The organism is Enterobacter cloacae complex sp. IR5384 (genome assembly GCF_049237265.1).
GTDB classification, from domain to species: domain Bacteria; phylum Pseudomonadota; class Gammaproteobacteria; order Enterobacterales; family Enterobacteriaceae; genus Enterobacter; species Enterobacter cloacae.
The window spans coordinates 1-114,036 of record NZ_JBMKHJ010000003.1 but is presented as its reverse complement, the minus strand read 5'-3'; the positions used below and the strand labels follow the sequence as shown (position 1 = coordinate 114,036).

The 114,036-nt window shown below is 55.6% G+C and carries 107 protein-coding genes, 1 tRNA gene, 3 pseudogenes and 1 other annotated feature (1 of these 112 only partly in view); of the genes and pseudogenes, 48 read left to right on the top strand and 63 right to left on the bottom strand.

Annotated elements, in window-relative coordinates:
- A protein-coding gene (gene xanP / locus ACOTX3_RS04150; protein ID WP_014830139.1) for a xanthine/proton symporter XanP crosses the window boundary here: on the top strand, positions 1-1,065 show its 3' portion. It extends 327 nt beyond the left edge of the window; the window shows 1,065 of its 1,392 coding nt (coding positions 328-1,392); its start codon lies off the left edge, out of view; its stop codon occupies positions 1,063-1,065.
- Between the two features lie 119 nt (positions 1,066-1,184).
- Positions 1,185-2,888 (top strand): AsmA family protein, encoded by a 1,704-nt coding sequence (locus tag ACOTX3_RS04145; protein WP_058678549.1) that lies wholly within the window; start codon positions 1,185-1,187, stop codon positions 2,886-2,888.
- 48 nt (positions 2,889-2,936) lie between these two features.
- Here ACOTX3_RS04145 and yicI read toward each other — a convergent pair whose 3' ends face one another.
- Positions 2,937-5,255 (bottom strand): alpha-xylosidase, encoded by a 2,319-nt coding sequence (gene yicI, locus ACOTX3_RS04140; protein WP_058678550.1) that lies wholly within the window; start codon positions 5,253-5,255, stop codon positions 2,937-2,939.
- 328 nt (positions 5,256-5,583) lie between these two features.
- Between yicI and ACOTX3_RS04135 the strand changes: the two genes are divergently transcribed.
- Positions 5,584-5,678, top strand: a tRNA-Sec gene (locus ACOTX3_RS04135).
- Positions 5,679-5,691: 13 nt separating this feature from the next.
- Here ACOTX3_RS04135 and ACOTX3_RS04130 read toward each other — a convergent pair.
- Positions 5,692-7,641, bottom strand: coding sequence for an NACHT domain-containing protein (locus tag ACOTX3_RS04130; RefSeq protein ID WP_058678551.1), 1,950 nt, complete (start codon positions 7,639-7,641; stop codon positions 5,692-5,694).
- 58 nt (positions 7,642-7,699) lie between these two features.
- A complete protein-coding gene (locus ACOTX3_RS04125) occupies positions 7,700-7,867 on the bottom strand; it encodes a YlcI/YnfO family protein (protein WP_065186904.1) in 168 nt (55 codons plus the stop codon).
- A 128-nt stretch (positions 7,868-7,995) separates the two neighbouring features.
- Between ACOTX3_RS04125 and ACOTX3_RS04120 the strand changes: the two genes are divergently transcribed.
- Together ACOTX3_RS04120 and ACOTX3_RS04115 are read left to right on the top strand one after the other, a co-directional pair.
- Complete coding sequence (locus ACOTX3_RS04120; RefSeq protein ID WP_058678552.1) at positions 7,996-8,337, top strand: SymE family type I addiction module toxin; 342 nt, start codon at positions 7,996-7,998, stop codon at positions 8,335-8,337.
- A 58-nt stretch (positions 8,338-8,395) separates the two neighbouring features.
- On the top strand, positions 8,396-9,424 hold the full coding sequence (locus ACOTX3_RS04115) for a virulence RhuM family protein (RefSeq protein WP_058678553.1): 1,029 nt from the start codon (positions 8,396-8,398) through the stop codon (positions 9,422-9,424).
- On the opposite strand, the gene ACOTX3_RS04110 is transcribed toward ACOTX3_RS04115, so the two are convergent.
- From ACOTX3_RS04110 to ACOTX3_RS04090, 5 genes are all read right to left on the bottom strand, one after another.
- Positions 9,421-9,861 (bottom strand): GNAT family N-acetyltransferase, encoded by a 441-nt coding sequence (locus ACOTX3_RS04110; RefSeq protein ID WP_127869214.1) that lies wholly within the window; start codon positions 9,859-9,861, stop codon positions 9,421-9,423. The genes ACOTX3_RS04115 and ACOTX3_RS04110 overlap by 4 nt on opposite strands.
- Before the next feature lie 529 nt (positions 9,862-10,390).
- A complete protein-coding gene (locus ACOTX3_RS04105; RefSeq protein WP_127869133.1) occupies positions 10,391-11,389 on the bottom strand; it encodes a class I SAM-dependent methyltransferase in 999 nt (332 codons plus the stop codon).
- 85 nt (positions 11,390-11,474) lie between these two features.
- Entirely contained in the window at positions 11,475-12,362 is an 888-nt protein-coding gene (locus ACOTX3_RS04100) for a GlxA family transcriptional regulator (protein ID WP_058678555.1), read from the bottom strand.
- Between the two features lie 238 nt (positions 12,363-12,600).
- Positions 12,601-13,083 (bottom strand): hypothetical protein, encoded by a 483-nt coding sequence (locus ACOTX3_RS04095; RefSeq protein ID WP_038982498.1) that lies wholly within the window; start codon positions 13,081-13,083, stop codon positions 12,601-12,603.
- A 1-nt stretch (position 13,084) separates the two neighbouring features.
- On the bottom strand, positions 13,085-13,876 hold the full coding sequence (locus ACOTX3_RS04090) for a winged helix-turn-helix domain-containing protein (protein ID WP_058678556.1): 792 nt from the start codon (positions 13,874-13,876) through the stop codon (positions 13,085-13,087).
- Positions 13,877-14,586: 710 nt separating this feature from the next.
- On the opposite strand from ACOTX3_RS04090, the gene ACOTX3_RS04085 reads away from it, so the two are divergent.
- The 6 genes from ACOTX3_RS04085 to ACOTX3_RS04060 are packed head-to-tail and all read left to right on the top strand — an operon-like array spanning position 14,587 to position 20,619.
- Positions 14,587-15,189, top strand: coding sequence for a LuxR C-terminal-related transcriptional regulator (locus ACOTX3_RS04085; protein ID WP_048972229.1), 603 nt, complete (start codon positions 14,587-14,589; stop codon positions 15,187-15,189).
- 52 nt (positions 15,190-15,241) lie between these two features.
- Positions 15,242-15,826 (top strand): fimbrial protein, encoded by a 585-nt coding sequence (locus ACOTX3_RS04080; protein WP_013094864.1) that lies wholly within the window; start codon positions 15,242-15,244, stop codon positions 15,824-15,826.
- Between the two features lie 53 nt (positions 15,827-15,879).
- Positions 15,880-16,557 carry a fimbrial biogenesis chaperone gene (locus tag ACOTX3_RS04075; RefSeq protein WP_023621016.1) on the top strand — a complete coding sequence of 226 codons (678 nt, stop codon included), beginning with the start codon at positions 15,880-15,882 and terminating at the stop codon, positions 16,555-16,557.
- 23 nt (positions 16,558-16,580) lie between these two features.
- Complete coding sequence (locus ACOTX3_RS04070) at positions 16,581-19,103, top strand: fimbria/pilus outer membrane usher protein (RefSeq protein WP_058678557.1); 2,523 nt, start codon at positions 16,581-16,583, stop codon at positions 19,101-19,103.
- On the top strand, positions 19,094-19,609 hold the full coding sequence (locus tag ACOTX3_RS04065) for a fimbrial protein (RefSeq protein WP_058678558.1): 516 nt from the start codon (positions 19,094-19,096) through the stop codon (positions 19,607-19,609). The genes ACOTX3_RS04070 and ACOTX3_RS04065 overlap by 10 nt, the downstream gene beginning before the upstream one ends.
- Entirely contained in the window at positions 19,609-20,619 is a 1,011-nt protein-coding gene (locus ACOTX3_RS04060; RefSeq protein WP_058678563.1) for a fimbrial protein, read from the top strand. The genes ACOTX3_RS04065 and ACOTX3_RS04060 overlap by 1 nt, the downstream gene beginning before the upstream one ends.
- A 3-nt stretch (positions 20,620-20,622) precedes the next feature.
- On the opposite strand, the gene ACOTX3_RS04055 is transcribed toward ACOTX3_RS04060, so the two are convergent.
- Positions 20,623-21,147 carry a lipocalin family protein gene (locus tag ACOTX3_RS04055; RefSeq protein ID WP_020686467.1) on the bottom strand — a complete coding sequence of 175 codons (525 nt, stop codon included), beginning with the start codon at positions 21,145-21,147 and terminating at the stop codon, positions 20,623-20,625.
- A 117-nt stretch (positions 21,148-21,264) separates the two neighbouring features.
- Here ACOTX3_RS04055 and ACOTX3_RS04050 point away from each other — a divergent pair, with 117 nt between their 5' ends.
- From ACOTX3_RS04050 to ACOTX3_RS04030, 5 genes are all read left to right on the top strand, one after another.
- Positions 21,265-21,990: a MerR family transcriptional regulator gene (locus ACOTX3_RS04050; RefSeq protein ID WP_020686466.1), complete on the top strand. Its 726-nt coding sequence runs from the start codon at positions 21,265-21,267 to the stop codon at positions 21,988-21,990.
- A 99-nt stretch (positions 21,991-22,089) separates the two neighbouring features.
- Entirely contained in the window at positions 22,090-22,500 is a 411-nt protein-coding gene (gene uraH / locus ACOTX3_RS04045; protein ID WP_013094857.1) for a hydroxyisourate hydrolase, read from the top strand.
- Positions 22,501-22,602: 102 nt separating this feature from the next.
- A complete protein-coding gene (locus tag ACOTX3_RS04040) occupies positions 22,603-23,562 on the top strand; it encodes a YbgA family protein (protein WP_029881877.1) in 960 nt (319 codons plus the stop codon).
- 146 nt (positions 23,563-23,708) lie between these two features.
- Positions 23,709-24,797 (top strand): AAA family ATPase, encoded by a 1,089-nt coding sequence (locus ACOTX3_RS04035; RefSeq protein WP_013094854.1) that lies wholly within the window; start codon positions 23,709-23,711, stop codon positions 24,795-24,797.
- 115 nt (positions 24,798-24,912) lie between these two features.
- A complete protein-coding gene (locus ACOTX3_RS04030) occupies positions 24,913-25,644 on the top strand; it encodes a carbonic anhydrase (protein ID WP_013094853.1) in 732 nt (243 codons plus the stop codon).
- Between the two features lie 60 nt (positions 25,645-25,704).
- On the opposite strand, the gene ACOTX3_RS04025 is transcribed toward ACOTX3_RS04030, so the two are convergent.
- The 14 genes from ACOTX3_RS04025 to ACOTX3_RS03960 all read right to left on the bottom strand — a co-directional run bounded on the left by ACOTX3_RS04025 (position 25,705) and on the right by ACOTX3_RS03960 (position 39,919).
- Positions 25,705-26,682 (bottom strand): GlxA family transcriptional regulator, encoded by a 978-nt coding sequence (locus ACOTX3_RS04025; RefSeq protein ID WP_013094852.1) that lies wholly within the window; start codon positions 26,680-26,682, stop codon positions 25,705-25,707.
- Positions 26,683-26,707: 25 nt separating this feature from the next.
- Positions 26,708-27,487 carry an MBL fold metallo-hydrolase gene (locus ACOTX3_RS04020; protein ID WP_127869132.1) on the bottom strand — a complete coding sequence of 260 codons (780 nt, stop codon included), beginning with the start codon at positions 27,485-27,487 and terminating at the stop codon, positions 26,708-26,710.
- Between the two features lie 89 nt (positions 27,488-27,576).
- Positions 27,577-28,827 (bottom strand): HlyD family secretion protein, encoded by a 1,251-nt coding sequence (locus ACOTX3_RS04015; RefSeq protein WP_013094850.1) that lies wholly within the window; start codon positions 28,825-28,827, stop codon positions 27,577-27,579.
- Between the two features lie 6 nt (positions 28,828-28,833).
- Positions 28,834-29,583, bottom strand: coding sequence for a hypothetical protein (locus ACOTX3_RS04010; protein ID WP_058678560.1), 750 nt, complete (start codon positions 29,581-29,583; stop codon positions 28,834-28,836).
- Positions 29,580-31,676 (bottom strand): peptidase domain-containing ABC transporter, encoded by a 2,097-nt coding sequence (locus tag ACOTX3_RS04005; protein WP_020686461.1) that lies wholly within the window; start codon positions 31,674-31,676, stop codon positions 29,580-29,582. Before ACOTX3_RS04005 ends, ACOTX3_RS04010 begins: the two co-directional genes overlap by 4 nt.
- A 64-nt stretch (positions 31,677-31,740) precedes the next feature.
- Positions 31,741-31,926 (bottom strand): hypothetical protein, encoded by a 186-nt coding sequence (locus ACOTX3_RS04000; protein WP_013094847.1) that lies wholly within the window; start codon positions 31,924-31,926, stop codon positions 31,741-31,743.
- Between the two features lie 22 nt (positions 31,927-31,948).
- Positions 31,949-32,143, bottom strand: coding sequence for a hypothetical protein (locus ACOTX3_RS03995; RefSeq protein ID WP_013094846.1), 195 nt, complete (start codon positions 32,141-32,143; stop codon positions 31,949-31,951).
- 72 nt (positions 32,144-32,215) lie between these two features.
- Positions 32,216-32,869: a hypothetical protein gene (locus ACOTX3_RS03990; RefSeq protein ID WP_013094845.1), complete on the bottom strand. Its 654-nt coding sequence runs from the start codon at positions 32,867-32,869 to the stop codon at positions 32,216-32,218.
- Between the two features lie 6 nt (positions 32,870-32,875).
- Positions 32,876-34,474, bottom strand: a complete 1,599-nt coding sequence (locus ACOTX3_RS03985) for a hypothetical protein (protein WP_020686459.1) — start codon at positions 34,472-34,474, stop codon at positions 32,876-32,878.
- On the bottom strand, positions 34,452-37,046 hold the full coding sequence (locus ACOTX3_RS03980; RefSeq protein ID WP_040021073.1) for a CS1-pili formation C-terminal domain-containing protein: 2,595 nt from the start codon (positions 37,044-37,046) through the stop codon (positions 34,452-34,454). Before ACOTX3_RS03980 ends, ACOTX3_RS03985 begins: the two co-directional genes overlap by 23 nt.
- A gap of 6 nt (positions 37,047-37,052) precedes the next feature.
- Complete coding sequence (locus ACOTX3_RS03975; RefSeq protein WP_127869131.1) at positions 37,053-37,730, bottom strand: fimbria/pilus periplasmic chaperone; 678 nt, start codon at positions 37,728-37,730, stop codon at positions 37,053-37,055.
- 45 nt (positions 37,731-37,775) lie between these two features.
- A complete protein-coding gene (locus ACOTX3_RS03970) occupies positions 37,776-38,399 on the bottom strand; it encodes a common pilus major fimbrillin subunit EcpA (protein WP_013094841.1) in 624 nt (207 codons plus the stop codon).
- Positions 38,400-38,628: 229 nt separating this feature from the next.
- Positions 38,629-39,114 carry a hypothetical protein gene (locus tag ACOTX3_RS03965; RefSeq protein WP_013094840.1) on the bottom strand — a complete coding sequence of 162 codons (486 nt, stop codon included), beginning with the start codon at positions 39,112-39,114 and terminating at the stop codon, positions 38,629-38,631.
- A 4-nt stretch (positions 39,115-39,118) separates the two neighbouring features.
- Positions 39,119-39,919 carry a winged helix-turn-helix domain-containing protein gene (locus ACOTX3_RS03960; RefSeq protein WP_038418292.1) on the bottom strand — a complete coding sequence of 267 codons (801 nt, stop codon included), beginning with the start codon at positions 39,917-39,919 and terminating at the stop codon, positions 39,119-39,121.
- Between the two features lie 374 nt (positions 39,920-40,293).
- Here ACOTX3_RS03960 and ACOTX3_RS03955 point away from each other — a divergent pair, with 374 nt between their 5' ends.
- The 4 genes from ACOTX3_RS03955 to ACOTX3_RS03940 are packed head-to-tail and all read left to right on the top strand — an operon-like array spanning position 40,294 to position 45,211.
- Positions 40,294-40,878, top strand: a complete 585-nt coding sequence (locus tag ACOTX3_RS03955) for a fimbrial protein (protein WP_013094838.1) — start codon at positions 40,294-40,296, stop codon at positions 40,876-40,878.
- Positions 40,879-40,930: 52 nt separating this feature from the next.
- Positions 40,931-41,623, top strand: a complete 693-nt coding sequence (locus ACOTX3_RS03950) for a fimbrial biogenesis chaperone (RefSeq protein WP_062856171.1) — start codon at positions 40,931-40,933, stop codon at positions 41,621-41,623.
- Positions 41,624-41,638: 15 nt separating this feature from the next.
- Positions 41,639-44,134, top strand: coding sequence for a fimbria/pilus outer membrane usher protein (locus ACOTX3_RS03945; protein ID WP_127869130.1), 2,496 nt, complete (start codon positions 41,639-41,641; stop codon positions 44,132-44,134).
- 12 nt (positions 44,135-44,146) lie between these two features.
- Complete coding sequence (locus ACOTX3_RS03940) at positions 44,147-45,211, top strand: fimbrial protein (RefSeq protein WP_020686452.1); 1,065 nt, start codon at positions 44,147-44,149, stop codon at positions 45,209-45,211.
- A gap of 41 nt (positions 45,212-45,252) precedes the next feature.
- On the opposite strand, the gene ACOTX3_RS03935 is transcribed toward ACOTX3_RS03940, so the two are convergent.
- Positions 45,253-45,918, bottom strand: coding sequence for a LuxR C-terminal-related transcriptional regulator (locus ACOTX3_RS03935; protein WP_020686451.1), 666 nt, complete (start codon positions 45,916-45,918; stop codon positions 45,253-45,255).
- Between the two features lie 447 nt (positions 45,919-46,365).
- Here ACOTX3_RS03935 and ACOTX3_RS03930 point away from each other — a divergent pair, with 447 nt between their 5' ends.
- Together ACOTX3_RS03930 and ACOTX3_RS03925 are read left to right on the top strand one after the other, a co-directional pair.
- Positions 46,366-46,977 carry a helix-turn-helix transcriptional regulator gene (locus ACOTX3_RS03930; protein ID WP_013094832.1) on the top strand — a complete coding sequence of 204 codons (612 nt, stop codon included), beginning with the start codon at positions 46,366-46,368 and terminating at the stop codon, positions 46,975-46,977.
- A 69-nt stretch (positions 46,978-47,046) separates the two neighbouring features.
- Positions 47,047-47,727 carry an EAL domain-containing protein gene (locus ACOTX3_RS03925; protein ID WP_029881866.1) on the top strand — a complete coding sequence of 227 codons (681 nt, stop codon included), beginning with the start codon at positions 47,047-47,049 and terminating at the stop codon, positions 47,725-47,727.
- A 12-nt stretch (positions 47,728-47,739) separates the two neighbouring features.
- On the opposite strand, the gene nlpA is transcribed toward ACOTX3_RS03925, so the two are convergent.
- The 4 genes from nlpA to ACOTX3_RS03905 form a co-directional block, all read right to left on the bottom strand.
- Complete coding sequence (gene nlpA / locus ACOTX3_RS03920; RefSeq protein WP_029881865.1) at positions 47,740-48,540, bottom strand: lipoprotein NlpA; 801 nt, start codon at positions 48,538-48,540, stop codon at positions 47,740-47,742.
- A gap of 140 nt (positions 48,541-48,680) precedes the next feature.
- Entirely contained in the window at positions 48,681-49,079 is a 399-nt protein-coding gene (locus ACOTX3_RS03915; protein WP_020686448.1) for a type II toxin-antitoxin system VapC family toxin, read from the bottom strand.
- A 3-nt stretch (positions 49,080-49,082) separates the two neighbouring features.
- Positions 49,083-49,343, bottom strand: coding sequence for an antitoxin (locus ACOTX3_RS03910; RefSeq protein WP_020686447.1), 261 nt, complete (start codon positions 49,341-49,343; stop codon positions 49,083-49,085).
- A 127-nt stretch (positions 49,344-49,470) separates the two neighbouring features.
- Positions 49,471-49,890 (bottom strand): GNAT family N-acetyltransferase, encoded by a 420-nt coding sequence (locus tag ACOTX3_RS03905; RefSeq protein ID WP_127869129.1) that lies wholly within the window; start codon positions 49,888-49,890, stop codon positions 49,471-49,473.
- Between the two features lie 186 nt (positions 49,891-50,076).
- On the opposite strand from ACOTX3_RS03905, the gene ACOTX3_RS03900 reads away from it, so the two are divergent.
- The 4 genes from ACOTX3_RS03900 (at position 50,077) to ACOTX3_RS03885 (ending at position 56,390) form a co-directional block, all read left to right on the top strand.
- Positions 50,077-50,646: a TetR/AcrR family transcriptional regulator gene (locus ACOTX3_RS03900; protein ID WP_127869128.1), complete on the top strand. Its 570-nt coding sequence runs from the start codon at positions 50,077-50,079 to the stop codon at positions 50,644-50,646.
- 148 nt (positions 50,647-50,794) lie between these two features.
- A complete protein-coding gene (locus ACOTX3_RS03895; protein WP_058678984.1) occupies positions 50,795-51,916 on the top strand; it encodes an efflux RND transporter periplasmic adaptor subunit in 1,122 nt (373 codons plus the stop codon).
- Entirely contained in the window at positions 51,916-55,026 is a 3,111-nt protein-coding gene (locus ACOTX3_RS03890; protein WP_058678983.1) for an efflux RND transporter permease subunit, read from the top strand. Before ACOTX3_RS03895 ends, ACOTX3_RS03890 begins: the two co-directional genes overlap by 1 nt.
- Entirely contained in the window at positions 55,026-56,390 is a 1,365-nt protein-coding gene (locus ACOTX3_RS03885; RefSeq protein WP_038418274.1) for an efflux transporter outer membrane subunit, read from the top strand. The genes ACOTX3_RS03890 and ACOTX3_RS03885 overlap by 1 nt, the downstream gene beginning before the upstream one ends.
- 101 nt (positions 56,391-56,491) lie before the next feature.
- Here ACOTX3_RS03885 and ACOTX3_RS03880 read toward each other — a convergent pair whose 3' ends face one another.
- A complete protein-coding gene (locus ACOTX3_RS03880) occupies positions 56,492-57,442 on the bottom strand; it encodes a LacI family DNA-binding transcriptional regulator (protein WP_013094823.1) in 951 nt (316 codons plus the stop codon).
- Positions 57,443-57,735: 293 nt separating this feature from the next.
- Here ACOTX3_RS03880 and ACOTX3_RS03875 point away from each other — a divergent pair, with 293 nt between their 5' ends.
- The 6 genes from ACOTX3_RS03875 (at position 57,736) to ACOTX3_RS03850 (ending at position 64,088) form a co-directional block, all read left to right on the top strand.
- On the top strand, positions 57,736-58,050 hold the full coding sequence (locus ACOTX3_RS03875; protein WP_013094822.1) for a PTS sugar transporter subunit IIB: 315 nt from the start codon (positions 57,736-57,738) through the stop codon (positions 58,048-58,050).
- Between the two features lie 11 nt (positions 58,051-58,061).
- Entirely contained in the window at positions 58,062-59,387 is a 1,326-nt protein-coding gene (locus ACOTX3_RS03870; protein ID WP_013094821.1) for a PTS cellobiose transporter subunit IIC, read from the top strand.
- 17 nt (positions 59,388-59,404) lie between these two features.
- Positions 59,405-60,778, top strand: coding sequence for a glycoside hydrolase family 1 protein (locus ACOTX3_RS03865; protein WP_013094820.1), 1,374 nt, complete (start codon positions 59,405-59,407; stop codon positions 60,776-60,778).
- An 11-nt stretch (positions 60,779-60,789) separates the two neighbouring features.
- Positions 60,790-61,092 carry a PTS lactose/cellobiose transporter subunit IIA gene (locus ACOTX3_RS03860; RefSeq protein WP_008500136.1) on the top strand — a complete coding sequence of 101 codons (303 nt, stop codon included), beginning with the start codon at positions 60,790-60,792 and terminating at the stop codon, positions 61,090-61,092.
- Positions 61,093-61,226: 134 nt separating this feature from the next.
- Positions 61,227-62,606 (top strand): carbohydrate porin, encoded by a 1,380-nt coding sequence (locus ACOTX3_RS03855; RefSeq protein WP_013094819.1) that lies wholly within the window; start codon positions 61,227-61,229, stop codon positions 62,604-62,606.
- A gap of 576 nt (positions 62,607-63,182) precedes the next feature.
- On the top strand, positions 63,183-64,088 hold the full coding sequence (locus ACOTX3_RS03850) for an EamA family transporter (RefSeq protein ID WP_023620617.1): 906 nt from the start codon (positions 63,183-63,185) through the stop codon (positions 64,086-64,088).
- A 48-nt stretch (positions 64,089-64,136) separates the two neighbouring features.
- Here the strand turns inward: ACOTX3_RS03850 and nepI are convergent, their stop codons facing one another.
- From nepI to ACOTX3_RS03835, 3 genes are all read right to left on the bottom strand, one after another.
- Positions 64,137-65,327, bottom strand: coding sequence for a purine ribonucleoside efflux pump NepI (gene nepI, locus ACOTX3_RS03845; RefSeq protein ID WP_023620618.1), 1,191 nt, complete (start codon positions 65,325-65,327; stop codon positions 64,137-64,139).
- Between the two features lie 64 nt (positions 65,328-65,391).
- The gene (locus tag ACOTX3_RS03840) at positions 65,392-65,919 is read right to left on the bottom strand and encodes an SRPBCC domain-containing protein (protein ID WP_058678981.1); all 528 of its coding nucleotides are present in this window, start codon (positions 65,917-65,919) and stop codon (positions 65,392-65,394) included.
- Between the two features lie 96 nt (positions 65,920-66,015).
- Positions 66,016-66,468: a DUF1198 domain-containing protein gene (locus tag ACOTX3_RS03835; protein ID WP_014830062.1), complete on the bottom strand. Its 453-nt coding sequence runs from the start codon at positions 66,466-66,468 to the stop codon at positions 66,016-66,018.
- A gap of 99 nt (positions 66,469-66,567) precedes the next feature.
- Between ACOTX3_RS03835 and ACOTX3_RS03830 the strand changes: the two genes are divergently transcribed.
- The gene (locus tag ACOTX3_RS03830) at positions 66,568-67,470 is read left to right on the top strand and encodes a LysR family transcriptional regulator (protein WP_058678980.1); all 903 of its coding nucleotides are present in this window, start codon (positions 66,568-66,570) and stop codon (positions 67,468-67,470) included.
- On the opposite strand, the gene ACOTX3_RS03825 is transcribed toward ACOTX3_RS03830, so the two are convergent.
- From ACOTX3_RS03825 to ACOTX3_RS03780, 10 genes are all read right to left on the bottom strand, one after another.
- A complete protein-coding gene (locus ACOTX3_RS03825) occupies positions 67,458-68,462 on the bottom strand; it encodes an alpha/beta fold hydrolase (protein WP_038418263.1) in 1,005 nt (334 codons plus the stop codon). The genes ACOTX3_RS03830 and ACOTX3_RS03825 overlap by 13 nt on opposite strands.
- Positions 68,463-68,622: 160 nt before the next feature.
- Complete coding sequence (uhpT, locus tag ACOTX3_RS03820) at positions 68,623-70,014, bottom strand: hexose-6-phosphate:phosphate antiporter (protein ID WP_013094812.1); 1,392 nt, start codon at positions 70,012-70,014, stop codon at positions 68,623-68,625.
- 140 nt (positions 70,015-70,154) lie between these two features.
- A complete protein-coding gene (locus ACOTX3_RS03815; RefSeq protein WP_013094811.1) occupies positions 70,155-71,474 on the bottom strand; it encodes an MFS transporter in 1,320 nt (439 codons plus the stop codon).
- Positions 71,467-72,972: a signal transduction histidine-protein kinase/phosphatase UhpB gene (gene uhpB, locus ACOTX3_RS03810; protein ID WP_058678979.1), complete on the bottom strand. Its 1,506-nt coding sequence runs from the start codon at positions 72,970-72,972 to the stop codon at positions 71,467-71,469. Before uhpB ends, ACOTX3_RS03815 begins: the two co-directional genes overlap by 8 nt.
- Complete coding sequence (gene uhpA, locus ACOTX3_RS03805; protein WP_013094809.1) at positions 72,969-73,562, bottom strand: transcriptional regulator UhpA; 594 nt, start codon at positions 73,560-73,562, stop codon at positions 72,969-72,971. Before uhpA ends, uhpB begins: the two co-directional genes overlap by 4 nt.
- Positions 73,563-73,644: 82 nt before the next feature.
- Entirely contained in the window at positions 73,645-73,932 is a 288-nt protein-coding gene (ilvN, locus tag ACOTX3_RS03800; RefSeq protein ID WP_001171659.1) for an acetolactate synthase small subunit, read from the bottom strand.
- A 3-nt stretch (positions 73,933-73,935) separates the two neighbouring features.
- Positions 73,936-75,624: an acetolactate synthase large subunit gene (ilvB, locus tag ACOTX3_RS03795; RefSeq protein ID WP_058678978.1), complete on the bottom strand. Its 1,689-nt coding sequence runs from the start codon at positions 75,622-75,624 to the stop codon at positions 73,936-73,938.
- A gap of 104 nt (positions 75,625-75,728) precedes the next feature.
- Entirely contained in the window at positions 75,729-75,827 is a 99-nt protein-coding gene (gene ivbL, locus ACOTX3_RS03790) for an ilvB operon leader peptide IvbL (RefSeq protein WP_071830013.1), read from the bottom strand.
- A 107-nt stretch (positions 75,828-75,934) separates the two neighbouring features.
- A complete protein-coding gene (locus ACOTX3_RS03785; RefSeq protein ID WP_058678977.1) occupies positions 75,935-76,414 on the bottom strand; it encodes an Hcp family type VI secretion system effector in 480 nt (159 codons plus the stop codon).
- Positions 76,415-76,619: 205 nt separating this feature from the next.
- Positions 76,620-77,324, bottom strand: a complete 705-nt coding sequence (locus ACOTX3_RS03780; protein WP_058678976.1) for a hypothetical protein — start codon at positions 77,322-77,324, stop codon at positions 76,620-76,622.
- Positions 77,325-77,949: 625 nt separating this feature from the next.
- Here ACOTX3_RS03780 and tisB point away from each other — a divergent pair.
- From tisB to emrD, 4 genes are all read left to right on the top strand, one after another.
- The gene (gene tisB, locus ACOTX3_RS03775; protein ID WP_020684667.1) at positions 77,950-78,039 is read left to right on the top strand and encodes a type I toxin-antitoxin system toxin TisB; all 90 of its coding nucleotides are present in this window, start codon (positions 77,950-77,952) and stop codon (positions 78,037-78,039) included.
- Positions 78,040-78,103: 64 nt separating this feature from the next.
- Positions 78,104-78,550 carry a GNAT family N-acetyltransferase gene (locus ACOTX3_RS03770; protein WP_013094803.1) on the top strand — a complete coding sequence of 149 codons (447 nt, stop codon included), beginning with the start codon at positions 78,104-78,106 and terminating at the stop codon, positions 78,548-78,550.
- Positions 78,551-78,612: 62 nt separating this feature from the next.
- Positions 78,613-79,446: an EamA family transporter gene (locus ACOTX3_RS03765; RefSeq protein WP_058678975.1), complete on the top strand. Its 834-nt coding sequence runs from the start codon at positions 78,613-78,615 to the stop codon at positions 79,444-79,446.
- A gap of 175 nt (positions 79,447-79,621) precedes the next feature.
- On the top strand, positions 79,622-80,806 hold the full coding sequence (gene emrD / locus ACOTX3_RS03760) for a multidrug efflux MFS transporter EmrD (RefSeq protein WP_038420858.1): 1,185 nt from the start codon (positions 79,622-79,624) through the stop codon (positions 80,804-80,806).
- Here emrD and ACOTX3_RS03755 read toward each other — a convergent pair.
- Both ACOTX3_RS03755 and dsdC read right to left on the bottom strand, forming a co-directional pair.
- Positions 80,709-81,797: a glycoside hydrolase family 5 protein gene (locus ACOTX3_RS03755; RefSeq protein ID WP_032618344.1), complete on the bottom strand. Its 1,089-nt coding sequence runs from the start codon at positions 81,795-81,797 to the stop codon at positions 80,709-80,711. The genes emrD and ACOTX3_RS03755 overlap by 98 nt on opposite strands.
- 84 nt (positions 81,798-81,881) lie before the next feature.
- Positions 81,882-82,808 carry a DNA-binding transcriptional regulator DsdC gene (dsdC, locus tag ACOTX3_RS03750; protein WP_058678974.1) on the bottom strand — a complete coding sequence of 309 codons (927 nt, stop codon included), beginning with the start codon at positions 82,806-82,808 and terminating at the stop codon, positions 81,882-81,884.
- A gap of 297 nt (positions 82,809-83,105) precedes the next feature.
- On the opposite strand from dsdC, the pseudogene ACOTX3_RS03745 reads away from it, so the two are divergent.
- Positions 83,106-83,330 (top strand): annotated as a pseudogene (locus ACOTX3_RS03745) (DsdX permease); the annotation flags it as partial.
- Between the two features lie 17 nt (positions 83,331-83,347).
- A complete protein-coding gene (dsdA, locus tag ACOTX3_RS03740) occupies positions 83,348-84,634 on the top strand; it encodes a D-serine ammonia-lyase (RefSeq protein ID WP_048972031.1) in 1,287 nt (428 codons plus the stop codon).
- A gap of 32 nt (positions 84,635-84,666) precedes the next feature.
- Here dsdA and ACOTX3_RS03735 read toward each other — a convergent pair whose 3' ends face one another.
- The 4 genes from ACOTX3_RS03735 to ACOTX3_RS03720 form a co-directional block, all read right to left on the bottom strand.
- Positions 84,667-85,014 carry a DUF202 domain-containing protein gene (locus tag ACOTX3_RS03735; protein ID WP_013094796.1) on the bottom strand — a complete coding sequence of 116 codons (348 nt, stop codon included), beginning with the start codon at positions 85,012-85,014 and terminating at the stop codon, positions 84,667-84,669.
- On the bottom strand, positions 85,004-85,351 hold the full coding sequence (locus tag ACOTX3_RS03730; protein WP_013094795.1) for a YidH family protein: 348 nt from the start codon (positions 85,349-85,351) through the stop codon (positions 85,004-85,006). Before ACOTX3_RS03730 ends, ACOTX3_RS03735 begins: the two co-directional genes overlap by 11 nt.
- A gap of 92 nt (positions 85,352-85,443) precedes the next feature.
- Positions 85,444-86,766 carry a 6-phospho-alpha-glucosidase gene (locus ACOTX3_RS03725; protein ID WP_127869126.1) on the bottom strand — a complete coding sequence of 441 codons (1,323 nt, stop codon included), beginning with the start codon at positions 86,764-86,766 and terminating at the stop codon, positions 85,444-85,446.
- The gene (locus tag ACOTX3_RS03720; RefSeq protein WP_058678972.1) at positions 86,763-88,385 is read right to left on the bottom strand and encodes an alpha-glucoside-specific PTS transporter subunit IIBC; all 1,623 of its coding nucleotides are present in this window, start codon (positions 88,383-88,385) and stop codon (positions 86,763-86,765) included. The genes ACOTX3_RS03725 and ACOTX3_RS03720 overlap by 4 nt, the downstream gene beginning before the upstream one ends.
- A 222-nt stretch (positions 88,386-88,607) precedes the next feature.
- Here ACOTX3_RS03720 and ACOTX3_RS03715 point away from each other — a divergent pair, with 222 nt between their 5' ends.
- Complete coding sequence (locus tag ACOTX3_RS03715) at positions 88,608-89,354, top strand: GntR family transcriptional regulator (protein ID WP_127869125.1); 747 nt, start codon at positions 88,608-88,610, stop codon at positions 89,352-89,354.
- Here ACOTX3_RS03715 and ACOTX3_RS03710 read toward each other — a convergent pair.
- The 3 genes from ACOTX3_RS03710 to ibpA all read right to left on the bottom strand — a co-directional run bounded on the left by ACOTX3_RS03710 (position 89,322) and on the right by ibpA (position 92,124).
- Entirely contained in the window at positions 89,322-90,983 is a 1,662-nt protein-coding gene (locus tag ACOTX3_RS03710) for a putative transporter (protein WP_013094791.1), read from the bottom strand. The two genes, ACOTX3_RS03715 and ACOTX3_RS03710, sit on opposite strands and share 33 nt — an antisense overlap.
- 165 nt (positions 90,984-91,148) lie before the next feature.
- The gene (gene ibpB / locus ACOTX3_RS03705) at positions 91,149-91,577 is read right to left on the bottom strand and encodes a small heat shock chaperone IbpB (RefSeq protein ID WP_058678970.1); all 429 of its coding nucleotides are present in this window, start codon (positions 91,575-91,577) and stop codon (positions 91,149-91,151) included.
- A 136-nt stretch (positions 91,578-91,713) separates the two neighbouring features.
- On the bottom strand, positions 91,714-92,124 hold the full coding sequence (gene ibpA, locus ACOTX3_RS03700) for a small heat shock chaperone IbpA (protein ID WP_006177605.1): 411 nt from the start codon (positions 92,122-92,124) through the stop codon (positions 91,714-91,716).
- Positions 92,118-92,190: a sequence feature (ROSE (Repression Of Heat Shock gene Expression) occurs in the 5'-region of heat shock genes and acts as an RNA thermometer to modulate expression.), on the bottom strand. Its footprint overlaps the gene before it by 7 nt.
- A gap of 248 nt (positions 92,191-92,438) precedes the next feature.
- Between ibpA and ACOTX3_RS03695 the strand changes: the two genes are divergently transcribed.
- A complete protein-coding gene (locus tag ACOTX3_RS03695; protein WP_020685435.1) occupies positions 92,439-92,771 on the top strand; it encodes a YceK/YidQ family lipoprotein in 333 nt (110 codons plus the stop codon).
- Here the strand turns inward: ACOTX3_RS03695 and ACOTX3_RS03690 are convergent.
- The 8 genes and pseudogenes from ACOTX3_RS03690 to ACOTX3_RS03655 all read right to left on the bottom strand — a co-directional run bounded on the left by ACOTX3_RS03690 (position 92,768) and on the right by ACOTX3_RS03655 (position 100,990).
- Positions 92,768-93,997: a DUF3748 domain-containing protein gene (locus ACOTX3_RS03690; RefSeq protein WP_058678969.1), complete on the bottom strand. Its 1,230-nt coding sequence runs from the start codon at positions 93,995-93,997 to the stop codon at positions 92,768-92,770. The genes ACOTX3_RS03695 and ACOTX3_RS03690 overlap by 4 nt on opposite strands.
- 50 nt (positions 93,998-94,047) lie before the next feature.
- The gene (locus ACOTX3_RS03685) at positions 94,048-95,385 is read right to left on the bottom strand and encodes an MFS transporter (protein ID WP_161496901.1); all 1,338 of its coding nucleotides are present in this window, start codon (positions 95,383-95,385) and stop codon (positions 94,048-94,050) included.
- Positions 95,386-95,501: 116 nt separating this feature from the next.
- Positions 95,502-96,650, bottom strand: coding sequence for a galactonate dehydratase (gene dgoD, locus ACOTX3_RS03680; RefSeq protein WP_013094786.1), 1,149 nt, complete (start codon positions 96,648-96,650; stop codon positions 95,502-95,504).
- The gene (locus tag ACOTX3_RS03675) at positions 96,647-97,264 is read right to left on the bottom strand and encodes a 2-dehydro-3-deoxy-6-phosphogalactonate aldolase (protein ID WP_013094785.1); all 618 of its coding nucleotides are present in this window, start codon (positions 97,262-97,264) and stop codon (positions 96,647-96,649) included. The genes dgoD and ACOTX3_RS03675 overlap by 4 nt, the downstream gene beginning before the upstream one ends.
- Positions 97,248-98,125, bottom strand: a pseudogene (locus tag ACOTX3_RS03670) (2-dehydro-3-deoxygalactonokinase). Before ACOTX3_RS03670 ends, ACOTX3_RS03675 begins: the two are co-directional and overlap by 17 nt.
- Complete coding sequence (dgoR, locus tag ACOTX3_RS03665; protein WP_003861109.1) at positions 98,122-98,811, bottom strand: D-galactonate utilization transcriptional regulator DgoR; 690 nt, start codon at positions 98,809-98,811, stop codon at positions 98,122-98,124. Before dgoR ends, ACOTX3_RS03670 begins: the two are co-directional and overlap by 4 nt.
- Positions 98,812-99,037: 226 nt before the next feature.
- Complete coding sequence (gene yidA, locus ACOTX3_RS03660; protein ID WP_020685441.1) at positions 99,038-99,850, bottom strand: sugar-phosphatase; 813 nt, start codon at positions 99,848-99,850, stop codon at positions 99,038-99,040.
- Between the two features lie 114 nt (positions 99,851-99,964).
- A complete protein-coding gene (locus ACOTX3_RS03655; protein WP_013094782.1) occupies positions 99,965-100,990 on the bottom strand; it encodes a zinc-dependent alcohol dehydrogenase family protein in 1,026 nt (341 codons plus the stop codon).
- 109 nt (positions 100,991-101,099) lie between these two features.
- On the opposite strand from ACOTX3_RS03655, the gene ACOTX3_RS03650 reads away from it, so the two are divergent.
- Complete coding sequence (locus ACOTX3_RS03650) at positions 101,100-102,035, top strand: LysR family transcriptional regulator (protein WP_058678967.1); 936 nt, start codon at positions 101,100-101,102, stop codon at positions 102,033-102,035.
- 33 nt (positions 102,036-102,068) lie between these two features.
- On the opposite strand, the gene gyrB is transcribed toward ACOTX3_RS03650, so the two are convergent.
- The 4 genes from gyrB to dnaA are packed head-to-tail and all read right to left on the bottom strand — an operon-like array spanning position 102,069 to position 108,084.
- Positions 102,069-104,480 (bottom strand): DNA topoisomerase (ATP-hydrolyzing) subunit B, encoded by a 2,412-nt coding sequence (gene gyrB, locus ACOTX3_RS03645; RefSeq protein ID WP_013094780.1) that lies wholly within the window; start codon positions 104,478-104,480, stop codon positions 102,069-102,071.
- Positions 104,481-104,508: 28 nt separating this feature from the next.
- Positions 104,509-105,582 carry a DNA replication/repair protein RecF gene (recF, locus tag ACOTX3_RS03640; RefSeq protein ID WP_058678966.1) on the bottom strand — a complete coding sequence of 358 codons (1,074 nt, stop codon included), beginning with the start codon at positions 105,580-105,582 and terminating at the stop codon, positions 104,509-104,511.
- Complete coding sequence (gene dnaN / locus ACOTX3_RS03635; protein WP_008500170.1) at positions 105,582-106,682, bottom strand: DNA polymerase III subunit beta; 1,101 nt, start codon at positions 106,680-106,682, stop codon at positions 105,582-105,584. Before dnaN ends, recF begins: the two co-directional genes overlap by 1 nt.
- 4 nt (positions 106,683-106,686) lie before the next feature.
- A complete protein-coding gene (gene dnaA, locus ACOTX3_RS03630; RefSeq protein ID WP_014830027.1) occupies positions 106,687-108,084 on the bottom strand; it encodes a chromosomal replication initiator protein DnaA in 1,398 nt (465 codons plus the stop codon).
- Between the two features lie 600 nt (positions 108,085-108,684).
- On the opposite strand from dnaA, the gene rpmH reads away from it, so the two are divergent.
- The 6 genes and pseudogenes from rpmH to ACOTX3_RS03600 form a co-directional block, all read left to right on the top strand.
- On the top strand, positions 108,685-108,825 hold the full coding sequence (gene rpmH, locus ACOTX3_RS03625) for a 50S ribosomal protein L34 (RefSeq protein WP_000831330.1): 141 nt from the start codon (positions 108,685-108,687) through the stop codon (positions 108,823-108,825).
- A 16-nt stretch (positions 108,826-108,841) separates the two neighbouring features.
- Entirely contained in the window at positions 108,842-109,201 is a 360-nt protein-coding gene (gene rnpA, locus ACOTX3_RS03620) for a ribonuclease P protein component (protein WP_028028049.1), read from the top strand.
- The gene (yidD, locus tag ACOTX3_RS03615; RefSeq protein ID WP_001307474.1) at positions 109,165-109,422 is read left to right on the top strand and encodes a membrane protein insertion efficiency factor YidD; all 258 of its coding nucleotides are present in this window, start codon (positions 109,165-109,167) and stop codon (positions 109,420-109,422) included. The genes rnpA and yidD overlap by 37 nt, the downstream gene beginning before the upstream one ends.
- 2 nt (positions 109,423-109,424) lie before the next feature.
- Positions 109,425-111,065, top strand: coding sequence for a membrane protein insertase YidC (gene yidC, locus ACOTX3_RS03610; protein ID WP_020685445.1), 1,641 nt, complete (start codon positions 109,425-109,427; stop codon positions 111,063-111,065).
- A 72-nt stretch (positions 111,066-111,137) separates the two neighbouring features.
- Positions 111,138-112,502, top strand: a complete 1,365-nt coding sequence (gene mnmE / locus ACOTX3_RS03605; RefSeq protein WP_058678965.1) for a tRNA uridine-5-carboxymethylaminomethyl(34) synthesis GTPase MnmE — start codon at positions 111,138-111,140, stop codon at positions 112,500-112,502.
- A 309-nt stretch (positions 112,503-112,811) separates the two neighbouring features.
- Positions 112,812-113,934 (top strand): annotated as a pseudogene (locus ACOTX3_RS03600) (tyrosine-type recombinase/integrase); the annotation flags it as partial.
- Positions 113,935-114,036 lie beyond the last annotated feature (102 nt).

The following is a 114,036-nucleotide window of genomic DNA, read 5'->3' as shown; positions in this document are numbered from 1 at the left end:
CCGCTGATCATGGGCGGTACGGCGTTAAAAACCGGCGGGGCGGATGTCCCGACCATGATGGCGGCGCTGTTCGGCACGCTGATGCTGGCCAGCTGCACGGAGATGGTGATCTCCCGTGTTCTGCATCTGGCTCGCCGCGTCATCACCCCGCTGGTCTCGGGCGTGGTGGTGATGATTATCGGTCTGTCGCTGATTCAGGTGGGGCTGACCTCCATCGGTGGGGGCTATGCCGCAATGAGCGATCACACCTTTGGCGCACCAAAAAACCTGCTGCTGGCTGGCGTGGTGCTGGCCATCATTATTCTGCTCAACCGTCAGCGTAACCCGTACCTGCGCGTGGCCTCGCTGGTGATCGCCATGGCGGCCGGTTACCTGCTGGCGTGGGCGCTGGGCATGTTGCCGGAAAACACCGCGCCGACCAACAGCGCGCTGATCACCGTTCCAACGCCACTGTACTACGGCCTGGGCATTGACTGGGGTCTGCTGCTGCCGCTGATGCTGGTCTTTATGATCACCTCCCTGGAGACCATCGGCGATATCACCGCCACCTCCGATGTCTCGGAGCAGCCGGTGTCCGGCCCGCTGTACATGAAGCGTCTGAAAGGCGGCGTGCTGGCAAACGGTCTGAACTCCTTTGTCTCTGCCGTGTTTAATACATTCCCGAACTCCTGCTTCGGGCAGAACAACGGCGTGATCCAGCTGACCGGCGTGGCCAGCCGTTATGTCGGGTTTGTGGTGGCGCTGATGCTGATTGTCCTTGGCCTGTTCCCGGCCGTGAGTGGCTTTGTGCAGCACATCCCTGAGCCGGTTCTGGGCGGAGCAACGCTGGTGATGTTCGGTACTATCGCGGCCTCAGGCGTGCGAATCGTCTCCCGCGAGCCACTGAACCGCCGCGCGATCATGATTATTGCCCTGTCGCTGGCCGTGGGTCTGGGCGTTTCTCAGCAGCCGCTGATCCTGCAGTTTGCCCCGGACTGGGTGAAAAACCTGCTCTCTTCCGGCATCGCCGCTGGCGGTATCACCGCTATCGTGCTGAACCTCGTTTTCCCGCCAGAGAAAAACTGATTGTCCTCACGGCAGGCTGTCAATGCCTGCCGTGACATCTCTTTACACCATTCCCGCCTTGAGCATTGCGCGTAAATCGTGCATAACTCCTTTATGTACGTTTCGCGGGAAGGAAGACCATGAAATTTATTGGAAAGCTGCTCGTCTATCTTCTGGTAGCCCTGCTCCTTGTGCTGCTGGCACTCTATTTTCTGCTTCAGACCCGCTGGGGTGCGTCACAGGTCAGCAGTTGGGTAACGGTGAACACCGATTACGAACTCAGTTTCGACCTGATGGACCACCGCTTTTCGTCGCCTTCCCACATCCTTCTGGAAAACGTCACCTTTGGCCGCGACGGTCAGCCCGCCACGCTGGTGGCTAAAAAAGTCGATATTGGTCTTGGCAGCCGACAGCTCACCGATCCGCTGCATATGGACACCATCACCCTGGTCGATGGCACGCTGAACCTCTCTCCGCAGACCGCGCCGATGCCCTTCCAGGCAGACCGTCTGCAGCTAAACAAAATGGCCTTCAACAGCCCCAACACGGAGTGGGATTTAAGCGCGCAAAAAGTGACGGGCGGTGTCAGCCCGTGGCAGCCAGAAGCGGGTAACGTGCTGGGCAAAAATGCGCAGATCCAGATGAGCGCGGGTTCGCTCACCCTGAACGGGGTACCGGCCACTAACGTGCTGATCCAGGGCCAGCTGAACGGCAAGGAGGTGGTGCTGAACACCATCGGTGCCGATATGGCGCGCGGCTCGCTTACCGGCTCCGCCCTGCGCAACGCCGACGGAAGCTGGGTCATCGACACCATGCGCCTGAACGAGATCCGCCTGCAGAGCGATAAATCGCTGCTGGATTTCTTCGCGCCGCTCAATACCATCCCCTCCTTGCAGATTGGCCGCCTGGAAGTCACCGATGCGCGCCTGCAGGGGCCAGACTGGGCCGTAACCGATCTGGATCTCAGCCTGCGCAACCTGACGCTGAGCAAAGGAGACTGGCAGAGCCAGGACGGGCGTTTATCCATGAATGCCAGCGAATTTATTTACGGCTCGCTGCATCTGTTCGACCCGATCCTGAATGCGGAATTCTCTCCGCAGGGCGTGGCGCTGCGCCAGTTCACCTCCCGCTGGGAAGGGGGCATGGTGCGCACCTCCGGCAACTGGCTGCGCGACGGTAAAGCGCTGGTACTGGACGATGTCGCCGTCGCCGGGCTGGAGTACACCCTGCCGCAGAACTGGAAAACGCTGTGGATGGATCCGCTGCCGGAATGGCTGAACAGCGTGACGCTGAAGAAATTCGGCCTGAGCCGCAACCTGGTGATCGACATTGATCCCGCGTTCCCGTGGCAGATCACCTCTCTTGATGGTTATGGGGCTAACCTGCAGCTGGCGCAGGACCACAAATGGGGCGTATGGGGCGGCAGCGCCACGCTAAACGGCGCAGCAGCCACCTTTAACCGCGTGGACGTGCGACGCCCGTCGCTGGCGCTGAACGCTAACGCCGCCACGGTCAATATCACCGATCTGAGCGCCTTTACCGAGAAAGGCATTCTGGAAGCCACCGCGACGGTTTCTCAGCTTGCGCAACGACAGACCACGGTGAGCCTGAACGGGCGCGGCGTGCCGCTCAACATCCTGCAGCAGTGGGGCTGGCCCGCGCTGCCGGTGAGCGGCGACGGCAATATTCAGCTGACTGCCAGCGGGAGTGTGCAGGCGAATGCCCCGCTGAAGCCAACGGTAAATGGCAAGCTGAGCGCGGTAAATATGGATAAACAGCAGGTTCAGCAGACCATGACGGGTGGTGTAGTTTCAACACCACCCTCACCCCAGCCCTCTCCCTGAAAGGGAGAGGGAGTAAACCATTCCCTCGCCCCTTTGGGGTGAGGGGAATTAAAGGTGAACCACCACCTCATCCCCCTCCGCGTTCACCACCACGCCCCACTCGCTTCCCGCGTATGAGCCACCTTTCACACCACTCACCTTCTGCACGTTGCGCAAGCATACCGACCAGTTCCGCGCTTCACCCGCGCCGGTAAGGGTCACAGTGTCGCCCTTGCGTGACGCCTTCAGCGTAAATACCACCGAACCGTCAGCCGCAGGCACCTCGCTCACTGCCGTTGCGCCCTCATCCAGGTTAAACAGCTGGAAGGCCGTGCCCTCATTCCAGGCGTAGTCCGGTTTGTGCTTGTTGTTACCGAGCGCCAGCAAGGTGTTGTCGCGCACATAAACCGGCAGGCTCATGAAATCGTGCTGCTGCTTATGCCAGCGACAGCCCTGAACCTCATCGTTGTGCCACAAGTGCGTCCAGCGACCTTCCGGCAGGTAAAACTGCACCTCACCCGCCTCGGAGAACACCGGCGCCACCATCAAGGCATCCCCCAGCATGTACTGACGGTCGAGATAGTCACATGCCGGATCGTCCGGGAACTCCAGCATCATCGCCCGCAGCATCGGCGTGCCGCACTCCCGTGCCAGCGCCGCCTGACGATAGAGGTACGGCATCAGCTGGCATTTCATCTGCGTAAAGTGGCGCACCACGTCACAGGACTCATCATCGTACGCCCACGGCACCCGGTAGGATTTGCTGCCATGCAGGCGGCTGTGGCTGGAGAACAGCCCGAACGCGCACCAGCGTTTGTAGACGTGCGCCGGGGCGGTGTTTTCGAACCCGCCGATATCGTGGCTCCAGAACCCGAAGCCGGACAGACCAATCGACAGGCCGCCGCGCAGGCTTTCCGCCATTGATTCATAGTTGGCATAGCAGTCGCCGCCCCAGTGCACCGGGAACTGCTGTGCGCCGACGGACGCCGAGCGCGCAAACAGCACCGCCTCCTCCTCGCCTACCGTCTCTTTCAGCACGTTCCACACCAGCGCGTTATAGATGAAGGCGTAATGGTTGTGCATCTTCTGCGGATCGGAACCGTCAAACCACTGCACATCCGTCGGGATACGCTCGCCGAAATCGGTTTTGAAGCAGTCCACGCCAATCTCCACCAGGCCCTTCAGCTTGTCGGCGTACCACCGGCACGCGTCCGGATTAGTGAAGTCGTAAATCGCCAGCCCGGGCTGCCATTTATCCCACTGCCACACGCTGCCATCCGGGCGCTTCAGCAGATAGCCCTTCTCTTTCAGCTCGTTAAACACCGGCGATTTCTGGCCGATGTACGGGTTGATCCACACGCAGACCTTCAGCCCCTTATCTTTCAGGCGGCGGATCATCCCTTCTGGATCCGGGAAAGTCACCGGGTCCCACTCAAAATCACACCACTGGAAGGCCTTCATCCAGAAGCAGTCAAAATGGAAGACGTGCAGCGGCAGGTCGCGTTCGGCCATGCCGTCGATGAAGCTGTTCACCGTTGCTTCGTCGTAGTTAGTGGTAAACGAGGTGGTGAGCCACAGGCCGAAGGACCACGCCGGTGGCAGCGCCGGACGACCGGTGAACTGCGTGTAGCGGTCCAGGACCGCTTTTGGCGTCGGGCCGTCGATCACAAAATACTCCAGATATTCGCCCTCGACGCTGAACTGTACTTTGGAGACCTTCTCCGAGCCGATTTCAAACGACACATTTTCCGGATGGTTGACCAGCACGCCGTAGCCGCGGTTGGTGAGATAGAACGGAATATTTTTGTAGGACTGCTCGGTGCTGGTGCCGCCGTCGCGGTTCCAGGTATCGACCTGCTGACCGTTGCGCACCAGGGCGGTAAAGCGCTCACCGAGGCCATAAACTGTTTCCCCGACGCCCAGATCCAGACGTTCGAACAGATAGTTGCGATTCGTGTGGCTGTCCTGCACGTAGCCGTTGTTTTTCAGTTCACTGCCGGTGATCCGCTGGCCGTTACGCAGAAAATCGAGCGCCCAGAATTCGCCTTTGGTGACGCGCACGCTGAGATTACCGCTTTTCAGCTCGGCGTATTCGGCGTTATTTACCGTCTCGACCCTTACGTCCTTCAGCACGTTGAGCGGATAGTGCGGGCCTTTGTCCTGCGCCCCCTGGAAGTGCTCGATGCGCACCCCGACAATCCCTTCCTGCGGTGCGAAGAGCCGGACGGTGAACATCAACGTATCGAGCTGCCACGCGCGTTCCCGGACGTCACGCGGTGCCACATACACCACCAGGTCATTGCCCTGCTGCTCCACATCGAACACCTGGACCGGATACGTCACGGTCAGGCCAGGTTGAATAAGCCAGTTTCCATCACTGATTTTCATACTTTCGTCCTCCTGGTTCTGTAATCCTTTGCTGGCCGCCAGATGCCTGCCGTGTGGCGATACGGGCACTGAGACCGGTTACAGAGGTTTTAAACCATTGTTTCAGGAGCGAGTATTGCGTTTTCTGGTTAGCAAATTACGTTTCTTGTTTTTTGTGATCGGGGTAAATGTCGCGGAGCACGAAATGCTAACCTGAGGATTTTCTTAAGAATTAACTGAAATGGGGGTGTTCAGGTCAAAAGAGAGGTGAAAAAAGTGTGTCGGGGTATGTGGTAAATGTCTGAAAGTAGCTATAATGCGCCCCGCCTCCATGTAGCAATGCAGGCGCGGAAGATCGTCATCTCCGGTGAGGTGGCTGGACTTCAAATCCAGTTGGGGACGCCAGCGTTCCCGGGCAGGTTCGACTCCTGTGATCTTCCGCCAAAAATTAGTTGTTTTAAAAGCCTAGGAGTAATGCATCAACCCCGTTTGATTTGTCAGAGTAAATGTCTTCCAGCACCCTTTCTGCAGATAAATGACGAATTATCGGTATAGTTAGCGTATGCCTGAACTGGAGAAATATACTAATTAATTCCGGAATAACATCATCGTCATAATTAACTACCTTTCCATTCCTACAAAAAACTGGAACATTTTCAGGGATTGAAATAGTTTCGACATCTGATCTTTTATAAAAATCTTTTTCTTTATAAAAATACTCATTGTGTCTCCACCTCAATATTTCCATAACGGTATTTTTTAATGATATTGGATATGTTATGTGTGTTATATAATCTCTAAAACCAATAAACTTATTTTCGAAATTACTTACTAATGCTTTATCTTCGCAAATTAAAGAAAAATCACTTAAACTTGTGTTACCATATGACGTAATCATCACTTCCACGTCAGAAAAATATGTAACACTACTCCATATTTCTTTATCAATGTCATTAATATTTGCGTTTTCAAAAAAATCTCTATAATAGGAAAGATAATCCTCCAAGCATTTCCGCAACACTGATCTTCTAAAAGTAGAATAATCTATATCAGAACAAAGCTCCAATATATTTTTATACTTCACTGCACTATTACTTTCATATAGCTTAAGTAATAAATCCTCTCTTTTTTCTTTAACCTCTATGCAAATAAACTCTGCGCAGAAATACTCCATAAGAGATTTATGAGCCCATCTAAACAAAGCTCCTTCTTTTACAAAAATAGGCACAGCATAAATCAAATCATTAATAAATGAAGACGGTTTGAATGTAATCCCTTTTAGATTTGATGATATTTCCAACATCACCATTTCAAATTCACTACGAGTAAACTCAAGCCTTCCATTATTTTTTAAACACCAGAAGGCTAATCTTCTGAGCAATATGTAAAACTCAGTAATATCCAAACCAGATTGTTTTTTTCTAACATAACCTGTTTCTTTGCTTAAATCATGCGTTTCAAAAAGAGCTTCAAATACTTGGCTATAAAAAAGATCTTTTCGCCGTGGTATTACCGGTTTGAACTTATAAGAACAAAATAATAAAGACACATAAAGCGGTGTGGTTAAAAATTCTAAAATACTAATGCTATCTTTATTGCGCATTAGTTCAATCTCTGAAATTAATTTTTTTGAAAGGGCTAAATTATTCCCAATACTATAAGAATTTGCATCATATAACTTCAAAAGATTGTAAGATTGACTCAATTCCAGAGGTTTTATTTTAAATCTGGAATAAGTATTTAACTCAAGAAGGCTTTGATCGGGTCTCGACGTTATTATTATATTAGAGCCAATAAAATCCTCGGAAAACTTTTTCAATCTTTTGATGATTGCATTCTTTTTATCATACTGGATTTCATCAACACCATCAAAAAAGAATGCAAATGGGAAGCTTTTCAATAAATCATTAGAATCCATATTTTCTATTCCGAACATAATTTTAATATGCTCATCAATAGGTTTATCGTCTAAAGATCTAAGTTCAATATAAACGGGGATATATTCTGAATATTCAATCGTATCAATAACTATTTTTTTTAAAAGAGTTGATTTCCCCATTCCTGCATTGTCGATAATTAAAGCATGTTTATATTTTTCAAGTAATAAACTCCCATCAACAATCCTCTCATTAAGGGTCTCCCCCGCATCTAAAGAACATAATGTAAGTGGTTCATAAATATCATTAATTTTTTTTAAAATATTGGGAAATGCTAAAGAATTAATTGTTGAACATTGCCCTTTAATTTTTGCCAGATATTCTGACATTAAGAGTTTAATCTTTACTAAATCCCGCTCTTTTAGATAAAAAGAATATCCCTTATTATAAACAAAAGGAATGAATTTTTCCTCTATTATTTTTAAAGCCCATGGCTTCGCAAGGCTTATAATATTATCTATTGAAATCATTTGTTCTCTTACTGTAAGTTATATTATTCTAAATAAAGTCACGAAAAGTATAAAGATATTATTTTTGATTTATATTCAACTTTTGAATGCAAGCCTCCTTCACCCACTTACTAAAATTCCCTTTCCCCGCAGCCTTCTCAATTTGCTCCAAAAGCTCATCCTCAAAGCGAATGTTCTTCATCGTGCTCTTTGTGCGGTCAAAATTTGGTTTCTTTTTCTCTTGCATGGTAGGTACCACTTCGGTTAATTTATCTGCATGTGGTACCTACCACATGGATTTGGAATTCTGACAACGCCCAACAGTGTTGGAGCACTAAAGGGCGTCTAACCTCACCAACTATCAAGGAGTTGATTATGGCTGATTCGCATTCTACCCCAGACACCGACCAATCCGGAACCGAGCGTTCGTTAATTGTGGGATATCGGCCGAATGTTTTCGACAAATCCACGCCGAAAATCATCCTTTCCGGCAAGTGGCTGCGCGCGGCGGGTTTTGATACTGGGCAGCAAGTCACGATAAAAGTCATGAAAGGATGCATCGTTCTGGTGGCGTATAACGAGCAGGAGCAGAGGTTGCAGGATGATTATAAACGGACGAAAGCAAAGCTTATTGAGATAAAGAACGCGCTTACAGCCATCCAAACTCCGCGTGCTGGAAAGCGCCTCGCAAAAACAAATACAAACCACCTGGCTTAGCGGCTGTTTCTGGCATACTACGAACTTACCGACATCAACCTTATAGGGTGGGGGCAGCATGACATATGAAGAATTAATCAATTCACCAGCCGGTGAGTTCGTCATGTTTGCCAGCAAGGATGGAAAAGTTCGCATTGAATGCCGCTTCGAAAGCGATACTTTGTGGCTCTCACAGGCTACGATCTGTGAGTTATACGGCAAAGCCAAAGCAACGATCAGTGGGCATATCAAGAATATTTTTGATGAGGGTGAGCTGGTCGAAAATTCAGTTGTTCGGTTTTACCGAACAACTGCCAGCGATGGTAAAGTATATAACGTTCAATATTTTAGCCTGCCCGTCATTCTCGCCATCGGCTATCGCGTCCGCTCCACGCGAGGAACACAGTTCCGCCAGTGGGCCACCCAAACGCTGCAGGAATATCTGGTAAAAGGCTTCGTTATGGACGACGAGCGCCTGAAAAACCCGCCTGTGGGATCATCCGCCGTACCTGACTATTTCGATGAAATGCTGGAACGCATTCGCGATATACGGGCCAGCGAACGCCGGGTTTATCTCCGTGTGAGGGAGATTTTTGCATTAGCCGCTGACTATCAGCCGTCACTCAAAGAAACCACGCAATTCTTCCAGACCATCCAGAATAAATTGCATTTTGCCTGCACCGGCCTTACCGCCGCTGAGTTGATTCACCAGCGTGCGGACGCCACGCAACCGTATATGGGGCTGACCAGCTATAAAGGCGAAGAAGTCCGTAAAAGCGATGTCACCACAGCAAAAAATTATCTGTCTCAGGATGAAGTCAGCGAACTAAATCGTGTCGTTAATATGTGGCTCGACTTTGCTGAAGATCAGGCCAAACGCCGCAAGCAGGTATTTTTACGAGACTGGCAAACCAAACTCGATCAGTTCCTGCAATTTAACGACCGGGACGTTTTAGAAGGCGCAGGCAAAATCAGCAAAAAAGCGGCGGATGAAAAGGCGTGTTCAGAATACATTGAGTATGAAAAGAAGCAGCGCCTGCTGAAAGAAGCCGAGGGAGAGAAAGATATTATCGGCTTATTAAAATGGGATAAGCAGGCTAAGCGCTAATCCCTATTCAACCGCATATGCAGCAACGGAAACGGATTCCCCTGCCCATCAACCTCTGAGCGGCCGACCTGCACAAACCCCATATGGCGATAAAACGCGACGCCCTGCGGGTTTTGCTCATTCACATCCACTTCGTTTACGCCAAACTCTGCGATGGCATAGTGCAGCAGTAATTTCCCCACGCCCTTTCCCCGGCTCGCATGATCAACAAACAGCATTTCAATGCGGTTTTCATCCACGCCTAAAAAGCCGTGGATAACACCTGCATCATCGCGGGCCATCACGACGGTGAGGTTTGGCAGATACGCGTTGAGCAATAGCGGGCGCAGAGCCGCGATATCGCTTTCCTGTAAAAAGTGATGGGTAGCGAGAACGGAGGATTCCCAGATTGCGACCAGGCGTTCGAAGTGTGAGGGATGTGCGGTTTCTATTTTCATGAGGGGATCATGTTTGGAAAACCGAACTAATGCAAGTCACGCTGTGCGTGCTGCTCCCCCTCACCCTCTCCCACAGGGCTGAGGAATCCCCAGTAATTTTTTACCGAAAGCGATGAATGTTGTTTCAGGAAAATGAATGACTTACAGCGACGCCCTGGTCCGGCTGTAAATCGCTGAGGCGTTTCCTGCAGGCCGGGGCGAGGCGCAGGGATGCGCCGAGAGGGTGGCTTTACATGGACGTTACATCCGCCCGTCCCCGATAAGCCGGAAGGAATAAGCCGAGGGCACCGCGAAGCGGCGATTTACCGCCGGGAGCCCGGGTCGCCAGGGCGGCGGCGATTGAGCCGCCCTGGCACGTTCACAAGTCATGCCGTTACAGAGTAGCAAGGAACATAAAGTGAACGGAATGACCTCTACACCCATATGTTCCCCCTCACCCCAACCCTCTCCCTCAAGGGAGAGGGGGTCCTCCGTGCAGGCATTATTTTATGGGGATCCCTCAACCCACAGGAAGAGAGAACCGATCGCGCTAAACCTTCACCTCCATCACCGCGTACACCCCATCCTTTGGCACCACCACGGTGACATTCTCCACCGGCACGCCCGCCGCGAGGTGGATATCCTGCAACTGCTGCAACGACCTGGGGTGAATGTCCTCCCAGCCAATACCGCGCAGCACAAAGTCGATCTGCGGGCTGCTGGTCAGCATATTCGACACAATCACCGCCCCGCCGGGCTTCACCAGCCGCAGCGCGCGCTGCAGGAAAGTCACCGCATCGGTATCGTTGAAGTACTCAAATATACCCAGCGCGTCGACCAGTTCGGCCTGATGCTCGCCCAGCTCCAGCAGTAAATCGTGGTTACGCACCAGCGTATGCAGCAGGTTGCGCCTGAGCAGCGTCAGCTGTTCGCCCACAACCAGCCCCTCCTGCGCGGCCATGGTCTCGGCCCAGCTCAGCGCGACGGGGTCTTTATCTACCAGCGTCAGGTACACCTCCTGACCGTCGAGCTTTGCGTTGCGCAGCGCCTCAAGCACGGGAATGGCCGCCCCGCTGGCCAGGCTCACCCAGTTGTTCTCACTCTCGTTATGGATGTACTTCTCTACCAGCGCAGCCAGCACTTTTGCGCGGGAGCGCACGCCGATGGCGTCGTTAGCGTGAATAAACCACTGGCGGCTGTCGCTGTCCATTTTCGTGCCTTCGGGGAGGCGGTCCTCCAGCGGATTTTGCACCACAAACAGCGCCAGCGCAGTGGGAACCAGCCGGACGCGCCACGCGAGAAGCGCAGGCCGGTTGCGAAAAGCCTGTTCGGAGTAACGGTTCTGCGGGACAAGCACCGCCTGCCCGCCCTCTTCGTATTCAATCAGCGGAGGGCGAAGCGCCGGGTCGGCTTTCAGGGCCCGGTTAAGCGCGTTGATCTCCCGGGCAGTCTCGTCTTTCATCGGCCACTGGTCGCTGACATCAGGAAATGAGGCGCTGAAAATGGTCATATTTCCCGGTGCGCTGCCGCGAAAAGGCTGCCAGTTCATGTCATCGTCCCCCCGTTGGGCTTTTAACGGAAGTGTATCCAGGCAAACCAGTAATACCCTACGAAGAAAGCACGAAATCGGGACATTAGCTCTGCGACGTGCGCCATACCCCAGGCGTACAGCCGTACTCAAGCTGGAAATGACGAATAAAATGGGCGCAGTCGCTAAAGCCCATCCGCCGCGCAATGTCCGTGACGCTTTGCTGCGAGTTCTTCAACAGCCAGCAGGCATAGCGCAGTCTGGCGCTGCGGATAAATTCACGTGCCGTTTTACCAAACTCAGCGTGAAACAGGCGATTAAGCTGACGCTCGCTCAGCTTGACGTCCTGGGCCAGCCCGGCGGCGCTAAGCGGGCGTGTCAGGTACTGTTCGATGATCATGACCGCTCTGCGCAGCCGCGAGTCCGGGATCAGCGCAATATTGGCAGGCCGTGGGGTAGTAACGGCGTGCGGTGAGAGCGATAAACGCCGTGACGTGGTAGCGGCAATATCGTCGCCCGCATGGGCGCGGATCAGGGCCGTGGTTAGCGTCAGCGTCGAGATCCCGCCCGGGCAGGTCAGCACATCGCCTTCATCGATAAAATCCAGCCCCTGCTCGGCATAAACCTGCGGAAACCGTTGCGTGAAGACGTCATGATGATAAGGATGGATCGAGGCGCGCCGTTCATTGAGGATCCCCTCTTCCGCCAGGATAAAGCTCCCGGTGCCAATACCGATCAGCGGAATGGCGTTGTGATGCGCCTCTGCAAGAAATGCCCGGTCGTCCTGGAGCCCCTTATCCAGATCCTCCAGGCTTCCGCCAATCACGGCAATATAGTCGTATTCCCCCGGAGTAAGATGCGCGGCTTCAGGCTGCACGCTAATACCGGCGTTGCTGGTGATGGGCAATTCCGCCCGGGTGCTTATCAGACTGAGTTTGAACGCGATTTTCTGTCTGGTTTTTTGTACACAGGACGCCGTACGCAACGCCTCCATTAACCCCGATAAGGCTAATAACGAAAAATGGGGCCACAGAAATAAACCGATATGCAGGGGTTTATTTCGTGCAGAACCACGCCTGCATGAGTCATCAATTAAAGTTTTCATTACCTTGCCAAAAAATATTAATTACATTATCGCAACATATTGTGTTGCTCTTATATTACTCTAAGATATTTCTTAGCGGTTCAATAAAGTATAAATGATGACCACAAAACAGCAACGCTTTTCCCGTTCAGCCCTCCGTTTTTGAGGGGTGGCACACATAGGTCGGTAACGTCCCCAGAATGAATAAATAATTATCATTCTGCTGTTTCTTAATTCGCATATAAATACTCTCGTTGGGGTAGATGAAAAATAACGGTTCGTACTGCTCCAGCCAGCTGTCGCTCACGTCATCATCGGGGAATTTGATATTGCGGACAGATCGCATGTAATAGACATTATCTTTGCGCTCTACCTGAAAGAATATTTTACGATTAAAGGTCTTACCCGGATCGCTCTTCACCCGACCGTTCATGCTGAGCGTACCGTTGTTACCGTCCACCGTATAATTTAGCCACAGGGTCAGTGTCTCTTCAGGATGGTGCTGAATAAAGTTCACCTGACAGGCAAAAGGATGAATGTAATAACGCTGCCACAGATAATAGCCAGCGGCTAACGCCCCCACCAGCAGGCACAAACAGAGCGTTAACAGCGTTTGACGGTAACGAGCCATATTAATGATCCTGAATAAAGTAATCTGACATACAACGGTTTGGTTCCGTCATTGCCCGGTCGCAGCGGATCACCGAAGCACGCGGCAACAGGCTATATCCACTGATATAGATCCAGGGATAGCTGCTGCATTCATCTTTAAATGGCGCAGCATAGGCCAGCGCTTTTTCCCTGTCCTGCGGCGTCTCGATATCGCGGGCAAAATAGAGCCGACACTCTCCCATCATTGTCGTGAAGCGGTAACCGTCCACAAAATAGCTGTCATGTGGCCGACTATAGCTGATGACGCTCACGCTAACGATTAACAGCAGCGCCAGCAGTGCGCCCACCAGCCAGAAGCGACGTTTCGCAACCGGAGCAACGGGAGTGACAGGAGCCACGGGCTGCGGCACGCCATCCTCTTCCTGAACGGTCTGGACCGGTGCTTCTGGCTCTGCCAAGGGCAACTGCGCCTCTTTAATCGTAATTTGCGTATCGCTTGCCAGCGTCAGGCCAATACGGGGGATCGTGACGATTGGATCGGTTTCAAACCCGGCTTTTTTCAGCCCCTTACGCAGAATAGAGATATTCTGGTAATAGGTATTCGGCGACACCATCATTCCCCGACGTTGCCAGACAATGTCCATACACTCCTGTTGAGTGACAATACTCCCGGCTCTTTCAATCAATAACAGCAAACAACGTCCGGCAGGCGAGTTTAATACCACCACCTGTTCAGGATTATTGAGGTCGCGTAATGTGCTGGCCGCAGGATGAAACTCGACGATGCCATTAATGATATAATACTTATGCATAAGACTCGTTAAATACCTCCTGTAAACGCCGGTTTAAGGATTAATGTGACCGATAAACCCGCGTCTGTATATCCTGGCGCCTGGCGAAAAATCTTATTTTTATTTTTTCTTAACCGCTTATCTGAAGTTCTCTTAACCGCCTTTTTGGCCATATGAGATCTGGCAAAGCACCTGAAAATGCCTCATGCTACCTTTCTCCACGCAGACTTGACACTGACAAAACTCGACAAAACGGCGAATTGAACGCTTCGGCCATCCGTGTCTGAATTATTCAGAGACCTTTATTCACTTTTTCCGAGGAAACCAGACAAGACGCGGCCTGTAGGCAATTTCAGTCATCCCAAACTCGTCGAAAAGCCCTGGCATAATTAACAGTTTCACCCTGAAATTGTTAGCAGAAGTAAGTAACAAGGCCGAATACCTGACACCACCAGACAATTTCCTTACAAAACATTTAGTAAAGCCAACTTTTCATTAAAAAGTGTCGGTATGATTAATTACAGGCAAATATGAGGCAGCCGGTACGGCAGGGAGATAATGAAGAAATCCGTTTAGCTCAACTTAATACAAATTAAGATTAATTCAGATTACCTGTTTCGCACTATCCGTATAGTGGCTCCATACCGTGCAATGCTTAATTGCTTCGAAAATACAGGCATCGTTCTGCCAGACGGGCGAGCCTCATTACAATTATAAATCGAGGGAATAACATGGCGAATAAAACCGGAAATAAACGTCATTTAACAACCGCACTGTTGGGAGGCGATCACTTTTCACGTCAGGGGATCGCCGCGGTATTAAAAAACATGGTTCCTGAAATACAGATAATAGCATCAAGCGATGATTATTCATTAATGGAAACCGTGTGTTTAACCACCCCCGTTGATGTCATTTTTTTATCCGGCACGGAAAAGTATCACGCGGGATTTGATTGCCTGAAATATATAAAAAACATCAAATCCCGCCAGCCTGACGTCCTTATTTGTATGTATTCCGCGCCAGCCAATTCCTGGCTGTGGATACGCGGCGATATAGATGCCTATATCTCGCTGCAGGAGCCACTTTATCACTGGCGAGCCAGCTTATTAAAAATGGTCGATAGCCGATATCGCCCAAAAAAGAAACCCACGGCGTTATCGCTGACGCCGGGCGAATGGCGAGTATTGAAGGATCTGCGAAAAGGTCTGGATATGCGTTATATCGCCGAAACAGAGCAGCTTTCTTACCGCCGCGTCAGCGCGTTAAAAAGCTCAGCGATAAGAAAACTTGGGCTCAGAAATAAGACAGATTTGCTGGTCTTTTTAACCAGTTAGATCTGTCGACCAAGAGCACAACCCGACATAACGACAACATGGAATCAGGACAATGAAAGCTCAATTTAAAACGAAAACACTGCTTGCCGTCGCCGTTGCGGCAGTACTGCCAGCAGGGTCGGCGTTCGCTGCAACCACCAGCGGCGGCACGGTGAACTTCAGCGGCAAGGTGGTGACCTCGGCCTGCGCCATCAGTGCTGGCAGCGCCAACATTGATGTCGACATGGGCGAAGTGCGTACCGCCACGCTGGCCGCGGCAGGCAGTGAAGCCAGCACCGCGAAAGCCTTCTCCATCACCCTGGAAGATTGCGAAATCGCCGATACCTCCGCCTCAACGGAAGACAACCCGATTGCCGCCACCACCGTGGCCGTGACCTTCACCGGTACGCCGGATGCGGCCGATGCCAACAGCCTGGCCGTTGGCGCAAACGGCGGCGCTAACTCGGCGCAGCACGTTGCGATTCGCCTGTACGACGAGCAGGGCAAAGTGGTGAAGCTGGGTGAACCTGCCGCCGCCATTCCTCTGCGTGCGGGGGCCAACACCCTGAACTTCAGCGCGAAATATTACTCACCGCAGGGCAACGCCACGGCGGGTGATGCCAGCGCGGTTGCAACCTACACCGTTACCTACTCGTAATTTTCAGGCCCGGTTCGCTGGCCGGGCCTGACTCAGCTTTAAGGAGACGCACCATGCGCGCAAAAGCAGGGATCTGTCTGGCTATTTCATTATGTTCATCCGCCGCATATGCAGGCGGCGTAGGGCTGGGCGCCACGCGAATGGTTTACTCCAGCACTACCAACCAGTCCATGCTGCAGGTCAGGAACACGCATCCCGACGCCACGTTCCTGATCCAGTCATGGATGGAAAACGAAAAAGGGCAAAAAACCAACGACTTCGTTATTACGCCGCCACTGTTCGTCATGAAACCGGCCAGCGAAAGCGCGGTGAAAATCATGTTTAACGGTAAAGCCCTGCCAGAGGATCGCGAAACGCTCTACTGGATGACGGTGAAAGCCATTCCACAGCAGACCAAAAGCGGTTCCGGCAATTCGCTGCAGTTTGCTTCGGCAAACCGCATCAAGGTGTTTTATCGCCCGGAGAGCCTTGGGCAAGGCGCAGGTGACGCCTGGAAAAGCCTGACCGGAGCCTATCGCGGCGGAAAGGTCACGCTCAGCAACCCAACGCCGTACTACCTCACCACCATCAACCTAAAAATTGATGGCATGCCGGTACAGCCGGTGATGGTGCCGCCGAAATCCAGCGTAACGCTGGGCGAAACCTTCAGCCACGCCAGCAGCGTGAGCTACCAGACCATTAACGATTACGGCGCATGGACGCCCGCGACACGCGCGGCATTGTCCCAATAATCCCGACTGTGAGGCGTGACCACGTGAAAAGAAAAATCCTGTGTGCCACGGTGATCTCCCTGGTAATTCGGCAGGCCATGGCGGCTGAAAGCGCGTTGCAATTTAACCCTGCGTTCCTCAACGGTGAGAGCGCCAACAGCGCCGATCTCGCCTGGGTCAACGCCGGGAGCGCATTGCCGCCGGGCGATCACAACCTCAACGTGTATATCAATAACAACTATGCGTTCACCGGCAATGTCACGTTCCGCACCGCTGAAAATACAGGGGAAGCCCTGCCATGCCTCACGCCTGAACAGATCGCGGCGCTGGGCATCGACAGCCAGCAGGCGAAAGGCGGCGCACTGCCGCTCGCGCAGCGCTGCATTTTTCTGACGGAGGCGTTTGCCGATACCCGGTTTGATTTTGACCAGCAGACGCTCTCCCTCAGCTTCACCGTACCGCAGAGCGCGATGCGCAATTTGCCGCGCGGGTATGTCAGCCCGGAAAGCTGGGAAGCGGGCATTCCTGCCGCGTGGCTGAACTATGTGGTAAACGGCTCGAACAATGACTATCAGGGCGAGACGCGCACGCGCGACCAGCAGCTGTTTGCGAGCCTGAACAGCGGCATCAATCTCGGCGCGTGGCGGCTGCGTGATTTCACCACGTGGACCAAAGATACTAACGAACTCACCCACGTGCAGACCTGGCTGCAGCGGGATATTCCCGCCCTGAACGCGCAGGTTTACGCCGGGGAAACGTATACCTCCGCCCAGGTGTTCGACGCCGTGGGCCTGCGCGGCATTGCCCTGAAAACCGATGACAATATGCTGCCTGCCAGCCTGAGCGGCTATGCGCCGGAAGTGCGCGGCATCGCCCGCAGCAACGCCACGGTGACGGTTCGCCAGAACGGCAACATCATTTATCAAACCTCAGTGCCGCCGGGGGCGTTTGTGCTGAAAGATCTCTACCCGACCTCTTCCGGGGGCGATCTCGCGGTCACGATCCAGGAGAACGACGGCAGCCAGACGCAGTACACGCTTCCGTATGCCAGCGTGCCAAACCTGGTGCGTAACGGACAGCTGAAATATGCCCTGGGGGCAGGAAAATATCGTCCGATGGGCCATCAGGATGCGCCCTCTTTCGCGCAAGGCGAGCTGTTCTACGGCTGGCGTTATGGCCTGACGTTTTACGGTGGGGCGCAGTTTGCCGATCGCTATAACGGTCTGGCCTTCGGGATTGGGCAGAACCTGGGGCGCTTTGGCGCGTATTCCATCGACCTGACCCACGCCCGCAGCCAGCTGGCGGACGACCAGCACTACACCGGCGATTCCGTGCGCCTGCGTTACAGCAAGCTGCTGAATGATATCGGCACGCGGGTTAATTTTTTCTCGCTGCGCTACTCAACGAAAGGGTTTTATACCCTGAGCGATACCACGTACAAGGGCATGGCGGGCGGATCCCCAAAGCAGATTGTGGAAGACGATGGCACCGTCACCACCCACTACGACACGGTATATAACCTGCGCATGTCGCGTAAGGCCAAAAACCAGCTGCTGCTGTCACAGCCGATGGGGCAATACGGTTCGCTGTCGCTGTCGTGGGATCAGCAAACCTACTGGAACACGTCGAAAACCACGCAAAGTTTGCAGTTCGCGTGGAATGCCACGTTTCGTAACGTGTCGCTTGGCGTCAGCGTTCAGCGCAGCGCCAGCCTGTATGACGACAAAAAAGATAACGTGCTGGCGATGTCACTTTCGGTGCCGCTGGGCAACCCGGCGCTGTCGACCCGCGCCCGCTTTACCACCACCCATGCGGATTCAACCGGCACTACGGCCAGTACCGGCGTGAGCGGTTATCTGCCGGGCCAGGAGAACCTGTTTTACAGCGTCAACCAGCGCTATAGCGCGCAGCAGCACTACGGCGGCGACGCCACGCTGCAATACGAAGGCGCAAAAGGAGACTACAACCTGGGCTACAGCTACACCCGCGATTCCCGCAACCTCAGCTACGGGATGAGCGGCGGTGCGGTGCTGCATGAAGATGGTCTGACGCTGAGCCAGCCGCTCGGCAACACCAACATTCTGGTGAAAGCCCCGGGCGCCAGCGACGTTGCCGTGCTTAACCACAAGGGTATCAAAACCGACAGCCGGGGCTACGCGGTGATCCCCTACGCCACGCCGTACCGCGTGAACCAGGTCGCGCTGGATGTCACAACCGCAGGTAATGACGTGGAGCTGGAGAATGCCATCGTCAACAAAACGCCGACCGACGGCGCGCTGGTTCGCGCCACCCTTGTCACGCGCCAGGGGAAAAAAGCGATGTTTGTCGTGCGCCGCGGCAACGACGTGCTGCCCTTCGGCACGCTGGTCTCACTGAACGATGACAAAACCAGCGGCATCGTCGGCGACGGCGGCAGCCTGTATCTGTCGGGGTTAACCGAGCAGGGCACGTTGAGTGCCGTATGGGGGCGCAACAGCGACCAGCGCTGCACCATTAACTACGCGTTGAACAAGCAGAGCTATAACGCCCGCACCGGGCTCTATTCACAGGAGGTGGTATGTCAATAACGCTTCGGACGTTCAGCATCGCTTTGCTGATCTTCACGCTCCCGGTTCGCGGCTATGACGTGCTGGTTTCCGTCACCGGGAATTTGATCGGCAACACCTGCGTTGTTGCGGCGGACTCTAAAGAGCAGGACGTTCCGCTGGGTACCATCGGGATTAAACAATTCCCCCGTGCAGGCGCGGTCAGCAATATCAAAACGCCCTTCACGATCAGGCTTGAAGCGTGCGGGCCAACCTTTGCCGGGGTCAAAATCCGCTTCAGCGGCACGCCGGATAACGACAACCCGCAGCTGGTGAAAATTGCCGACGGCGGCGCCACCGGCGTGGCGGTGCAGATCCTCGATAAAGACGGCGGGCTGATCCCCCTCGACACGCAAACCACTGCCCGGGGCACGCCGGGCGATGACAGCGTAGAGATGACCTTCTACGCTCGGCTGGCCGCCACGGGCGCGCCGGTGAATGCCGGAGACGTCTCCGCCTTTGCCACCTGGACCACGGAGTATCAATGATGCGTTTATTCTTGTTTATTAGCGGATTACTGCTCTGCGCCAGCGCACAGGCGATGGAATGGAAATCAGATATCACCCTCTCCCCGCAGCCGATGACCTACAGCGGCCCGGCAGATTCGGTGGTGCCGGGGAGCATTATCGGCTCCACCTGGAGCGCCTCCGTCAGCGTACAGGAAGTGTTCTGGTGCGGCTGGGTCTTTACCTGCTCCAAAGGCACGCTGGAGCCGAGCAGCAGCGCGATCTCCAGCGGCACAACGGTCACCGTCGACGGGGTGAACTACACCATTTTTGAAACCGGCGTGCCGGGGGTGGGGTATATCATCGGGCTAAAAGATTTTAACGGCTCGGCCTGGATACCCCTGCAAAGCGGTATTACCCAAAGCTATCCTGCAGAGGGCACCAATGGTTATGCGACCAGTTTAGGCTGGTCTGCCAAGGTGACCTTTATTAAGACCGCGACAGCACTGAAGTCAGGGGTTTACCAGATCCCCTCCCTCGACGCTGCGGTGGTGACCGCCTATAACAACGAGGTCAAAACGGCAAAGGTCATCATTAACCCCACCACCATCACCGTGACGGCGAGCGGCTGTACGGTGGGCACCAAAAGCGCGAACGTCGATCTGGGTACGATCGATATCCGCACGTTGACAACTGTGGGCAGTACATCGCCTTCGGGTGCGTTTAACGTCAGCCTGACCTGTGACGCGAACGTCGCGGTGAGCGCGGTGATGACCGATCAGACCACGCCGTCGAACACCTCGTCGGTGGTGACGCTGACCGGCGACTCCACCGCGTCCGGCGTAGGGGTGCAGTTTTTCTATAACGGTACCGGCCCGCTGATGATGGGGCCGGACAGCTCGGCGGCGGGCACAACCAATCAGTTCTTTATCCAGAGCACCACTGCGGCACAAACCCTGTCGCTGCCGTTCCAGGCGCAATACATCCGAACCGGCGAACTTGTCCCCGGCTCGGCGAACGCGCTGGCAAGCATTACGTTCTCGTACCAGTAGGGGTTAATGTTTTACCCACACCAGCTGATCGACCCGGAAGCCCAGACTGCGCGCGGTGTTCAGGTAATCCTGCTTCACCGCGTCCGGCACGGTTGGCGTGCGCGACAAAATCCACAGGTAGTCGCGGTTCGGGCCGCTGACCAGCGCGTACTGGTACTTATCGTCCAGCTTGATGACGTTATAGCCGCCGTAGAACGGGCCGAAGAACGAAACCTTCAGCGCGGCGGTGGTTGGCGCGCCGGTAAAGTACGCTTTGCCTTCACTCTCGTTCCATTTGTTCTTCACCGGGTCGTAACCCCGGTTAAGCACGCTGATTCCGCCATCGCTCCGTTGGCCGTAGGTGGCCGTCACCTGCTCCAGCCCGCGTTCAAAGCGGTTCTCCAGGCGGGCGACTTCATACCACTTGCCGAGATAGCGGCTGGCATCAAAACCGGAAACAGGCTGCACGCCTTTCGGCGGCGTGGGGGATTTACAGGCTACAAGGGTCAGCGCAATGGCAACCCCGGTGACAACAGGCCATAGCTTCATGAGAATTCCTTTCATTTGCACGGTTGGATGTTAAGTGTAGTGCACCCTTTCGGCGCTTCATCCCGTTCTGAAAAATTCGTAGTATATTGAGAGTATTCCTCCACTCTGGACATGGACATGGCTTACTCCATCGGCGAATTCGCCAGACTTAGCGGCATCACCGCCACCACGCTGCGGGCGTGGCAGCGTCGTTATGGTTTACTCAAGCCACAGCGCACGGAGGGCGGCCACCGCCAGTACAGCGATGAAGACGTTCAGCAGGCGCTGAAAATCCTCGACTGGGTGAAAAAAGGCGTGCCCATTGGCCAGGTAAAACCCCTGCTTGAGCGCCCTGTACCCCGCCGGACCAACAACTGGCAAACGCTACAGCAGAACATGCTGGAACGCCTGCAGGGGGGCAAAATCGAGTCCCTGCGCCAGATGATTTACGACGCGGGCCGCGAATACCCCAGACCTGAGCTGGTGACCAACGTGCTGCGTCCGCTGCGCAGCCAGGTGTCCGCCAACGTCGCCGCCGCCATGACCCTGCGCGCGATCCTTGACGGCATCCTCATCGCCTACACCTCGTTTTGCCTCGAAGGCGATAAAAAAGCGCCGGGCGATAACATTCTGCTCAGCGGTTGGTACCTGAACGACCCGTGTGAAATCTGGCTCGAAGCCTTGTCGCGGACCGGCCAGGGTCACCGCATCGACGTGTTACCCACGCCCCCTGCCACGCTGGCACCGGAGATATTTCCCGATCGCAAATGGTTGCTGGTCACCAGCGGTAAACTGACCGCCGCGCGGAAAAAACAAGTGGCGCAGTGGCAGCAGCAGCTTTCCCTTGAGGTCATTATCCTCTAATGATTTTCTCCTGCGGGAATCTTCACGAAAAGTTGAATATTTTTCCGCGCCGCAGATGCTAACGTTTTCCTGTGACTGACAACTTCACAGGAAAACAACATGAAAAAAACTGCCCCTCTGCTGATCCTGGCCTCCATGGCTTTTGCCCCTGCCGCCTTCAGTGCCCCTGCCGGCACGCTGAGCGTACACGTTCTCGACCAGCAAACCGGCATGCCGCCTTCGGATGTCACCGTTACCCTGGAAAAGCAGCAGCAGGACAAATGGATCCCGGTTGCCAGCGGCAAAACCGACCATGACGGACGTATCAAATCGCTCTATCCCCAGGAACAGGACATGCAGCCTGGCGTGTATAAAGTGACCTTCAAAACCGCAGACTATTTCCACGCTAAAAAGCTGGAGACATTCTTCCCGGAAGTACCGGTGCTGTTTACCGTCACCCGGACCAACGAGAAACTGCATATTCCACTTCTGCTGAGTCAGTACGGTTATTCAACCTACAAGGGCAGTTAAAACCTGTTGATTTTAAACGGCAATAAAAAATACCTCCGCCAATACTTGGACAAATAAGCAAGATTGTGTAAGTTTTAAGTATTGGCTCTGGAGGAACATACCATGACAACGAAACCTGTGCTGGGTATTAGCGGCTGCTTGACCGGGTCCGCCGTTCGCTTTGACGGCGGGCATAAGCGTATGGGTTTCGTCATGGATGAGCTGGCCCAGTGGGTGAATTTCCGACCCGTTTGCCCCGAAATGGCCATCGGCCTGCCTACACCACGCCCTGCGCTGCGTTTGATCATGACGACCGGCGGCGACACGCAGATGCGTTTTAGCCATCCGCCGCATGATGACGTCACGCAGAAAATGGCCGACTTTACGGCCAGCTATCTGCCTAAGATCGGCGATCTCGCCGGGTTTATCGTCTGTGCAAAATCCCCCAGCTGTGGCATGGAACGCGTGCGCGTGTACGATGAAAACGGCAACCGGGGCCGCAAGGAGGGCGTCGGGCTGTTCACCGCCGCGCTCCTTGAAACCTGGCCGTGGCTGCCCGTAGAAGAGGATGGCCGTCTGCACGACCCGGTGCTGCGGGAAAACTTCGTCGAGCGCGTTTTTGCGCTACACGAACTGAACACGCTGCGTAAAAACGGCCTGACGCGCCGCGCGCTGCTGGATTTTCACAGCCGCTACAAACTGCAGCTGCTGGCACACCATCAGGCGGGTTACCGTGAGATTGGCCCGTTTGTCGCCTCGCTGCATGAATGGGACGATCTGGACGCGTTCTTCGAGGCGTACCGCGAAAAACTGATGACCATCCTGAAAAAGCCCGCCTCGCGGAAAAATCACACCAACGTGCTGATGCATATTCAGGGCTATTTCCGTAATCAGCTTAACAGCCGCCAGCGGGGTGAGCTTCGTGACGTGATCCTGCATTACCGCGAAGGGCTTCTGCCCATTCTTGCGCCGATCACGCTGCTAAAACATTACCTTGCCGAATACCCGGATCAGTATCTGATGACGCAAAACTACTTTGATCCCTATCCTGATGATTTGGGTCTGCGTCTGGCCGTTAAATAATCAATAAGGCGAAGGCCCCCATTGACCCTCAGGGGCCCGAAGCAGTAGCCCGTTTAGACGACATCCTCACTGTCGTCTCTTTTTTGCATTTCGCCTGAAAGGCTGTAAATATATACAGGTTATAACGCAAAAAAAGGGATCGGCCTGTGATTAACACCCTGCACATTCAAAACTACCGCTCAATTCGCGATATGTCGCTGGAGCTGGAACAGCTCAACATTGTCTTCGGCCCGAATGGCACCGGAAAATCAAATATTTACAAGGCGATCCACCTGATGCACAGCGCCGCGCAGGGGCAGTTTTCTCAGGCTCTGGCGAATGAAGGCGGGATTTTGAAAGTGTTCTGGGCGGGTAAAACCCGCAGCGACCAGCTGCGACGGATGAACCTGGCGGTAGAAACCGAAACCTACGAATACGAGCTGCAGGTAGGCTTTGTTGAGAAGCTGCCCTATCCCTCGCAGTTTCAGCTCGATCCGGTGATCAAGGAAGAGTCGCTCTGGCTGAGCGGCCAGCACCGCCGCCCGTCGGCACAGCTGATGAAGCGCAGAAATCAGGCGGTTTTCCTGAATAACGTCCATCACGAGAAAGTGACCCACAGCGGCACGCTGTACGAGAACGAATCGGTATTCGGACAGCTCGGCGAACCGCACCTTTACCCGGAAGTGTCGCAGATGCGCGAGTCCCTGCGTAACTGGCGATTTTATCATGAGTTTTCCGTTGCAAGCGGCTCCATGATGCGTGCCCCGCAGGTGGGTTTCCGCTCTCCGGTGCTAGCGAGCGACGGCGCCAACCTCGCGGCGGCATTCCAGACCATTGTCGAGATTGGCGATGAACTGCTGCTGATGCGCATTCTTGATCAGGCTTTCCCCGGCTGCGTGTTTTACAGCGACAACACCGGCGGACGTTTTCGCATGATGATGCAGCGCGAGGGCTTAAGCCGCCCGCTGGAACCGGCGGAGTTCTCTGACGGCACGCTGCGCTTTTTATGCCTGGCGGTGGCATTGTTAAGCCCGCGCCCACCGGCGTTTATCGCCCTCAACGAACCGGAAAACAGCCTGCATCCGCAGATGCTGCCCGCGCTGGCAAGCCTGATTGCCGAGGCCAGCCGCTACTCGCAGATCTGGCTCACCAGCCACTCGCCGGAGCTGGCGACGTTGATTGAGAAGCACCGATCGTTTTCGCTGTATCAGCTGTCAATGACGGAGGGAGAGACGAAGATGGAGAAGCTGGGGTAAGAAGGGGCTTTCATTTTCTTTAACGCAAATAACCACAATATAAGACGGGTCTTTTGGAAAAGAGTACAATGCCATCAGTATCTTAACGCGCATTTCTTATTCTGAGAGACACAACATGAAACACATTCTGACCGCATCCTTATTCGCCTTATCTGCCTCTGTCTTTGCGGGGTCTGCCCCACACTGGACGTATGAAGGCAAGAGTGGTCCGGAAAACTGGGGCGAGCTCAGCGACGAGTTTGCCACCTGCAAGACCGGGAAATTCCAGTCGCCCATCGATATCCGTAACGCCTATAACGCCACGCTGCCGCCGCTGGAGATGAATTTCCATACCGCCGCCGAAAAGCTGGTGAACAACGGCCACACCCTGCAGGTGACCGCCAGCGACGAAGATGAATTCCGTCTGGACGATCAGATCTTTACCCTGCGCCAGTACCATTTCCATACCCCGAGCGAAAACCGGATCAACGGCAAATCCTTCCCGCTGGAAGCGCACTTTGTTCATGCCAGCAAAGAGGGCGACGTCGCGGTGCTTGCCGTTATGTTTGAGGTCGGCCCGGAAAACAGCGCACTCAACCCGCTGCTGGCGCGCCTTCCGAAGGAAAAGGACCACGAAATCTCGATTGATAAACACCTCGATCTTCGTCCGCTGTTCCCGGCTGACCTGCACTATTATCGCTTCAGCGGCTCGCTGACCACCCCACCGTGCACCGAAGGGCTGCGCTGGCTGGTGATGAAAAACACCGTCACCCTGTCAGAAAAGCAGCTGGAGATGTTTAAGCAAGCGCTTGAGCACAGCAATAACCGTCCGCTTCAGCCGCTGAACGGCCGCGTGATTGTTCAGTAAGGTGTTGTGAGTTAAAAGCATCCGCAGGCCGGGTCTCCCGGCCTAAAAGACGGTGTTACTTCATGTCGCATCATGCCTGGCTACAGACGGCTGAATACGAAACGTCTTGCGCCACTCCGTCGGGCTGACGCCAAAACGCGCCTTAAACTGTTGTCGCCAGGTCACCGCAGAGTTAAACCCCACCAGCTCGGCCACGCGTTCAACCGGCATATTGCCGGCTTCCAGTAAGATCTGGCTGCGCCGCAGGCGCTCGGCGGTGAGCCAGTCGGCCACGGTCATGCCGGTGGCGTTGACAAAATGGCGGGTCAGCGTGCGGCGGCTCATCGAGACCACCTTTGCCAGCGAGTCGAGATTATGCGGCTCGGTAATGTGTTGCTGCAGGTAGTCGATCAGGCAGTTAATCCGTGCGTCGCGGGTGTCCTTCGGCACCGGCTGGGCAATGAACTGCGCCTGACCGCCTTCGCGGTGCGGCGGCACAATCATCCGACGGGCGATCTGGTTGGCAACCACGCTGCCAAAGCGCTGACGGATGATATACAGGCAGCAGTCCAGCGCGGCGGCGGTCCCGGCGGAGGTAATAATATTGTCGTCATCCACATAGAGGGCGTTGATATCAAGCTGGACGCGCGGAAAAAGCGACTGGAAGTGATGTTCAAACTCCCAGTGGGTGGCCGCGCGCTTGCCGTCGAGAATGCCCGCATACGCCAGCACAAACGACCCCAGACACAGCCCGACGATTTCCGCACCGTTATCTCTTGCCTGCACCAGGCTGTCGAGCAGCACCTGAGGCGGGCGATCGAGCACGTGCTGCCAGTAGGGCACCACCACAATATCCGCCTGCGCGATGGCTGAAAAATCCTGCGTCGCGTTGAGGGCGAAGCCCTCTTTAGAGGTGAGAACGCCGGGTTTTTCGGCGCAGATCGTCACGTTAAAGCGCTTTTCGCCGGAAACCGCGTCGCCAAACAGAATACAGGGAACGGAGTAGTGGAACGGGCTAAACCCGTCCACCGCGACAATCGCGACGTTGATAAGTGGCATCTGTCTCTCCTTCCCTTTTTGGTGCTCAGAATATAACGGTTTCGCCGTCCTGGGGAATGCTCACCGCATCACCGATCTGGTTCGCTTCCACGTATTCCCGCAGCGCGCGGCGGCTCAGCAGGCAGTGGTTAATGGCTTCCATATGGACCGCCACAATTTTTGCCTGCGGCAGCAGGAAGTGAACGTTGAGCAGATCATGTTCCCCCATAATGATGGGCCCGAAACCGATCACATGCGCGTATCCGGCATTAAGCACCACCACATCCGGCTGGTGTTTTTGCAGATCGGCCGCCACCGCATCACGCCAGACGGTATCGCCCGCGATGTAGAGCGTTTTCTCGTCGGGGTGGCGCAGAACCACACCGCAGGCTTCGCCCAGACGCTCTGCCAGCTCCGGCACCGCGTACGCGCGATCGGTACCATGCTGGCCGCCGTGGGTTTTCGTGATGCGGATATCACCAAAGGTGGACTCGTCGGTCATGACCGTGAGGTTATGAAAACCCTGGCTTCGCAGCAGCGCGGCATCACGATCGTTTTGCACATAGATCGGTTTGTCTTTGGCGATCAGTTCCACCGCCGCGCGATCCCAGTGATCGTCATGGGTGTGGGTGACGATCACCGCATCAGCGTCCAGCAGCGTGCTGACGTCAACGGGCAGTTCAACCATTGGGTTACGGATCTCGGCCCGCACCGTGCCGGGGAAACCGGGGTAAGCGTCTTTTGCGGCCAGCATCGGGTCGATCAAAAAGCGTTTACCGGCATACGTGATCAGTTGGGTGGCATTGCGAATATGAGTGATGTTCATGGGCTATTCTCCTGTGCGTGTGATAAGGAGAATAGCCCGCGACCCGGCGTTAGCCTGTGGGCTAATGGGCGATGAACGATGAAATCGGGTCAATCGATAAACCGTTTACGCACCCGCTCCAGCGGCGCAATCAGCAGATTGATAAGCGGTTTGCGATCGATAACGATATCGGCGTTAACCGTCATCCCGCCCATCAGCAGACGCTTTTTGTTGTCCGGATCGGTAAACCAGGAAGGCACCCGCACCTTGGCAAGATAGTAGTTCTGCCCCTCCTGCAGCGGGATAAGCGCCGAATGCGCATCAATATTCACCTCGTAAAAATCAGACAGGGTGGCCTCCACCGAGCCATATTTATCCACCGGCCAGGAGTCAAAGCGCAGCTTCACCTTATCCCCTTTCGCCACCCGGCCCACGCCCGTAGCTGGCACATAGAGGTACCCCTCCATCGACGCGGCGGTGTTTTTACGGATCACCACCACCACCTCGCTGTTTTGCGTAATGGCCCGGCCCGGCGGGAAGTTGATCGCTACCACGTAGCCATCGGCAGGGGCCAGCATGGCCATCGTAGAGCTGCCCCGGCTGGAGAGGTTGCGGTCAATTTCGCTGATCCGGTTTTTCACGTACAGCAGCTCCTGGCTCAGGGAATCGATTTGCGACTGAGTGCTGTCGGTCAGGCTGGTTTTGCGCGCCTCCAGATCGAGGATACTGCTCTCCTCCAGCGTCAGGTTAAGCTGCGCGTTGAGCACGTCGTTGTGGCTTTTATCCAGATCGACCTTCGACACATAGCCTTTCCCGGATATCGCTTTCCACGCCTCATAGGTATCGGTGCTGTTTTTGAGCAACGCACGCAGCTTTTTCACTTTGTCGCGGGATACCACAATCTGCCGGTCGGCAATATCCAGCTGCTGCGCCAGGTTTTTCCGGTACGTAGCGATAGAATCTTCAATGGTCTGCACGCGCTGCTCGCTGCGCTTTTTCTCCGCCTCCATCTGCTGGCGATCGAACTGCACCACCGAGCCCTGCTTGCCGCCGTAGTCCTGCGACACGGTAAAAAGCGGGTCATTCTCTTTCACGTACTGGCCTGGACGTACGGCAAAATCCACGATGGTGCCGGACTCTCTGGCACGCACTTCCACATCCCCCTGGGCCGGGATCAGCACCCCGCGCGCCAGCGTGGTTTCCGAAAAGTTAAAGACGATCGAAAAGACCAGCAGACAGAGAAAAAAGGAGATAAACAGCGTTAACACGCCTTTCAGCCGCGGGGCGTTGATCTCGTAGCTCTTTGAAAAATGGTGTGGGATCAGCGCCCGACGTTGTCGGTTTCGGTTTCTTAATTTCACGACATGTCATCCATGATAAATCACTGAAAGATCGTCCCATGCACTCCAGAGCGTGGGGGTTTTACGCAACGCGTTCAGCGTGGCGGTGGCGGCCTGACGGTACTCCGCAGGGGCATAGGTCTGGCTCTCCAGCGCAAATTCCGCCGAGTGCAGCGAACAGCCGGGCAGCAGCGTACGAATCACATATCCATAGCGCGTTAAAAAGCGCGTCGACACGTCCGTTAACCACGCTTTCTGGTCGCCCGCCTGGGTCATGAACAGCGGCGCATCCGGGAGGCGCTCATCCACCAGCAGCACGGTCACCAGCCGGTGCGGGGCGAAAAACGCCCCTGCCCGCCGCTCCTCGTGTGCCGCCATCAGCTTGTGCAGCGCGGGAAGGCGGGTAACAAACTGAAAGCGCACGTCGTCTGGCGCGGTGGCGAGCAGCGCATCCGCGATCAGGCCAAATCCGGCCCAGCGCATGCCCAGCAGCAGGGTGCGGGGCTGATAATAGAAATCCTGCTCGCGGGTAAATGCCGCCACCCGGGCGTGGAGATCGAAACGCACGTTGCGCCGCCACAGCGCGGGCGGGAAGATCTGCTCGACAAAATGAAAGCCGCTCATCTCCAGGGCGTTCTGGCGCAGAAAATCGGGCGGGACGTCAGTCTCCGGGCAGCGCATAAACTGGCTGTAGTTTTGCGTGATCCGGCTTGCGAGCAGCGTGCGTCCGGCCTGCCGGGCGCAAAGTCGGGCGTAGAGACGGGGCAGAAACATCATTGCTCACTCTCCCTCAGCGTGCCGTTTTCCATGGTGTAGAGCCGTCCGTGACAGCCCACCACCTCCGGCGAGTGGGTGACAAACACCAGCCCAATCCCCAGGCCACGCAGGTTCGCCAGCACCTTCTGCGCCGTGGTTTTATCGAGGTTTGCCGTCACTTCATCGCACAGCAGCAGCTTCGGCTGGCTGTACAGGGCGCGCGCCAGCACCAGACGCTGCATCTCGCCGGCGGAGAAAAAGGTATTTCCCGGCAGCAGCTCCGTTTCGTATCCGTGCGGCAGACGCGCAACCACGTGGTCAATCTCCGCCAGCCGGCAGGCAGCAATCACCCGCTCTTTGTCCGGCGCGCTATCAAAGCAGGAGAGGTTATCCAGAATGGAGCCGGTAAAGAGAATATCGTCCGCATGCACAATGCGAATATGCTGGCGCAAAGAGGAGAGATCGCACTCGGTGATCGGGATCGCATTGATCCGCAAACTGCCCGATGTGGAGAGCAACATCCCGGAGATCAGACGCAGCAGCGTGGTTTTCCCGGAGCCGCTCTGGCCGACAATCACCGCCTCTTCGCCCTGCTTCAGCGTCATGTTGATGTGCTGCAGGGTCGCCTCACGTCCCGGATAAGCAAAAGAGACATCCTCAAAGGCCAGACTGACGGGTGAAGTCACAATCTTCCGGCCAAACTGGCTGGCTTCAGAGGGGGCAAACAGCAGGTCGCCCACGCGATCCAGCGGCCCTTTCAGCGCATTTTTGTCCAGTAGCTTTTGCGCCACCTGTACCATCGCGTCGGAGAAATAGCGTTTGTAGCTGATGTAGGCATAGAGCATCCCGATACTCATCTGCCCTTCCAGAATAAGCCACGCGCCGAAGCAGACCACCAGCAGCTGCTCGGCGTTGATCACCAGCAGCGAGGCAACATCAAAGCGGGCCAGCAGGCGCTCTTTGCGCATCAGCCCGGCGATGTGCTCACGCTGGGATTTGTCCATCACCGCGTCCCGGGCCTGCTCCATGTTGTTGGCCTTCAGGGTGATGATCCCCTTCTGCGTCTCCACCAGCAGCGATTCATATTTTGCAGTGCGCTCGATGGAGTCGTCCACCGCGCGCTGGTAAGGGCCGATCAGCGAAAAGCGGATCAGGAAGAACACCCCCATCAGCAGCATCGTCAGCACGGCGATTTTCACGTTATACAGCAGCATAAACAGCAGGCTGGTGAAGGCGATCAGGCTGGAAAAGAGGATCTGCACATAGCCATTGCTGATGAACTCCGCACAGGCATGGAGCGATTTTTCAATCGCCAGCACAATGCCCGGCGGACGGCTGCGGAACCAGCCGGTCTGGGTACGCAGCATATAGCGGCGAACCGACTGGCTGAGGTCGTCATAGGCGATGTTACGCATCAGGATCTCAAGCAGTTGCTTGAGGAACTTACCTATGACTTCAAAAATAAAGACGATAGCGAAAATGGCGGTGAGTAAGATCACCAGATCGTTGTCGTTGCGCGAGATGGCCTCATCCATGATCAGCTGCACGTAAGTGGGGCTGGCCAGCATGGTGATGAGGGTAAAAATCGAGAGCACAAACAGCAGCACCTGCCGCTGAAATAAGCTCGGGGATTTATTGGCCAGCCGCCCCAGCGTGAGCGTCTCGTCAGGGGATTTTTTGTCGAAGCGCGGCGTCGGCTTCAGCTCCAGCACGTAGCCGGAAAAGAGTTTTTGCGCCTCCTTGAGGCTGTAGCGACGCACGCCGCTGGCCGGGTCGTGGACCGTTACGCTGCGCCCGTCAACCTTCACGATCACCACGAAATGATTGCCGCGCCAGAAGGCGATGAGCGGCAGTTCGGCACTTTCAATTTCAGTGATTTCGCCCTTGAGCACCCGGCCCGTCATATTTTTATCGCTGGCGAGGGTCATGAGTTCCGCCATCGAAGTGCCCGCGTCGGCAGAGACGGTAAGCTCCCTGCGCAGCTGGCTGACGGAGACGTGGTGTTCATAGTGCCCCAGCACCATCGCCAGGCAGGCCAGCCCACATTCGGTATATTCATGCTGGCGAATAACGGGTGTCTTACCCTTTTTTTTATACTGAAAAAGCGAAAACATAATTATCCGTGGCTGAAATAAAAAAATGGCCCGGCAAAGCGGGCCATAAGCATAGGTCGATAACTTATGCGCTGAAGAAGCCGCCGATGAAGCCGCCCACCAGGCCAAACACACCACCGATGGTGCCGCCCAGCGCGCCTAACATCTGGCTGCCTGCGTTATAGCCTGCGCTCGCACCCTGAAGGGCAGCAGCAAACGGATCCCAGCCACCGATGATGGCCTGTGCTTTTTTGAAATCGATAACTTGCATGATTGTCTTCCTGTTCGTTGAATTAGTTGTAGCTGCCAACCAGCGCACCCAGGAAGCCCATTGCGCCACCCAGAATTCCGCCAACCACGCCGCCTACCATGCCCATGATGCTTGCACCGGTGTCATAACCCAGCTGTGCACCTTTAACGAGGCCAGCGAATGGGTTTAATGCACCACCGATAATATCTTTCGCTTCTACGAATGAAATCGCTTTCATTTTATTCTCCTGTAGTTGTAAATCTTCAGCTTGCGCCAAAGGATAATTTCCTTTTATGAAGGAAAGCGGTTGTTACGGGCAGCGCGTAAGCGGGATGATTTTATTTCCATAAATAATCATCCGCCTTGCGGGCTGCGCGTAATTATCTATTTCCAGCCGTTGACCCGGTGGAAGATATTTTGAGTCATTATATTGTGAGCTACATCCCTGAGAAGAGACATATTTAAACCAGGTATTCCCGGTATTACTCACCACCCCGTTACTAAACGTATAATCAAAATGCCTTGTCCATGGTCGGACAATTAAAATAGCCTCAAGCGAAACCACCACATCCGACTGAATGCGTTGGCCTTTGCTCATCACAACCCGCGCCTGAAGCGGCGTCTCGGTGAATTTAACGCGATAATAGCGTTCTTTGCTGTCGTGCGGGCCGGTATAATAAAACTTAAACCCGGCCCGCTCGCCGCTCTCCAGAGTTAACTGTTTTGGCGAGAACATCACCTCGCCATCTTTTATTTCAGTCTCTTTCCCGTGTTCTTTTGGGACATCAACCTGAATAAGCGAAACAGTATAATTCTGTCGTACGCTGGTATCGTTTTTTATTGGCTGAAAAACAACTTCTTTTTCAGGTAGAAAATCAATATTTAGATTTTCAATAATTAAAGCATTTGCGCTTGCGGAAATGAAGCAATTTATTGCGAAAATAGCCAGGAATTTTCCAGTCATACACGTTTAATTCCAGGATGCACTGACATCAATTCGACCCTGAGCCGTCACTTCACCAAACCATGTATTACCGTCATAGGTGGTTTTCGATACCGGGTTATTCATCACAAACTGCAATACCAGCGGGGTTTTCCACAGCCACATGTCCGTCACGCCTGAGCTTATCTTGTCCCACTCTTCCGCATGGGTGGCGGGTGCGGGAATGGACAGCGCCTCGCCTTTGCAGTTATGCGCCTTCAGCGTTTGGCTTTTGCCCAGCAGCACGTTACCGGGGACAGGCACCGTGAAGCCGTTACCGCTAAAGGCACAGTAGTCCACGCCGTTCAGACTCTGCGTCGGCCCGGTGACCTTCACCGTGACCGCAATCGCGGCATCTTTTTGCGCGCCGCTGTAGGTAATGGTGTAGGGGATCTCTATCGGCCCCTCGCCAATCGTGCCTTTCCCGGAACCGCCCAGGCCGTTAGGGTCGAGCGTGTAATCCGGGTTATCCGGCACGATCGCAAGGCCTGGCTGTATAGGGTCAATCACCAGCCCGCCCCCCGGCTGGAAGCAGAAATCCGCCGCCAGCGAGCTGTTACCCGGCGTCAGGCACAGGCTGACGATATTGCCGATGTTGTTGCCATCCCCCGCCTGCGCCACGCTCAAAATCAGCGCCTTCGGGAGGAAGATTTTCAGGTACGCCTTGCCGCCGTTTTTTTGCGGCGCCGCGAGGAAGGTATTCGCCAGCACGCGCGTGTCGCTCAGGATGCCGCCGGAGATGCTGTACCAGTTGCTCTCATCGAAGGTGATTTCCGCCGCCAGCCCCGTCCCCCCGTTCATGTGCGATTGCAGCACGCCGTTCACGCGGGACGAGGTCAGCGCCAGCCCCGGGTTGTAGCCGGTGATATCCTCCCCGACAAAGGTGTATTCCAGCAGTTCGCAAAGCACACCCGACACCGTATTGCGGGTGTATTTAGTACACGTCGCCCCGGTTGAACCATCCACAATGGTCACCTCGCCGCTGATCGGGTCAATGCCCAGATCCAGCGCCCGCGAGTTGGTCATGGTCAATGTGCCGACCTTATGCAGCGTGTTGGTGGTGGTGACCTTGCCGATAGAGGAGATCTGCGGCGTGGAGGTAATCGTCACCTCGTTGCCAGGTGCAGCATTGAGCAGATAATCAAAGAACGGATCCCCCAGCACCCAGCGGCCATAAGCGGTGCCCGGCTCAATGACCGGCGGTTTCACCACCATGGACGTGTCGGAATAGCTGGTCGTCGCGGTATAGCCCGTGGTACCACAGCTTGACGAACACGCGGTGCCCTTAAAGAACGGCGAGGCGCTGGAGCCAGTGACGCTGAAGTTGATGGTCAGCGGGCTGCCTGCCGGGCCGTTAAAACTGTTGTCCGGAATATAGGTGGCAATCCCGTTGTTGGTTTTCGCACTCAGGGTGGGCCACTCCCGCGAGCCGTGTAAAAACGCGGTGGAGGTGCTGTTCAGACTGAACAGCGCCGCCGTGTTGCCCGTCCCGTTGTTGTCCGGGTTGTTGATCGCGAAATAGGGCATCTGCTGCGCCTGCGCCGCCGCGCTTATCAGCAGCAGATTAAGAGCGAATATCTTTTTCATCGTCACGTTCCCGTGTTCCTTTTGCTTCCTGCCAGACGAAATCGCCTTTATCGCAGGAGATGTCCCCAAGCCACAGCGCGCCACGGTTGGACGCAATATCCAGACGCACCTCGCAGACGCTGTCGTCCGGCGTGGCAATGCTGAGCACCGGATTGTTCTTGTCCACGTCAATCACGAAGCGACCGTCGTTTTCGGTGCGGGTCAGACCCACGTGGTTTTTGATTTGCGTGGCGCTCACCGGATTACCGTTGGCATCAACAAGGCGGCCAAACAGGGTGACGATTTTTTTCACCTGCGGCTTCATCACCACCGTGTTCCCTGGGTAAACCGTGATATGACGACGGGCATTTGCGCCAATGTCATAGCTTTCGGTGCCGGTTTCACTGTTCATGACCTCCAGGTCATAGGCCTGATAGGCCGGTAACGACAGCCAGGTTTTATCGCCCTTGATGCGCTCCGTGCGGCCGTTGAGCTTCAGCGTGAGCGACTCGTCGGACTTAAGCCCGGTACTGACGATCACCCCTGCGCTGTGGGTGCCTTTACCGGCCGCAACCGCCTCTTTCGACCAGCCCACGCTGCCGTCGCTGGTCAGCGTGGAGTTCCAGCCTTTGCTGGTGCCGCTCTGCACGCTCAGAATGTTGCTGTTCCACGGCGTGTCGAAGCTCACGCTGCCCCCGCCGCTCACGGTGCGATCCTGGTTGCTGCTGAAAGCTCGTGAAACGTTGGCGGTAACCGACTTCAGGTAATCTCCTTCGAACTGGCGGCTGGCGCTGACGTTAAGCGCCGTGCCGGTATCGCGGTTATGGGAAACGCCCACCGAGACGGTGTTACCCAGCGGGATCGAGAAATCGAGCATCACGTAGCGGTCTTTCTCTTCGTAATAGCCTTCGTATTTATTGCGCGACATCCCCACCCGCAGGCGCGCCGTACCATAACGACCGGCATACAGCCCCTGGGAGTAGTCAACCTGATAGCGTTTATAGCGGTATACGTCGTCTTCCTGTCGCATCAGGCTCAGGTTGCCGGCGGACGGCAGGCCAAACGACGGCAGGCTGAACGATGCCCCCCACGTGTTGCCTTTGTTTTCATAGATATCAAGGAACTTGCCGCTGGAGAGCTGCTCATGCGAGTACCAGACCGAACCGATATTCCACGGCAGGCTGACGTTAGCCCCGTAGTTGGCGCGGTACGTTCCGTCAGAGGCGGCCATCGTCTGGGTATTCACCGAGAAGTACCCGGTCAGGTTCAGGGAGGCCCACAGTTCACTGACCACGTGTTCGCGCATCATATAGCCGGAGGCGTTCCAGTCGACCATCCCGCTGCGCTTGCTGAAGGAGGCGCCGACCAGCGACATGGTGTCTTTATGTTTGGTGTCGTAATCGTAGTAGTAGCTGTTGTCCTGCTCGTTTTTCCGTTTGGCGTACTTCTTATAGTTGACGACGGATTTGTCGCGGCTATAAATCCCGCCCCACGTCTGCCAGCGCAGCGATTCCGACACGTTGTTAGTGAAAGGTTTGTTCACGGTGTACATGCTCCGTGACACGGTGCGGCTGCCGCTGACCACCTCGACTTCCACGCTGTAAATCCCGTAGGGCAGCGCGCTGGTGTCGATTTCGTGGTTACCCACGTCAAAGCGCTGAATACCAATAAGCTGGCCGTCACGACGAATGCGGGCTTCTCCGGCGGTCGGGAAATAGACCACGATCGGCGTCAGGGAGAGGGTATTGTCCCGCTTACGCGAGTTGGCCTGGTTCCCCACGGAGACGCCGTATACCTCTCCGCCGGAGATCCCGCTGACGCTGGCGAGAGACTGCATCGCCCAGCCGTTCAACATCCCGGCGGCGTAGCGCATGCCCTGATAGTCACGTTCCCACATCACCGCGTTCATCTGGGTGTCGCTGCTGTTCTCGTTAACGTAGCCCGAGCCATCGACCAGCAGGTGATCGACCCCCATCGAGACCCAGCTTTTGGCGTTGAGATAGCCGGATGACCAGCTGTCGCCGTAGCCGCTCTCGGTGTGATACGCCCCCAGGTTATAGGAGAGCGTGCCGCTCAGATCGTCTGATTCAGGGGCATCGATATCCACCTCACGCGGACGAATATTGACCCCGTAGTCACGTTGGGAGAGGTTCAGCAGCAGGCGCATTTTTTTCTGATCCAACTCGAACGCCGACCCGGCGCTCACCGGAATACGCATATGGTCGTCAAACTGCTTGCCGTTGATGCTTTGCAGCAGCGTCCGCATCTCTTTTGACAGGCGAATACCGTTGTCTGACTCCTGGACCTGGACATCGCGCAGCCCGAGCTGCCGGTCTTCTGCGTAGATCGTTACGTCGCCAATACGGACATACTCGCTCACGTCACCGGTGCTGCTCGCCTGTTGCGCTGCACCCGGGCGGGTATTGACCAGATAAACGGGGATTTTGATCCCCTGCTCCAGCAGGGCATAGAGCGAGTCGGGAAAACGGTAATTAGCGATAACCACGGAGCTGGAGGCCGCATGCGCATACGCGGGCAAGAGGCCGGATGTGCACGCCATCATCACCGGCAACACTAATTTATTTTTCACCATGCATCCTTACTTAACAGGAATGAACTGTTTCAGGTCCCAAATTCCGAGATGAAAATGGCTGTCCGTTACGTTGATATCGTCGATCGCGCGGGAAGTGCCCGGCATCAGGTAAAAGTTTTTGACGCACGGCGTGGTCGGCGATTCCGGGTTGGGTTTCAGGCAAGTTCCGCTCGCGTTCACGCGAAACGCGGTATTGCCCTTATTGGTGATCTTCCCGGCCACGTAGACGAAATCGACGTTCTTCTTCCGGGGCTGGACCACCAGAATGGTGCTCACCACGGCGCGGGTCATCCCTTTGCCATTCTTTTGCGTGCCGTTGTCGAGATCTTCGCTGACCCCTTCATCAATGAAGGTAATGCGGTAATAGCGCTCCCGATCGTCGGCCTTACCGTGATAGTAAAATTTGACGATATTGCCGGTTCCGGCGGGCATGACCATGCGCGTGGGCGTCAGCAGCAGCTCGTCGGTTTGCTCTGGATTAATCACCACGCCTTCATCCATCGGGCTGCTGATACGCTGGGCGCTGATGGAAATAATGCGCACGCTGTCCGCTTCGTTTTTTAATTCCTTGGCGGTGGAATCCGCATCGGCAGGAATAATGGTGGTGACTTTGCCAACATTAATCGCCAGCGCGGAGGAGGAAATAAATAATAAAGAGAAGAAGATGGGTTTGAGGCTAAACATGATATTTCCCTAAACAGGGGCTTACGCCCCTGTAACTGTCAGCTCTTAGCCCCAGGTTGCGCGGAACGCAACGGAGACAGTACCTTCCCACAGGCTGTTGGTCAGGTCTTTGAACTCTTTCGCCGCACCGGTGCTGTCCTGTGCAGAATCGACGTAGAACACAAACTTGTCCTGGCCGGTCACTTCGGTGTTTGCCGTCGCGCCTGCGCTGGTGGTCAGGTTCCACAGGCCAGAAGAGACGCCGGTGTTGTTTGAAGAGTCAACCAGGGTAGTCCATGCCGTTGACTTCGTACCCACTGTGCCACCGATGGAGCCCAGATCGGTCCCGCCAAAGCGCGCGCCCACTTTCAGTTTGGTTGCTTCGCCGCCAACGCTGAACAGGGTGTTGTCAGAGTCATCAACGATAGCTTCCAGTTTGAAGCTGGTTGCAGAAGAGTGATCGCCACGAATAGCCACATCAAACAGACCGGTGTCGGTGTTAAAGGCTTTCGTGTTTGCGCTATAAACGAAATTCAGTGCGCGTGTTGGGGTGACAACCAGATCGGAATCGCTGTCTTTCGTTGCAGAAGCTTGCCAGGTTGCAGAAGCAGTAGTTTCCGCTGCATGAGCAACGCTCAGGGCAGAAAGAGACAGCAGTGAGCCCAGAACGATAGCGTTCAGTTTATTCATTTATTTAGTCCTTCAAAAAAGAATCCAGATGTTTAAAAAAGGGGAGCCCCTTTTTCGGGGCGAAGTATAGTCACCCGAAAAATAACGAGGCAATACAGAAAATTTCATTCCCTTTAAAGCAAAAGATGAAAAATATCCGCCTGCTTTTGCATCTTGTTGTTACATAATGAATAAAATTGAGACTCTTTGATGAATAGATAAACATCTATTCTGGTCATTCTGTAGAATATCAGGATGTGGGTACAGCCACGCACATCATTATTGGTAATACCAGCCCTTTAATTAGCCAGGCATGACCTTTAACCCGGGTAACATAAAAGAAGTCGATACTGTCCATTAGCAGCTCATTGACAATTCCATCCGGGGCAATGTCATCATCAGATTTCTGCAGTTTTTTTCCTTTAATATAGTAAATATCACTGCCAGCAACTTTCTCAACGTTAAGGACATAGTTTCGGTCAATCAAATAACGTTTGTCGCCGCGGGTGAATACCCCTTTATGGATCACCGTGACAATATCGCTGCCATTAAACAGAAACAGCGTGGTTAACGACAGGGCGGTCGACTCTCCCGTGGAATAGTTTTTCCTGGAAACCGTATCAGACTGACAGCCAAATCCCACTTCCTGAGTTCTTTTCGGGTAAAGCACGGCAATGACGATAACGGAAAGCAGCAGTACCACGCCCAATAATATACCCATCTGTCTCTTCGACATGATCTTAACTCCCTGTCAGGCTTCTGTAAGAGATGCAATTTTTATAGCTATCGGCGCCATCCTGCAGATAACAGACGGCCAAAAAATCATTTTCCAGCTGTGACTTTTTAAATTTTGAATAATAGGCATCAGCAGCCTGATGTTCGCAGTCGATATGTTGACGGGCGATCGCCTCTTTAGCGCGGTTAAGATAGACCTGCAGCGGCTGATACATGTTCTTATCAATAAGATAAACCGTACAGCGGTCAATTTTGCCCAGCCGATAGATATCGGACTCCTTCGGACGATCGGCGACGCGCATATTTTGATAGAACAGCAGCGCGGCAATACCCATTATTGCCACCAGCGCCATCACGAACAGGGTGGTAAAGCCGCTGTCCCGACGACGCAAACCTTCAGGCGGGTCTCGCTGCTGCGTCACAATATCGACGGTTTCCGTCATCATTTTTTCCGGAGCGGCCACGGGCGGCCTGACGGTATGATGTTCAATATGCGCGGCCAGGCTAAAACCTTTTCCACGAATGGTCTTAATCAGTAGCGGGTCACGTCCTAAACTCCGAAAAGCTTTTCTAATTTCACTTATGGCAACATTAAGACTGACCGAGGAGCCGGAAAAACCCCGGTCTTCCCAGACTTTCTTAATCAGGTCGTCCCTGTCGAGGGTTTTACCATTATTAATGATGAGTTCATATAACAAACGTGCCGCCTGATTTGATAACTTAATGGAAGATTCCTCTTCTCCATTTATCATGATCACACCGGAGTCCACTTCATAAAGCATTGCGAGATCAATAAGATACTTCATATGATTGTTACACCACTGTTATAAACGACTGTATTTCCCTCGCAATAATAGGTCTAAAGAGGGTGTGGTCAAGTCATCAAATATTATTTGAGCACGCCGCATAGAAAACTTCATAAATTAACAATTATTAATTCATTAATTAAGACCTTCGAATGAAGGCATTTAGGTTATGATCCTTAAAAGAACGTTATAGCAAGATTATAATCTCATTATTTTAATATTAACGGAATAATGTTTTGTTATGTATCTTTTTGATGCAACATAATATCGTCAAGGCTCGTACTCAGGTCGCGATGCGCGTAAGCCTGTCACAGTGTGTTGCGCAGCCGGGAAACATTCTTTCTTAGATAAAACAAAATATTATGGAGTTTATCATGTTCAAAACGATCATGACCGTATCTGTGCTTGGCGCAGCCATTGCCTCTACTCACGCCATTGCCGCAGATAACTCAGCGGGTGGCGTAATTAACTTTACCGGTGCTATTACCGATACCACCTGTACGATTAATGGCGGGAAAAGCGCGGATATGACCGTCGCCCTCTCCCCCATTTCGGTTAAGGATGCCGGAACAACGGTTGGCCTGATTACAAAAAATAAAAAATCCATTTCGTTAACCTTCTCTGGCTGTACGCCAGCAGCAGGTACGACCGGTACGCCGCTGAAAGTGTATTTCTCCAGCGCCGATAATATTTCTACCGACGGCAAATACCTGCTGAATAACAGCGTTAATGAAAACGACGCCAGCGTGGCGCGTAATGTCGGTTTCGCCTTAGTTGAACCAGGTAAATCTACACCGGTTACGCTGAACCAGGCTTACACCACCAGCATTATGGGTACCTCAGCGGCGCCAGATTCAGAAACGCTGACGCTGGACGTTTATTACTATAAAACCAACGCTGCTGCTGCAACGGTCGGTGCGTTGAGCTCTAACGTGACCTACACCATTTCCTACCTGTAATTTCAGTTAATCAGGCTTCGTCCCGGCGAAGCCTGTATTTAAGGTTACCAATATGCGTAAGATTATTATGCTGGCATCTCTGCTGCTCAGCGCGGGCAACGCATGGGCCAATATTGTGATTAATGGCACGCGTGTTCTTTATCCTGAGAATAACAAAGAGGTCATTGTTCAGTTAATCAATACGGGTGATGCACCTGCGCTGGTGCAATCCTGGATTGATGACGGCGATATTAACTCCACCCCGGAAACGGCAAACGTTCCTTTTTTGTTATCGCCACCGGTGGTGAAGGTCAGCGAACATAATGGTCAGCAATTGCGGATAAAAAAGTTGCCTGCGAATTTACCGGGCGATCGCGAATCGGTCTTTTTCCTGAACGTGCTCGACATTCCGCCAAAGCCGGAAAATATACAAAACCAGAATACCGTTCAGCTGGCGATTAAATCACGCATCAAAATGTTTTATCGCCCGGCCTCGTTAACCGGCACGCTGGATAACGCAACGGGGAAACTGACGCTGATTGCCAGCGGTAAACAGTTCCGCATCGTTAATGACAGCCCTTTCCATATTACGGTTGCCAATATTTCCCAGGGCAAAACCAAATTACTGCAGGAATCACCGATGGTCGCGCCATTTGGTCAACTCACCGTCGCAACAAAAAACGCGGTGAAACACGGCCAAACCTACCAGCTGATGTATGTGGATGATTTGGGTGCGTATAAAACCCGCACGCTCACCAGCCAGTGATCGGAAAGACTCACCATGAAAATGAAACAAAACAGGCTCTGCATGCTGGCTGTCTGCTCGCTTCTGCTTTCGCATAAATCAGGTGCGGTAACGTTTGATACCTCCCTGCTTGCTGGCGCATCCGGTGAGTCCGATCTGTCACGCTTTTACGAAAACAACGCCATGCCAGCCGGTCCCCAGGAGATGGATATTTACGTCAACGGAGACTGGAAGGGGCGCTATACGGTGACCTACGGCGAGCAACAGGATGACGTTCGCCTTGCCTGGAAAGACGCGCTTATGCTGGGGATCAACACCAAAGCGATTCCGGCCCCCGCCATTACTGGCGGCCAGGTGCAGCTGCACGATCTGGTTCAGGGCGGCGAGGTAAAAACGGACACCAGCACGCTGAGTCTGGCACTCACCGTGCCACAGGCGGCCGTCTTACGTACCGAAGAGGGCTATGTTGCCCCTCAGTTCTGGGACGAAGGGATCCCGGCGCTGATGCTCTCCTGGAACACCACCTGGTACAACACGCGAACGAAAGGCTCCGCCAAAGAGACCAACGATGATTTTTACGCCGGGCTGGATTCCGGGGCCAACCTGCTCGGCTGGCAGTTTCGCGACAGCAGTACCTGGCGCAAATCCGCCAGCGGTGACAGCAGCTGGCAGAATAACACCCGCTACCTGCGCCGCCCGCTGGCGGCGCTGAAATCCAACCTGACGCTGGGCGACTTTTATATTCCCGGCGATCTGTTTGATTCCCTTCGTGTGCGCGGCGTGTCGCTGGCGTCCGATATGAAAATGCGCCCTAACTCGCAGCAGGGCTTTTCACCGGTGGTACATGGCGTGGCGCGCACTAACGCCCTGGTGAAGGTAATGCAGAACGGTAACGTCATCTATCAGGAGAACGTTCCGCCGGGCCAGTTCACCCTCGACAGCATTCAGCCGACCGGTTCAGCGGGCGACCTGCTGGTGGTCGTGCGCGAAGCGGACGGTTCCCAGCAATCATTCACGGTGCCTTTCTCTGCCGTGCCCGGCATGCTCAAAGAGGGTGTGAGCGAGTACAGCGTGGTGGCGGGAAAGGTTCATCAAAACACCCTTGAGGCGGACCCGGCGTTCCTGCAGGCCACGCTGCGCTATGGCTTTAATAACCTGATGACCGGCTATACGGGCACGATCGTGAGCGATAATTATCAGGCGGGGCTTATCGGCACCGGCTGGAATTTGCCCTTTGGCGCGGTATCCGTGGATGTCACCCACGCCAAAACCACGCTGCAGGACAGAACCGACAGCGGCCAAAGCTTTCGCGTGTCGTACAGTAAATTTATAGATACCACAGCCACCAACTTCACGCTGGCGGCCTACCGCTACTCCACGAAAGGGTATTACAGCTTTAGCGACGCGCTTTACTCCCGGGAAGGGTATCAACGCCTGAAAGCACAGTATGACGAGTATGAAGATCGCTTCGGGGTCGCCCCGGAGATGACGATGAGCACCTGGGATGCCCTGCGCGCCGCACAGCCTAAAAACACCTTCACGCTTAACCTGAACCAGCGTCTGCCCGACAACTGGGGCACGGTGTTTATCTCGGGTACACAGCGCGACTACTGGAATTCCCGCCAAACCTCGCGCGAATATCAGGCCGGCTACTCCAACGCCATCGGCCGGGCCAGCTATACCGTCTCCGCCAGCCGGGTGCGCAACAGCGAGCGTGAAGAAGAGACGCGTTTTTACCTCTCCCTCAGCCTGCCCTTCTCGCTGTTTGATAACAACGCGTGGGTCACCTCCAGCCTGACGGCCAGCGACTCGCATTATGAACAGAGCAATATCAGCATGAGCGGCAACGCGCTGGCGTCGAACCGCCTGAGCTATACGTTCTCCGGCAGCAATGCGCGGGGCGGGAACAACACCGCCAGCGTGAACACCGCATACCGGGCAAACTTCGCAACGCTTGGCGGCTCCTACAGTGAATCCTCCGACTACCGCCAGATGGGGCTGAACGGGCGCGGCAGCCTGGTGGCCGTGCCGTGGCATCTGCTTGCCTCCAACGAAACCGGCTCCACCATGACCATTGTCGATGCGCCGCAGGCGGAAGGGCTGATGGTTAACGGCGACGAAAGTATCGTGACCAACCGTGATGGCGTGGCGCTGGTGCCTTACGCCACGCCGTACCGTAAAAATGCCATCACCCTGTCCGAAACGGCGAACAGCCGCGGGGCAGAAGTGCTGGGCAACATCGCTAACGTCGCCCCTTACGATGGCGCGGTGAACTATATCCGCTTCGATACCGACCAGCGCCAGTCCTGGATGCTGCGCGCCACCCGCCCGGACGGGGCACCGTTGCCGTTTGGTACCGAAGTGCTGAACGAGCGCGGCGAGTCGGTGGGTTATGTCGGCCAGGCCAGCGTGCTCTACATTCGCGCGGAACAACCACCACGTGAGCTTAGCGTTCATTTGCGTGGCGGAAATTGCACTATCGCCGCACCGGCGTGGGGACTGGAAAGCCCGTCCTCTGTTTGCCATTACTAACGGAACATCAACATGATACGGTTACTGACCTTTCTGTTTCTCGCCTGCGTCAGCGGGGCAAGCTATGCCACCTGTTCCGGGGGCAGTATTTCCTATGGCCCGCCGATCAGCGTCGATCTGTCGGATAAGCTGACGCCCGCCACGCCGACCTGGACCGGGAGCTTCAGCACCCAGTACAGCGGCTCGTTTAACTGCTCAACCGGCAACAGCGAGTTTTCTTACACGCCGATCCTCTCGACCGACAGTAAGTACGCCACCATTCTGGGCTTCAGCAATGACAAATACAGGGTGCGGGCGGAGATCACCAGCACGCATCCCAACAAGACGCTGAGCGCGAGCGGTAACCATACGGCTTCTGAACTGAACACGCCGTTTACCGTGCGCTTTACGCTGGTTGATCAGAGTGGTACGACCCTCTCGGGGGACACGGCGACCATGAGCGATGTCTTGTTCGTCAGCGATATGAGCGGCATGTCGTTCTGGGAGATCATTACCTGGCCGATCAATCAGTTGGTGAAAATCGTGCAGTGGCTGTTTAACGGCTTTAAGTGGCCATACGATAACCGGGATATGTTTGGCCAGCCGATGACCATCAAATATGCACCGAAGCTGACCACTTGCTCTTTCGACAACGCGGGGCTGACGGTTCATTTACCTACGCTGGGTATCCCACAGTTGAGTGCCTCTGCCCAGCCAGGGCTGACGCCCTTTACGCTCAATATGAGCTGTCAGAATCTGGGGACAAACGGGACGTCTGACCGGGCGATTGAGATGTTCCTCTCCAGCACGCAACTGCTGTCGACCGACAGTTCCGTACTGGTCGATACCAGCAGCGGTGCCGCACAGGGCGTGGGACTGCGGCTGATTCAGCGGAATAACCCGCAACAGCCGGTCGTCTTCTCGACCTCTACCACCAGCCGCGGAAATGCCACGCTGCTGTTCAACGTGGCGGCGGGCGGGGCACTGAGCAAGACGTTCACCCTGCCCATGGCGGCGTCCTATTATGTCTGGGCACCGGCGAAGGTCAGTCAGGGCAAACTCAATACGACGGCGACGCTGAATATTATCTACCCCTGATGCGCATCTGCCGGGACGCTGTCGTTCCGGCGAATCGACGCTTAACTCCCGATCCGGCCCGCCATCTGCAGGTATTTAATGAGTTCGCTGTGGTTGGTGAGGTTGAGTTTTTTCATCGCATTGTGCTTTTGGGTGGCGATGGTACTGGCCGAGCGGCTTCGCAGCTGGGCAATTTCGGTCACGGTGTAGCCTTCCACCAGAAGATGCAGCACCTCCCACTCCCGGGCGGAAAGCACCGAACGCGAGCGCGCGCCAGCGCGCATCATTCCCTTCAGATACGATGAGACACGCGGCCTGGCCTCTTCTGCTCTGAGCAGCGCCTGTAATTCTCTTTTCAGCTCGCCGGGCTCGTCCTGCAGGGAAAGGGTCAGCTCGTATTTCATCTCCAGCACCCTTTTTAATAATCCGTACTGTAATTCAGGCACAAAAAGCACACGCTTAACGTGGTGCGTATGACATAACATATTGAGCCGGTTACTGGTCTGTACGCTCCACGATTTATGGTTAAACAGATAACTGAACTCGGCCATAACAATATCGACCTGACCGTCGCTAATGGCATCAAAGAGCTGTTCTGTTGATTCCACTATTGATATTTGCAGAGAATATTCAGGCAGTAATTTACGCAGCGCATCGCTTATCATCTCCTGCAGAATATTGACCCGATAAAACACAATAATCCTGAGAGTGAATTCAGAAAAAATCATATTATTTCATTATTAACACGATAAAAGGAGACTGATAGTAGTGTAATAAGCCCATGCTCACAACTTATTCCCACCAGGATTTTAACGCCCGGGAGGCTAAAATTCCTGGCGAAGCAACACAAGTGGCGAATCAACACCCAAAACGTGCTAAAACCCCGCCTAAAAACCCCATAAAAAGAGTGCGTTATCCATATCAAACCTTAACAAACGCCATTTCTCAGGATAAAAATCTATCTCTAATATTATAAGAAGATTAAAAATATTAGATCTCACCTTAAAATATTTTTTGAATTTTATCTTTCGATAATAAAAGGGATTGGCTTTACGCAATACATTCTCATGGCATACATTTTATGCCATGTCTCGCGACAAAGGCATGGGTGACCGCACGATTCAAATTACTGTTTCTCTTACACGGACCGGGTGCCCAACTAAAGGAGAATGACCATGAAAGAAACAATACATGTGGCCGTTATTGATAGTTGTGAGTTCACAATGATTGGCCTGCAATATCTTGGCAACCGTGAACCTGACGCACATCGGGATGTTATTTTCCATGGGTTCAGCAATATTGAAGATTTTCTCCTCAGCGAACGAACCTGGGACATCGTCATTTATGATCCACTGAATATCGGCAGTTTTATGATTACGCCCAATGAAGATATTCTGCGCATTAAAGAAAAACAGCCAGCGGCGAGGATCTATATCTATTCGTTATCCGTCGGTTTTCTGAAATTTAAGCATGTGGATGGGGTCATCAATAAGCGCGTGTCGCTGGGGGATATCAAGGCGATGTGGCAAATCCTGATGAGCCAGACGCCAAAAGCGTTAAACCATTACAACGTGAGCATTACGACGCGGCAGCGCCCTGCAAGGCTCTCCAACGAGGAAGCGAGTGTGCTACGGGGCTACTCATGTAACCTGAAAACCAAGCAAATTGCCCGTCAGCTCGGCTGCAACGTCAGGCTGGTTTATTTCTACAAAAACAATGCCATGAATAAGCTGAAGGCCGTGCGGGGCCCCTCGTTCTATCAGAGCATTCGCTGGATCCTGAATTAACTTCCCGACCGTGTGTCGTTTGCCTTTGTTCCCGTGTCCGCGGGAACCTTTTTTTCTGCAGGTCTTGTCATGTACACCGTGCTTCCCTCTCCCCTGCTGCATGCCATCACCGGATTGCGGTTTCAGCCTTTAGTCGATTTGCATTCCGGCCAGGCGGTGGCGCATGAGGTTCTGGTGGAGATCCACAACGTGAATCTTGACGCACTCTTCGCTTCACTGCCCACCCGCAGCGCGCTGCAAATTTTTTTCTGGCAGGCCAATACGCTGCTGCAGATGCCGGACAAAGGTCAGTACTGGCTTAATCTCCCGGCAGACCAGCTGCTTGATGCTAAAGCCATCGACCTGTTGCTTGCGCTACGTCACCAGCAGCGCTTAACGATAGAAATTCAGGATCCGTTAACCGTGACCCGCATGAGTGCCGCAGAGCAACGCGGCATCCATCACGCCCTGCTTCAGCTTAAGGCGGCGGGCTGGAAAATCTGGCTGGATGATCTGACTCAGGAACTGGCAGACGACTATGCGCGTCTTGCTCTGCCGGTAGATGGCATCAAGCTGGACCGCTCAGAGCTGAGCTCTCCCGCCCGCTTTGACACACTGGTTCACTTCGTCAGAGAGAAGATTGCCCGGGCTGTTGTCGTCGAAGGCATTGAAACCGCGCAGGACTTACAGCGAGCCTGCGCCTCAGGAGCACGGTTTGGCCAGGGTTTCCTCTGGCCGGAAAGCCGGATAGATGCCAGCGTGACGGTGTAAATTCCGTGGGCATTACCAGCCCGGCACCGCTCCGCCGTTAAAAATGGTCTCCGCCGCCTTCGCTACCTCCGGTGACTGATAGGACTGGATAAATTCCTTTACGTTCTCTGCGTCTTTATTGTCTTCGCGCGTCACCACGATGTTCACGTACGGCGAGTTTTTATCTTCGATAAAGACGCTGTCATGCACCGGGGAAAGCCCGGTTTGCTGGATATAGGTGGTGCTGATGATGGCAACATCCACTTTCGGGTCATCCAGCACGCGCGGCAGTTGCGCCCCTTCCAGCTCCATAATGTTCAGTTTTTTCGGGTTAGCGGTGATATCCAGCGCGGTTGGCAGCAGGCCCACGTCCGGTTTCAGGGTAATCAGCTTCTCTTTTTGCAGCAGGAGCAGCGCGCGACCGAGGTTGGTGGGGTCATTAGGGATGGCAATGGTCGCCCCGTCTTTCAGGTCAGACACGGATTTGATTTTGCGGGAATAACCGGCCATCGGGAAGACGAAGGTATTCGCTACGGCAACCAGTTTGTAGTTATGCGCCTTGTTATCTTCTGCAAGGAACGGACGATGCTGGAAGACGTTAGCATCCAGTTCTCCCTGGTTGGTGGCATCGTTGGGCAGCAGCGAACCGCTAAACCCGACCAGCTCCACATCCAGACCGTATTTCTCTTTTGCCACTTTTTTGGCGACTTCAGCCACATCCTGCTCCGCGCCGTTGATTACGCCGACTTTAATGTGTTTGGCATCGCTGCCACTTTGATCGCATCCTGCCAGCAGCAGACCCGCGAGAACCAGAGCACCCAATCGAAGTTTCACAAGACCTATCCTTTTGATGAACGTTTCAGTGACTATATCGACAACGAGGCGGTGAAATAAAAACCGAAAAGGAATCAATAAGAAGGATAGGTTATATGCGGTCTATTGCCGGGTGACGCTGCGCCACCAGGCATCGGCGATCACGACGCTGTTGTCCAGTCCTCAACGGCAAGCGCCTGCACCATTCTGAATGCATGATCGTTGGTCACTATTGTTGTACCCCGACTAAGAGCATGCGCAGCGATCAGTTGATCGAGATCGCCCATCACTCTCCCTCTCTTCTCCATTTCTGCGCGGAGTTCACCGTACGTTGCTGCGGCTTCACTGTCCCAGTCGCAAATAGTGATGGTTTTAAGGAACTCAAGTATTGTTTTTTGTAATCTGTCACTTTGCTTTTTGGCTATTCCATAAAGCAGTTCAGCCTCCGTCACGCTTGAAATACACATTTTTTCTATTGGGGTGCGAGAATAGTGCTTTATCACCCCGGGATGTTGCCTGACGAGGTGGCTTACTATGTTTGTATCCAACATATGCAGCATATTCTAGAACCCTTCAAATGGATCTCTTGTTGTATAGCTCTGATTGCGTTCCTCTTTACTCAGGAAAGAATCCGGAACATCAGTCTGCTTCAATAAACGTAAAAAATTATCTCTGTGACGCTCCTTTTCCGATCTCGCAGTCAAGATGACGTTCCCTTCCTCATCTCGTCGGATGTAAACACTCTCCGTATCAAACATGAAGTCAGCAGGCAACATCACTGCCTGACGTCGCCCCTTTTTGAAGAGTTTTGCTGTACGTTTCATTGCTATCTCCCTGGTTGAATGACCAGGCCGAAGCATGTGCCATCGCCCTCAAGGGAGGCAAGCGAGACGCGTCAATTTCAGAAAGCGACTCGCAATAAATAGCGGAATGACTAATGCAGAACCGGGCCTAAAGCGCTTTCGTCAGATAATGACGCTGCATGCCTGGGTACGGGTAATCCTGCAAAGACATCTGCAGCTGGTACCCCTGTTTTTCATAAAACGGACGCGCCTGGAAGCTGGCCGTGTCGACCAGGGCATGTGTACAGCCTTTACGTCTGGCTTCTTCTTCCGCCGTTTTGATAAGCTGGCTGCCCACGCCGGTTCCCCGTACGGTATCGCTCACCCAGAGATAATCAATATTCAGCCATTCACCTTTTCGCACGCCGATTAATCCACCCAGCATGACACCCTTTTCGTCTCGCATGTAAACGCCAATATCGCCGCTGAAGTTCGTCATATCTAAAAACTGGGCGTTGTAAGCTCTTAATCCCACAAATAACTCTTCTTTTTCTTCGGGTGTGACTTTTTCTGTTATGCTCAGGTGCATATTTTTCTCCTTATTTTCCACGCAATCTGAATATCTCACAGGTTAACCTTCATAAAAACTCCTTATTTCCTCCATTTTTTAAATCCTGAAATATTCATTCAATATGTAAATAAAAAAAGCCTTTCCAATACGCACCCAAAACGTATAATGAGAACGATCATTCTCACTTTTATCCGGTAATCGACGATGAGCACAAAACTGGAAGAACGGCAGAAACAACGTCAGGACGAGATCATCACCGCCGCGCGCCGCTGCTTTCGCGCCAGCGGATTTCATGCGGCCAGTATGTCGCAAATCGCCAGCGAGGCGAAACTCAGCGTCGGGCAAATTTACCGTTATTTCAGTAACAAAGATGCGATTATTGAAGAGATGATCCGCCGTATTATCGATTCCCGTATCGAGGGAATGCAGGACAAAACGGTGGTGGAAGGCATGCCGCAGGCGCTCGCCTGGCGTCAGACGATAAACGAAGACGACGATGCGCTGATGCTCGAAATGTCCGCCGAGGCGACGCGTAATCCGCAGGTGGCCGCCATGTTAACCGCAGCCGAGGCCCGTATGTTTAGCAACGCCTGTGCGCACCTGAAAAAGCAGTTTCCTCATTTAAGTGATGAACATATTCGCTGCTGCGTGGAGATTACCGCCGTGATGATCGAAGGCACAATTTACCGTCGGCTTACGCCTTTAAACATGCCGTCAGAACAATTAGAGCCGATTTATCAGAATATTTTAAATATGCTTTTCACTGCGAAGTAATCGCATGTGAATAATTAACGGGAACAGGTAATTTCCCGGTTTACCATTTCTGGTTCTGCCAGAGATACGGTATCGCTGTGCCTTTAAAACGCCCTCCTCCTTGTTAAGCCATTAACAGGGCGGGCATCGTTCACCCTGGAAAAAGATGATGAAAAAGATAACAACCTCCATCGCCGCATTACTCCTCCTGACAGGGTGTGATAATGCGCAAACATCTGCTCCCCAACGTCCTCTTCCGGAAGTGGGGATTGTCACACTCATGAGCCAGCCGGTGTCCGTCGTCAGTGAACTGACCGGGCGTACCACCGCCGCAATGAGCGCCGAGGTTCGCCCACAGGTGGGCGGCATTATTCAGAAGCGGCTGTTCACCGAGGGCGATACCGTGAAAGCCGGACAAGCGCTGTATCAGATCGATCCCTCCAGCTACCGCGCCGCGTTTGATGAAGCCGCCGCGGCGCTGAAACAGGCGCAAGCGCTGGTGCAGGCCGACTGCCAGAAAGCCCGGCGCTATGCGCAGCTGGTGAAAGACGACGGCGTGTCGCGCCAGGACGCAGAAGACGCGAAATCCACCTGCGCGCAGGACAAGGCCAGCGTCGAGTCAAAGAAAGCCGCGCAGGAGAGCGCGCGCATTAACCTCAACTGGACTACAGTCACCGCGCCGATTGCCGGACGCATCGGCATCTCCTCCGTCACGCCCGGCGCGCTGGTGACCGCTCAGCAGGACACCGCGCTGGCCACCATTCGCGGGCTGGACACCATGTATGTCGACTTAACGCGTTCGAGTGCCGATCTGCTGCGATTACGCAAACAAACCCTCGCCTCGAACAGCGATACGCTGAGCGTCACGTTGCAGCTAGAAGACGGCAGCACCTACAGCGAAAAGGGTCGTCTGGCGCTGACCGAAGTGGCGGTGGATGAATCGACCGGCTCGGTCACCCTGCGCGCCGTCTTCCCGAACCCACAGCATCAGCTTTTGCCGGGAATGTTTGTCCGCGCCAGCGTGGACGAGGGCATCATGAATGACGCGATCCTGGCCCCTCAGCAGGGCATTACCCGCGATGCCAAAGGCAAAGCCACCGCGCTGGTGGTGAACGCCAGCAACAAGGTGGAGCTACGTCAGCTGGAAACGGGTGACACCTACGGCGATAAATGGCTGGTGCTGAGCGGTCTGAAGGCGGGTGACAGGCTGATTGTGGAAGGCACTGACAAAGTCACCGCCGGCCAACAGGTGAAGGCCGAAGAGATGAAATCCAACGGAGGAAATGCCTGATGTTTTCCCGTTTCTTCGTGCGTCGCCCGGTCTTTGCCTGGGTGATCGCCATCCTCATCATGCTCGCCGGGATACTGGCGATCCGCACGCTGCCGGTTGCGCAGTACCCGGACGTCGCCCCGCCGTCGATCAAGATCTCCGCCACCTACACCGGTGCCTCCGCGCAGACGCTGGAAAACAGCGTGACGCAGGTGATCGAGCAGCAGCTCACCGGGCTGGATAACCTGCTCTACTTCACCTCCACCAGCAGTTCGGACGGCTCGGTGAGCATTACCGTCACCTTTGAACAGGGGACCGACCCGGACACCGCGCAGGTCCAGGTGCAGAACAAAGTCCAGCAGGCGGAATCACGCCTGCCGACTGAAGTACAGCAGTCCGGGATCACCGTCGAGAAATCGCAGAGCAACTTCCTGCTGATCATGGGGGTGTACGACAAAACCGACACCGCCAGCAGCTCGGATATCGCCGACTGGCTGGTCAGTAATATGCAGGATCCGCTGGCGCGCGTAGATGGCGTCGGGAGTCTGCAGGTGTTTGGCGCGGAATACGCGATGCGTATCTGGCTCGACCCGGCGAAGCTGGCGTCCTACTCGCTGATGCCTTCAGATGTACAGAGCGCGATTGAAGCGCAGAACGTGCAGGTTTCCGCCGGTAAAATCGGCGCGCTGCCCTCGTCGAACGCCCAGCAGCTGACCGCGACCGTGCGCGCCCAGTCGCGTCTGCAGACGGTGGATCAGTTTAAAAATATCATCGTTAAGAGCCAGTCTAACGGCGCGGTGGTATACATCAGCGATGTTGCACGCGTGGAGATGGGCAGCGAAGATTACACCTCCACCGCGAAGCTGAACGGCCACCCGGCCGCGGGGATGGCGGTGATGCTTTCACCGGGCGCTAACGCGCTCAATACCGCCACGGCGGTGAAAGAGAAAATCGCCGAGTTCAAAAAGTCGATGCCGGAAGGCTACGACGTGGCCTACCCGAAAGACAGCACCGAGTTCATCAAAATCTCCGTTGAGGATGTCATTCAGACTCTGTTCGAAGCCATTATCCTCGTGGTCGTGGTGATGTACCTGTTCCTGCAAAACATCCGCGCCACGCTGATCCCGGCGCTGGCCGTTCCGGTGGTTCTGCTGGGCACCTTTGGCGTACTGGCGCTGTTCGGCTACTCCATCAACACCCTGACCCTGTTTGCGATGGTGCTGGCGATAGGGCTGCTGGTGGATGATGCCATCGTGGTGGTGGAAAACGTCGAACGTATTATGCGTGACGAAGGGCTGCCCGCCCGGGAAGCCACGGAAAAATCGATGGGCGAAATTTCCGGTGCGCTGGTAGCGATTGCGCTGGTGCTCTCTGCGGTGTTCCTGCCGATGGCCTTCTTTGGCGGCTCCACCGGGGTGATTTACCGTCAGTTCTCGGTCACCATTATCTCGGCGATGCTCCTTTCCGTGGTGGTGGCATTAACCCTGACGCCTGCGCTGTGCGGCTCGATTCTGAGCCACACCGCCCCACATAAGAAGGGCTTTTTCGGCGCGTTTAACCGTTTCTACAGCAAGACCGAGCATGGCTATCAGAACAAGGTGCTGCGCGCCCTGCGCCGTTCCGGCGGCATGCTGGTCATCTACGCCCTGCTCTGCGGCGCGATGGGGTTCGCGATGCTGAAACTGCCGGGCAGCTTCCTGCCGACGGAAGACCAGGGCGAAATCATGGTGCAGTACACCCTGCCCGCCGGCGCAACATCGACACGTACCGCCGAAGTCAGCCGCCAGGTGCGCGAATGGTTCCTCACCAAAGAGAAAGCCAACACCAACGTTATCTTCACCATTGAGGGCTTCAGCTTTAGCGGCAGCGGCCAGAACGCCGGGATGGCGTTTGTCTCCCTGAAAAACTGGTCCGAACGTAAGGGGGATGAAAACACCGCTCAGGCCATTGCCCTGCGCGCCACGCAGGAGCTGAGCACCATCCGCGATGCGACCATCTTTGCCATGACGCCACCGGCGGTGGACGGCCTGGGCCAGAGCAATGGCTTTACCTTTGAGCTGATGGCGAGCGGCGGCACCGACCGCGACACGCTGCTCAAGCTGCGTAACCAGCTGATTGGCGAGGCGAATCAGGATGCCTCCCTGCACGCGGTGCGCGCCAACGATCTGCCGCAGATGCCGCAGCTTCAGGTGGATATCGACAACAATAAAGCCGTGTCGCTGGGGCTCTCCCTGAGCGACGTCACCGACACCCTCTCCAGCGCATGGGGCGGCACCTACGTGAATGATTTTATCGATCGCGGCCGCGTGAAGAAGGTCTATATCCAGGGCGACAGCGACTATCGCGCCGTGCCGTCCGATCTCAACAAATGGTATGTACGCGGTAGCGACAGCACCATGACCCCGTTCTCCGCCTTTGCCACCACCCGCTGGGAGTATGGCCCGGAAAGCCTGGTGCGCTACAACGGCTCGGCGGCGTATGAAATTCAGGGCGAGAACGCCAGTGGCGCCAGTTCCGGTACGGCGATGAGCAAAATGGAGCAGCTGGCGAATAATTTGCCGTCCGGCAGCACCTGGGCGTGGAGCGGGTTGTCCTTACAGGAAAAACTGGCGAGCGGCCAGGCCATGAGCCTGTATGCCCTCTCGATCCTGGTGGTGTTCCTGTGTCTGGCGGCGCTGTACGAGAGCTGGTCGGTACCGATTTCCGTCATCCTGGTGATCCCGCTTGGGGTGCTGGGCGCGGCGATTGCCGCCTCCCTGCGCGGCCTGAACAATGATGTCTACTTCCAGGTGGCACTGCTGACCACCATCGGCCTGTCGTCGAAGAACGCCATTCTGATTGTTGAATTTGCCGAGGCGAAAGTCGCCGAAGGCTACTCCCTGACACGTGCGGCGCTGCGTGCTGCCCAGACGCGTCTGCGCCCCATCATCATGACCTCGCTGGCGTTTATTGCAGGCGTGACGCCGCTGGCGATTGCCACCGGTGCAGGGGCCAACAGCCGGGTGGCGATCGGTACCGGCATTATTGGTGGGACGCTGGCCGCCACGCTGCTGGCGATCTTCTTCGTTCCGTTATTCTTTGTACTGGTGAAACGTCTGTTCTCCGGTAAACACAGCAACCGGAGGTCATAATGTTTCGTTTATCTGTTTTCGTGTTAGCGCTGATGAGCGCGGGCTGCGTCTCTTTAGATCCCACGTATCAGCGCCCGGCTGCGCCCGTTCCGGCGACGTTGCCGGGTGCGCACGGCGAAGCCACCGCCGTGGTGAGCCAGTGGCAACAGGTGATGAACGATGCGCGCCTGAAAGGCGTAGTGACGATGGCGCTCAACAGCAACCGCGACCTGCAAAAAGCGATTGCCGATATTGACGCCGCGCGCGCCCAGTACGGCGAAACGCGATCGTCCCTGTTCCCGACGGTGGACGCGGAGCTGAGCCACACCCGCAGCCGCACGCTGGCAAGCGGTGTCGCGACCAGCGATGAGGCCAACGGCACGGTCTCCAGCTTCGAGCTGGATCTGTTTGGCCGCAACCAGAGCCTGTCGCGTGCAGCACGTGAAACCTGGCTTGCCAGTGAATTTACCGCGCAGAACACGCGCCTGACGATGGTCAGCGAACTGACCACCGCCTGGGTGACCCTGGCGGCCGATAACAGCAACCTGGCGCTGGCAAAATCGACAATGGAGAGCGCCGCCAGCTCGCTCAGGATAGTGAAGCGTCAGCAGCAGGTCGGCGTGGCGGCAGCAACGGACGTCAGCGAGGCGATGGCGGTTTACCAGCAGGCGCGAGCCAGCGTGGCGAGCTATCAAACGCAGGTAATGCAGGACAAAAACGCCCTTAATCTGCTGGCGGGTGACACGGTGCCGGACACTCTGCTGCCGGGTACGCTGGAGAGCCTGAGCGATAACGCCATCACGCTGATCCCGGCGGGTGTCAGTTCCAGCGCGCTGCTGCGTCGCCCGGATATTAAGGAGGCGGAGCACAACCTGCTGAGCGCCAACGCCAATATCGGTGCCGCGCGCGCCAACTTCTTCCCCACCATTTCACTGACCGCCAGTGCGGGCGTCGGCAGCGATTCGCTTTCGTCCCTGTTCAGCCACGGGATGAAGGTGTGGTCATTCGCACCGTCCATCACCCTGCCGCTGTTCAGCGGCGGCAACAATCTGGCCCAGCTGCGCTACGCGGAAGCGGAGAAGAAGGGATTGATCGCCACCTACGAGAAAACCATCCAGAGCGCGTTTAAAGACGTGGCCGATGCGCTGGCACGCCGTGAAACGCTCAGCGAGCAGCTTGATGCCCAGCGTGAATACGTTGCGGCCGAGCAAAAAACGCTGGATGTGGCGACCCGCAGCTATCAGGCGGGTGCCGGGGATTATCTGACGGTACTGACCGCGCAGCGGTCGCTGTGGTCGGCGCAGGAATCACTGATATCGCTGCAGCAAACCGACCTGGAAAACCGCATCACGCTGTGGCAGTCGCTGGGGGGTGGGATTGAATAAAGCGGATATGCGGCGAGTGGATTGTATGGAGGATTATTGAGGGCTGGAAACGTGCTTCTCGCCGGGTGGCGGCTGCGCCTTACCCGGCCTGCACAACATTTTTAACGCTTACGCACATCCGGAATGATCAAATCCCCGCGCAGCACGTACGACCCGAGCATCTGTGTTTTTTCCGTCAACCAGCTCACGATGCGTGCCGCCATGGCATCCATGGAATACTCAATGGCCGGGATCACCGGAATGCCTGGCAGATGCAGCGATCCGGCAAGGCTGAAGACCATGATGTCCTCCGGCACCGATTTATTAAACGCCTGCAACTGCGGGATCACCCGCTGCGCTTCCTGCTCGTCCGCAACCAGTAATGCGTTGAAATTCAGCGTGCTGGCGTTATTCAGCAGCTCCTGCAGCGCCACGGACGAGGAGGTCGCGTCCATAAACACGAGGTTGCGGTTGAAGGGCAGGAAATTTTTTTCCAGCGCATGTTTGTAGCCCAGCAGCACCTGATCGGCAAAGCCGCTACCGTGCGGATGGATCAGGGCAATCTGGCGGCGTCCCTGGCTGGTAAGGTAGTTACAGGCGGTTTCGGCGGCGAAGGCGTGATCGAACTGGATGCTATTGGGATTTTCTGAGCCCATACAGTCAACCAGGATGACGTTATCCATGTCGATATCCAGTGGAAAACGCGCGCCAATCACCAGAATGTCATCGCAAAGCCCACAGGAGAGCTCTTCCAGGGCGTGCAGCACGTCCGCTTTGCTATGGGCGAAGCGCAGCAGCAGGTGTTTTTGATGCTGGCTGAGCTGTTTTTCCAGCGCGTACAGATAACCGGTCGTCTGGTTAATATTCTCCTGCGCGCAAATCACCCCGATACACCCCGTCGACTGGCTCAGCAGCGACTGCGCAATCACATTGGGCCGGTAGTTCAGTTCATCTACCGCTTTCAGAACGGCCTGACGGCTGGCTTCCTTTACGCCACGCGACCCACTCAACACTCGCGATACCGTGGCTTTCGACACCCCGGCAAGACGTGATACATCATTGATTGTCGACATCTTTTTCCCCTGACAGGCTTACCTCGCGCCTGCAAATTCCATTACCGCTACGGCTCACATTATAGCCAGTAAGGAGTATATCCGTTTCCGTTTTCCATGGAAACCGATTTTCCGTTTCCACTCAAAATGATGTCAAAACAGCCAAATTCTGTGACACACATCGGGTTAATTAGCCTCATATATAAGGGATATTGATGGTTGTCACACTTCTGTCTTTTATAAATGGAAACCGGTTTCCATCTGATATCCAATCATTACCGCAATATCTATTTACATTTTGAGGATGGTTGTCGATGTTCAAGATTATGCTCTGCTGCTCTGCCGGGATGTCCACCAGCCTGCTGGTCAGCAAAATGGTCGATGTGGCGAAAGAACGCGGTTTGGCGGTAAAAATTGATGCGTACGGCGTTTCCGAATTTGATACGCAGTTTCCGCAATATCAGGTGGTGCTTCTCGGACCGCAAGTGAAATACATGTTACAGACACTCTCAGACAAGGCGGCCACAAAAGGCATTCCGGTCCAGCCCATCGATATGATGGACTACGGCATGCAGCGTGGCGATAAAGTACTGGACTATGCTCTGTCGCTCATCGAAGCGGCACACTAAAAGGTGTTCACATGAGTTCGTTATATCAATCCATGGTCGCGGTGATTGAGCAGTCAATTACCCCGCTGGCCGCGAAGCTCGGCCAGCAAAAGTATGTGATTGCCATCCGCGACGGCTTTACTGCCGCGCTGCCGTTTATGATCATCGGCTCGTTTATGCTGGTGTTCATCTTCCCGCCGTTCTCGGCGGATACCACCAACAGCTTTGCCCGCGGCTGGCTGGATTTCTCCCAGACTTATCGCGAACAGCTGATGCTGCCATTTAACCTCAGCATGGGCGTGATGACCTTCTTCATCTCGGTGGGGATCGGGGCGAGCCTGGGGCGTCAGTTTAATCTCGACCCGGTGATGTCCGGCCTGCTGGCCTTTATGGCCTTCCTGCTGGTCGCCGCGCCGTATGCGGACGGTAAGATCTCCACCCAGTATCTGTCTGGTCAGGGGATTTTCACTGCGCTGATCACCGCCATCTACGCCACCCGCGTCTATGCGTGGCTGAAGCAGAACAACGTGACCATTCGTCTGCCGAAGGAAGTCCCGACCGGCGTGGCGCGTTCGTTTGAGATCCTAATCCCGGTGATGGTGGTGATTGGCACCCTGCATCCGCTGAACCTGTTTATCGAGGCGCAGACCGGCATGATCATCCCGCAGGCGATTATGCACCTGCTGGAACCGCTGGTCTCTGCGTCTGACTCGCTGCCTGCCATTCTGCTCTCCGTGCTGCTGTGCCAGATCTTCTGGTTCGCCGGTATCCACGGCTCGCTGATTGTCACCGGCATCATGAACCCGTTCTGGATGGCGAACCTGTCGGCAAACCAGGCGGCTCTGGCGGCCGGTGCGGCGCTGCCGCACGTCTACCTGCAGGGCTTCTGGGATCACTACCTGCTGATTGGCGGCGTAGGCTCCACACTGCCGCTGGCCTTCCTGCTGCTGCGTAGCCGGGTAACGCACTTACGCACCATCGGCAAAATGGGCGTTGTGCCAAGCTTCTTTAACATCAACGAACCGATCCTGTTCGGCGCCCCCATTATCATGAACCCGATGCTGTTTATCCCGTTCGTGTGTGTTCCGCTGGTGAATGCGTGCCTGGCGTACGCGGCAACCAAACTGGGCTGGCTGGCACAGGTGGTATCGTTAACGCCGTGGACCACGCCCGCACCAATTGGTGCCTCATGGGCCGCCAACTGGGCGCTGAGCCCGGTGGTGATGTGTCTCATCTGTATGGTGATGTCAGCGCTGATGTACCTGCCGTTCCTGCGTGCTTACGAGCGTACGTTGATGAAAAACGAAGAGCAGAAAGCTCAGGCAACCGTCGGTACCGCTGAGACCGCAAGCAATTAAGTCAAAGAGGAAGCGTCATGAAATATACATTTCCCGATAATTTCTGGTGGGGCAGCGCAAGCTCTGCTCTCCAGACCGAAGGGACACGAGAGGGTGAAACCACATGGGATTACTGGTTTGCCCGCGAGCCGAACCGTTTTCACAACGGCGTGGGGCCGCAGCATACCTCCACGTTTTATCAGCACTGGAAAACGGACATTCAGCTGTTAAAGCAGCTGAACCACAACAGCTTTCGCACTTCTATAAGCTGGGCGCGTCTGATCCCCGACGGTATCGGTGAAGTGAATCCAAAGGCGGTCGAATTTTATAACCAGGTCATTGATGAGCTGATCGAGCAGGGCATTACGCCATTTATCACCCTGTTCCATTTCGACATGCCGATGGCGATGCAGGAGATTGGCGGCTGGGAAAACCGGGAGGTGGTGGACGCTTACGCCCGCTATGCGCAGATTTGCTTCGACCTGTTTGGCGACCGCGTGCTGCACTGGTTTACCTTCAACGAGCCGATTGTCCCGGTTGAAGGCGGTTATCTGTACGATTTCCACTACCCCAACGTGGTGGATTTCCGTCGGGCGGCCACCGTGGCGTATCACACCGTGCTGGCCCACGCGAAGGCTGTCCAGGCCTACCGCGCCGGACATTACGCAGGTGAGATCGGCATCGTGCTCAACCTGACGCCGTCCTACCCGCGCTCACAAAACCCGGCGGACGTGAAGGCGGCGCACATAGCGGATCTGATGTTCAACCGCAGCTTTCTGGACCCGGTTCTGCGCGGCGAGTACCCGGCCGATCTGGTAGCGCTGCTGAAATCTTACGACCAGTTGCCCGCCTGTAAACCGGAGGACAGTTTCCTGATCGCGGAAGGGAAAATCGACCTGCTCGGCATTAACTATTACCAGCCGCGTCGCGTGAAGTGTCGCGACAGCGCAGTGAACCCGCAGGCGCCGTTTATGCCGGAGTGGTTCTTTGATAACTACGAGATGCCGGGCCGCAAGATGAACCCGTACCGTGGCTGGGAAATTTACGAGCCGGGTATTTACGATATTCTGGTTAATCTGCGCGACAATTACGGCAACCCACGCTGTTTTATTTCTGAAAACGGAATGGGCGTCGAAAATGAACAGCGTTTTATTGAAAATGGCCAAATCAACGATCAATACCGCATCGATTTTATTTCCGGACATTTAGCCTGGCTGCATAAAGGAATTAGCGAAGGGTGTCACTGTCTTGGTTACCATATGTGGACGTTTATTGATAACTGGTCGTGGTGTAATGCGTATAAAAACCGCTATGGCTTTATTCAGCTCGATTTAACTACGCAACAGCGCACCATTAAAAAGAGCGGAGAGTGGTTTGCTGCCACCTCTTTACATAATAGTTTCGAGAAATAGAGAGAAAGACGATGATTGCCTTAGAAGAAGCCGTGATGGAAATCATCGTCAATGCGGGTCAGTCGCGCAGCCTGTGCTTTGAAGCACTGCACGCTGCGCGGCAGGGCAACATTGACGAAGCCAAAAGCCTGCTGCGCGAAGCCGATGGCTACGCGCGCCAGGCGCACAAGATGCAGACCAAACTCATTGAGCAGGATGCGGGTGAAGCCCGTCAGCCGATGACGTTAATTATGGTGCACGCGCAAGATCATTTAATGAATTCATTACTGGCGCGTGAATTATCCGAAGAAATTATTCATTTATATCAGAGATAATCTATGGCGAAATAACGAGTAATACCTCTGTACCTTAAATAGAAATCCACTTGTTCTGATGATAGCGACATACTCTGTCAGATCGGAGCGGGATGGTTATTGTCTGAATAAAATTAAACTATATTGAGATAACCATGACTACCCTAAAAAAACTTCCATTAACCATGGCGGTTATCGCCGCGCTTTGCCCAATTTCTGTACTCGCACAGGAATTTACCCAGGAACAAATCGACGCCATTGTGGCAAAAGCGGTGGATAAAGCCCTCGCGGAGCGTCAGGCCAAAATGGATGCCGCGGTCGCGAAAAAAGCCGACGTGGTGACGGAGCCGCAAAGCGCGGCGCAATCCCCGGATATGGCTATTCCGTTCGGCATTAAATTTACCGGTTATGCCCGTTACGGCGCGCACTTCCAGGCCGCTGACCAGAAATACGTGGCGGTGGACGGTTCCTATAACGGGGCATCTGCCATCGGTCGTCTGGGTAACGAAGGCAACGGCGGTGAATTCCAGCTCTCCAAGGCCTTCAAGGGTGACAACGGCGCCATCTGGGACATCAACGTGATGATCGACCACTGGGGCGATGAAGTTAACCTGAAAAAAGCCTACGCGGGGGTGACCAACATTATGGCCTCCAACCCGAACGCCTACTTCTGGGCTGGTCGTGACTTCCACCAGCGTCCGCAGCAGGGCATCAACGATTACTTCTGGATGAACCACGACGGCCAGGGCGCCGGGGTGAAGAACTTCGACATCGGCGGCGTGCAGTTTGACGTGGCCGCCGTGGCGGCGGTGGAATCCTGTAGCCCGGAAGTCATGGAGGATGAAGCCAACCCGTCACGCATCACCTGTACCGGCGGGTCCGGCACGGGTGACAAAGGTAACTACGCGGCGACCTCGAAAATCCATGGCATGAAGGTTGGTCCGCTGGATCTGGAGCTGTACGCCAACTACGGCTTTGATTCAAAAGCGGTGGAGAGCGATGAGCGTCTGAATGCCTGGCAGGGCGGCGTGGTGCTGAGCCACACCAACGACAGCGGCGTGAACAAGGTGATTGCCCGTTACTCTGATAACGCGGATAACAGTGTGTTCAATAAAACCGAGGATCTGACCACGGTCTATGCCAGCTTCGAAGGGCTGTACAAATTCACCCAGGCCACGCAGGTGGAGTACATCCTCGCCTTCCACGACTACGACAACAGCCGTGATAAGACCGACAACCGTAAGAACTACAACGCCATTGTACGTCCGATGCACTGGTGGAACGACGTTCACTCCACCTGGCTGGAAGCAGGCTGGCAGCATGTGGATTACGACAACGGCGGCGACAACAAGGGCTGGAAGCTGACCCTGTCGCAGAACATGTCTATCGCCATGGGGCCGGAGTTCCGTCCGATGCTGCGCTTCTACGTCACCGGCGGCAAAGTGGATAACGAACGTACCGCCCGCGTGAACAATACCAAAGACGAAACGCTGGACGACTTCAACGTCGGCGCAATGTGGGAGGCGTGGTTCTAAGGTAAAAGCAAAACGGCAACGAGAGTTGCCGTTTTTAGTGTTTGCTCCCTCTCCCCGTGGGAGAGGGAGCCCCAGTAATTTTTTTACCGAAAGCGACGAATGTTTCTTCAGGAAAATGAATGACGTACAGCGACGCCCTGGTCCGGCTGTAAATCGCTGAGGCGTTTCCTGCAGGCCGGGGCGAGGCGCATGGATGCGCCGAGAGGGCGGCTTTACAGGGACGTTACATCCGCCCGTCCCCGATAAGCCGGAAGGAATAAGCCGAAGGCACCGCGAAGCGGCGATTTACTGCCGGGAGCCCGGGTCGCCAGGGCGGCGGCGATTGAGCCGCCCTGGCACGTTCACAAGTCATGCCGTTACAGAGTAGCAAGGAACATAAAGTGAACGGAATGACCTCCACAGCCGTATGTTCCCCCTCACCCCGGCCCTCTCCCAAAGGGAGAGGGGGCCGTCTGTGCAGGCATTATTTATGGGGAACCCTCAGCCCCGTGGGAGAGGGTCAGGGTGAGGGCGTCAGGCCGCACACAACCATGCTATGCTGTTGACCGAATTAACGACAACATCGCAGGGGAGAACATGGGTTCCACACGTAAAGGGATGCTGAACGTCCTGATCGCCGCCGTTTTATGGGGCAGCTCAGGGGTTTGCGCGCAGTACATCATGGAGAAAAGCCAGATCTCGTCACCGTATCTGACCATGGTTCGCCTGCTGTTTACCGGCCTGATCCTGCTGACGCTTTCCTTCGTTCACGGCGACAAAATTTTCTCGGTCATCAAACATCGCAAAGACGCCCTCAGCCTGCTGTTTTTCTCCCTGGCTGGCGCGCTCACGGTGCAGCTCACCTTCCTGGTGACAATCGAGAAATCCAACGCGGCTACGGCCACCGTGCTGCAGTTTCTGTCACCGACGATTATCGTGGCGTGGTTTGCGCTGGCGCGGAAAAAGCGGCCGGGTCTGTTTGTGCTTTCCGCGATCCTGACCTCACTGGTGGGGACATTTTTGCTGGTCACCCACGGCGACCCCACTTCACTCTCCATCTCGCCTGCGGCTTTGTTCTTTGGCATTGCCTCGGCCTTTGCCGCGGCGTTTTACACGACGTATCCGTCAACCCTGATCGCCCGTTACGGCACCTTGCCGATTGTCGGCTGGAGTATGTTGATCGCCGGCTTAACGCTGACGCCGTTCTACGCCGGACGCGGCACCGCGTTTGTTATTGACGGCAGCCTGCTGCTGGCGTTTTTCTACCTGGTGGTGATCGGCACGGCGCTGACCTTCAGCCTGTACCTGAAAGGCGCGCAGATGATCGGCGGGCCGAAGGCGAGCATTCTGAGCTGCGCCGAGCCGCTGAGCAGCGCGTTACTGTCGGTGATTTTACTGGGCGTGGCGTTTACGCTGCCGGACTGGCTGGGCACGCTGCTGATCGTGTCGTCGGTGGTGTTGATTTCGATGGATTCGAGAAAACGGGTGAAAGCCCCGGCATAGCCTGTTGCCCTCACCCCAGCCCTCTCCCACGGGAGAGGGAGAAAAGCATTACTTCGTCTTCACTTTCCCTGCCACCAGCAGCGCGGTCAGCAGCATCAGCGTGCCGGAGATGACCAGCGGCGACGTCAGCCCCAGGTGGTCGAGCGCCACGCCGCCCACCGCCGCTCCGCAGGTGTTCGCCAGCTGGATCACCGCCACCTGAATCGACCCGGCTTTTTCAGCCTGATCGGCAAGCGAGCGGGTGATCCACGTCGACCAGCCCACCGGCACCAGCGCAAAGGCAAAGCCCCAGATAATCGCAATCGCCGAGGCAACCCATTTGTCGCTGCCCCACAGAATGAGCACGACGGCACTGACAGCCAGTACCAGCGGGGCGCCAGCAAGCGCCACTTTCAGGGAGCGCTTCAGGAACTGAGACGACAGCGAGGTGCCGACAAAGCTGGCGATACCGAAGCTGAGCAGCACCAGCGTCAGGCCATCCACGTCAAAGCCCGCCATGGTCATAAAGACCGGACGGATATAGGTAAAGAAGGCAAACTGCCCGGCAAAGGCCATGAAGATGGCGGTCATCCCCGCCAGCACGCCGGGGCGCTTAAGCAGACTGAACATGTTCTGTTTGTGGTGCGCCGCTTCTCCCGGCAGGGACGGCAGCGCTTTCCACACCCACAGAATGCAGAGAAAACCCATCACCGCTGCGGCGTTAAAGACGTTACGCCAGCCGATGATTCCCCCAAGGAAACTTCCCAGCGGCGCGGCAATCACCAGCGCGATGGAGACTGCGCCAAAGATAACGGAGAGGGCTTTCGGCACGGTGCGTGCCGGCACCAGACGCATGGTGAGCGAGGCGGACATTGCCCAGAAACCGCCCAACCCCAGCCCCAGACAGGCGCGGCCGAGCAGCAGCAGGGTGAAGCTCTCCGCGAAAGAGACCAGCAGACAGGAGAGCGTCAGGAGCACGCTGAAGAGAATGACCACTTTGCGGCGATCAATCGCGCCAATAACCTGCGTGATAAACAGGCTGGCAAACATCGCCACAAACGCGGTCACGGTAACGGACTGCCCTGCCACGCCTTCGGAAATGCCGAGATCCTGCGCCATCGGCGTCAGCAGGCTGACCGGTAAAAACTCCACGGTAATAAGACAGGCGACACAGAACGCCACGGAAAAAACCGCCGACCAGTTGGGGCGAGAAACCTCTTTGGTCTGCGGTCTGGTCGTGGGCTGGATATGTTCTGTCATGGTGTCACCTGAGATAAAAACGTGCGGGAAAGTCGCGCAGTTTATCATCAAAAGTGTGACGAATTTAACGTTTCGACAACTTTTCTTGCATCGCCGCCTTCGCCAGCCCAACGATCCACTCCTGGTGCCCGTTGATCATCGGGTTCGGTAGGGTACGTGCTAATTCCTGTGCCGGAACGCCTTTCTGCGACTCCTGAGTCAAAATACGGACGCGGTTACCCGGTAAGTCTTCAAACAGCCAGGCGTGGATCACATCCAGACGCGCGCTCTCCTCCCCTTCCACCCAGCCGTGCCAGGCGATACGCGCCGCCTCGCCATCGACCGGCGGAACGTACTCCGTCACCCGCGCCTCAACCGGAAAGCCAAAGGTCGTGAAGCGGAAGCGGGCGTTGGCGCTCAGTTCCGGACCGCTGCCGTCGTGAAAACGAATATCTTCGGCGTTGCTGTAGTAGTTCGGCCACAGGGTAGTGTCGTTAAGCTGCGCCCAAATCTCTTTTGCGCTCAGCCCGGCGACAATGATTTCGTTGGACGCAAAGTTATCGGTGGTGCCTGGCAGGTAATCGTCTGGCCAGATAATGGCGGATTGTTTCATGGTTCACCTCATCGTGAGTGGATGAGGTGATGGTGCGCCCGTGAGTGGTATAAATCTAATGATGATGCCTTATACTCATCATCACGGTTCGTGATATCAGTGCAGGTAAAACACACCCTCTTCTGGCAGAAAGAGCTGGTTGTAACGCAGCTGGAAAGCGTTCAGCTCCTGCGGATCCGGCTCCATCTCGCGCATAAAGCCGAGGGCGAGGCGGATTTGCGCATCGGTGATCGGCGCGGCCAGACGGGCTTTACGCAGCATGCGGTGCCAGGTGTGGAGATTTTCTTCGCTACCGTCGACGATACAGACCTGCCAGATGAGCAGCACCTGGGCAGCGTTTTGCAGATGCGCCTCGTCCGGGCGTTCAAGATAGCGGATAAACTCATTGCCGGGCGTTTTACCGAACTGATCGATCATCGATTCTACCGGCATCGGGGTGATACCTAGCCGTTCGCTCAAGCGTTTGATGGCGCGGCGGGAATCCGAGGTCAGGACACGAAACCCAACCACAAACACCACGGCAAGCGTTGCCAGCATTATCCAGACCATGCGTTCTCCTTTGAATAGCCGCTCATCATAGCGGGAAACGCAGGGTATCGACAGCGGGCACGGCCATAATAGTGAACTGAAAAAAGGTAGAACATCGTCATGAAAACGGATCTGCGCACGCTGGATCTTAACCTGCTGAAAACGCTCGACGCCCTGCTGGATGAACGCAGCGTCACCCGCGCGGCGGCGCGTCTGGCCCTAACCCAGCCGGCGGTCAGCGGCATGCTGAACCGCCTGCGGGATTACTTCGACGACCCGCTGTTTATCCGAGCGCCCCACGGCATCGTACCCACGACGCGTGCGGAAGAGCTGGCCGCGCCGGTGAAGCGCATCCTGGCAGATATCGACCTCCTGCTGCAGCCGGTGGCGTTTGACCCACTGCAGGCCACCCTCACCTTCACGCTTGCTGCTACCGATTACGCACTCCGCGCGATCGCGGTGCCGTTTATCGCGGCACTGAAGGTGCGGGCACCGGCAATACGCGTGCGGGTTATACCTGTCGATTCCGAGCGGATGATGAACCAGCTTGAACGCGGGAACGTTGACGTGGCGCTGATCACGCCCCACACCACGCCAGACGACCTGCACAGCCGGGCGCTTTATGATGAACGGTACGTTTGCATGATGCGTGCCGACCACCCGGACGCGGGCAAACCGCTCTCTCTGGCGCGCTTTTGCGCCCTTGAGCACGTGCTGGTCTCTTATGAGGGTGACAGTTTTCGCGGCGTGACGGATGGCGCGCTGGAAAAAATGGGCCGGACGCGGCACGTGGGGTTATCGGTGAGCAACTTCCTGGTACTGCCGGATGTACTGGCGATAAGCGATATGATCGCCGTGGTACCGTCACGGATAGCGGAAAACCAGACAGGAATGTTTGTCTGCGACACACCGGTTCCGGTGCCGGGTTTCACCAAGTGCATGGCCTGGCACGCCAGAACACACCGTAATCCCGCGCAGATGTGGCTGCGCGGGTTGTTGCTGGAAACCAGTCAGCGAGCCTGAAGCCCTTTCAGCAGTGCCTCGTGGAAGCGTGCAGGATCCTGCATCTGCGGCGCGTGCCCCATGTCGTTGAACTCGACCAGCGTCGCGTGCGGGATGCGTTTCGCCGTCTCCTTCCCCAGCACCGCATAGTTGCCGAGCGTTTTGCGGATCTCAGGCGGGGCGAGATCTTTCCCGATGGCGGTGTTGTCCTTCGTGCCGATCATCAATAATACCGGCATCTTTAGTTCACTAAATTCGTAGATCACCGGCTGGGTGTAAATCATGTCGTAGAGCAGCGCCGAGTTCCAGGCCACACGTTCTTTTCCCGGCCCGTTGTTCAGTCCGGCGAGCATGGTGACCCAACGCTCATACTCCGGCTTCCACTCTCCGGCGTAGTAGGTATTTTTCTCGTACTGACGAATGCCGTCGGCGCTGACCTTCAGCTCGCGCTGATACCACTGGTCGACCGTAATATGCGGCACGCCGCGCGCTTTCCAGTCTTCCAGACCAATTGGGTTGACCATCACCAGCTGCTCCACCTGCTGCGGCCACATCAGCGCGTAGCGGGTCGCCAGCATGCCGCCAGTCGAGTGGCCGATAACCGTCACGCGATCGACGCCGAGCGTTTTCAGCAAGGCGTGGGTGTTATCCGCCAGCTGCTGAAAGGTGTACTGATAATGCTCCGGTTTGGTGGATTTACAAAAGCCAATCTGGTCGGGAGCGATCACCCGATAACCGCTGGCTGAGAGCGCACGGATAGTGCCGTCCCAGGTACCGGCGCAGAAGTTTTTGCCGTGCATCAGCACCACGGTGCGGCCGTTGGGTTTTTCCGGCTTCACGTCCAGATAAGCCATATCCAGAGACTGTTCCTGGGAGGTAAACGTAAAGTGTTTTACCGGCCAGCCGTAGTCGAAACCTTCCAGCTTCTCACCGTAGGTGGGCGCATCCGTAGCCATTGCGGGGGTTGCCAGCGCCATCAACAGCGCCAGGCAGGATAATCGTCGGGTCAACATGCAAGCTCTCCCATAGCAAAAGGAATAAGGCTGCGCGAAAGGCGGCAGCAAAAAAACTGTAGAGCAAGGAGAGGGGCGAGTGTGTAAAGCGGGGTAAAAACTGGAATTTAAAATAAAAAAGCCCGGCATCACACACCGGGCAAAGAAGTCACCTGCACACTCAGGCTGCTTTTAATTTCTGCACACGATTTTCACGGCGAATTTTACGTTCTTCGAGCACCGCAACCATCGCCATCAGGACGATACAGCCGATGGCGGCGGCATCCAGCGCCGCAAAGGTGCCTGCCCAGCCGGTGAGGCCGAAAATCGGCGTGCCGTCGGCAATCATCCCCAGACCCAGCTTGGCGAAGCTGTCGCCAATCAGGTAGGCGAAGGTGCCTTTAATCCCATCGGCGGCGCCGATCGCTTTTTTCGGTACAAAACCTACCGCCGCTACGCCGATCAACAGCTGCGGACCAAACACCAGGAAGCCGAGCGCAAACAGAGACGCCAGGTAAACGTACTGGTTGCTGGCGTGCTGGTAGACGCCCAGGGTAGCGATAATCAGCGCCAGCGCGACGCAGGCCACCAGCGCACGACGACCGTTGGCGAGGTCAGAGAGCCAGCCCCACAGCAGCGTACCGACCAGCGCACCCACCTCAAACAGGGTGAAGCCCTGAATCGCGACTTCTTTTGAGAGCTTCAGCTCCTGGAAGGCATACACGGTCGACCACTGGTCAATACCGATGCGCACCACGTACAGGAAAATGTTGGAGAAGCAGAGCAGCCAGATCACTTTGTTTTTCAGCACGTACTCAACAAAGATCTGCCATTTTGTCATCTCGTTCTCTTCGGTCTCTTTGTCCTCTTCGCTGATCGCCTCGCCGAACAACTCTTCGGCTTTACCGAGGCCGTAAGATTCCGGAGAGTCACTGCCGAAACGCAGACCGATAAAGCCGACAATCAGGGCGATAATCGACGGAAAGATAAACATGCCGATGACGTGACCGTCAAACAGGTAGTTAGCACCGAACAGCGCCACCCCTGCCGCACCCGCCCCGCCGAGGTTGTGGGAGATGTTCCACATGCCAAGGTATGAACCACGCTTACGGCGCGGGGTCCATTTGGTGATGGTGGAGTAGCTGCACGACCCACCGGTACTCTGGAAGAAACCGCTCAGGGCGTAGAAGGCGATCATCAGGAACAGGCTGACGGAGCCCGCGCCCATGCTGGCGCTGAAGCCGAGCATACAGATGGCGGAGAGGATCAGCATAAACGGCAGGAATTGCTTGGTGTTTTTGCCGTCTGCATAGTACGAGACAACGGTTTTGCCCACGCCGTAGGTGATGGAGAAGCCCAGGCCAATCATCCCCAGCTGCGTCATGCTCAGCCCGTAGGTGGAGATCATGTCGTTCTGCGCGATGTTAAAGTTTTTGCGGATCAGGTACATGGTCAGGTAGCCGATAAAGACCACCAGATAGGACTGCATGAACGGTTTGAACCACATTTTGCGCCGCACGTCGAGCGGCAGATCCAGGGTCGGCTTGCGCACCTGATTAAGGAAGGCCAGCATGGTTTGCTCCTGAGCTGATTTTTACCTGCGAATAGCAGGCATTGTAAAAATCAGCCAGGAGAGATGCCTGAGACAGCGTCCAGGTAAAACCGGGAAAATTTCTTAGTTTTGCGCCACTCGGGGTGAAAAGGTGAGGCGCATCACATCACACTGGCTTCACGCGGCGCCTGCGCATGCAAAAACGGCAGCAGCAGCAGGGCCGATATCCCCGCCGCGATGGCGATCACGGCAAAGAAACCGCTCCAGTGCCAGATGTCGATCACCCGCGCCAGCGGCCAGCCGGAGAGGGACGCGCCCAGGTAGGCGAACAGCCCGACGAAGCCCGTCGCCGCACCGGCCGCCTCTTTATGCGAGCATTCTGCCGCCGCCATGCCGATCAGCATCTGCGGGCCAAACACGAAGAAGCCGATGGTAAAGAAGCACGCCGCCTGCATCACGTAGCTGGCGAACGGCATCAGCCACAGCGAACCGACGGAGAGTAAGATTCCTGCCGCAAAGATGAGGTTCATTGGGCCACGGTTGCCGTTGAAGAGCTTATCCGAACCCCAGCCCGCCACCAGCGCGCCGATAAACCCGCCCAGCTCGAACATCGTCACCGCCGAGTTGGCGGTCACCAGGTCCACCCCCAGCGTCTCGGACATGTACAGGTTACCCCAGTCGTTGATGGCCGCGCGCACCACGTAGACCAGCACGTAGCAAAGCGACAGCAGCCAGATATACGGGTTTAACAGCACGTATTTGGTGAGGATCTCTTTGCGCGTCAGCCCCGCCCCCTCAAGCTGTTGCGCCACTTCCATTTCATCGTGCCGCCAGTCGCCCACCGCGGGCAGCCCCACGGTTTGTGGCCTGTCGCGCAGCCGCCAGCAGAGGAACAACCCGGCCAGGATCGCCAGACCACCGGCAATCATCATCCCCGCGCGCCAGCCGTAGTGCAGCGCCGCTGCGCCCACCACCATTGGGATCAGCGCGCCACCGACGTTATGCGCGGTGTTCCAGATAGCCCACCAGCCGCCGCGCTCGTTGCGCGAATACCACGCCGTGAGCAGGCGGGCGCAGACCGGCGCGCCCCAGCCCTGGAAAAAGGCGTTCAGCGCCCACAGCAGGGCAAAGGCCCAGAGCGAGGTGGAGAAGCCAAACAGAATGTTCACCACGCCGGTGGCGATTAGTCCAAAACCCATAAAATAGCGGGCGTTGGAGCGGTCGCTGACGATGCCGGAGAAGAATTTCGACAGGCCGTAGGTGATGTAGAACAGCGTCGCCAGCAGGCCGATATCGGTGCGCGTCATCACGCCGCTGGCAAGGATTTCCGGCGCGGCGGCGTTGAAACTTTTGCGGGTAAAGTAGAACAATGCGTAGCCGAGCCAGATAGTGATCAGGATATGACGACGCCAGTAGCGGTAGCGGGCGTCGATCTCCGCTTTGTTGCCTATCGGCGCGGCGTTTGCGGGGGTTTTAAACATGATGGCTCCTTAGCGGCAGGCTGACGCTGACGCGCGTCCCGTGGGTGCAGGAGATATTCAGCGTGCCGCCCAGCGCCTTCACGCGCTCGCGCATGCCCGCCAGGCCAAACCCCTGCTGCCCCGAGCCCGGCGGCAGGCCGCAGCCGTCGTCCTCAATCACCAGCCTGAGGCTTTCATCCTGCTGCCAGCCCTGCAGCGTCACCGCGCTGGCGTTGGCGTGTTTGACGATATTGTTCAGCCCTTCCTGACAGACGCGGAACAGCGTGACGCGCTGGCCTTCACTCAGCAATGATTCATCAATGCGCCAGTCGAGATGGCTGACAATTCCGCGGCTTTCCAGCTCCATCTCGCGCATCAGGGAGCGCACCGCCTGTTCCAGAGAGAGATCGTCCAGCTGGCGCGGACGGAGCCTGCCCAGCAGGCGACGCACCGAATCGTACACGCCAAGAGAGAGCTGTTCGATATGCGCCCCGCCCTGCTTCACTCCGGCGTTATCCGCCGCCAGGCGCTGAACAATGCCCGCCTGGGTGCGAATGGCGGTAATGGTCTGGCCGATGTCGTCATGCAGTTCGCGCGCCACCTCCTGGCGCACGCTCTCTTCGGTCTCCAGCAGGCGTTCTGCCAGGCGGCGATTGCGCGACAGTTCGGTTTGCAGGGACTGGTTCAGCTCACGCAGGCGCTGAATACCTGCCCCGAGCAGCAGCCCGGTCAGGCTCTGCGCCAGCAGAGAGAGCAGTAAATCGACCGGGTGATCGTGCCAGGTCTGGCTGGCAATCAGCGCGATAGCGTTCATCAGCGTGGCGATCAGCGCCCCCTGCCAGCCGTAATGCCAGGAGAGAGCAATGATCGGCAGCGCCAGACAAAACGGGGTAAAACGGGAAAGCTCAGCAGGCAGGCCAAGCTGCAGCCACAGGCTCACCACAAACAGCAGCAGATACCAGATGAGATGTCGGGCGCGCCAGTTAACCGGCTGGGAGACCAGCGATGGCCCGAGCGGCTGCCAGACAGTGCTGGTGAGATAGTGCCAGAAAACCAGACAGGTGGGTGCCAGCGTCAGGCCGCCGGTCAGGGTCAGCAGCAGGGCGTTAAGCATCTCCTTTTCGCCTACCCACGGCAGGGATTGCAGCAGCGCGGCAGCAATCAGCGCCGCCCCCTGGCGCAGCAGCGTGCGCCAGTCGCGCTGGTGACGATAGCGGGAAATCAACGCAACCGGGAGGAGCGTGAGCAGGCTTCCGGTCATCAATAAGGGCAGATGCGCGAGGGCGACCACCTGCGACAACCAGATCAGCATCAACCACTCTGCGCCCAACAAAACCGGCCAGTAGCCGCGCGGGCATTGCAACATCAGCCCCAGACGCAGGCCAAAGGGAAACAGCAGCACCGCCAGCTCCGGGCGTTCCACCAGATGCAGGCTGATGCTCCACAGGCAGAACCAGGCGGCAGAGAAGATAAAAAAGCTGGCAACAACGGCGATCAGCCGCGAAATCAACGGGTTCATTGCCAGCTATCGAACATACGGCGCGCCAGCTCGACGTCGTTGCTGACGCCGAGTTTTTCCATCAGGTTGGCGCGGTGAACGTGCACGGTTTTGGGCGACAAACCCAGTTCGGCGGCAATCTCTTTTACCGCCATCCCCTGCGCGAGTTTTTCTGCCACCTGACGCTCACGCCGGGTAAGCGGATCCTGCCGTCCGGCCGCCAGCTTGAGGGCGATATCCGGCGTCAGGTAGCAGCCGCCCGTCGAGACGGTGCGCACGGCGGCGATCAGCTCATCCGGGCTACAGCGTTTTGACAGAAACCCACGCGCACCGGCATTGAGCGCCTGCTCCACCAGCGCCGGGCTGTCATGAACCGAGAGCATGATAATCGCCATCCCTTTCGGTAACTGACTTAACAGCTCCAGCCCGGAGAGATCTGGCATTGAGATGTCACAGATACAGACCTGTACGCCACGCCCCGGCAGGCCCGCCAGCGCCTCGCGCCCCGAGCCGAACTCTGCCACCACCTGAAAATCCGGTTCGAGGTTTAGAAGCTGGGCAAAGCCGGAGCGAACGATAAGGTGGTCGTCGATGAGAGCGATGGTGGTCATGTCTGTTCCTGCGGTCTGAAAACGCCGGATGGCGCTGCGCTTATCCGGCCTACAAGAGCGAAAGACGCTTACCTTAAGCGATCTATTCGAAGAACACCGCAATTTTGTTAAACATGGTGGGATCGGACTGGTTGCGCGCCACTCTGGTGACGTCTTCCAGCTTGTCGATCTGGGCCATCATCTGCTCCAGACGCTGATCGTCATTGACCAGTAGCCAGATGCGGCTGTGCTCGCTGCCCTGAATCGGCAGACAGAGAATGCCTTCGACGTTAAACGCGCGACGGGCAAACAGCCCGCAGACGTGGGTCATGACGCCAGGGTGGTTGCGGACGGTGAGTTCCAGAATGACGTTTTCATGTTGTTTCTGCATGGCTTATTCCCCCACCATCTCAGTATTTGCCGCACCCGGCGGCACCATCGGATACACTTTTTGTTCAGGGTCGATACGGACGTGGATCAGCGCCGGGCCCGGACGAGAGATCGCCGCCTGCAGCGCTGCGTGGGCGTCCTCTTCTGCGTTCAGATCGCAGGTATGCAGGCCAAAACCGGCGGCAATCTGCATAAAGTTAATCATCCCCGGATAGGTTGCCGCAAACACTCCCTGCTTGTAGAACAGGCTCTGCTGCTGGTGTACCAGCCCCAGCGCCTCGTTGTTCATCAGGATGATTTTAACGTCTAACTGATTTTCGGCCGCGGTGGCCATCTCCTGAATGTTCATCATCAGGCTGCCGTCACCGGAGAAACAGATCACCTTGCGGTCCGGGTTCGCCAGCGCCGCACCCACTGCCGCAGGCAGACCAAAGCCCATGGTTCCCAGGCCGCCGGAGGTCAGCCACTGACGCGGACGGTTCAGCGGATAGGCCTGGGCGGTCCACATCTGGTGCTGCCCAACGTCGGTGGTAATAATCGCGCTGTCGTCCACGCAGGCGGCCACGGCGTTAATCAGCCCGTAGTGGCTCAGCAGGTCGCCTTCGGTTGGGATCGCGCCCGGGAACTCGCGTTGCAGATCCGCCACCATCTGACGCCAGTCGGCGCGATCAGTTGCGTCCGTTTGCGGGATCAGCTGTGCCAGCACGTCGGCCACGTCCCCCTGAATCGCCACGTGCGGTTGTTTGATTTTACCCAGCTCGGCGCGGTCGATATCCACGTGAATGATTTTTGCGTTCGGGCAGAACTGCTCGGTTTTACCAATCGCCCGGTCATCAAAACGCGCGCCCATCACAATCAGCAAATCCGCCTCTTGCAGGATGTAGTTAGTGCTGCGCGCGCCGTGCATGCCCAGCATTCCTAATGACAGCGGATGCGCTTTAGGCAGCATACCGAGCGCCATCAGGGTCATGGTGGTAGGCAGGTTGGCTTTTTCAGCGAACTGACGGATTTCATCTGCGGCATTGATTGCCCCGCCGCCCAGATAGAGCACCGGACGTTTAGCGGCGTTGATCATGGCCGCGGCATCGCGCACGCTCTCAGCGCTGAATTCTGGCGCGGGTGCTCGCTCGCCCGGCTCCGGCAGGACGTCGATCTCAATTTCTGCGGTCTGGACATCCTTAGGAATGTCTATCCACACCGGGCCTGGACGACCGGACTGCGCAATGCGGAACGCATCGCTGATAACCTGAGGAAGCTCGGCAATATCGCGAACTAAATAGTTATGTTTGGTGATGGGGATAGAGATACCGTAGGTATCCACTTCCTGGAACGCATCGGTACCGATCATTGAGGACGGCACCTGGCCGGTAATGCAAATCAGCGGAATGGAGTCGAGACGCGCGTCGGCGATGGCGGTTACCAGGTTGGTCGCCCCCGGACCGCTACAGGCCATACAGACTGCCGGTTTACCCTGCGTACGCGCCATGCCCTGAGCGATAAAACCCGCTCCCTGCTCATGACGCGCCAGCACGTGGCGGATCTTCGTGCTTTGGCTTAACGCGTCATACAGCGGCAGCACCGTACCGCCCGGAATACCCGCAACCGTGGTAATGCCCTGTCGTTCCAGTAAATGAACAATCAACTGCGCGCCCGTAAAACGCGTCTTGGTGGATGTTGTGCCCGAACTTGCCATGCTCCAGTCCTTTTATGGGCCGACTTTCCGGGGAGGGGTCCTAAACGAAAAACCCCGCCCGGTTTGCGCCGGCGGGGTTTTGGATTCGTGTGTTGATCCAGTCCCTACGGCGCATTGCCGACGACCACCACCACACGCACGACGACCACTGCGGCTGGTTGCGCAGTTTTTAGTAGGGTCGCGGTGTTCATGGATGCAGTCATGGGGGACCTGTGTTTGGAATCATTGATTGAATTTATACAAACACAGGTTTTCGGGCGTGACAATGGAAATATTTTCATCTGCGCAAAAATGCGTCAGGGATCACGTTTTAGTATGTTGCTCGCTCATTCCAGGCGTCACTATAGACGACATTTCCGTCGCAATGTTTCCAGGTGATTTTCTCATAGCGTATGAGAACCGTTTCGAGGTGTGTTCCGGTGTTGGCACCTGGATACAAATCGGGTGTAATAGAAGTTATTTTTACATTCTCCATAATGATATTAAAATACTCCTGCTCTAAACCAGCCTCATTAATCTGATACATCTTTATGGTGGCTGACTGAAGCGTTCTCCCCGTACTCAACGCCCGAAATAAAAACGGAGTGACACGATCAAATTCCTTCTGGAACATGACGGGCATATGTATGCGCGTGCCCGTTAATTTCCCGGTATTCCCGTCGACCGGGATATTGACGTTATGAGTGAACGATTTAAGTTCAATTGCGCCTTCACGCCCTGACACCAGGCAGGGACCTACCATTGGCGAACCATTTTCATCTGTCAGAAACAAATAAGCCGGATTTGACATACAAACTCCTTTTTATAAAACTCAATCGTACTTATCAAAGCGGCCGAAAATTATCGGATGAACAATAATAAATACGACGATAGCAATGAACGTTAATAATACCCAGTGGTTGGGCACCAGCCAGAGAAACAAAGAGGCGCAAGCAAAAATATAAACGGGGAATAAAACATCTGTAAAAAGAATGGATAGCAGACTCTTAAACATTCTACTTATCCTTTAAGTCGTTATAGATCGCATCAAAATCCTTGTAGAATCCCGTTTGCACTTTCTTAATGATTTCAGCCAGGAATGGTTCAAAAAAGTAGTAAAGCATCTCCAGTTGTGCAGCATAAAGGGTGGCGTAATAATTAGGATCCAACACTTTCAGACGACGGGCAGCAAGAGCGCACTTCTGGTCCGTACCCATCAGCTGCAGAGCCATAACAACATTGGGTACACGGCGTGCAAGCCGTTCGACGACGATCTCTGAAAGTAAGCCGGATTCCGAAAGGGATTTGGCCAGCGTCCATGCTATCGCTAAACGCGCTGCCTTGCTTGCCGGGATGTTTTTAACAAGGCCGGTTACGTTTGAATCCGTCTTGCGAACGCGATTTTTTTCATTCCCATTTTCAGAATCAGTCATAATGCTTTCAAAATAAAGATAGAGCATGTGTGCTATTACATTGCGATAACGGTAAATAGACACAATTGAGAGGTACATCCTTTTTTCTTCTGAGAGTAACTCTTCACACACATCGTGATAGCTGGGGATTAAGCATGATGAATACCAACTAACACGCTCCATTCCTGAGTAAATATCAGAACCGATCCCCTTTAATGCTTTCCATGTCCCAGCAACGCCTTGTTGTCCATAAATAGCTAACTGCCTGTCGCTCTGGAACTTCATCTTCAAGTAATCAGATGCTTGCATAACCTATCCATACTTTTTTTATGGTTATGTGAATATACGTTGAAAAACTTAGCAATTCAAATCTGTTAATTTTATTTAAATACTCATTCACGTTAAAAATAAACAGACTTAATTTTATTTAAATAACATATATTTAAGGATTATTAACTGAAACATTGATATGTACCTTATTTCTGCCGGGTACGTTGCCAATAAGTCAACCAGCATCCCGTTCGGTACAGAAAGCAGAAAACAAAAAACCCCGCCGGAGCGAGGTTTTTTCAGGGTTTTGCGGTTGGTTGCCGCAGAACACACTGTGTTACGTCAACGCACGAAGTATATGCGATCGAAGACGAACGCGCAATTCCGGCACGGATTTTGACGTTTTTGAGTATGGAATGGGTTTCGAATTTTGTCCACAAAATACTGTTCATGCATACAGTATTTATCTATACTGAGGATGTTCGCAGTGAGCGAGGGGGCCGCAGTTCTACCGGCGCAACGAAGTCCTGGCTGAAACGGGTGGTGCCGTCAGTGCCTTAACCCTCTGAAGTGAGCACACTGTGTTACGTCAATCGAGGTGCTGGCAACAGGCGGCGGAAAGGTACGCCAGCATCGTGCTCCTTTTTACCAAAAGGAGACGCGTATGAGCGTAGTGGATATGGTGATACTTATCCTCAAACTCATTGTTGCTGTTCTGCAACTGCTTGATGCTGTCCTGAAATACCTTCGGTGATTCAGGTTCAAGTCGCACCTGAGAGGGGCGGGCAACCGCCCCTCTTTAATAACGAGGGAATGCTATGTCGCGTCTGTTAATTGAACCCATCACGCCGGAAGAGCCCGGGTATATCGCGCTGAAAGCCGAAAGCATCGCGGCGAATTTCAATATGCTGCGCAGGCTGGAAGAGAACTGGCAGCGCGGTGAAAACCGCTTTAACGCGCCGGGTGAAAAGCTGCTGGGTGCCTTTTTAAACGGCAAGCTGGTGGGCGTCTGCGGCCTTAACCGCGATCCGTTCAGCCAGCAGCCGCGTGCCGGACGTATTCGCCATCTTTATGTCAGCGAGAAGTGCCGCGGTCTGGGCATTGGTAAACAGCTGTTAACGGTGGTAATGGCCGATGCCAGCATCTGGTTTGATTTCCTCAATACCCATGCACCCGATACGGCCTGCGGCTTCTACCGTCGGGCAGGCTTCAGGCTGGTGTCAGACGAGCCACGGGTCACCCATCGTCTCTTTTGCGCGGTGTAGCTGGCTGGCGACATCAGGTCGTGAATGTTACAGTTGAGTGACAATTCACCGCCAAAGACGCCATGACCCTCTCCGTTTTCTGTATTTTGCTGTTCGCCGCACTGCTGCATGCCAGCTGGAACGCCATTGTCAAAGCCGGAACGGATAAGCTTTACTCGGCAATCAGCGTTAGCGGCTCCGCCGCGCTCATTGCGCTGGTTTTATTGCCATTTTCTCCTCAACCCTCCGTAGCCAGCTGGCCATTTTTAGTGGTCTCCTGCGCGCTGCAGGTGGTGTACACGGTACTGGTGGCGAAGACGTATCAGGTCTCAGACATGAGCCAGACCTATCCGCTGATGCGCGGAACAGCCCCACTGCTGGTGGCGCTGATCAGCGTGCTGGTGCTCGGGGATAGCCTCTCCTGGCTCGCCTGGGCGGGCATCGGGGTGATCTGCCTGTCGATCCTCGCGATGGCGATGAATGGCCGATTGCAGTCCCGCAAGGGGATCTGGCTGGCACTGCTGAACGCCTGCTTTATCGCCGGCTATACGCTGGTGGACGGAACGGGCGTACGTTTATCGGATACCGCGCTGGGCTATACGCTGTGGACCTTCTTTATGAACGGCTTCTGCCTGCTGTGCTGGGCAATTGTGGCGCGACGCCGCGAAGCTTCCAGCTACCTGCGTTTGCACTGGAAAAAGGGGTTGCTCGGTGGGGTGGGAACCATGGGCTCGTATGGCCTGGCCTTATGGGCGATGACGCAGGCTCCGCTGGCGGTTGTCGCTGCGCTACGTGAAACCTCCATACTCTTCGGTGCGCTGATCGCATTTGTGCTTTTAAAAGAAAAGGTTGCCGGTCTGCGTATCGCTGCCGCGTTGGGTATTGCAGCCGGTGCGATCCTGCTGCGTCTGGCGTAATTCACTGGCAACATTAGTTGCCGTTCTTGTTTACAAAACCTGCCTTCATCCTCTCCTTCATTCATCATGACAATGCTTAATTTGTCATCTCATTGTGGTAGATTCCTCGCGCATTTATGGGAATGCGTAGTCACTTATTCTTCATTTTTCTCTTTTGGCAAAAGTATTCAGCGACATGAAAAAACAAAGGAACGTTAACTTATTGTTGATGCTGGTGTTACTGGTGGCCGTCGGTCAGATGGCGCAAACCATCTACATTCCGGCGATTGCCGACATGGCAAAGGAACTCAACGTCCGCGAGGGCGCGGTACAAAGCGTGATGGCCGCCTACCTGCTGACCTATGGCGTTTCGCAGCTGTTCTACGGGCCATTATCCGACCGCATTGGCCGCCGTCCGGTCATTCTGACCGGCATGTGCATTTTCATGGTCGCGACGGTGATTGCTATTACCACCCATAGCCTGACCGTACTGATTGCCGCCAGCGCGCTGCAGGGGGTAGGCACGGGCGTCGGTGGGGTGATGGCGCGTACCTTACCGCGCGATATGTATCAAGGCACGCAACTCCGCCATGCCAACAGCCTGTTGAATATGGGTATTCTGGTCAGCCCGCTGCTGGCACCGCTGATTGGCGGCCTGCTGGACACAATGTGGTCCTGGCGCGCCTGCTATGCCTTCCTGCTGGTGCTGTGCGTGATTGTCACCTTCAGCATGGCGCGCTGGATGCCGGAAACCCGTCCCCAGGACGCACCGCGCACGAAGCTTCTCGCCAGCTACAAAACGCTGTTCGGCAACGGGGCTTTTACCTGTTACCTGCTGATGCTGATCGGCGGTCTGGCGGGCATTGCGGTGTTCGAAGCCTGCTCCGGCGTGCTGCTGGGAGCGGGGCTTGGCCTGAGCAGCATGGTGGTAAGTATTCTGTTTATCCTGCCGATCCCGGCGGCGTTCTTTGGGGCCTGGTTCGCCGGACGTCAGAACAAACGCTTCTCAACGCTGATGTGGCAGTCTGTAATCAGCTGCCTGCTGGCTGGCCTGATGATGTGGATCCCGGGTCTGTTTGGCATAATGACCGTCTGGACGCTGCTGATCCCGGCGGCGCTGTTCTTCTTCGGCGCGGGGATGCTGTTCCCGCTTGCCACCAGCGGCGCCATGGAGCCGTTCCCGTTCCTCGCGGGTACGGCGGGTGCGCTGGTGGGCGGTTTGCAAAACATCGGTTCCGGCGCGCTGGCCTGGCTCTCCGCCATGATGCCGCAAACCGGGCAGGCTAGTTTGGGTTTACTGATGACGCTGATGGGGCTACTGATTTTGCTGTGCTGGCTGCCGCTGGCGTCGCGTGTTCCCCACCACGAGCAGCCTGTTTAACCGCATGATGGCCCGGCTTCTCGCCGGGCTTTTCACACGCCGGGGCAATCATCGCCTCCAGCAGAGGCTCTGGCGCTGGCCGCCAGGCCCCCTCCTCTCCGTCATAAAACTGGAAATCGGCGTTAATCGCGTAGGGTATTTTCGCCTTTTGCAGCTCGCAGGCCATAAACGTGGCAAAGGCCATTTGCGACGCGGTGGGTGTAAAGCGGTTTGACTCCCCCACGCCCCAGCCCCCGACCCAGCTGACGTGTCCGGTTTTTTGTTGCCAGCGCAGCGCCGTCGCGATGCGATTGTGAATCGCCGCTTTCTCCGCCGCCGTACCGGAGGTCCACGGGTATTTGCCGTTATTTTTCAGCGGCCCCCAGGGGAAGATATGCCACTCCGCCAGCAGGAAGTTTTGGCTGTGCGCAGGCAGCTTGAGGCTGGGGAGATCTTCGGGGGCCGCACGCAGGCGGGGAGCGATGAAGATCATCCGGTCCGCATCAATGCTGTGGATGACCTTGATGGTTTTCTCATACACCCGGTTGAGCGAGGCTGCGTTGTGGTTGAGCTTGTCCGCAGGCTCATAAATCAGGTCAAAGCCCAGCAGCGGCGAACGTTTGCCGAAATAGTGCGCCACGGCAATCCACCAGTCGGTAACCTCTTTTTCGTTATCGGCTTTCGGATCGTTTTTATAGCTGTCCGCCTGATACGCGATAATCGGGATCACGCCGTACTGCTCGCAGGCTTCCACCAGCTTACGCAGGTGGATCAGCCGTGCTTCGGTCGGCTCATCGGCCACACGAATACGCACATGGCTGATGCCTTTCGCGCGAAAGTCGCGTACCACCAGCGGGTCGAATTCCCGTATCCCGCGCTCGGTGCGCGCCCAGTCCACGTCCATACCCACACCCAGCTTTTGTGCATAAAGCGCAGCCGTCAGCGGCGGCTCGGCGGCTATCGCCCAGCCGGAAGAGAGAAGTAACGCGGTCGCAATAAGAGGCTTTAACACGGCTTACCCTGGATAAATCAAAAGCATTACCTGTATTTAGCACGCTTTCTCGCATTTGGTGTAGCGTCAAAGCGTAATAATTCTTCAGCCTGCCAGTTCTCTTAGCCAGCCAATAAAGGCGTCAATTTTCGGCCACTGACGGCCGGGAAGCGTTGAGATGTAATAGTGCTGATGGCATTTGAGGGTCTTGTTGCCAAACGGGGCGATAAGCTCGCCCCGCTCAAGGCGCTTTTGCACCAGCCGCTTTCTCCCCATCGCCACGCCCACATGATTCATGGCTGCCACTATCGCTAAATCGGAACGATCGAAGCCAATACCCGATGATGACGGCATATTCATCGCAAAATGCTGCGCCCAGCTGAGCCACTCATCCGTACCGGAATCATTACTCCAGGCCTGACGGTCGTGCAGTAACGTGCAGTGGCTGAGGTTATCGGGGTTTTTCAACAGCGCATGCTCGCGGGCATACGCGGGCGAGCAGACGGGCAAAATCTCCTCGTTCATCAAGAAGTGATGAGAAAGGTAGTTTGGTGGCGTATCGTCGAAATAGATGGCCAGATCGATGCCGGTTCGCTGCATATTGACGTACTCATTGCCGGTGAGAATGGTGAGAGATATCGACGGATAACGGCGGGTAAAATCCCCCAGCATGGGGACGAGCCAGCACTGGGCGATTGACGGCCGGGAATACACCGTCAGCGTACCGGACAGCGCCTGGTTTTTAATATCCAGGATCTCCTGATTCAGGGTGTCGAGGGATGATTTTAGGGTCCAGTAAACGCGCTTTCCCTCCTGCGTCAGCTCAACTTTACGGTGCGAGCGGACAAACAGCTGAATGCCCAACTCCTCTTCCAGCAGGTTGATGCGGTGGCTCACCGCGCTGGGGCTGAGCGACAGTTCCGCCGCCGCCAGCGCGAAGGATTCATGCCGGGCAGCCACTTCAAAAGTGTACATTTTTGACAGTTGCCAGCCATTTAGCAGCCGGTTTCTGACTTCATTCGCATCGGTCATCACAATTCTCACACGTTATTTCTGCGCCCAGCATACCGCCCAGGCATGAATTTATGTGAACCAACAGCGAAATAAGTGCGCTTTTTTGAGTTCAGTCACTCAGTTGATCCAATCTGGCTCACCTGAACGGCAATTTTTATCGTTTGTCAGCTCACGCCGTTTTTTCGTCCAATACCCACAGATGACATAAGGGTGAGGTGAGATATGGGATCGCCGGTCTGGGTTGTGGTAACGCTGCTTGTCAGCATTGTGTTGATTGTTTTAACCATCGTAAAACTGAAGTTTCACCCGTTCCTCGCGCTGATGCTGCCGCTCTACCCGAACGTAAGCCCGGAGATCATCACCATTGCCATCGGTTCCGGCGCTATTGGCTGCACGATCGTGACCGATTCGCTCTTCTGGCTGGTCAAGCAATACTGCGGCGCGACCCTGAATGAGACCTTCAAATACTATACGACGGCGACGTTTATCGCCTCGGTGCTTGCACTTGGCGGCACATTCCTGCTTTCTTTCATTATCTGAGCGCGACGAGACGTATTATGGAAAACGCAACTATCACTGCTTTAACCGCACAGTTTCCTCTGGTTGAGGATCTGATTGCCCTGAAAGAAACCACGTGGCTTAACCCACGAACCACTTCGCTTGCAGAAGGGTTGCCCTATGTCGGGCTGACCAAAGCCGACGTGGACGACGCGCATGCGCGCCTCAACCGCTTCGCGCCATATCTGGCGAAAGCCTTCCCGGAAACCGCGGCAACGGGCGGGATTATCGAATCTGAGCTGGTTGCTATTCCGGCCATGAAAAAACGGATAGAGAGAGAATCTGGCAAGGCTCTTCCCGGAACGCTGCTGCTGAAAAAAGACAGTCATCTGCCCATCTCCGGCTCGATTAAAGCGCGCGGCGGCATCTATGAGGTGCTGACCCACGCGGAAAAACTGGCGCTGGAAGCGGGATTGCTGAGCACTGAAGATGACTACAGCATCCTGCTGGAACCGCGCTTTAAAGACTTCTTTAGCCAGTACAGCATTGCGGTGGGTTCAACCGGCAACCTGGGAATGTCCATCGGCATCATGAGCGCACGCATCGGCTTTAAGGTGACGGTACATATGTCCGCCGACGCCCGCGAGTGGAAGAAAGCCAAACTGCGCAGCCATGGCGTTACCGTCGTGGAATATGAGCAGGATTATGGCGTGGCAGTGGAACAAGGGCGAAAAGCGGCGGAAAACGACCCGAACTGCTTCTTTATCGACGATGAAAACTCCCGCACCCTGTTCCTGGGCTATGCTGTTGCCGGCGAGCGCCTGAAGGCGCAGTTTGCCGAACAGGGCCGTGTGGTGGATGCAGAGCACCCGCTGTATGTCTATCTGCCGTGCGGCGTTGGCGGGGGTCCTGGCGGTGTGGCGTTTGGTCTGAAGCTGGCGTTTGGCGACAACGTTCACTGCTTCTTTGCCGAGCCCACGCACTCCCCGTGCATGCTGCTGGGGGTTTATACCGGCCTGCACGATGAGATTGCCGTGCAGGATCTGGGTATCGACAACGTGACGGCAGCGGACGGGCTGGCGGTCGGACGCGCGTCGGGCTTCGTCGGCCGCGCGATGGAACGTCTGCTCGACGGGTTCTATACCCTTTCCGATCAAAGCATGTACGACATGCTCGGCTGGCTGGCGCAGGAGGAAGGGATTCGTCTGGAGCCATCGGCGCTGGCGGGCATGGCCGGGCCGCTGCGTGTTCAGGCTGATGCCAACGTCACCCATCTGGTGTGGGCGACCGGCGGCGGCATGGTGCCGGAAGACGAGATGGCGAAGTATCTGGCGAAAGGGAAGTAATTATGCCGGGTGGCGGCTGCGCCTTACCCGGCCTACAGGTGCACAATTTGTTGAATGTGGGTTACCGCAAACAGCAGTGATAGCGACAGCACGGCCAGGGCGATGAGGAACTTATCCCGCACCGCCTTCGGCTGCACAAAATCGTCCTGCGCCACGTCCATCACGTTACGGCTGCGGGTATAGCGCCATAAAATGATGGCCACCAGCGCCAGCACAACCAGTGAGATCCAGAAGGGTAGCCCCGTGCGGTGCCAGTTGTGCTTAATCGCCAGGGCAATCAGCGCGCCATACCCCAGCAGCGTGCGTAGCCACGCCAGCGACGTCCGCTCCGGCTGCAGGCCGGGGTCCGCTTCGCGCCGCGCTTTGCGACTATCCGCCATACACCACCAGCACCATCACCACGCCCGCCACTGTTAGCAAAATCGCACTGATGATCAGTAACCCACGCGTATAGGGCAGATCCTGCTTCAGGCGCATCGCCTTTTCGTTACGCAGCCAGCGCAGATAGCCGTAAATCGCCAGTACGCCCGCAAACAGGCACAGCAACAGCGCCAGCACTTCACGAATCAACGGCGTGGCGAAATCGGGCGCGAGCTGATCAAGACCGACGCCGGCGGCCAGAAAGCCCAGCGCGGTACGGATCCACGCCAGATATGTACGTTCATTGGCCAGCGAGAAGCGGTAGTCCGGGGCTTCACCGAGGCGGGAAATTTTCATGAAGGCTCCTTGTCATGCTGCAGGCAGGCTTCAGCATAGCGTAAATCGGCCAGGACAAGGAGACCGGCATCAGGCGATGCCGGTCAGGAGGGTTAATGCAGCTCTGGCCAGTAATCCTTATTGGCCTCGATCAGGTCATCCAGAATCGCTTTCGCGACCGACGCGCTCGGTACGGTTTTTGACAGGGTGATTGCCTGCCAGAGTTTCTGGTACGAGCGTTGCTCCCAGGCATCCACCACCAGTTTTTCCACCGCCACCTGCTGGCTCATCAGCCCTTTCTGGAAGTGCGGGATATCGCCCACGGTGAGAGGCTCCGGCCCGTTATGGCCCACCAGACACGGAATTTCCACCATCGCGTCGGCATCAAAGTTATGAATGGCCCCGTTGTTTGGCACAATCAGCAGCATCCGCTCCTGGGTATTAAAGGCAATCGCCGTCGCCAGATCGACGATGTACGAGGCATGTTCGTCGATCTCCAGCTCCCCGGCAGAGGATTTTCCGGCTTCTATAATCGCCCGGCACGAACTGAATACATGCTTCTCACGGTGATCCATAACTTCATTGGCGCGGGTCCGCTCCGGGTTGGCGTGCGCGACCACGTAGTCCGGGAACAGGTAATACTTCAGATAGGTGTTTGGCATGGTATCTGGATCGAGCGCCTGCACGTCTTTGGCTTTGGCGAAGGTATCGTTCCAGCTCGCTTCGGTATGCGCATCTTCCGAAGGCGGAACATAGCCGTGTTTCGCCACGTATTCGCTCAGTTTCGGCATCAGATCGTTACCGTTCAGATCTTCAATCGATGTCCACCAGCCGAAGTGGTTCAGGCCGTAGTAACGCACGCGCATCTGTTTGCGGTCTTTCAGGCCCACAATCTGCGCCATGCGCCCTTCAATACCGATTGGCATATCGCAGATGTTGAGAATTTTGGCATGCGGACGCAGGCGGCGCGTCGCTTCCGCCACAATCGCCGCCGGGTTGGAGTAGTTCAGCATCCACGCGTTCGGGGAGTACTGCTCCATATAATCCACCAGTTCCAGTACGCCGCCGATTGAGCGCATGCCGTAAGAGATCCCACCCGGGCCGCAGGTTTCCTGACCCAGCACACCGTGACGCAGCGGAATTTTCTCGTCTTTTTCGCGCATCGGGTATTTGCCCACGCGGATGTGCGCCATCACGAAATCCACATCGGTAAACGCCGCTTTTGGATCGGTGGTGTAGCTAAACTCAATCTCCGGTGCCTGTTCCTTAAGGATAATTTTGCACGCCTCGGCGATGGTTTCCTGACGTGCGCCATCGTTGTCATAAAACTTCAGGGCACGCAGCGGGAAACGGTCACGGTTGGCTAACAGCATCAGGACGATACCAGGCGTAAAGGTGCTGCCGCCGCCTGCAATGACAACTGAGAATTTTTTCATGATATAGCCTCTGTCAGGGTGGTTTGTTCATTCGTTAAAGGGGTTTTCATCAGCGATTCCAGCTGGTCGCGCACCTGCGGAACGTGCAGGCCAACGATCACCTGTATGCCGTTGCCGCGTCGCACTACGCCGTGTGCGCCGAGGGCTTTGAAGACCTCATCGCTTTGGGTTTGCGCCATGTCGACCAGCGCGATACGCAAGCGGGTGGCGCAGTTGTTGATGCTTTCGATGTTGGCCGCGCCGCCCAGCGCCTGCAGGAATCCGGCGGCTTGGCCGACCTGCTGGCTGGCGGCAGCCGGGGCGGTGGTTTGTCCGCGCGCCGCCTTATAGTCCGCCTTGCTGTAGAGTTTGATTTCACTCTCTTCACGACCCGGGGTTTTGAGGTTCAGACGCTCAATCAGCGTTTTGAAGACCACGAAGTAAAGGCCGGTAAAGCAGACGCCGATGCCGATCTGGGTGAATACCATTGAAGCGTGGTTATGGAACATGGGGATCCAGTTTTGCGGCAGGAACTGGTCCAGCAGGCCACCGCCCATGTTGCCCACCACGCCAAAGGTGTACATCACCGTCGCCATGGTGGCCGCCAGCACGGCGTGAATGGCAAACAGCAACGGCGAGATAAACAGGAAAGTAAATTCCAGCGGTTCGGTAATCCCCACCAGCACGGCGGTAAGCGTGGCCGGGATCAGCAGGCCCGCGACCTTGACGCGGTTTTCTGGTGAGGCGGTGTACCAGATCGCCAGCGCAATCCCGACCGATCCAAACACCTTAGCGTTACCGTGCAGCGCGAAACCACCTTCCGGGAACAGGGTTTTCAGCGGCAGCGTGCTCTGGCTGAACGCCTGAAGATGCTGCGCCCAGTAGACCTGGATCCCACCCTCAACGGCGGCCGGGCCAAAGATAAACGGACCGTAGACGAAGTGGTGCAGCCCGGTTGGGATCAGAATGCGTTCCAGGAAGGTATACACCCAGACACCGAGCGCACCGGCGGAGCGTAAGAACGCCTGCAGGGACTCAATGCCCATCTGCACTTTCGGCCAGCCCAGCAGCGTCAGCCAGGCGCAGGGGATCATGACGAAAAACGCGATAATCACCACAAACGAGGTGCCCTGGAAAATGCCCAGGAAAACCGGCAGTGGTTTCTCGAAAAAGCGGTTATGGATCGCAGTGACAATACCGGAAATCGCAATCGCCCCAATAATGCTGGTATCAAGGGTTTTGATCCCGGCAATCATCGCCAGCCCGCTTCCCGCCGTCGGTTCGGCGGAAAAGTCGACGCCAAAGAAGTGGCCCCAGGTCATCCCCATCGCGTTGATGAAGTAGTTCCAGGTCAGGAAGCTGATCAGCACCGCCAGACAGGCGCGGCCCTGCGCCTGTTTCGCCAGACCAATCGGTAAGCCAACGGCAAAAATCAGCGGCATATTGCGGAACACCGCCCAGCCGCCCTCTTCAATGATGTGCACGATCTGCGCGAACAGATTATCAGGAGCCGTTAAGGCTTCGCCCACGAAAAGCGGATTGCGAAGCATGATGGCGATTCCCACCACGATCCCGGCAAAGGGAAACAGCAACACCGGGGTAAACATGGCACCACCAAAACGTTGTATTTGACTGAGCATCTTTAAATCCTCACGTAACAACCTGTAGGGGAGAGAGGCCTTTATGGTTTTGTGCTGGCCTGAGGTGAGCATAAGAAGTTACTGATGCGCGAACATGGCGTGCCGCTGCGATTCGTGATCGCATTCATGGTTTTATTTTGACCAATAAGGTCTACTTTTCGCTGTAAATATGGACATGTCAGGATGCAATCCACACCCTGATACGGGCAGAGAGGTCTACTGGTGATCTACAAATCCATTGCCGATCGATTACGGCTACGGCTGAATTCATCGGACTACAACATCGGCAGCCCCATTCCGGGTGAGAAAGCGCTGGCGCAGGAGTTTGGCGTGGCGCGCATGACCATTCGCAAGGCGCTGGATCTGCTGGTGAACTGGGGGCTGGTTGAGCGGCGGCACGGCAGCGGGACGTTTGTAGCACGCAAAGTTGTGCACCATGAAACCACCAACCTCACCGGGCTGGTGGAGGTACTGCGTCAGCAGGGCAAAGAGGTACAGAGCAAGGTGTTGCAGTTTGAAGTGATGCCCGCCCCGCCCGCCATCGCCAGCCAGCTGCGGATCCAGGTGGATGAGCGGATCTACTTTTCCCGCCGGGTGCGCTACGTGGACGGAAAACCGCTGATGCTGGAGGACAGCTTTATGCCCGTGAAGCTGTTTCGCAACCTCTCGCTGGCGCATCTGGAAGGGTCAAAGTTTGATTACATCGAGAAGGAGTGCGGAATTACAATCAGCGGCAATTACGAGAGCCTGACGCCGGTACTGGCCGATAAACAACTCGCTGGTTACATGAACCTGCCGGAGCAAACGCCGCTGCTGCGCATTACCTCTCTCTCCTACAGCGACAGCGGCGAGTTCCTTAACTATTCCGTGATGTTCCGAAATACCAGTGATTACCAGGTGGACTACCATCTGCGGCGCATCCACCCGGACGACCTGCTAACTCATCCCCCAGAACAGCACCGCCAGTAGCTGCGGGGTGATGATGCGCAGGAACATGACCAGCGGATAGACCGTAGCGTACGACAGCGCCGCCGCGCCGCTGGTGGCGTGCAGGCTATTGGCAAAGGCCAGCGCCGGTGGATCCGTCATTGACCCCGCCAGCATGCCGCACAGCGTCAGATAGTTCATTTTAGCGAACATTCGCGCCAGTATGCCGACCGTCAGCAGCGGGATCGCGGTGATGAAGATGCCGTAGCCGACCCAACTCATCCCTTCCCCCCTGACCAGGGTATCGACAAAATCGCCACCGGATTTTAGCCCGACGACCGCCAGAAACAGCACAATGCCCAGCTCGCGCAGCGCCAGGTTGGCGCTCGGCGGCATAAACCAGTAGAGCTTACCGACACAGCCGATTCGCCCGAGGATCAGCGCCATAATCAGCGGCCCACCCGCCAGACCCAGCTTGAGGGCCACCGGGAACCCCGGTATATACAGCGGAATGGAGCCAAGCAGCACCCCCAGCCCGATACCGATAAACACCGGCAGCATTTGTACCTGCTGCAGTTTTTGCTGAGCGTTACCGACCATATCCGCCACGGCGTCAATGGACGACGGACGCCCGACCAGGTTAAGAATATCGCCGAACTGCAGGCTGGCTTCCGGGCTGGCGACCAGTTCAACACCGGCGCGATTGAGACGAGAGATAACCACGTCGTAACGTTCTTTTACCTGCAAATCGCGTATTTTCTTGCCCAGAACGTGCTCGTTAGTTACCACCACTCGCTCCACGCGCATGTCGGTGCCGCGGGTTGAGAGCGAGGTATCCACTTCCTGACCAATCACCAGCCGCGCGTTGTTTAAATCCCCGGGCTGCCCGACAAGATGCAGCAGATCGCCTTGCCGGATAATGGTGCCAGGCGCGGGCACCATCAGCATCTCGTCACGTTTAAGGCGCGAGCAGATGATATTGGCGCTGTTCAGGATCGGCACGTCCTGAATCGCCATGTTGTTCAGATTGGGGTTATCGACGCGGATGTTGATGGTTTTGATCGGCATATGGCCGTTGGTAAGTGTGGTTTCGTGGTCCTTCGCCTCTTTGTCGACGTTAATGCGAAAGAGCACCCGAACCAGCCACATGGAGAGCAGAATGCCGCAAATCCCGAACGGATAAGCCATGGCGTAGCTCATCCCCATCTGGTCGACAATGCCGGGTTCGATACCTAAATCGCGCAGGATTTGCTGGCCCGCACCCAGCGCGGGCGTGTTAGTCACGGCCCCGGAGAAAATGCCCAGCACCACGGGCAACGGAATGGCGAAGAGTTTATGCAGGATAGCGGTGACCAGCCCGCCCATTACGACGATGCCGAGGGCAAACAGATTGAGGCGTAATCCGGAAACCCGCAGGGAAGCAAAAAAGCCCGGCCCGACCTGAATGCCGATGGTATAGACGAAGAGGATCAGGCCGAACTCCTGCGTAAAGTGGAGCATATCGGCGCTGAGAACCAGCCCGAGTTTATCAGCAAAGTGTCCGACAAAAATGCCGCCAAACAGCACCCCACCGATCCCAAACCCGACGCCACGGATTTTGATGTTGCCAATCCATAATCCAACAACAGCGACCAGGGCCAACACGCTGACGGTTAACGCGATATCACTCATGATCCACTTCCTTGCATAACCTTAGTTATGATAAGGATTCTCTCAGAGCCGCGGGCGGTTGTATGGGCGATGGCGCACAAAAAAGCCCTGCCGGAGCAGGGCTTTATCTTTTCACCCTCTCCCTGTGGGAGAGGGCCGGGGGTGAGGGCACCAGCCCGCACAGCATTAACTATTCAGCGCCGGCCGCTCGCTAATGGCGATACGCTGTGGCGCGATGGCTTCCGGCACGTTACGGACCAGGTCAATATGCAGCAACCCGTTGGTAAAGGTCGCGCCGGAGACTTCCATATGATCTGCCAGGGTAAAGCTCAGGGTAAACGGCTGAGTCACCAACCCCTGATGCAGCCATTTGGTCTCGGTTTCTTGTTTTTCCGGCGACCCTTTCACGGTCAGACGCGTGCCTTCGAGCTGGATATCCAGATCGTCCTGGCGGAACCCGGCCAGCGCCAGCGTGATGCGATAGTGGTTATCGTCGCTTTTTTCGATGTTGTACGGCGGAAACGTCTGGTGCTCAGTGGTGCTTTGCAGGGCGCTAGCCAGTTTGTCAAAACCAATCCACTGACGCAGCAGGGGGGATAAATCGTAGTTACGCATACTAAATCTCCTTCTGAGAAGCGAGTTCGGCACAGTTTATTTTTGTGCACAGTTGTTCCTGCAAATCCTTGTGGATTCGCATATGCTCCCGGTTCGGCAAGCAATTCTGAGTGGGCCGCTGACGCGACCCGCGGCATTAATTAATTTCGATACGGCGCGGTTTTTTCTCTTCCGGAATCACACGTTCCAGCTCGATAAACAGCAGACCGTTGACCAGATTCGCGCCTTTAACGTGAATGTTCTCAGCTAACTGGAACTTGCGTTCAAAGTTGCGCTCGGCAATGCCCTGGTAAAGGTAGGTACGTTCTTTCTGCTCGGCCGTATGTGAACCTTTCACCACCAGCAGGTTGTCCTGCGCGGTGATCTCCAGTTCGCTCTCTGCAAAACCGGCGACAGCAATGGCGATGCGGTAGTGGTTTTCATCAACCAGCTCAACATTGTATGGAGGGTAGCCGTTGCTCTGGCTTTGGTTATTTTCTAAATGGTTAAACAGGCGGTCAAAACCAATTGCAGAACGGTATAGCGGGGAAAGATCGAAGTTACGCATAAATAAAAGCTCCTGAAATCAGCGAGAAATTTTAGCCTTCCACCATGGACAGGCCATTGCGCCCCCGAACACCCATCAGGCGTGTTCGTTATCGGGTTACATTCTTAAAATGGGTCTGGAACCGGTGTTTTCAACCGCGACGTTCGCACTTTTTTTTGCACTTTTGTGCTTCTCGCTTAGACTGGGACAACAGCACAAAGGGTTAAATTGCGATGGCTGCCACAGTGCGGGGTTATTGGACTATTCATTTTCAACAAGGCTCGCTATAACCCAGAGTTGCAGGTCTATGCAGTGCCATTAACGATGACTGAGTGATGATGAAAAATGTTCTGATTAAGCTGACGATGTTCAGCGGGGTGGTTTTACTTTGCGGGTGTTCGAGCGTGATGTCTCACACCGGCGGTAAAGAAGGAACATATCCGGGGACGCGCGCCAGCGCGGCGATGATCTCCGATGATGACACGAACTGGGGCACCAAATCCCTGGTGATCCTCGATATGCCGTTCACGGCAGTGGCCGATACGCTTTTGCTGCCCTGGGATATGTTCCGCACGGACAGTTCCGTACGCTCGCGCGTTGAGAAAAGCGAGCAGCAAAATCTGGCAACCAACGCCGTTATCCCGCCCGCCGAGATGCCGCGACGCTAATCCTGTACGGTTTCCGTTAGCCATAGCTGGCGGAAACCCTCTTTCTCCTCCATCCATGCAATAGCGCGCCCGTCCGGGGAAAAGACGACCGCATCGGCAGACGGCGGATTGCCGTGATCGGACGTCAAAAACGTGACCTCTCCGGTCTGCGCATCGCAGCAGGCGATACGATTTTCCAGCACAAATCCCAGACTGTCGCCCGAAGGATGCCAGTTGAATGCCGACTGGATACCGCTTTCGGTATGCGTTAACTGACGCGGCTCGCCCCCCTCCGGTGAGATCAGCCACAGCTGGACAATGCCGTTATCATCACGCATCAGAAAAGCAATCTGCGTACCCTGCGGGTTGCTGCGCACCCAGTGGCGCGGCACGTTCACCAGCCCCGGATACGCCTTTTGATGGGTAAAGGTCAGACGGCGCTGCAGCACGCCAGCAGGCGGTGCTGGCATCGTCTCTGGCGTGCCCTGCAATGGCGCATCGCCTGCTTGTTTCCAGCCCTGCTCGTCTTTGGGCAGATCGACAATAAACAGTTCAGGCACTTTTTCGCCTTTCACAGACAGGGTATCGCCAATAAACGCCAGCCTGCCGTTGCCCACCCAGCCCTCTTCATAGGCGCGGTTGATCTCATCGCTGCCCGGCTGTGGGTTTGGCGTCGTGCGGCTTACCAGCACGCTCCAGAAGGTGCCCGGATATTCATGAGGATGGTTGCCCTGCGGGATGACCGGGCCAAAGGGTGCGGCGACGCCAACGTTACGTAAATCGAGCTTTGGATCGCGCTCATGCAACACATGGTCGTTATAGGTGAAGCTGACGAACTGCCCGTTCGGGCTAAAGACGTGTACATGGCTGCCGCCACGGAGTGCGCCTGCGGTATAGGGCGCGGTGATATCCATGGCATCGAGGTTGCTCGCCTGGCCGTTATGGACAATCACGCCCTGGCGATGGTGAAAATCGTATTGCCAGTCTGCATCCGGGTTTTTCGGGCCGTGGATAAAGACATATTTGTCTTGTACAGGATGAACGGTCACCACCCCGACATGCGCGCCGTGCGTGGCACGATAAATCACCTCAACCTCGCCCGTACTGACGTTTACCCGCTCAATGGTTTCGCCGGTGAACGATGCCCCGGACGGGCGCACATCGTAGACCAGCCACTGGCTGTCCGGTGTCCAGGTATTGGTATTGGTGAGCTGGTGGTTGCGGGAAGCAAAGGTGATTTGTTTCATGGGATACCCTGATGCGCAGTTATCGCATCAGGGTAAAACATCCGAAGGGATTAGCCTACTCGTTTCACGTCGCCGACCAGCAGGATGTAGGAGAGCGCGCCAATCAACGCCACGGCGGAGATGTAGACCAGGGCCGGGCCAAAGCCGTAGTCCTGCGCCAGGTAGCCGATGACCAGCGGCACAGTGATCCCGCCGAGTCCACCGACGAAGTTGAACACACCACCGGTCAGGCCAATCAGACGCATCGGCGCCAGAGACGACACCAGCGACCAGGTGATAGAGGCAAAACCGTTGCCGAAGAACGCAAGCGCCATCAGGGTCATAATCCACACCGGATCGTTGGTGTAGTTGGCGCCCATGATGCAGGTTGAGATCAACAGCCCGCAGATAATCGGCGTTTTACGCGCAACACCTAATGAGACGCCTTTTTTGACCAGCTTATCCGCCAGCCAGCCCGAGAGCAGCACGCCAAAGAATGCGGCAAGGAACGGCACGGTGGTCATAAAGCCCGCCTTCAGCGCGGTAATCCCCTTTTCCTGGGTGAGGTAATTCGGGAACCAGGTCAGGAAGAACCACAGCGTCGACGTAACCGCAAACTGACCGAGATAAACCCCCACCAGCTTACGATGGAAGACCAGCTTCCAGTCCGCGCGGGTCAGCGGCTGACGCGCCTCTTTTTTCACTGGCGCATCGCCGTCTACCAGGCCGCCACCGTCGCGGATGTAGTCCAGCTCCGCTTTGGTGATATTTTTTGTCAGACGTGGCGGTTGATAGACCTTGAACCAGATCAGAGACCAGATAATGCCGATCCCACCGGTGACGATAAACACCCAGTGCCAGCTTAGCAGCTCCTGGATCCAGATTAACAGCGGGGTCAGGAACGCCAGGCCGACAAACTGCCCGGAGGTGTAAAAGCCCACCGCAGAGGCACGTTCATGCTCCGGGAACCAGCTGGTGACCATACGGTTGTTGGTGGGGAACGCGGGTGCCTCGAAAACGCCGGTGATAGCACGCAGGCCAATCAGCGACATCAGCCCGGTCGCGAAGCCCTGGAACAGGGTCGCCACGGACCAGCCTAAAATGGCGATGAAGTAGGTCAGACGCGACCCTACGCGGTCGAGGAACCAGCCGCCCGGGATCTGGCAGAGCGTATAGAGCCAGGCAAACGCCGAGAAGACGTAGCCCATTTCCGCCTTGGTGATCCCAAACTCTTCCTGAATATGGGCCGAGGCCACGGCAAGGTTGGCGCGGTCAACATAGCAAATGACCACGGTAATAAAGATCATGATTAGCGTCAGGTAGCGGCGACGCCCGGTCTTTGTAGCAGTAACTGGAATATCCATCGCAATCTGTCTCCAGATTTTGGGCATAGCGAAGCCGCTCACCATGCCCTGTAATTTACAGAGGGTTATATTTTTGTATGTACGTTTTTATTGCCCGGTGGCGCTTCGCTTACCGGGCCTACGGGAGAGTAGGCCGGATAAGCGTAGCGCCATCCGGCGATTTACCACTCGGCTACGGAGCCGTCCTCATGACGCCACAGCGGGTTACGCCAGTCCGGCGCATTTTTACTGAGCTCAATGACTTTGGCTTCGTCAATGTCCACGCCAAGGCCCGGCTTCATTAATGGTTTGAAGAAACCGCCTTCCATGCTGAAGTCTTCTTTGTTTTTCACAAAGTCGAGCAATTCCGCGCCCTTGTTATAGTGAATGCCCATGCTCTGTTCCTGGAACACGGCATTGCGGGAGACAAAATCCACGTGCAGGCAGGCCGCCAGCGCAACGGGCCCCAGCGGACAGTGCGGCGCCAGCGCCACATCGTAGGCTTCTGCCATCCCGGCAATTTTGTAGCATTCGGTGATACCGCCCGCATGGGAGAGATCCGGTTGCAGGATCGCAATACCGCCCGCCTCCAGCACGCGTTTGAACTCGAAGCGCGAGAACATACGCTCACCTGCGGCGATAGGAATATGGGTCTGTTCAGCCAGTTTCGGATAGTATTCCGCCTGCTCGGCCAGGACGGGCTCTTCAATAAACAGCGGACGATAGGGCTCCAGCTCTTTAATCAGCACTTTGGCCATTGGCGCACTGACGCGTCCGTGGAAGTCCAGACCAAACTCAATCTCGTTACCGAAAGCTTCACGGATTTGCGCCACGGTATTCACCGCCCGGTCCACCGCGCGCGAGTTGTCAATCACGCCCATCTCTTCACAGCCGTTAAGCTTAAAAGTATCGAAGCCGATATTGCGCAGCTGCGTAATGCCGTCGATCACTTCCGCAGGGCGGTCGCCACCCACCCAGCTGTAGGCTTTGATTTTGTCGCGTACCAGGCCGCCCATCAGCTGCCAGACCGGGGCATTCAGCACTTTGCCTTTGATATCCCACAGCGCCTGGTCAATACCGGCGATGGCGCTCATCAGGATTGGGCCACCGCGATAAAAGCCCGCCCGGTACATCACCTGCCACAGGTCGTTAATGCGTGCCGGATCCTGTCCAATCAGGTATTCCCCCAGTTCATGCACCGCGGCCTCCACGGTGCGCGCGCGCCCTTCTATCACCGGTTCGCCCCAGCCAACCACGCCTTCATCGGTTTCAATTTTCAGGAACATCCAGCGCGGGGGTAAACGGTACGTGGTGAGTTTGGTTATTTTCATTGCACTGCCTCTCGATACGCTTTCACAAATGCTGCCGCCTGCTGCGCGGTACGCTCAACGGACTGTCCGGCGCGATAGAGATCGCTGCCCAGCCCCGCGCCCACACAACCGGCGTTAATCCACTGCGCCAGGTTTTCTGGCGTCACGCCGCCCACGGCAAAGACCGGCACGCTGGCGGGCAAGACCGCTTTCAGTGCTTTGATATAGTCAGGACCAAAGGCTGAAGAGGGGAAAATTTTGAGCGACTGCGCACCCGCCTCGAGGGCGGTAAAGGCTTCGGTTGCCGTCGCGCATCCTGGACACACGGTCATCCCATGGCTCACCGCGCGGCGGATCACCTCGGGGTTGATGTTGGGGGTGACGATGAGCTTGCAGCCCATCTTTGCCAGCCTCTCCACCTGCTCCGGCTGCAAGACGGTTCCTGCGCCAATCAGCGCTTTATCACCAAAGGCCTCCACCACTGTCGGAATACTTTTTTCCCATTCGGGGGAGTTGAGCGGGATTTCCACCGCGTCGAATCCGGCGTCGATCACGGCACCGACGTGCGCCAGCGCCTCGTCGGGGGTAATGCCGCGCAAGATTGCGATAAGGGGAAGACTAGTTTGCCACTGCATGAGCGATGCTCCTTATTCCTGCCTGAAATGCCGTGTCGCCGGGTACCGTTGATACTTCACGGCCAATCGCGCGAAACGCCTGCTCGTAGCGCGACGTCAGCGCTGCACCAGCGACAATCGTGACAGCTGCTCGCGCCCGACGAACTCACGCATGCTGGCGACTTCTGCGCCAATCAGCAGGCCAGAAAGAAACTCGCTGACCTGCTCGCGCGGGAGATTTCCCAGCACGTGCGAGGCGCGAACCTCAAAAAGTTGCGGCAAAACATCAGGAGAAGCGATCCCACGAGCAAGGCCAGCAGCAAACGCCTCCGGCGACGGAACCTGCTCCGGTAAACCGGCCCCCAACAGCGAATGATTAAGCAGCAAATGGTGCAATTCGCCGGTCATTACGGTGCGAAAATCGTGGATATGCTCTGCATCTGCCTGGACCCACTTGCAGTGCGTGCCGGGCATGACGTAGACAGAAGAAGGAGAAAGCGTGCGTGCACCGAGCAGCTGTGTCTCTTCACCGCGCATCACGTTATGGTTATCGTCGCGCGAGACGCACAAACCGGGAACAATCCAGATATTGTCGCCAACGGACGTTAACTGCTTGCCAATGGCGGAGAAAGAGACAGGAACAGGCAGATAAGGCGCGATTTTCCAGCCCACGTTGCTGCCCACCATCCCCGCCATCACCACGGGCGTGGCGCTGTCGCGCCAGTTTTGTGTCACCTCTGCTAACACCGCCTCGGGGGATTTTCCGTTCAGACGCGTCACGCCTGCTTCTGATTGCCTGCTCTCCAGGCACTGCTCGCCCTGGTACAGCCAGGCGCGCAGATTGGTCGATCCCCAGTCAATTGCGATGTAGCGTGATGTCATGTGATTTCCTTCAGCCTTCGTGTTGAGCTGGCAATCATGGTGAGCGCCGCCTGCTCTGCCGCATCGCCGTCCTGATGCCGTATCGCATCGAACAGCGCTTTATGTTCCTGGAGCGTTTTTGGCATATTGGCCTCATCACCCATCCAGGTACGTTCAAATACTGCTCGCTGTAGCGAGCTGATCGCCACGCTAAGCTGCTGTAAAACCGGGTTATGCACCGACTGCAGTACCGCCTCGTGGTAGCGAATATCCGCCTCGTTAAATGCCTCACGGTTCTGGTTATTGGCGATCATGTCGTTCAGCGCCGACTCAATCTGCGCCAGGTCACCTGAGGTGGCGCGCTCTGCCGCCCAGCGGGCGATAGCCGGTTCTACCAGGTTTCGTACCTCGCTCATGGCGCCAATCAGCCGCGGGTCGTAATCGTTTTCCAGTACCCACTGCAGAACATCGGTATCGAGGTAGTTCCACTGGTTGCGCGGGGCAACAAACGCGCCGCGATAGCGTTTCATTTCAATCAGCCGCTTCGCCATCAGCGAGCGGAACACTTCCCGGATGATGTTGCGGGAGGTTTCAAACTCCTCACACAGTTCTGCCTCTGCCGGCAGCGGCGAGCCGGGAACATATTTGCCACCCACAATCTGTGTACCCAGCGTGATGACAATGCGATCGGTTTTATTGAGAGTCATGGAGAGTCCTTGTGCTCTGTAAGTCCATCACTACTTTACCGCGACCGCTGAATTTCGCCTCACTTTTGCAGTACAAACGTGAGGCCTTTCGCCTTTGCTGTGGTGACAATGTAGTACAATCAATTAATGTTGTACTACAATCCAGATCACAAAAAGAACAATTCAATAAACTCAGGGCCAAAAAAAGCCCCGGTTGATAACCGAGGCTGATGATTAAGGGCGACTGTTAGGAGAGGACAAATTTCTCAATCGCGTAAGCCACGCCGTCTTCCAGGTTAGATTTGGTGACGAAGTTCGCCACTTCTTTCACTGACGGGATGGCGTTTTCCATCGCCACGCCCATACCCGCGTATTCAATCATTGCGATGTCGTTTTCCTGATCGCCCAGGGCCATGATCTCTTCAGGCTTAATGCCCAGCGCGTCGGCAAGCGACTTCACGCCGGTGCCCTTATTGACGCGTTTATCGAGGATTTCGAGGAAGTACGGTGCGCTTTTCAGCACGGTGTATTTCTCTTTGACCTCCGCCGGGATGCGCGCAATGGCTTTATCGAGGATCTCAGGCTCATCGATCATCATCACTTTCAGGAACTGAGTGTTCGGATCCATTTTTTCTGCTTCACAGAACACCAGCGGAATGGTGGCGACATACGATTCGTGCACGGTGTAATAGCTGATGTCGCGGTTAGCGGTGTAGAGCGTTGTACGATCGAGCGCGTGGAAGTGAGACCCGACTTCACGGGACAGTTTTTCCAGGAACAGATAGTCATCATAATTCAGCGCGGTTTGCGCAACCGTGCTGCCGTCCGCCGCTTTCTGCACCAGCGCGCCGTTATAGGTGATGCAGTAATCACCCGGCTGATTCATGTGTAGCTCTTTGAGGTAGCTGTGCACGCCCGCATACGGACGCCCGGTGGTCAGTACCACATTCACGCCCTTTGCGCGCGCCGCGGCGATTGCGTTTTTAACGGCTGGAGAGATAGTGTGGTCTGGCAGCAGCAGCGTGCCGTCCATATCGATTGCAATGAGTTTGATAGCCATGAGATCCCCGGGATAAATGAGTGCTACCTCATGCTAACGCGATTAAGCACACAAAAATAGAGCTACATTGCGCAACAGAAAACCCCTTTTTCCGCAATCCCGGGGAACGTTGGTTCACTCGCGGGTGAGGACGATTTTACCAAACGCGCCGCGATCGAGGTGTTCCAGCGCCTGCTCCAGCTGGTCAAAACGGTAGCGCTGCTCAATGACCGGTTTCAGCCCTGTCACTTCCACGGCGCGGACAAACTCTTCCAGCGCACGGCGATGCCCGACACCAATCCCCTGAATAACCGGGGATTTCAGCAACAACTCACCCGCTGATAGCGTAATCTCGCTCCCGGCCAGCACGCCAATAACCGAGATGCGTCCATGAACGGCAACGGCACGCAGGGAGTGCTGCAGGTTTTCTCCCCCCACGGTTTCAATTATGTGGTCAATGCCGCGATCCTGAGTCAGCGTTAAAAGCGCTTCAGCCCAGTCGCCTTTCAGCCGGTTGATACCCCGATCGGCTCCCAGTTTTTTGGCCCGCGCCAGCTTTTCATCACTCCCCGAAGTCACGTAAACCTCTGCACCGAGTGCTTTTGCAATTTGCAGTGCGAAAATCGCCACCCCGCCGGTGCCTTGTACCAGCACCGATTGTCCGGCTCGCAAGTTCCCGCGCTCCACCAGCGCAAACCAGGCGGTTAGCCCTGCACAAGGTAATGTGCTGGCCTCAACGTCATCCAGGGTTTCCGGAGCGGCCACCAGCCCGTTTTCATTCACGATCACGTACTCAGCCAGCATCCCCGGGAAGTACCCTCCGCTCGTTTTATAGGGCAAATGACGGGCATCCGCCTGCGGCCTGCCATCGATCCACTCCGGGAAGAACGTCGAGATGACGCGAGCGCCGGGTTGAAAACGCGTCACGCCTTCACCAATGCTGTCCACCACGCCGGCCATGTCAGACGCCGGTGTGAACGGGAAGGAAAGCGGGATCGGCATCATGCCTTCAATAACCATTTTATCGCGATAGTTGAGCGCAACGGCATTCACCCGCACGCGCACTTCGCCTGGACCTGGCTTCGGAACAGGTTCCTGGGTGAGTTTAAGATTCTCCCGTCCGAGAGCGTTCATTGACCAGCGTTGCATTGTCTCTGCCATCGTTTTCTCCTGCCGTTAAATAAGCTTCAGTATCGACAGTCTACCGTTGACTCCTTGTTGCCAGTGGCGATAACTTTTCCCACTATTGACGCCATAATGGAAACAATCCATGACCAGTACGCTGAAGGATATTCCCGTTTTCGTGGCCGCCGTGGAGGCGGGCAGTTTTGCGCAGGCCGCGATCCGCCTGCATTTGTCGCGCTCCGCGGTGGGAAAAAGCATCGCTCGCCTGGAAGAGCGGCTGGGAGTCCGTCTGTTTCACCGCACCACCCGCAGCCAAAGCCTGACCGATAACGGGGCGCTTTTTTACGAGCGCTGCCTGCGCGCGCTGGAGGAGATTAGGGGTGCGGAGTCGCTGCTGGAAACGGGGAAGCAGCAGATCAGCGGCCGCCTGCGTGTGGCCATGCCGGTGCTGTTTGGTCGCCAGTGTGTCGCGCCACTGCTGATAGAACTGGCGCAGGAACATCCCGGTCTTGAACTGGAAATGTCATTCAGCGACCGCGTGGTGGATCTCGTAGAGGAAGGGTTTGATATGGCGGTGCGCAACGGCACGCTGCAGGACAGTAGCGTTCTGGTCGCCAGAAGGCTGGGAGAACACCGCATGGTGCTCTGTGCTGCGCCAGAATATCTGCAAAAAAGCGGTCAGCCAGACACCGTTGCTGATTTACCCCACCATACTGCCATTAACTATCTGCGAGCAGGCAGAGTGTTACCCTGGCAGCTGATGGATAACGAAGGGAGATCGCACACCTTTACTCCCCGCTCATCCCTCAATATGGATGATTTACAGGCGATTTGCGACGCAGCGCTGGCAGGATACGGCATTGCATGGTTGCCCTGCTGGATGGCCCGCAGAGAAATACAGCAGGGGAAACTCATCCCGCTTTTAAAGCAGGCGCCGGACGTACGCTTCGACGTTCATGCAGTCTGGCAACATACGCCGCATCTGCCACTCAGAGTCAGAATTGCCATCGATACGCTTGCCAGCCGTTTACCGTCAGTGCTGTCGCTGGATATGCCTGAGCCAAAAAAAAAGCCGCGCTAAATGCGCGGCCTGAGTCGTGCTGTATAACAACGATTAAATATCGATATTCGCCGCTTTCAGCGCATTCTCTTCTATGAAGGCACGACGAGGTTCAACCGCATCGCCCATCAGGGTCGTGAACAGCTGGTCGGCAGCAATCGCGTCTTTAACGGTAACGCGCAGCATGCGACGGCTTTCCGGATCCATGGTGGTTTCCCACAGCTGATCCGGGTTCATTTCGCCCAGACCTTTATAACGCTGGATAGAGAGGCCGCGACGGGACTCTTTCACCAGCCATTCCAGCGCCTGTTCGAAGCTGGCCACCGGCTGACGACGTTCGCCACGTTCGATGAACGCATCGTCTTCAATCAGACCACGCAGCTTCTCGCCGAGAGTGCAGATACGACGGTATTCCGGGCCGGTCACAAACTCGTGCTCTAGCGGGTAATCGGTATCGACGCCGTGGGTACGCACGCGAATAATCGGCTCAAACTGCTGCGCCGCGTTCTGCTGAACGTCGAACTTCCACTGGCTACCGTGCTGCTCTTTCTCGTTCAGCTCGCTCACCAGCGCGTTCACCCAGCGGGTCACCGCCTGCTCGTTGCTCAGATCGGCTTCAGTCAGGGTTGGCTGATAGATCAGCTCCTTCAGCAGCGCTTTTGGATAGCGACGCTCCATACGACCAATCATTTTCTGCGTGGCGTTGAACTCAGACACCAGACGCTCCAGCGGCTCACCTGCCAGTGCCGGAGCGCTGGAGTTCGCATGCAGGGTCGCACCATCAAGTGCGATCGCGATTTGGTACTGATCCATCGCGTCGTCATCTTTGATGTACTGTTCCTGTTTGCCTTTCTTCACTTTGTACAGCGGCGGCTGTGCAATGTAGACGTGGCCGCGTTCAACGATTTCCGGCATCTGACGGTAGAAGAAGGTCAACAGCAGCGTACGGATGTGCGAGCCGTCGACGTCCGCATCGGTCATGATGATGATGCTGTGATAGCGCAGCTTGTCCGGGTTGTATTCGTCACGACCAATGCCGCAGCCCAGCGCGGTGATCAGCGTCGCCACTTCCTGAGAAGAGAGCATTTTGTCGAAACGCGCTTTCTCAACGTTGAGGATTTTACCTTTCAACGGCAGGATGGCCTGGTTCTTACGGTTACGGCCCTGCTTCGCAGAACCGCCCGCGGAGTCCCCTTCCACAAGGTACAGTTCGGACAGCGCCGGGTCGCGTTCCTGGCAGTCAGCCAGTTTGCCCGGCAGACCCGCTAAGTCCAGCGCGCCTTTACGGCGGGTCATTTCACGGGCTTTACGCGCCGCTTCACGGGCACGCGCCGCATCGATAATTTTACCGACAACAATTTTCGCGTCGTTCGGGTTTTCCTGCAGGTAGTCGCTCAGCAGTTCGTTCATCTGCTGTTCAACCGCCGATTTCACCTCAGAGGAGACCAGCTTGTCTTTGGTCTGTGAGGAGAACTTCGGATCCGGCACTTTCACGGAGACAACAGCAATCAGGCCTTCACGGGCGTCATCACCGGTGGCGCTGACTTTCGCTTTTTTGCTGTAGCCTTCTTTGTCCATGTAGGCGTTCAGGGTACGGGTCATCGCCGCACGGAAGCCCGCAAGGTGCGTACCACCGTCACGCTGTGGAATGTTGTTGGTGAAGCAGTAGATGTTTTCCTGGAAACCGTCGTTCCACTGCAATGCCACTTCCACGCCGATACCGTCTTTTTCAGTGGAGAAGTAGAAGATATTCGGGTGAATTGGCGTTTTGTTCTTGTTCAGGTACTCAACGAACGCCTTGATACCGCCTTCGTAGTGGAAGTGGTCTTCTTTGTTGTCGCGTTTGTCACGCAGACGAATTGAGACGCCGGAGTTCAGGAACGACAGTTCACGCAGGCGTTTTGCCAGGATGTCGTACTCGAACTCGGTGACGTTGGTGAAGGTTTCGAGGCTCGGCCAGAAACGCACCATGGTACCGGTTTTTTCGGTATCGCCGGTCACGGCCAGCGGCGCTTCAGGCACACCGTGCTGATAGATCTGGCGGTGAATTTTGCCTTCGCGCTGGATAACCAGTTCCAGTTTCTGCGACAGGGCGTTTACCACGGAAACACCTACGCCGTGCAAGCCGCCGGAGACTTTATAGGAGTTATCGTCAAATTTACCGCCTGCGTGCAGAACGGTCATGATCACTTCTGCAGCAGACACGCCCTCTTCCGGGTGGATACCGGTGGGGATACCACGGCCGTCATCCTGTACGGAAACAGAGTTATCGGCGTGGATGGTGACGATAATGTCTTTACAGTGACCCGCGAGCGCTTCGTCGATAGCGTTATCTACCACCTCGAATACCATGTGGTGCAGACCGGTGCCGTCATCCGTATCGCCGATATACATACCCGGGCGCTTACGCACCGCATCCAGCCCTTTCAGGACTTTGATACTGGAGGAGTCATAAGAATTCGACATCAACGTTTCTCGCTCATTTCAACTTGGGTTAATCCGTTATTTTACCCTTTTCCACGGTAAACATCTTCGAATTTTCGTCCGACATGTCCATAACGTGTTCAGCGCTAATGGCGCTGACGAAAACCTGCGACTGCGTGGCTTTCAGGCGGCTGGCAAGCAGCCCGCGCCGCGCGTCGTCAAGTTCCGAGGCAAAATCATCTATCAGGTACAGGCAGCGTCGCCCGCTTTCGCGGGTGAGGAACTCCCCCTGCGCCAGGCGCAGCGCGCACATCAGGAGCTTGAGCTGCCCGCGCGACAGGGTGTCTTCTACCGGCGCACCGTCAGCACGAATGCGGAAATCCGCCTTGTGCGGGCCGTGCGAGGTGTAGGTCAACATACGGTCGCGCTCGAAGTTTCTCTCCAGCACCTCGGCATAATCCGTCTCTTTTTCCCAGCCGCGCTGGAAGGAGAAGGTGAGAGAAAATTCAGGTAAAAACTGTTTGCAGGTGTCGGCCATATCTTCGGCGATGCCTGCGCTGTATTCGGCACGCCAGCGGCTGATTTGTTCCGCAAGAGGAATTAATTCCATGTCCCACGGGCGCAGCTGGGCGTAGCGCGTGACCTGGCGCAATGCTGCGTTACGCTGCTTAAGCAGACGCTTCAGGTTGCTCCAGGCGTTAAAGAAACCGGCTTCGTTGTGAAAGCATCCCCAGTCGAGGAACGCTCTTCTGTATTTGGGGCCGCCGTTGAGTAAAGTAAACCCCTCCGGTGTGATCAGCTGCATCGGCATCAGCAGCGCCAGCTCCGCCACTTTGTGGCCGTCGGTACCGTCGATGCGCACCTTGCTGTCGCCCTGCTTGTCTTTGGTCAGGCCAATGGCGGTTTCCCGCTCCTCACCCTGCAAACGCCCGTGCAGGACAAAGGATTCCTGTTCGTGGCGAATCACGCGACCAATCTGCAAACTGCGAAACGCCCGGCCATGGCCGAGCGTATAGATGGCTTCAAGCACACTGGTTTTGCCGCTGCCGTTTGCGCCAACCAGGAAGTTAAAGCCAGGGGATAAAGCGAGATCCGCGCTTTCGATATTGCGAAAGTCGCGGATCAACAGACGGGTGAGCGACATTACAGTCTCATTGGCATAACAACATACGCAGCCGACTGTGATGCGGCATCTTCAATCTGTACGCTCGAAACGGAGTCAGTCAGCAGAATGCGAACGTTCTCGCATTTCAGTGCATTCAGCACGTCCAGCACGTAGCTGACATTAAACCCGATTTCCATCTCAGCCCCGGCGTAGGTGACGTCCAGAATCTCTTCTGCCTCTTCCTGCTCCGGGTTGTTGGCGGTGATTTTGATCTGGTTTTCACTTACGTACAGGCGCACACCGCGGAATTTCTCGTTCGAGAGAATGGCCGCACGGGCAAACGCCTGCTTGAGGCTATCGCAACCCGCTTCCAGCGTTTTGTCCGGGTTCTTCGGCAATACGCGGCGATAATCCGGGAAACGACCGTCAACCAGCTTGGATGTGAAGACAAAATCGCCCACGTGAGCGCGGATGTTGTTGCTGCCGATCTGCACGCGCAGCGGCGTGTCGCCACCGTCGAGCATACGCATCAGCTCAATTACGCCTTTACGCGGCACGATCACCGAATGGTTTGGTAGTGAGTCGCCAATTGGCATGGAACAGACCGCCAGACGGTGGCCGTCGGTGGCCACGGTACGCAGCTCTTCCCCTTCGGTTTCGAACAGCATGCCGTTTAAATAGTAACGAACGTCCTGGTGCGCCATAGAGAACTGCGTGGCTTCAATCAGACGCTTCATCGTCGCCTGCGGCAGGGTGAATTCGACTTCACTTTGCCAGTCGTCCAGGTTCGGGAAGTCCGCAGCAGGCAGCGTGGAGAGGGAGAAACGGCTGCGGCCAGAGCGCACCAGCATGCGGTCGCCTTCCAGCTGCACCGCGATCTCTGCGCCTTCCGGCAGCCCGCGGCAGATATCAAAGAATTTACGTGCCGGAACCGTGGTCGCGCCTGCGTCATGCGGCTGAGTCAGCGTAACGCGCGCGATCATTTCCATTTCCAGGTCTGTGCCGGTCAGCGACAGCGTACCGTCCGCGACCTGAAGCAGCAGGTTTCCGAGAATAGGCAGCGTTGGGCGGCCACCTAGTGGGCCACTCACCTGTTGCAGCGGTTTTAATAAATGTTCACGTTCAACGGTAAATTTCATAGCGTCACGATGATAATGTTCTGATTAAATTGGAAAAATCTTCTTTTATGTCGTGGCTTTCTTCGCGTAACTGCTCAATCTTGCGACAAGCGTGCAGCACGGTCGTATGGTCACGGCCACCAAACGCATCGCCGATCTCCGGCAGACTGTGGTTGGTTAACTCCTTTGCCAGCGCCATCGCCATCTGACGCGGGCGCGCCACCGAGCGGGAACGACGTTTAGACAGTAAATCTGCCACTTTGATTTTGTAGTACTCGGCCACCGTCTTCTGAATGTTGTCGATAGTGACCAGTTTTTCCTGCAGTGCCAGCAGATCGCGCAGCGCTTCACGCACAAAATCGATAGTGATCGCGCGGCCGGTAAAGTTGGCATTGGCGATTACGCGGTTCAGCGCCCCTTCCAGCTCACGAACGTTGGAACGCAGACGCTTGGCAATAAAGAACGCCACTTCACCCGGCAGGCGAATGTCGTTCTCATCGGCTTTTTTCATCAGGATCGCGACGCGGGTTTCCAGTTCCGGCGGCTCGATCGCCACGGTCAGGCCCCAGCCGAAGCGGGATTTCAGACGATCTTCCACACCGTTGATCTCTTTTGGATAACGATCCGAGGTCAAAATGATCTGCTGGTTACCTTCCAGCAGCGCATTGAAGGTGTGGAAAAACTCCTCCTGCGATCGTTCTTTATTCGCAAAGAACTGAATGTCATCGATCAGCAGCGCATCAACAGAACGATAATAGCGTTTAAACTCTTCGATCGCATTGTTTTGCAGGGCCTTTACCATGTCCTGAACGAAGCGCTCGGAGTGCATATACACCACTTTCGCATTTGGCTTGCGCGCCATAATGCCGTTACCCACCGCGTGCAGAAGGTGCGTTTTACCCAGACCCGTGCCGCCATAGAGGAACAGCGGGTTATAGGCTCCACCGGGGTTGTCTGCCACCTGGCGAGCCGCCGCGCGTGCCAGCTGGTTCGATTTACCTTCCACGAAGTTATCGAAGGTGTGTTTGACGTTAACGTTAGAGCGGTAGGTCGGTTCTGCCGGGGCAGGCACATTATCCCAACCCGGACGTGCAGCAGGAGCAACGCGAGGAGCCGGAGCGGGTGCCGCCTGAGCAGGCGCTGCCACGTTTACGGTTTCGCGCACCGTCTGGGTAACCGGCTTTGTGCCTACTTCAAAGCGCAGCTGCGGGGCATCTGACCCGCAGAAATCATTCAGCAGTCCGTTGATGTTATTAAGGTACTTGTCCCTTACCCAATCGAGCACAAAACGGTTTGGCGCATACAAAGCCAGCGTGTTATCGCTCAGTTCCGCCTGCAACGGGCGGATCCACATACTGAATTCTGTGGCTGGTAACTCATCCTGCAATCGGGCAAGACACTGCTGCCAAAGCGAAAGTGACACGGCGGACTCCACTCGAACAATAAAAGAAAACTATTGAATATTCATGATTGTTGGCGCACATCGACATGACCCTGTGCAAAAGGGTGATGTGCGAACCGCTATCTGCGGTTATACCCGGCCAGGATCGCTGGATCCCGATCGGGACCGCGGATCATAGCCTAAACTGAGCCAGAGATCTTCTGTTTCTCACAGATTCTTCCCGATTTATCCACAGGAAGATCCGAAACCGGGTAAGTGTAAACGATCCTGGCGGGAGTGCCCCACGATTTAGCCCGCATATTGGAAAATTTAATGAGAACAGACAATTTTTTGCTTAAATGATCTAACGAAGATCCAGGACGATCCTTGCGCTTTGTTGATGAGACCGTATAATCCTCGACCCGGCGCGTGATGCTCTTCTTCCTGCGTCGTCCGTTGCTCATTTTCCACGCGAAATCGTGCGGAAATACGCGGGAAATAAGGAAAGAGAATTGACTCCGGAGTGTACAATTATTACAATCCGGCCTCTTTAATCACCCACGCTGAGGCGTTAGTCGTTCGAATCTCGTTCGGGTATACGCAAAAGTCAGTGAATTTATTCAAGTTTAGGTAGAAATCGCCATGAAACGCACTTTTCAACCGTCTGTACTGAAGCGCAACCGTTCTCACGGCTTCCGTGCTCGTATGGCTACTAAAAATGGTCGTCAGGTTCTGGCACGTCGTCGTGCTAAAGGCCGCGCTCGTCTGACCGTTTCCAAGTAATAAAGCTAACCCCTGAGTGGTTAAGCTAGCATTTCCCAGGGAGTTACGTTTGTTAACTCCCGCTCATTTCACTTTCGTCTTCCAGCAGCCACTACGGGCTGGCACGCCGCAAATCACCATCCTCGGCCGCCAAAATTCGCTGGGGCATCCCCGCATCGGTCTTACTGTCGCCAAGAAAAACGTTAAGCGTGCGCATGAACGCAACCGGATTAAACGTCTGACGCGTGAAAGCTTCCGTTTACGTCAGCACGAACTGCCTTCTATGGATTTCGTGGTGGTGGCGAAAAAAGGGGTTGCCGACCTCGATAACCGTGCTCTCTCGGAAGCGTTGGAAAAATTATGGCGCCGCCACTGTCGCCTGGCTCGCGGGTCCTGATAGCCCTCATTCGGGTCTATCAACGCCTGATTAGTCCGCTACTCGGGCCACACTGCCGTTTCACGCCAACATGCTCAAGCTACGGAATTGAGGCATTGCGCAGGTTTGGAGTGATAAAAGGCAGTTGGTTGACGGTGAAACGCGTATTAAAATGCCACCCTTTACACCCAGGTGGAGACGACCCCGTCCCCCCAGGACCCTTTGATACCAGAGAACACTAACGATGGATTCGCAACGCAATCTTCTTATCATCGCTTTGTTGTTCGTGTCTTTCATGATCTGGCAGGCATGGGAGCAGGATAAAAATCCTCAACCCCAGCAGCAGACCACGCAGACAACGAGCAGCCAGGGGAGTGCCGCCGACCAGGGCGTACCGGCCAGTGGCCAGGGGAAACAGATTACGGTTAAGACCGATGTGCTTGAGCTGACTATCAACACCCGTGGTGGTGATGTTGAGCAGGCGCTGCTGTTGACCTACCCGAAAGAGCTGAAGTCTACCGAGCCGTTCCAGTTACTGGAAACCACGCCAGAGTTTATCTACCAGGCGCAGAGCGGCCTGACCGGTCGTGATGGCCCGGATAACCCGGCTAACGGTGCGCGTCCACTGTACAACGTCGAAAACGACACCTTTGTACTGGCTGATGGCCAGAACGAACTCGTTATTCCGATGACCTACACCGACGCGGCAGGCAACACCTTCACTAAAACCTTCACCCTGAAACGCGGTGAATATGCAGTGAACGTGGGCTACAGCGTACAGAACGCCGGTGCGAAACCGCTTGAAGTATCGACCTTTGGTCAGCTGAAGCAGTCCATCAATCTGCCGTCTCACCGTGACACCGGAAGCAGCAACTTTGCGCTGCATACCTTCCGTGGCGCGGCATACTCCACGCCTGACGCGAAGTATGAGAAATACAAATTCGACACCATTGCCGATAACGAAAACCTGAACGTCAGCTCCAAAGGCGGTTGGGTGGCAATGTTGCAGCAGTATTTCGCAACGGCATGGATCCCAAATAACGACGGTACCAATAACTTCTACACCGCGAATCTGGGCAACGGTATTGCGGCTATCGGCTACAAATCTCAGCCGGTTCTGGTTCAGCCGGGTCAAACCGGTAAGCTGGCAAGCACCCTGTGGGTCGGCCCGGAAATCCAGGACAAAATGGCTGCTGTTGCACCGCACCTGGATCTGACCGTTGACTACGGCTGGTTGTGGTTCATCTCTCAGCCGCTGTTCAAGCTGCTGAAGTTCATCCACAGCTTCCTGGGTAACTGGGGCTTCTCCATCATCGTTATCACCTTCATCGTACGTGGCATCATGTACCCGCTGACCAAAGCGCAGTACACCTCCATGGCGAAGATGCGTATGCTGCAGCCGAAGATTCAGGCAATGCGCGAGCGTCTGGGCGATGACAAACAGCGTCAGAGCCAGGAGATGATGGCCCTGTATAAAGCAGAGAAAGTGAACCCGCTGGGTGGCTGCTTCCCGCTGCTGATTCAGATGCCAATCTTCCTTGCGCTGTACTACATGCTGATGGGTTCCGTTGAGCTGCGCCATGCGCCGTTCGCCCTGTGGATCCATGACCTGTCCGCACAGGACCCGTACTACATCCTGCCGATCCTGATGGGCGTGACGATGTTCTTCATCCAGAAGATGTCTCCGACCACCGTGACCGACCCGATGCAGCAGAAGATCATGACCTTTATGCCGGTCATCTTCACCGTGTTCTTCCTGTGGTTCCCGTCAGGTCTGGTGCTGTACTATATCGTCAGCAACCTGGTGACCATCATCCAGCAGCAGCTGATTTACCGTGGTCTGGAAAAACGTGGCCTGCATAGCCGCGAAAAGAAAAAGTCCTGATTCGGTAAGTTAACGCTAAAATAAGGGCGGTCGATTGACCGCCTTTTTTATTTGTATTGAACGAGAGCAACCATGAGCCATAACGACACTATCGTCGCCCAGGCAACCCCACCGGGACGCGGTGGTGTAGGCATTTTGCGTATCTCCGGCCTGAAGGCGCGCGAGGTCGCTGAAGCGGTGCTGGGTAAACTGCCAAAGCCGCGCTACGCTGATTATCTGCCGTTTAAAGACAGCGACGGTACCCCACTGGACCAGGGCATTGCGCTGTGGTTCCCCGGCCCGAACTCCTTTACTGGTGAAGACGTGCTGGAGCTGCAGGGTCACGGTGGCCCGGTCATCCTCGACCTGCTGTTAAAACGTATTCTGACTCTGCCGGGCCTGCGCATTGCGAAGCCGGGCGAGTTCTCCGAACGTGCCTTCCTCAACGACAAGCTCGACCTGGCGCAAGCCGAGGCGATTGCAGACCTGATCGACGCCAGCTCTGAACAGGCGGCTCGCTCTGCTCTGAACTCGTTGCAGGGCGTGTTTTCCGCACGCGTAAATCACCTTGTGGAAGCACTTACTCACCTCAGGATCTACGTCGAAGCAGCGATTGACTTCCCGGATGAAGAAATCGACTTTCTCTCTGACGGTAAAATTGAAGCCCAGCTCAATGACGTGATGGCCGATCTCGATGCCGTTCGCGCCGAAGCGCGCCAGGGGAGCCTGCTGCGTGAAGGGATGAAGGTGGTCATCGCGGGTCGTCCAAACGCCGGTAAATCGAGCCTGCTGAACGCCCTCGCGGGCCGTGAGGCGGCGATCGTGACCGACATCGCCGGGACCACCCGCGACGTGCTGCGTGAGCATATTCACATCGACGGCATGCCGTTGCATATCATCGACACTGCGGGTCTGCGTGATGCCAGCGACGAAGTGGAGCGTATTGGTATCGAGCGCGCCTGGCAGGAGATTGAGCAGGCCGACCGTGTGCTGTTTATGGTAGATGGCACCACGACCGACGCCGTAGACCCGGCGGAGATCTGGCCGGACTTTATCGCCCGTCTGCCAGCTAAACTGCCGATCACCGTAGTGCGTAACAAAGCAGACGTCACCGGCGAAACGCTGGGCATCAGCGATGTGAATGGTCACTCACTTATCCGTCTGTCGGCCCGCACCGGCGAGGGCGTTGACGACCTGCGTAACCATCTCAAGCAGAGCATGGGCTTTGACACCAGCATGGAAGGCGGCTTCCTGGCGCGGCGTCGCCACCTGCAGGCGCTGGAAGAGGCGGCACGTCACCTTGAGCAGGGCAAAGCGCAGCTGATTGGCGCATGGGCGGGGGAATTGCTGGCGGAAGAGTTGCGCCTGGCGCAGCAGAATCTGAGTGAGATCACCGGGGAGTTTACGTCGGACGATCTGCTTGGGAGGATCTTCTCGAGCTTCTGTATTGGTAAGTAAGTTTTAGTCCATCCTCGTCCGTGAACGTTCACTAACCCGCATTAACTACCTGTTAATGCGGGTTTTTACTTTCCGTATTCGCCCATAGTCGTGCGGGTTCATCTGCGTTTTTTGTGTCCTGAATTGTGCCCATCTTTAAATTCCTCGTGTGTCATTGTTTATTTTTTTGAGCTAAAAAACACATCAAATGGGCACAAAAAACGGTATAAAAACCCTCAAATCTGCCTTCTCATGGACACAGTGAAAAATAATCCAATATTAAACAATCTATTTGAAAGGATGCTCATGGACACACTGTAGAGGTGAGATATGGCACTTTCAGATACCATACTACGCAAACTTGCTCCCAGAAACCGCCCTGGCAACTTGCCGATCATGACGGGCTGGTGATTGAAGTTCTTCCCACCGGACGGAAAATATGGCGTTTCCGCTACCGCTTTGACAACAAATCGCAAAAGATCACGCTGGGCGAATACCCTGCTTTCTCACTTGCAGAAGCGCGGCTTTGGCGTGAAAAGTGCCGCTCAATGGTGGCTTATGGCATCAATCCCGCGCAGAAAAAGCAGGAAGAAAAGCTTAAACAGAAAGACCCAACAACAGTCAAAACATTCGCCAAACGCTGGCTGACCGATATCGTTGAAAAAAGTAACCGCGATCCGCGCAACATCACTCGCGTTATCGAGAAGGTCATCATTCCCATCATCGGGAAGCTGGAACTCGAAGAACTCACAACTGCCCACATTCAGATCGTGCTCGACCGCATCAAGCAACGAGGTTCGGATCACGTCGCGCCGCTGACGCGAAACGTGCTTAAACGCATGCTAGCCTATGCGATTTCCAGGGGGAATCATCTTCAACAACCCGGTAGCCGCTATCAACGCCCGTTATATCGCACAAGCAACAAGCCGCGACGTGGCGCTAACGGCAGAAGAGATCGGCATCCTGCTACGGGGGATCTACACCTCTAACATGAACCGACGCCACAAACTGGCCCTGCACCTGCTGCTCATCTGCATGGTGCGTAAATCGGAGATGATTGACATGGAGTGAAGTTAACTTCAACGCGCTGGAATGGCGTATACCCGGCGAAAGAATGAAGATGGATAACCCACATATTGTTCCGCTGTCAAAGCAAGCGCTGGCGATGTTCGAAGAGTTAAAATTTCTGGCCGGAGATTCTCCATACATCTTCCCCAGCCGAAACGACTACCGTCGCCCAATTTCCAAAACAACGCTTAACTGCGCGGTGCGTACGCTGGATCTGAACGTCAGGGATTTTGTTATTCATGACTTCCGGCGTACTGCCAGCACATTGCTACATGAGCAAGGTTACAACTCCGACTGGGTGGAGAAATGCCTGGCGCATAAGATCGGCGGTGTTCGTGGTGTTTACAACCGTGCGCAATACCTGAATCAGCGCCGGGAGAGGCTGACCTGCCCCCACGATTAGATACAACACTCAGTTAGTAACGTCGGAATCTTCATTCTCAGAATGACCCTTTCTCCAGCCCGCTGCAAATTCAGACGGTGTCTG

Excerpts from the sequence above, each read along its gene's own strand:
- ACOTX3_RS03940 (WP_020686452.1), top strand. The coding sequence starts at position 44,147 with ATGATACGGTTACTGACCTTTCTGTTTCTCGCCTGCGTCAGCGGGGCA.
- ACOTX3_RS03970 (WP_013094841.1), bottom strand. The coding sequence starts at position 38,399 with ATGAATAAACTGAACGCTATCGTTCTGGGCTCACTGCTGTCTCTTTCT.
- ACOTX3_RS03980 (WP_040021073.1), bottom strand. The coding sequence starts at position 37,046 with ATGGTGAAAAATAAATTAGTGTTGCCGGTGATGATGGCGTGCACATCC.
- ACOTX3_RS03895 (WP_058678984.1), top strand. The coding sequence starts at position 50,795 with ATGAAAAAGATAACAACCTCCATCGCCGCATTACTCCTCCTGACAGGG.
- ACOTX3_RS03945 (WP_127869130.1), top strand. The coding sequence starts at position 41,639 with ATGAAAATGAAACAAAACAGGCTCTGCATGCTGGCTGTCTGCTCGCTT.
- ACOTX3_RS03650 (WP_058678967.1), top strand. The coding sequence starts at position 101,100 with ATGACCAGTACGCTGAAGGATATTCCCGTTTTCGTGGCCGCCGTGGAG.
- uhpB (WP_058678979.1), bottom strand. The coding sequence starts at position 72,972 with ATGAACCCGTTGATTTCGCGGCTGATCGCCGTTGTTGCCAGCTTTTTT.
- ACOTX3_RS03915 (WP_020686448.1), bottom strand. The coding sequence starts at position 49,079 with ATGCTGCATATGTTGGATACAAACATAGTAAGCCACCTCGTCAGGCAA.
- ACOTX3_RS03685 (WP_161496901.1), bottom strand. The coding sequence starts at position 95,385 with ATGGTGAGCGGCTTCGCTATGCCCAAAATCTGGAGACAGATTGCGATG.
- ACOTX3_RS03910 (WP_020686447.1), bottom strand. The coding sequence starts at position 49,343 with ATGAAACGTACAGCAAAACTCTTCAAAAAGGGGCGACGTCAGGCAGTG.
- rpmH (WP_000831330.1), top strand. The coding sequence starts at position 108,685 with ATGAAACGCACTTTTCAACCGTCTGTACTGAAGCGCAACCGTTCTCAC.
- ibpA (WP_006177605.1), bottom strand. The coding sequence starts at position 92,124 with ATGCGTAACTTCGATCTTTCCCCGCTATACCGTTCTGCAATTGGTTTT.
- ACOTX3_RS04095 (WP_038982498.1), bottom strand. The coding sequence starts at position 13,083 with ATGGCTCGTTACCGTCAAACGCTGTTAACGCTCTGTTTGTGCCTGCTG.
- ACOTX3_RS03675 (WP_013094785.1), bottom strand. The coding sequence starts at position 97,264 with ATGCAGTGGCAAACTAGTCTTCCCCTTATCGCAATCTTGCGCGGCATT.
- ACOTX3_RS04120 (WP_058678552.1), top strand. The coding sequence starts at position 7,996 with ATGGCTGATTCGCATTCTACCCCAGACACCGACCAATCCGGAACCGAG.
- ACOTX3_RS03990 (WP_013094845.1), bottom strand. The coding sequence starts at position 32,869 with ATGACTGGAAAATTCCTGGCTATTTTCGCAATAAATTGCTTCATTTCC.
- ACOTX3_RS03885 (WP_038418274.1), top strand. The coding sequence starts at position 55,026 with ATGTTTCGTTTATCTGTTTTCGTGTTAGCGCTGATGAGCGCGGGCTGC.
- ACOTX3_RS04040 (WP_029881877.1), top strand. The coding sequence starts at position 22,603 with ATGACAACGAAACCTGTGCTGGGTATTAGCGGCTGCTTGACCGGGTCC.
- gyrB (WP_013094780.1), bottom strand. The coding sequence starts at position 104,480 with ATGTCGAATTCTTATGACTCCTCCAGTATCAAAGTCCTGAAAGGGCTG.
- ACOTX3_RS03950 (WP_062856171.1), top strand. The coding sequence starts at position 40,931 with ATGCGTAAGATTATTATGCTGGCATCTCTGCTGCTCAGCGCGGGCAAC.
- ACOTX3_RS03655 (WP_013094782.1), bottom strand. The coding sequence starts at position 100,990 with ATGGCAGAGACAATGCAACGCTGGTCAATGAACGCTCTCGGACGGGAG.
- ACOTX3_RS04085 (WP_048972229.1), top strand. The coding sequence starts at position 14,587 with ATGGCGAATAAAACCGGAAATAAACGTCATTTAACAACCGCACTGTTG.
- ACOTX3_RS03825 (WP_038418263.1), bottom strand. The coding sequence starts at position 68,462 with ATGTTGACCCGACGATTATCCTGCCTGGCGCTGTTGATGGCGCTGGCA.
- ACOTX3_RS03785 (WP_058678977.1), bottom strand. The coding sequence starts at position 76,414 with ATGTCAAATCCGGCTTATTTGTTTCTGACAGATGAAAATGGTTCGCCA.
- ivbL (WP_071830013.1), bottom strand. The coding sequence starts at position 75,827 with ATGACTGCATCCATGAACACCGCGACCCTACTAAAAACTGCGCAACCA.
- yicI (WP_058678550.1), bottom strand. The coding sequence starts at position 5,255 with ATGAAAATCAGTGATGGAAACTGGCTTATTCAACCTGGCCTGACCGTG.
- ACOTX3_RS03960 (WP_038418292.1), bottom strand. The coding sequence starts at position 39,919 with ATGAAGTATCTTATTGATCTCGCAATGCTTTATGAAGTGGACTCCGGT.
- ACOTX3_RS04145 (WP_058678549.1), top strand. The coding sequence starts at position 1,185 with ATGAAATTTATTGGAAAGCTGCTCGTCTATCTTCTGGTAGCCCTGCTC.
- ACOTX3_RS04020 (WP_127869132.1), bottom strand. The coding sequence starts at position 27,487 with ATGAACATCACTCATATTCGCAATGCCACCCAACTGATCACGTATGCC.
- ACOTX3_RS03880 (WP_013094823.1), bottom strand. The coding sequence starts at position 57,442 with ATGTCGACAATCAATGATGTATCACGTCTTGCCGGGGTGTCGAAAGCC.
- uraH (WP_013094857.1), top strand. The coding sequence starts at position 22,090 with ATGAAAAAAACTGCCCCTCTGCTGATCCTGGCCTCCATGGCTTTTGCC.
- ACOTX3_RS04025 (WP_013094852.1), bottom strand. The coding sequence starts at position 26,682 with ATGCCACTTATCAACGTCGCGATTGTCGCGGTGGACGGGTTTAGCCCG.
- ACOTX3_RS03770 (WP_013094803.1), top strand. The coding sequence starts at position 78,104 with ATGTCGCGTCTGTTAATTGAACCCATCACGCCGGAAGAGCCCGGGTAT.
- ACOTX3_RS03930 (WP_013094832.1), top strand. The coding sequence starts at position 46,366 with ATGAAAGAAACAATACATGTGGCCGTTATTGATAGTTGTGAGTTCACA.
- ACOTX3_RS04000 (WP_013094847.1), bottom strand. The coding sequence starts at position 31,926 with ATGCAAGTTATCGATTTCAAAAAAGCACAGGCCATCATCGGTGGCTGG.
- ACOTX3_RS03830 (WP_058678980.1), top strand. The coding sequence starts at position 66,568 with ATGAAAACGGATCTGCGCACGCTGGATCTTAACCTGCTGAAAACGCTC.
- ACOTX3_RS03860 (WP_008500136.1), top strand. The coding sequence starts at position 60,790 with ATGATTGCCTTAGAAGAAGCCGTGATGGAAATCATCGTCAATGCGGGT.
- ACOTX3_RS03720 (WP_058678972.1), bottom strand. The coding sequence starts at position 88,385 with ATGCTCAGTCAAATACAACGTTTTGGTGGTGCCATGTTTACCCCGGTG.
- ACOTX3_RS03835 (WP_014830062.1), bottom strand. The coding sequence starts at position 66,468 with ATGGTCTGGATAATGCTGGCAACGCTTGCCGTGGTGTTTGTGGTTGGG.
- ACOTX3_RS03690 (WP_058678969.1), bottom strand. The coding sequence starts at position 93,997 with ATGAAACAAATCACCTTTGCTTCCCGCAACCACCAGCTCACCAATACC.
- ACOTX3_RS03855 (WP_013094819.1), top strand. The coding sequence starts at position 61,227 with ATGACTACCCTAAAAAAACTTCCATTAACCATGGCGGTTATCGCCGCG.
- ACOTX3_RS03900 (WP_127869128.1), top strand. The coding sequence starts at position 50,077 with ATGAGCACAAAACTGGAAGAACGGCAGAAACAACGTCAGGACGAGATC.
- ACOTX3_RS03765 (WP_058678975.1), top strand. The coding sequence starts at position 78,613 with ATGACCCTCTCCGTTTTCTGTATTTTGCTGTTCGCCGCACTGCTGCAT.
- ACOTX3_RS04005 (WP_020686461.1), bottom strand. The coding sequence starts at position 31,676 with ATGTTTTCGCTTTTTCAGTATAAAAAAAAGGGTAAGACACCCGTTATT.
- ACOTX3_RS04100 (WP_058678555.1), bottom strand. The coding sequence starts at position 12,362 with ATGGAGGCGTTGCGTACGGCGTCCTGTGTACAAAAAACCAGACAGAAA.
- ACOTX3_RS03935 (WP_020686451.1), bottom strand. The coding sequence starts at position 45,918 with ATGATTTTTTCTGAATTCACTCTCAGGATTATTGTGTTTTATCGGGTC.
- ACOTX3_RS04055 (WP_020686467.1), bottom strand. The coding sequence starts at position 21,147 with ATGAAGCTATGGCCTGTTGTCACCGGGGTTGCCATTGCGCTGACCCTT.
- emrD (WP_038420858.1), top strand. The coding sequence starts at position 79,622 with ATGAAAAAACAAAGGAACGTTAACTTATTGTTGATGCTGGTGTTACTG.
- ACOTX3_RS03975 (WP_127869131.1), bottom strand. The coding sequence starts at position 37,730 with ATGTTTAGCCTCAAACCCATCTTCTTCTCTTTATTATTTATTTCCTCC.
- recF (WP_058678966.1), bottom strand. The coding sequence starts at position 105,582 with ATGTCGCTCACCCGTCTGTTGATCCGCGACTTTCGCAATATCGAAAGC.
- ACOTX3_RS03865 (WP_013094820.1), top strand. The coding sequence starts at position 59,405 with ATGAAATATACATTTCCCGATAATTTCTGGTGGGGCAGCGCAAGCTCT.
- ACOTX3_RS03870 (WP_013094821.1), top strand. The coding sequence starts at position 58,062 with ATGAGTTCGTTATATCAATCCATGGTCGCGGTGATTGAGCAGTCAATT.
- ACOTX3_RS03890 (WP_058678983.1), top strand. The coding sequence starts at position 51,916 with ATGTTTTCCCGTTTCTTCGTGCGTCGCCCGGTCTTTGCCTGGGTGATC.
- ACOTX3_RS04010 (WP_058678560.1), bottom strand. The coding sequence starts at position 29,583 with ATGATGTTTCTGCCCCGTCTCTACGCCCGACTTTGCGCCCGGCAGGCC.
- dnaN (WP_008500170.1), bottom strand. The coding sequence starts at position 106,682 with ATGAAATTTACCGTTGAACGTGAACATTTATTAAAACCGCTGCAACAG.
- ACOTX3_RS04110 (WP_127869214.1), bottom strand. The coding sequence starts at position 9,861 with ATGAAAATAGAAACCGCACATCCCTCACACTTCGAACGCCTGGTCGCA.
- ACOTX3_RS03780 (WP_058678976.1), bottom strand. The coding sequence starts at position 77,324 with ATGCAAGCATCTGATTACTTGAAGATGAAGTTCCAGAGCGACAGGCAG.
- ACOTX3_RS03850 (WP_023620617.1), top strand. The coding sequence starts at position 63,183 with ATGGGTTCCACACGTAAAGGGATGCTGAACGTCCTGATCGCCGCCGTT.
- ACOTX3_RS04065 (WP_058678558.1), top strand. The coding sequence starts at position 19,094 with ATGTCAATAACGCTTCGGACGTTCAGCATCGCTTTGCTGATCTTCACG.
- dsdC (WP_058678974.1), bottom strand. The coding sequence starts at position 82,808 with ATGACCGATGCGAATGAAGTCAGAAACCGGCTGCTAAATGGCTGGCAA.
- ACOTX3_RS04050 (WP_020686466.1), top strand. The coding sequence starts at position 21,265 with ATGGCTTACTCCATCGGCGAATTCGCCAGACTTAGCGGCATCACCGCC.
- ACOTX3_RS03995 (WP_013094846.1), bottom strand. The coding sequence starts at position 32,143 with ATGAAAGCGATTTCATTCGTAGAAGCGAAAGATATTATCGGTGGTGCA.
- ACOTX3_RS03725 (WP_127869126.1), bottom strand. The coding sequence starts at position 86,766 with ATGAAAAAATTCTCAGTTGTCATTGCAGGCGGCGGCAGCACCTTTACG.
- ACOTX3_RS04105 (WP_127869133.1), bottom strand. The coding sequence starts at position 11,389 with ATGAACTGGCAGCCTTTTCGCGGCAGCGCACCGGGAAATATGACCATT.
- ACOTX3_RS03730 (WP_013094795.1), bottom strand. The coding sequence starts at position 85,351 with ATGAAAATTTCCCGCCTCGGTGAAGCCCCGGACTACCGCTTCTCGCTG.
- yidA (WP_020685441.1), bottom strand. The coding sequence starts at position 99,850 with ATGGCTATCAAACTCATTGCAATCGATATGGACGGCACGCTGCTGCTG.
- ACOTX3_RS04130 (WP_058678551.1), bottom strand. The coding sequence starts at position 7,641 with ATGATTTCAATAGATAATATTATAAGCCTTGCGAAGCCATGGGCTTTA.
- mnmE (WP_058678965.1), top strand. The coding sequence starts at position 111,138 with ATGAGCCATAACGACACTATCGTCGCCCAGGCAACCCCACCGGGACGC.
- yidD (WP_001307474.1), top strand. The coding sequence starts at position 109,165 with ATGGCGCCGCCACTGTCGCCTGGCTCGCGGGTCCTGATAGCCCTCATT.
- ACOTX3_RS03985 (WP_020686459.1), bottom strand. The coding sequence starts at position 34,474 with ATGAAAAAGATATTCGCTCTTAATCTGCTGCTGATAAGCGCGGCGGCG.
- ACOTX3_RS03965 (WP_013094840.1), bottom strand. The coding sequence starts at position 39,114 with ATGTCGAAGAGACAGATGGGTATATTATTGGGCGTGGTACTGCTGCTT.
- ibpB (WP_058678970.1), bottom strand. The coding sequence starts at position 91,577 with ATGCGTAACTACGATTTATCCCCCCTGCTGCGTCAGTGGATTGGTTTT.
- ACOTX3_RS04030 (WP_013094853.1), top strand. The coding sequence starts at position 24,913 with ATGAAACACATTCTGACCGCATCCTTATTCGCCTTATCTGCCTCTGTC.
- tisB (WP_020684667.1), top strand. The coding sequence starts at position 77,950 with ATGAGCGTAGTGGATATGGTGATACTTATCCTCAAACTCATTGTTGCT.
- ACOTX3_RS03695 (WP_020685435.1), top strand. The coding sequence starts at position 92,439 with ATGATGAAAAATGTTCTGATTAAGCTGACGATGTTCAGCGGGGTGGTT.
- dgoR (WP_003861109.1), bottom strand. The coding sequence starts at position 98,811 with ATGACTCTCAATAAAACCGATCGCATTGTCATCACGCTGGGTACACAG.
- nepI (WP_023620618.1), bottom strand. The coding sequence starts at position 65,327 with ATGACAGAACATATCCAGCCCACGACCAGACCGCAGACCAAAGAGGTT.
- ACOTX3_RS03925 (WP_029881866.1), top strand. The coding sequence starts at position 47,047 with ATGTACACCGTGCTTCCCTCTCCCCTGCTGCATGCCATCACCGGATTG.
- dsdA (WP_048972031.1), top strand. The coding sequence starts at position 83,348 with ATGGAAAACGCAACTATCACTGCTTTAACCGCACAGTTTCCTCTGGTT.
- ACOTX3_RS04125 (WP_065186904.1), bottom strand. The coding sequence starts at position 7,867 with ATGCAAGAGAAAAAGAAACCAAATTTTGACCGCACAAAGAGCACGATG.
- ACOTX3_RS04115 (WP_058678553.1), top strand. The coding sequence starts at position 8,396 with ATGACATATGAAGAATTAATCAATTCACCAGCCGGTGAGTTCGTCATG.
- ACOTX3_RS03840 (WP_058678981.1), bottom strand. The coding sequence starts at position 65,919 with ATGAAACAATCCGCCATTATCTGGCCAGACGATTACCTGCCAGGCACC.
- ACOTX3_RS03815 (WP_013094811.1), bottom strand. The coding sequence starts at position 71,474 with ATGTTTAAAACCCCCGCAAACGCCGCGCCGATAGGCAACAAAGCGGAG.
- yidC (WP_020685445.1), top strand. The coding sequence starts at position 109,425 with ATGGATTCGCAACGCAATCTTCTTATCATCGCTTTGTTGTTCGTGTCT.
- ilvN (WP_001171659.1), bottom strand. The coding sequence starts at position 73,932 with ATGCAGAAACAACATGAAAACGTCATTCTGGAACTCACCGTCCGCAAC.
- ACOTX3_RS03905 (WP_127869129.1), bottom strand. The coding sequence starts at position 49,890 with ATGCACCTGAGCATAACAGAAAAAGTCACACCCGAAGAAAAAGAAGAG.
- dgoD (WP_013094786.1), bottom strand. The coding sequence starts at position 96,650 with ATGAAAATAACCAAACTCACCACGTACCGTTTACCCCCGCGCTGGATG.
- ACOTX3_RS04060 (WP_058678563.1), top strand. The coding sequence starts at position 19,609 with ATGCGTTTATTCTTGTTTATTAGCGGATTACTGCTCTGCGCCAGCGCA.
- ACOTX3_RS04090 (WP_058678556.1), bottom strand. The coding sequence starts at position 13,876 with ATGCATAAGTATTATATCATTAATGGCATCGTCGAGTTTCATCCTGCG.
- ACOTX3_RS04080 (WP_013094864.1), top strand. The coding sequence starts at position 15,242 with ATGAAAGCTCAATTTAAAACGAAAACACTGCTTGCCGTCGCCGTTGCG.
- ACOTX3_RS03735 (WP_013094796.1), bottom strand. The coding sequence starts at position 85,014 with ATGGCGGATAGTCGCAAAGCGCGGCGCGAAGCGGACCCCGGCCTGCAG.
- ilvB (WP_058678978.1), bottom strand. The coding sequence starts at position 75,624 with ATGGCAAGTTCGGGCACAACATCCACCAAGACGCGTTTTACGGGCGCG.
- ACOTX3_RS03875 (WP_013094822.1), top strand. The coding sequence starts at position 57,736 with ATGTTCAAGATTATGCTCTGCTGCTCTGCCGGGATGTCCACCAGCCTG.
- ACOTX3_RS04075 (WP_023621016.1), top strand. The coding sequence starts at position 15,880 with ATGCGCGCAAAAGCAGGGATCTGTCTGGCTATTTCATTATGTTCATCC.
- uhpT (WP_013094812.1), bottom strand. The coding sequence starts at position 70,014 with ATGCTGGCCTTCCTTAATCAGGTGCGCAAGCCGACCCTGGATCTGCCG.
- uhpA (WP_013094809.1), bottom strand. The coding sequence starts at position 73,562 with ATGACCACCATCGCTCTCATCGACGACCACCTTATCGTTCGCTCCGGC.
- ACOTX3_RS03955 (WP_013094838.1), top strand. The coding sequence starts at position 40,294 with ATGTTCAAAACGATCATGACCGTATCTGTGCTTGGCGCAGCCATTGCC.
- ACOTX3_RS03710 (WP_013094791.1), bottom strand. The coding sequence starts at position 90,983 with ATGAGTGATATCGCGTTAACCGTCAGCGTGTTGGCCCTGGTCGCTGTT.